The organism is Rheinheimera soli (assembly GCF_021290985.1).
Lineage (GTDB): Bacteria > Pseudomonadota > Gammaproteobacteria > Enterobacterales > Alteromonadaceae > Pararheinheimera > Pararheinheimera soli.
This window is the reverse complement of sequence record NZ_JAJOYU010000018.1, coordinates 1-100,400: the sequence shown is the minus strand read 5'-3', so window position 1 is coordinate 100,400 and position 100,400 is coordinate 1. Positions and strand designations below refer to the sequence as shown.

93 protein-coding genes are annotated in these 100,400 nt (G+C 45.7%); 60 read left to right on the top strand and 33 right to left on the bottom strand.

What is annotated here, in order from left to right; all coding sequences use genetic code 11:
* The first annotated feature begins 555 nt into the window (after window positions 1-555).
* On the top strand, window positions 556-1,095 hold the full coding sequence (locus tag LSG37_RS13650; RefSeq protein ID WP_233080400.1) for a gamma carbonic anhydrase family protein: 540 nt from the start codon (window positions 556-558) through the stop codon (window positions 1,093-1,095).
* Here the strand turns inward: LSG37_RS13650 and LSG37_RS13645 are convergent.
* Together LSG37_RS13645 and aroE are read right to left on the bottom strand one after the other, a co-directional pair.
* Entirely contained in the window at window positions 1,087-1,335 is a 249-nt protein-coding gene (locus tag LSG37_RS13645; protein ID WP_233080399.1) for a DUF1488 domain-containing protein, read from the bottom strand. The two genes, LSG37_RS13650 and LSG37_RS13645, sit on opposite strands and share 9 nt — an antisense overlap.
* The gene (gene aroE / locus LSG37_RS13640; RefSeq protein ID WP_233080398.1) at window positions 1,332-2,147 is read right to left on the bottom strand and encodes a shikimate dehydrogenase; all 816 of its coding nucleotides are present in this window, start codon (window positions 2,145-2,147) and stop codon (window positions 1,332-1,334) included. Before aroE ends, LSG37_RS13645 begins: the two co-directional genes overlap by 4 nt.
* Window positions 2,148-2,156: 9 nt before the next feature.
* On the opposite strand from aroE, the gene LSG37_RS13635 reads away from it, so the two are divergent.
* Window positions 2,157-2,603 (top strand): group II truncated hemoglobin, encoded by a 447-nt coding sequence (locus LSG37_RS13635; protein ID WP_233080397.1) that lies wholly within the window; start codon window positions 2,157-2,159, stop codon window positions 2,601-2,603.
* Window positions 2,604-2,627: 24 nt separating this feature from the next.
* Here the strand turns inward: LSG37_RS13635 and hemF are convergent, their stop codons facing one another.
* Together hemF and tsaC are read right to left on the bottom strand one after the other, a co-directional pair.
* Entirely contained in the window at window positions 2,628-3,548 is a 921-nt protein-coding gene (gene hemF / locus LSG37_RS13630) for an oxygen-dependent coproporphyrinogen oxidase (protein WP_233080396.1), read from the bottom strand.
* 29 nt (window positions 3,549-3,577) lie between these two features.
* Window positions 3,578-4,159, bottom strand: a complete 582-nt coding sequence (gene tsaC, locus LSG37_RS13625; protein WP_233080395.1) for an L-threonylcarbamoyladenylate synthase type 1 TsaC — start codon at window positions 4,157-4,159, stop codon at window positions 3,578-3,580.
* Between the two features lie 145 nt (window positions 4,160-4,304).
* Here tsaC and purE point away from each other — a divergent pair, with 145 nt between their 5' ends.
* Window positions 4,305-4,790, top strand: a complete 486-nt coding sequence (gene purE, locus LSG37_RS13620) for a 5-(carboxyamino)imidazole ribonucleotide mutase (RefSeq protein ID WP_233010009.1) — start codon at window positions 4,305-4,307, stop codon at window positions 4,788-4,790.
* Window positions 4,791-4,793: 3 nt separating this feature from the next.
* Window positions 4,794-5,945, top strand: a complete 1,152-nt coding sequence (locus LSG37_RS13615; protein ID WP_233080394.1) for a 5-(carboxyamino)imidazole ribonucleotide synthase — start codon at window positions 4,794-4,796, stop codon at window positions 5,943-5,945.
* Between the two features lie 39 nt (window positions 5,946-5,984).
* Here the strand turns inward: LSG37_RS13615 and LSG37_RS13610 are convergent, their stop codons facing one another.
* From LSG37_RS13610 to LSG37_RS13595, 4 genes are all read right to left on the bottom strand, one after another.
* Entirely contained in the window at window positions 5,985-6,530 is a 546-nt protein-coding gene (locus LSG37_RS13610; protein ID WP_233080393.1) for a DNA topoisomerase family protein, read from the bottom strand.
* 83 nt (window positions 6,531-6,613) lie between these two features.
* The gene (locus LSG37_RS13605; RefSeq protein ID WP_046519776.1) at window positions 6,614-7,087 is read right to left on the bottom strand and encodes a DUF494 family protein; all 474 of its coding nucleotides are present in this window, start codon (window positions 7,085-7,087) and stop codon (window positions 6,614-6,616) included.
* 2 nt (window positions 7,088-7,089) lie between these two features.
* Window positions 7,090-8,181 (bottom strand): DNA-processing protein DprA, encoded by a 1,092-nt coding sequence (dprA, locus tag LSG37_RS13600; RefSeq protein WP_233080392.1) that lies wholly within the window; start codon window positions 8,179-8,181, stop codon window positions 7,090-7,092.
* A 22-nt stretch (window positions 8,182-8,203) separates the two neighbouring features.
* Entirely contained in the window at window positions 8,204-9,361 is a 1,158-nt protein-coding gene (locus LSG37_RS13595) for a LysM peptidoglycan-binding domain-containing protein (protein WP_233080391.1), read from the bottom strand.
* A gap of 121 nt (window positions 9,362-9,482) precedes the next feature.
* On the opposite strand from LSG37_RS13595, the gene def reads away from it, so the two are divergent.
* The 4 genes from def to trkA are packed head-to-tail and all read left to right on the top strand — an operon-like array spanning window position 9,483 to window position 13,652.
* The gene (gene def / locus LSG37_RS13590; protein WP_233080390.1) at window positions 9,483-9,989 is read left to right on the top strand and encodes a peptide deformylase; all 507 of its coding nucleotides are present in this window, start codon (window positions 9,483-9,485) and stop codon (window positions 9,987-9,989) included.
* 16 nt (window positions 9,990-10,005) lie between these two features.
* Window positions 10,006-10,965 carry a methionyl-tRNA formyltransferase gene (gene fmt / locus LSG37_RS13585; protein ID WP_233080389.1) on the top strand — a complete coding sequence of 320 codons (960 nt, stop codon included), beginning with the start codon at window positions 10,006-10,008 and terminating at the stop codon, window positions 10,963-10,965.
* A complete protein-coding gene (gene rsmB, locus LSG37_RS13580; RefSeq protein WP_233080388.1) occupies window positions 10,965-12,263 on the top strand; it encodes a 16S rRNA (cytosine(967)-C(5))-methyltransferase RsmB in 1,299 nt (432 codons plus the stop codon). Before fmt ends, rsmB begins: the two co-directional genes overlap by 1 nt.
* A gap of 12 nt (window positions 12,264-12,275) precedes the next feature.
* Window positions 12,276-13,652 carry a Trk system potassium transporter TrkA gene (gene trkA / locus LSG37_RS13575; RefSeq protein ID WP_233080387.1) on the top strand — a complete coding sequence of 459 codons (1,377 nt, stop codon included), beginning with the start codon at window positions 12,276-12,278 and terminating at the stop codon, window positions 13,650-13,652.
* Between the two features lie 67 nt (window positions 13,653-13,719).
* Here the strand turns inward: trkA and LSG37_RS13570 are convergent, their stop codons facing one another.
* Genes LSG37_RS13570 through LSG37_RS13555 form a run of 4 tightly spaced genes read right to left on the bottom strand, consistent with a single transcriptional unit; the run spans window position 13,720 to window position 19,119 of the window.
* Window positions 13,720-15,171 (bottom strand): TrkH family potassium uptake protein, encoded by a 1,452-nt coding sequence (locus LSG37_RS13570; protein WP_233080386.1) that lies wholly within the window; start codon window positions 15,169-15,171, stop codon window positions 13,720-13,722.
* Window positions 15,171-15,809 carry an IMPACT family protein gene (locus LSG37_RS13565; protein ID WP_233080385.1) on the bottom strand — a complete coding sequence of 213 codons (639 nt, stop codon included), beginning with the start codon at window positions 15,807-15,809 and terminating at the stop codon, window positions 15,171-15,173. Before LSG37_RS13565 ends, LSG37_RS13570 begins: the two co-directional genes overlap by 1 nt.
* 9 nt (window positions 15,810-15,818) lie before the next feature.
* Window positions 15,819-17,141 (bottom strand): Xaa-Pro dipeptidase, encoded by a 1,323-nt coding sequence (gene pepQ, locus LSG37_RS13560; protein WP_233080384.1) that lies wholly within the window; start codon window positions 17,139-17,141, stop codon window positions 15,819-15,821.
* Window positions 17,142-17,196: 55 nt separating this feature from the next.
* Window positions 17,197-19,119: a transglycosylase SLT domain-containing protein gene (locus tag LSG37_RS13555; protein WP_233080383.1), complete on the bottom strand. Its 1,923-nt coding sequence runs from the start codon at window positions 19,117-19,119 to the stop codon at window positions 17,197-17,199.
* Window positions 19,120-19,290: 171 nt separating this feature from the next.
* Between LSG37_RS13555 and fadB the strand changes: the two genes are divergently transcribed.
* Both fadB and fadA read left to right on the top strand, forming a co-directional pair.
* On the top strand, window positions 19,291-21,444 hold the full coding sequence (gene fadB / locus LSG37_RS13550) for a fatty acid oxidation complex subunit alpha FadB (RefSeq protein WP_233080382.1): 2,154 nt from the start codon (window positions 19,291-19,293) through the stop codon (window positions 21,442-21,444).
* Between the two features lie 15 nt (window positions 21,445-21,459).
* The gene (gene fadA / locus LSG37_RS13545) at window positions 21,460-22,626 is read left to right on the top strand and encodes an acetyl-CoA C-acyltransferase FadA (protein ID WP_233080381.1); all 1,167 of its coding nucleotides are present in this window, start codon (window positions 21,460-21,462) and stop codon (window positions 22,624-22,626) included.
* Window positions 22,627-22,704: 78 nt separating this feature from the next.
* Here fadA and LSG37_RS13540 read toward each other — a convergent pair whose 3' ends face one another.
* On the bottom strand, window positions 22,705-23,022 hold the full coding sequence (locus LSG37_RS13540; RefSeq protein WP_233080380.1) for a nucleotidyltransferase family protein: 318 nt from the start codon (window positions 23,020-23,022) through the stop codon (window positions 22,705-22,707).
* Window positions 23,019-23,432: an HI0074 family nucleotidyltransferase substrate-binding subunit gene (locus LSG37_RS13535; protein WP_233080379.1), complete on the bottom strand. Its 414-nt coding sequence runs from the start codon at window positions 23,430-23,432 to the stop codon at window positions 23,019-23,021. The genes LSG37_RS13540 and LSG37_RS13535 overlap by 4 nt, the downstream gene beginning before the upstream one ends.
* 183 nt (window positions 23,433-23,615) lie before the next feature.
* On the opposite strand from LSG37_RS13535, the gene tusA reads away from it, so the two are divergent.
* From tusA to LSG37_RS13515, 4 genes are all read left to right on the top strand, one after another.
* Entirely contained in the window at window positions 23,616-23,870 is a 255-nt protein-coding gene (gene tusA / locus LSG37_RS13530; protein WP_233080378.1) for a sulfurtransferase TusA, read from the top strand.
* A gap of 152 nt (window positions 23,871-24,022) precedes the next feature.
* Window positions 24,023-24,751: a hypothetical protein gene (locus LSG37_RS13525; protein ID WP_233080377.1), complete on the top strand. Its 729-nt coding sequence runs from the start codon at window positions 24,023-24,025 to the stop codon at window positions 24,749-24,751.
* Window positions 24,751-25,758, top strand: coding sequence for a sensor histidine kinase (locus LSG37_RS13520; protein WP_233080376.1), 1,008 nt, complete (start codon window positions 24,751-24,753; stop codon window positions 25,756-25,758). Before LSG37_RS13525 ends, LSG37_RS13520 begins: the two co-directional genes overlap by 1 nt.
* A 26-nt stretch (window positions 25,759-25,784) precedes the next feature.
* Window positions 25,785-26,525 (top strand): LytR/AlgR family response regulator transcription factor, encoded by a 741-nt coding sequence (locus LSG37_RS13515; protein ID WP_233080375.1) that lies wholly within the window; start codon window positions 25,785-25,787, stop codon window positions 26,523-26,525.
* A gap of 15 nt (window positions 26,526-26,540) precedes the next feature.
* Here LSG37_RS13515 and LSG37_RS13510 read toward each other — a convergent pair whose 3' ends face one another.
* The 11 genes from LSG37_RS13510 to dnaA all read right to left on the bottom strand — a co-directional run bounded on the left by LSG37_RS13510 (window position 26,541) and on the right by dnaA (window position 39,526).
* Entirely contained in the window at window positions 26,541-26,846 is a 306-nt protein-coding gene (locus LSG37_RS13510) for a helix-turn-helix domain-containing protein (RefSeq protein ID WP_233080374.1), read from the bottom strand.
* Window positions 26,839-27,213, bottom strand: a complete 375-nt coding sequence (locus tag LSG37_RS13505; protein ID WP_233080373.1) for a type II toxin-antitoxin system RelE/ParE family toxin — start codon at window positions 27,211-27,213, stop codon at window positions 26,839-26,841. The genes LSG37_RS13510 and LSG37_RS13505 overlap by 8 nt, the downstream gene beginning before the upstream one ends.
* Before the next feature lie 139 nt (window positions 27,214-27,352).
* Window positions 27,353-29,410, bottom strand: coding sequence for a glycine--tRNA ligase subunit beta (gene glyS / locus LSG37_RS13500; protein ID WP_233080372.1), 2,058 nt, complete (start codon window positions 29,408-29,410; stop codon window positions 27,353-27,355).
* A complete protein-coding gene (gene glyQ, locus LSG37_RS13495; protein WP_233080371.1) occupies window positions 29,410-30,342 on the bottom strand; it encodes a glycine--tRNA ligase subunit alpha in 933 nt (310 codons plus the stop codon). Before glyQ ends, glyS begins: the two co-directional genes overlap by 1 nt.
* A 167-nt stretch (window positions 30,343-30,509) precedes the next feature.
* On the bottom strand, window positions 30,510-31,421 hold the full coding sequence (locus tag LSG37_RS13490; RefSeq protein ID WP_233080370.1) for an RES family NAD+ phosphorylase: 912 nt from the start codon (window positions 31,419-31,421) through the stop codon (window positions 30,510-30,512).
* 126 nt (window positions 31,422-31,547) lie between these two features.
* Window positions 31,548-32,495, bottom strand: coding sequence for a sce7725 family protein (locus LSG37_RS13485; protein ID WP_233080369.1), 948 nt, complete (start codon window positions 32,493-32,495; stop codon window positions 31,548-31,550).
* A 3-nt stretch (window positions 32,496-32,498) separates the two neighbouring features.
* Window positions 32,499-33,380 (bottom strand): sce7726 family protein, encoded by an 882-nt coding sequence (locus LSG37_RS13480; RefSeq protein ID WP_233080368.1) that lies wholly within the window; start codon window positions 33,378-33,380, stop codon window positions 32,499-32,501.
* A 135-nt stretch (window positions 33,381-33,515) separates the two neighbouring features.
* Window positions 33,516-35,936: a DNA topoisomerase (ATP-hydrolyzing) subunit B gene (gene gyrB, locus LSG37_RS13475; RefSeq protein ID WP_233080367.1), complete on the bottom strand. Its 2,421-nt coding sequence runs from the start codon at window positions 35,934-35,936 to the stop codon at window positions 33,516-33,518.
* Between the two features lie 2 nt (window positions 35,937-35,938).
* Window positions 35,939-37,039, bottom strand: coding sequence for a DNA replication/repair protein RecF (recF, locus tag LSG37_RS13470; RefSeq protein WP_233080366.1), 1,101 nt, complete (start codon window positions 37,037-37,039; stop codon window positions 35,939-35,941).
* A 3-nt stretch (window positions 37,040-37,042) separates the two neighbouring features.
* Window positions 37,043-38,152: a DNA polymerase III subunit beta gene (gene dnaN, locus LSG37_RS13465; RefSeq protein ID WP_008897169.1), complete on the bottom strand. Its 1,110-nt coding sequence runs from the start codon at window positions 38,150-38,152 to the stop codon at window positions 37,043-37,045.
* 12 nt (window positions 38,153-38,164) lie between these two features.
* Window positions 38,165-39,526: a chromosomal replication initiator protein DnaA gene (gene dnaA / locus LSG37_RS13460; RefSeq protein WP_008897168.1), complete on the bottom strand. Its 1,362-nt coding sequence runs from the start codon at window positions 39,524-39,526 to the stop codon at window positions 38,165-38,167.
* Between the two features lie 446 nt (window positions 39,527-39,972).
* On the opposite strand from dnaA, the gene rpmH reads away from it, so the two are divergent.
* The 6 genes from rpmH (at window position 39,973) to LSG37_RS13430 (ending at window position 44,848) form a co-directional block, all read left to right on the top strand.
* Window positions 39,973-40,107 carry a 50S ribosomal protein L34 gene (rpmH, locus tag LSG37_RS13455; RefSeq protein ID WP_008897167.1) on the top strand — a complete coding sequence of 45 codons (135 nt, stop codon included), beginning with the start codon at window positions 39,973-39,975 and terminating at the stop codon, window positions 40,105-40,107.
* 19 nt (window positions 40,108-40,126) lie between these two features.
* Window positions 40,127-40,498: a ribonuclease P protein component gene (rnpA, locus tag LSG37_RS13450; protein WP_127026396.1), complete on the top strand. Its 372-nt coding sequence runs from the start codon at window positions 40,127-40,129 to the stop codon at window positions 40,496-40,498.
* On the top strand, window positions 40,450-40,713 hold the full coding sequence (gene yidD / locus LSG37_RS13445) for a membrane protein insertion efficiency factor YidD (protein WP_008897166.1): 264 nt from the start codon (window positions 40,450-40,452) through the stop codon (window positions 40,711-40,713). Before rnpA ends, yidD begins: the two co-directional genes overlap by 49 nt.
* Before the next feature lie 3 nt (window positions 40,714-40,716).
* Window positions 40,717-42,351, top strand: a complete 1,635-nt coding sequence (gene yidC, locus LSG37_RS13440; protein ID WP_233080365.1) for a membrane protein insertase YidC — start codon at window positions 40,717-40,719, stop codon at window positions 42,349-42,351.
* 86 nt (window positions 42,352-42,437) lie between these two features.
* The gene (mnmE, locus tag LSG37_RS13435; protein WP_233080364.1) at window positions 42,438-43,802 is read left to right on the top strand and encodes a tRNA uridine-5-carboxymethylaminomethyl(34) synthesis GTPase MnmE; all 1,365 of its coding nucleotides are present in this window, start codon (window positions 42,438-42,440) and stop codon (window positions 43,800-43,802) included.
* Between the two features lie 14 nt (window positions 43,803-43,816).
* A complete protein-coding gene (locus LSG37_RS13430) occupies window positions 43,817-44,848 on the top strand; it encodes a virulence RhuM family protein (protein ID WP_233080363.1) in 1,032 nt (343 codons plus the stop codon).
* Window positions 44,849-44,869: 21 nt separating this feature from the next.
* On the opposite strand, the gene LSG37_RS13425 is transcribed toward LSG37_RS13430, so the two are convergent.
* The 5 genes from LSG37_RS13425 to LSG37_RS13405 form a co-directional block, all read right to left on the bottom strand.
* Entirely contained in the window at window positions 44,870-46,060 is a 1,191-nt protein-coding gene (locus LSG37_RS13425; protein ID WP_233080362.1) for a YbfB/YjiJ family MFS transporter, read from the bottom strand.
* A 78-nt stretch (window positions 46,061-46,138) separates the two neighbouring features.
* Window positions 46,139-46,933: a sulfite exporter TauE/SafE family protein gene (locus tag LSG37_RS13420; RefSeq protein ID WP_233080361.1), complete on the bottom strand. Its 795-nt coding sequence runs from the start codon at window positions 46,931-46,933 to the stop codon at window positions 46,139-46,141.
* Between the two features lie 57 nt (window positions 46,934-46,990).
* Complete coding sequence (locus tag LSG37_RS13415; RefSeq protein ID WP_233080360.1) at window positions 46,991-47,482, bottom strand: YbhB/YbcL family Raf kinase inhibitor-like protein; 492 nt, start codon at window positions 47,480-47,482, stop codon at window positions 46,991-46,993.
* Between the two features lie 107 nt (window positions 47,483-47,589).
* Complete coding sequence (gene trxC, locus LSG37_RS13410; RefSeq protein WP_436286422.1) at window positions 47,590-48,012, bottom strand: thioredoxin TrxC; 423 nt, start codon at window positions 48,010-48,012, stop codon at window positions 47,590-47,592.
* A 113-nt stretch (window positions 48,013-48,125) separates the two neighbouring features.
* Window positions 48,126-49,961 (bottom strand): DEAD/DEAH box helicase, encoded by a 1,836-nt coding sequence (locus LSG37_RS13405; RefSeq protein WP_233080359.1) that lies wholly within the window; start codon window positions 49,959-49,961, stop codon window positions 48,126-48,128.
* Between the two features lie 165 nt (window positions 49,962-50,126).
* On the opposite strand from LSG37_RS13405, the gene mioC reads away from it, so the two are divergent.
* From mioC to LSG37_RS13335, 14 genes are all read left to right on the top strand, one after another.
* Window positions 50,127-50,564, top strand: a complete 438-nt coding sequence (gene mioC / locus LSG37_RS13400) for an FMN-binding protein MioC (RefSeq protein WP_233080358.1) — start codon at window positions 50,127-50,129, stop codon at window positions 50,562-50,564.
* A gap of 533 nt (window positions 50,565-51,097) precedes the next feature.
* Complete coding sequence (mnmG, locus tag LSG37_RS13395) at window positions 51,098-52,987, top strand: tRNA uridine-5-carboxymethylaminomethyl(34) synthesis enzyme MnmG (RefSeq protein ID WP_233080357.1); 1,890 nt, start codon at window positions 51,098-51,100, stop codon at window positions 52,985-52,987.
* A 14-nt stretch (window positions 52,988-53,001) separates the two neighbouring features.
* Entirely contained in the window at window positions 53,002-53,619 is a 618-nt protein-coding gene (gene rsmG / locus LSG37_RS13390) for a 16S rRNA (guanine(527)-N(7))-methyltransferase RsmG (protein WP_233080356.1), read from the top strand.
* A gap of 27 nt (window positions 53,620-53,646) precedes the next feature.
* Window positions 53,647-54,441: a ParA family protein gene (locus LSG37_RS13385; protein ID WP_233080355.1), complete on the top strand. Its 795-nt coding sequence runs from the start codon at window positions 53,647-53,649 to the stop codon at window positions 54,439-54,441.
* Window positions 54,442-54,478: 37 nt separating this feature from the next.
* Window positions 54,479-55,369, top strand: coding sequence for a ParB/RepB/Spo0J family partition protein (locus LSG37_RS13380; RefSeq protein ID WP_233080354.1), 891 nt, complete (start codon window positions 54,479-54,481; stop codon window positions 55,367-55,369).
* Window positions 55,370-55,499: 130 nt separating this feature from the next.
* Window positions 55,500-55,874: an ATP synthase subunit I gene (locus LSG37_RS13375; protein ID WP_233080353.1), complete on the top strand. Its 375-nt coding sequence runs from the start codon at window positions 55,500-55,502 to the stop codon at window positions 55,872-55,874.
* Window positions 55,875-55,889: 15 nt separating this feature from the next.
* A complete protein-coding gene (gene atpB, locus LSG37_RS13370) occupies window positions 55,890-56,756 on the top strand; it encodes a F0F1 ATP synthase subunit A (protein WP_233080352.1) in 867 nt (288 codons plus the stop codon).
* Between the two features lie 46 nt (window positions 56,757-56,802).
* On the top strand, window positions 56,803-57,060 hold the full coding sequence (gene atpE, locus LSG37_RS13365) for a F0F1 ATP synthase subunit C (RefSeq protein WP_436286421.1): 258 nt from the start codon (window positions 56,803-56,805) through the stop codon (window positions 57,058-57,060).
* A gap of 51 nt (window positions 57,061-57,111) precedes the next feature.
* Complete coding sequence (gene atpF / locus LSG37_RS13360) at window positions 57,112-57,582, top strand: F0F1 ATP synthase subunit B (protein WP_233080351.1); 471 nt, start codon at window positions 57,112-57,114, stop codon at window positions 57,580-57,582.
* Window positions 57,583-57,594: 12 nt separating this feature from the next.
* A complete protein-coding gene (gene atpH, locus LSG37_RS13355) occupies window positions 57,595-58,125 on the top strand; it encodes a F0F1 ATP synthase subunit delta (protein ID WP_233080350.1) in 531 nt (176 codons plus the stop codon).
* A 14-nt stretch (window positions 58,126-58,139) separates the two neighbouring features.
* Entirely contained in the window at window positions 58,140-59,681 is a 1,542-nt protein-coding gene (atpA, locus tag LSG37_RS13350; RefSeq protein WP_053423948.1) for a F0F1 ATP synthase subunit alpha, read from the top strand.
* A gap of 55 nt (window positions 59,682-59,736) precedes the next feature.
* Window positions 59,737-60,597, top strand: coding sequence for a F0F1 ATP synthase subunit gamma (gene atpG / locus LSG37_RS13345; protein ID WP_233080349.1), 861 nt, complete (start codon window positions 59,737-59,739; stop codon window positions 60,595-60,597).
* A gap of 31 nt (window positions 60,598-60,628) precedes the next feature.
* On the top strand, window positions 60,629-62,014 hold the full coding sequence (gene atpD, locus LSG37_RS13340) for a F0F1 ATP synthase subunit beta (RefSeq protein ID WP_008897146.1): 1,386 nt from the start codon (window positions 60,629-60,631) through the stop codon (window positions 62,012-62,014).
* A 25-nt stretch (window positions 62,015-62,039) separates the two neighbouring features.
* Entirely contained in the window at window positions 62,040-62,456 is a 417-nt protein-coding gene (locus LSG37_RS13335) for a F0F1 ATP synthase subunit epsilon (protein WP_233080348.1), read from the top strand.
* A gap of 173 nt (window positions 62,457-62,629) precedes the next feature.
* Here LSG37_RS13335 and LSG37_RS13330 read toward each other — a convergent pair whose 3' ends face one another.
* Entirely contained in the window at window positions 62,630-63,826 is a 1,197-nt protein-coding gene (locus LSG37_RS13330) for a glycosyltransferase (RefSeq protein ID WP_233080347.1), read from the bottom strand.
* 426 nt (window positions 63,827-64,252) lie between these two features.
* On the opposite strand from LSG37_RS13330, the gene LSG37_RS13325 reads away from it, so the two are divergent.
* The 11 genes from LSG37_RS13325 to LSG37_RS13275 all read left to right on the top strand — a co-directional run bounded on the left by LSG37_RS13325 (window position 64,253) and on the right by LSG37_RS13275 (window position 79,747).
* Entirely contained in the window at window positions 64,253-65,836 is a 1,584-nt protein-coding gene (locus LSG37_RS13325) for a radical SAM/SPASM domain-containing protein (RefSeq protein WP_233080346.1), read from the top strand.
* Between the two features lie 176 nt (window positions 65,837-66,012).
* On the top strand, window positions 66,013-66,183 hold the full coding sequence (locus LSG37_RS13320) for a hypothetical protein (protein WP_233080345.1): 171 nt from the start codon (window positions 66,013-66,015) through the stop codon (window positions 66,181-66,183).
* A gap of 357 nt (window positions 66,184-66,540) precedes the next feature.
* The gene (locus LSG37_RS13315) at window positions 66,541-68,961 is read left to right on the top strand and encodes an alpha/beta hydrolase family protein (protein ID WP_233080344.1); all 2,421 of its coding nucleotides are present in this window, start codon (window positions 66,541-66,543) and stop codon (window positions 68,959-68,961) included.
* A 207-nt stretch (window positions 68,962-69,168) separates the two neighbouring features.
* Window positions 69,169-71,307: a winged helix-turn-helix domain-containing protein gene (locus tag LSG37_RS13310; protein WP_233080343.1), complete on the top strand. Its 2,139-nt coding sequence runs from the start codon at window positions 69,169-69,171 to the stop codon at window positions 71,305-71,307.
* A 245-nt stretch (window positions 71,308-71,552) separates the two neighbouring features.
* On the top strand, window positions 71,553-72,185 hold the full coding sequence (locus LSG37_RS21265; RefSeq protein WP_269836593.1) for a helix-turn-helix domain-containing protein: 633 nt from the start codon (window positions 71,553-71,555) through the stop codon (window positions 72,183-72,185).
* A 108-nt stretch (window positions 72,186-72,293) separates the two neighbouring features.
* Window positions 72,294-72,455 (top strand): hypothetical protein, encoded by a 162-nt coding sequence (locus LSG37_RS13300; protein ID WP_233080342.1) that lies wholly within the window; start codon window positions 72,294-72,296, stop codon window positions 72,453-72,455.
* Between the two features lie 57 nt (window positions 72,456-72,512).
* The gene (locus tag LSG37_RS13295; protein WP_233080341.1) at window positions 72,513-73,280 is read left to right on the top strand and encodes a hypothetical protein; all 768 of its coding nucleotides are present in this window, start codon (window positions 72,513-72,515) and stop codon (window positions 73,278-73,280) included.
* A gap of 2 nt (window positions 73,281-73,282) precedes the next feature.
* Window positions 73,283-75,388, top strand: a complete 2,106-nt coding sequence (locus tag LSG37_RS13290; RefSeq protein WP_233080340.1) for a peptidase domain-containing ABC transporter — start codon at window positions 73,283-73,285, stop codon at window positions 75,386-75,388.
* 14 nt (window positions 75,389-75,402) lie between these two features.
* A complete protein-coding gene (locus LSG37_RS13285; protein ID WP_233080339.1) occupies window positions 75,403-76,632 on the top strand; it encodes an efflux RND transporter periplasmic adaptor subunit in 1,230 nt (409 codons plus the stop codon).
* A gap of 8 nt (window positions 76,633-76,640) precedes the next feature.
* Window positions 76,641-77,342, top strand: a complete 702-nt coding sequence (locus LSG37_RS13280) for an ABC transporter ATP-binding protein (RefSeq protein ID WP_222422598.1) — start codon at window positions 76,641-76,643, stop codon at window positions 77,340-77,342.
* Window positions 77,339-79,747, top strand: coding sequence for an ABC transporter permease (locus tag LSG37_RS13275; protein WP_233080338.1), 2,409 nt, complete (start codon window positions 77,339-77,341; stop codon window positions 79,745-79,747). The genes LSG37_RS13280 and LSG37_RS13275 overlap by 4 nt, the downstream gene beginning before the upstream one ends.
* A 132-nt stretch (window positions 79,748-79,879) precedes the next feature.
* On the opposite strand, the gene LSG37_RS13270 is transcribed toward LSG37_RS13275, so the two are convergent.
* On the bottom strand, window positions 79,880-82,033 hold the full coding sequence (locus LSG37_RS13270) for a winged helix-turn-helix domain-containing protein (protein ID WP_233080337.1): 2,154 nt from the start codon (window positions 82,031-82,033) through the stop codon (window positions 79,880-79,882).
* Window positions 82,034-82,356: 323 nt separating this feature from the next.
* On the opposite strand from LSG37_RS13270, the gene LSG37_RS13265 reads away from it, so the two are divergent.
* The 3 genes from LSG37_RS13265 to glmU all read left to right on the top strand — a co-directional run bounded on the left by LSG37_RS13265 (window position 82,357) and on the right by glmU (window position 85,319).
* Window positions 82,357-82,611, top strand: coding sequence for a hypothetical protein (locus tag LSG37_RS13265; RefSeq protein ID WP_233080336.1), 255 nt, complete (start codon window positions 82,357-82,359; stop codon window positions 82,609-82,611).
* Window positions 82,612-82,677: 66 nt separating this feature from the next.
* Complete coding sequence (locus LSG37_RS13260; protein ID WP_233080335.1) at window positions 82,678-83,565, top strand: TraB/GumN family protein; 888 nt, start codon at window positions 82,678-82,680, stop codon at window positions 83,563-83,565.
* A gap of 389 nt (window positions 83,566-83,954) precedes the next feature.
* A complete protein-coding gene (glmU, locus tag LSG37_RS13255) occupies window positions 83,955-85,319 on the top strand; it encodes a bifunctional UDP-N-acetylglucosamine diphosphorylase/glucosamine-1-phosphate N-acetyltransferase GlmU (protein WP_233080334.1) in 1,365 nt (454 codons plus the stop codon).
* A gap of 59 nt (window positions 85,320-85,378) precedes the next feature.
* Here the strand turns inward: glmU and LSG37_RS13250 are convergent, their stop codons facing one another.
* Entirely contained in the window at window positions 85,379-85,564 is a 186-nt protein-coding gene (locus LSG37_RS13250) for a hypothetical protein (protein ID WP_233080333.1), read from the bottom strand.
* Window positions 85,565-85,709: 145 nt separating this feature from the next.
* On the opposite strand from LSG37_RS13250, the gene LSG37_RS13245 reads away from it, so the two are divergent.
* The 12 genes from LSG37_RS13245 to LSG37_RS13190 form a co-directional block, all read left to right on the top strand.
* Window positions 85,710-86,279, top strand: a complete 570-nt coding sequence (locus LSG37_RS13245; protein WP_233080332.1) for a DUF1439 domain-containing protein — start codon at window positions 85,710-85,712, stop codon at window positions 86,277-86,279.
* A gap of 150 nt (window positions 86,280-86,429) precedes the next feature.
* Entirely contained in the window at window positions 86,430-87,218 is a 789-nt protein-coding gene (locus LSG37_RS13240; RefSeq protein WP_233080331.1) for a DUF4198 domain-containing protein, read from the top strand.
* 12 nt (window positions 87,219-87,230) lie between these two features.
* Window positions 87,231-88,166, top strand: coding sequence for an EF-hand domain-containing protein (locus tag LSG37_RS13235; protein WP_233080330.1), 936 nt, complete (start codon window positions 87,231-87,233; stop codon window positions 88,164-88,166).
* Window positions 88,166-89,494, top strand: coding sequence for a DUF2271 domain-containing protein (locus LSG37_RS13230; protein ID WP_233080329.1), 1,329 nt, complete (start codon window positions 88,166-88,168; stop codon window positions 89,492-89,494). Before LSG37_RS13235 ends, LSG37_RS13230 begins: the two co-directional genes overlap by 1 nt.
* 212 nt (window positions 89,495-89,706) lie before the next feature.
* Window positions 89,707-92,037, top strand: a complete 2,331-nt coding sequence (locus LSG37_RS13225; protein ID WP_233080328.1) for a TonB-dependent hemoglobin/transferrin/lactoferrin family receptor — start codon at window positions 89,707-89,709, stop codon at window positions 92,035-92,037.
* 343 nt (window positions 92,038-92,380) lie between these two features.
* The gene (locus LSG37_RS13220; protein ID WP_233080327.1) at window positions 92,381-93,136 is read left to right on the top strand and encodes a ZIP family metal transporter; all 756 of its coding nucleotides are present in this window, start codon (window positions 92,381-92,383) and stop codon (window positions 93,134-93,136) included.
* A 177-nt stretch (window positions 93,137-93,313) separates the two neighbouring features.
* A complete protein-coding gene (locus tag LSG37_RS13215; protein ID WP_233080326.1) occupies window positions 93,314-94,003 on the top strand; it encodes a helix-turn-helix domain-containing protein in 690 nt (229 codons plus the stop codon).
* A gap of 97 nt (window positions 94,004-94,100) precedes the next feature.
* Window positions 94,101-94,880, top strand: a complete 780-nt coding sequence (locus tag LSG37_RS13210; protein WP_233080325.1) for a DeoR/GlpR family DNA-binding transcription regulator — start codon at window positions 94,101-94,103, stop codon at window positions 94,878-94,880.
* A 6-nt stretch (window positions 94,881-94,886) separates the two neighbouring features.
* Complete coding sequence (gene glmS / locus LSG37_RS13205; RefSeq protein ID WP_233080324.1) at window positions 94,887-96,716, top strand: glutamine--fructose-6-phosphate transaminase (isomerizing); 1,830 nt, start codon at window positions 94,887-94,889, stop codon at window positions 96,714-96,716.
* Between the two features lie 175 nt (window positions 96,717-96,891).
* Window positions 96,892-97,710, top strand: coding sequence for a TnsA endonuclease N-terminal domain-containing protein (locus LSG37_RS13200; RefSeq protein WP_233080323.1), 819 nt, complete (start codon window positions 96,892-96,894; stop codon window positions 97,708-97,710).
* Window positions 97,700-99,766, top strand: coding sequence for a Mu transposase C-terminal domain-containing protein (locus tag LSG37_RS21425; protein ID WP_233080322.1), 2,067 nt, complete (start codon window positions 97,700-97,702; stop codon window positions 99,764-99,766). The genes LSG37_RS13200 and LSG37_RS21425 overlap by 11 nt, the downstream gene beginning before the upstream one ends.
* A gap of 13 nt (window positions 99,767-99,779) precedes the next feature.
* Window positions 99,780-100,400, top strand: a 621-nt coding sequence (locus tag LSG37_RS13190; protein WP_233080321.1) for an AAA family ATPase, incomplete at its 3' end; no start/stop codon positions are given.

Sequence of the window (100,400 nt, the reverse complement as noted above, 5' to 3'; positions counted from 1 at the left end):
GGTGCTCAGTATCACTGACTTAAAACATCCATCCTTTCGGACAGATTATCTGTTAGTCACTTCACTGATATATATTCTTTGTGCGATTGCTCGCTGCAGAATCTATTCCGTGAGTGCCCACACAGATGATTGATTGCTTATTGTTAAAGAGCAGTGCTGATGCGTCAGGGACGTTCAGCGGGAGGCGTATCTTACACTTCCCAGAATTTGTGTCAAGCCAGCGATTTGAATTTATTTATCAAACACACCACTTAAACTGCTTCGCTTCACTTTTGAGCCTTTCGACTCCACCGCGTTGCGAGGCGGCCATTTTAGTGATTTTCAACTGTGTGTCAAGCGATGTTTTCCATCATTTTTCACTTCATTTCAAAACCACCCCAGAGCTGCTTTCGCATCACCCCGTTGGCATGGCGCGCATTATAGGGAGTTTTTGGCAGCGCGCAATACTCTTTTTAAGAAAACTTATACTTTTGAGTGCGACAGCCTGAAATTCAATCGAACCGTGCTTTTTTTCAACATTTGTCGCATAATCCTGCAGCAGCAGAGGAAATTCTTATGTCACTAACTTCATATAAAGGTAAAACTCCACAGCTTGCTGACGGAGTTTATGTGCATCCATCGTCTGTTTTGGTCGGCGATATTCAAATTGGTCTTCATAGTAGTATCTGGCCCTTAGTCGCAGCACGGGGTGATGTGAACATTATCCGTATTGGTCAGCGTACTAATGTACAGGACGGTTCTGTACTTCATGTATCGCGGCCAACCACAAAGAACCCAGGCGGTTCTCCTCTTCTTATAGGAGACGATGTCACAGTAGGACATAAAGTGATGTTGCACGGTTGCCAGTTGGGTAATCGTATTCTGGTGGGTATGGGCGCTATAGTAATGGACGACGTTATAGTAGAAGACGATGTCATCATTGGTGCCGGTAGTTTGGTACCACCTGGCAAAAGATTAGAGTCTGGTTATCTCTATGTAGGCAGCCCAGTGAAACAAGCCAGGGTGCTTAATGAAGCAGAGCGTAGTTTCCTGACGCAGTCTGCTATTAACTATGTGGTATTAAAAGATGAGTATCTGGCCGAGCCGTTAAGCTGAGCCATCCAGATACAAAACGCCATCTGTATTAAAGCGGTCTGCTTTGGCCGCTTCTTCTATTTGTTCTTCCCAATAAAAGCAGTCTTCTTTTATTTGCTCCAGCCAGCTTTGGTTATCCCAGCCTTGTGGCTTCTTTATATAGATACGTAACCGCATGCCTGCGGCTAAACAACTACAGCTGACTGAATCTGTGTTTTCATCAAAACTGAAGTCATGATTAAAAATCAGTTGCTGGTTCATGCTTTTACCATAGCCGTCAATTGCTGCAGTACCGGAGTGACATCAGGTTTAACACCCCGCCAGATGGCAAAACTTTCAGCGGCCTGACTGACTAACATACCCAAACCATCAGCACAGTGCGGCACACCTTGTTGCTGACACCAGGTCAGAAAAGCGGTCGGCTCTTTGCCATACAACATATCGTAGGCCAAGGTGCAGTGCTGCAGGTGCTGTTCTGCCAAAGGCGGTCTTTGTTGCTCCAGCCCACTTGAAGTTGCGTTGATCACCAGGCTCCATTTTTCAGCTGTAACTTGATCATAACCTGATGCAGTAACTCTGTTATCAAACAGCGCGGCTATGGCTTCAGCTTTGGCTGCAGTTCTGTTGGCGATATGAATATGCTTTACGCCAGCAGCCAATAAAGGCCCGACTACACCACGGCACGCTCCACCAGCACCTAATATCAAAATGGCAGCGTCCTGAAGCTCTGCTCCAAGTCGGGTTAAATCGGCGACTAAACCTAAACCATCGGTGTTATCCCCACAAAGTACACCGGCTCTATCTATATAGAGAGTGTTGACCGCTCCAGCCTGCAAAGCACGTTCACTGAGTTGTTCTGCCAACTGATAGGCCTGCTCTTTAAAAGGCACTGTGACATTACCACCAAGTCCCCCCGCGGCAACAAAGCTAAACCAGCTGTCGGCAAAGGCATCGACCGGTGCTAAAATGGCTTCGTAACTCAAAGCTTGTGCGGTTTGTTTGGCAAACCAGCTATGGATCAGCGGCGATTTTGAGTGCCCAACAGGATTTCCAAATACAGCGTAACGGTCCACAGGTTCACCATGAAAAAGTTGTTTGACGCGATTTTTAATAAAAGCCAGCCAAATAGCAAGCCACATCCTACTCCGGCGACCACGCCTTACGAGCTGATTGGCGGCGAAGCAGCAACAAGGCGTCTGGCCAACAGATTCTACGACATAATGTCGACAGCACCAGAAGCCGCTGAATTGTATGCTATTCATCCTCTGCCTCTGGATATGATAAGGCAAAAGTTTTTTGAGTTTTTATCCGGCTGGTTGGGTGGCCCTTCTTTATTTGAAGAAAAATACGGCCATCCACGTTTGCGGATGCGCCATATGCCTTTTGCTGTGGATCAGCAAATGCGCGACCAGTGGATGTTTTGTATGGATAAAGCTTTGGCTGAAGTGGTAGAAGACAAGTTGTTGCGCCAAGGGTTAAGTCATTCGCTGGCGCAACTGGCCAGCCATATGATCAACAGACAAAAATAAAGAGGCGCAGTGCTGCGCCTCTAGTTAATGATTAAGCCCTAACCAATCCTGAGGTTGCAGATAACGCTCGTATAATTTTGCTTCTGCACTGTCGGCTTCCGGCTGATAACCATATTGCCAGCGCACTAAAGGTGGCATCGACATTAAAATAGATTCGGTGCGACCGCCACTTTGCAAACCAAACAAAGTACCACGGTCAAATACCAGGTTAAATTCGACATAGCGGCCACGGCGATAAAGCTGGAACTGGCGCTCTGCTTCCGAATACGCTTTGTTTTTATTACGCTCCACTATAGGCACGTAAGCCTTAGTAAAGGCTTCCCCAACTGCAGACATAAAGGCAAAACTTTGCTCAAAACCCGGCTCGTTTAAATCATCAAAAAACAAACCACCTACACCACGGGTTTCGTTACGGTGCTTTAAGTAGAAGTATTCATCACACCATTTTTTGTATTTAGGGTAATAAGCAGCGTCAAAACCATCACAACAGTCTTTGGCCACCTGATGCCAATGCAGCACGTCAGCTTCCACCGGATAAAAAGGTGTTAAATCAAAACCACCACCAAACCACCAGACCGGTGCTTCACCTTCTTTTTCGGCAATAAAAAACCGCACATTGGCGTGACTGGTCGGGATATGTGGATTCAGCGGGTGGATCACTAAAGACACGCCCATAGCTTCAAACTTACGCCCAGCCAGTTCAGGCCGGTGCGCAGTGGCTGAACCCGGCATCTTATCGCCAAACACATGAGAGAAATTCACACCAGCCTGCTCAAACACAGCACCATGAGTCAGTACACGGCTACGACCACCACCGCCTTCGGCTCTGTCCCAGCTTTCTTCGACAAAAGTTGAAACGCCATCAGCAGCGGCAAGTTCAGCGCAAATGCTGTCCTGCAGTGCCATTAAAAAAGCTTTTACCTGATGTTTATCGACGTTTTGCATTTGCTTATCTCTTGATTCACAGGCGGCTATTAACCAGCCCGGTAAATATGGCCTGTAGTGATATCCCGTATTTCTGACGGCACAGCGCGTCCACCTGTTGGCGCATCGACTATTACAGCAACTTTATCCGCCAGTTGCTGCTGAACTTCGACTGTGCTGCGGCAGGGCTCAAGGCCAGATAAATTCGCACTGGTGGACGTGATAGGTTTCCCAAAAGCCAGGCATAACTGCTGCACTACAGGGTGATCGCAGACGCGAATAGCAATGCTATCAAACTGCCCTGTCAGCCAATCACTGCAAAGATTCGAAGCAGGCACAACCCAGGTCACAGCAGCTTTGTCTTTCACACCAGCGCTGTCGCGCCATGAATCCAGCATCAGCTGGGTTTGTTCGGTGCTTAGCTTGTCGGCTGCAATATAAGGAATCAACTGGGAAAAGTCTGCAGCTATTAAGATTAAGCCCTTCGATTTTGGCCTTTGTTTGACATGCAACAAGCTTTCGATGGCCTGACTATTATCCGGGTCGCAGCCGACACCAAACACAGCTTCGGTTGGATAGGCAATCACCTGACCTTGTCGCAGGGCGGTCACGGCAGATGTGAGATCTGTCACTTTTCTGAGTCCTATATCTGAGGTTTTTCGTCAAAAATGGGGCTGGTCAAGGCCAGAGTATTCCCTGAAGCTACAGCTTCAATTACTTTGCGTATATAATAGCGGCCTTATTATGCCAGTTCTTTGCAGCTTTAAGGAAACAACGATGAAAGTAGGTATTATCATGGGGTCTAAATCTGATTGGCCCACAATGAAAAACGCGGCCGATATGTTAGATCGTTTTCAAATTGCCTATGAAACTACTGTTGTTTCAGCTCACAGAACCCCTCAACTGCTGGCCGACTACGCTACTAATGCCGCTGGTCGTGGTTTAAAAGTGATTATTGCCGGTGCAGGTGGTGCAGCGCATTTACCTGGTATGGCAGCGGCTTTTACCAGTTTGCCCGTATTAGGTGTGCCTGTGCAGTCTAAAGCTTTAAAAGGTCTGGACTCTTTGTTATCCATAGTGCAGATGCCAAAAGGTGTTGCAGTGGGTACGCTGGCTATTGGTGATGCAGGTGCGGCCAATGCTGGCTTATTAGCGGCACAAATTCTGGCAACCTCTGATGCAGAGCTGATGAGCAAAATTGATGCCTTCCGTAAAGAACAAACCGACTCTGTATTAGCTCACCCGAATCCAGCCGAGGAATAATTGATGAAGGTTCTGGTTTTAGGTGCTGGTCAACTGGCTCGTATGATGAGCCTGGCAGGTACTCCACTGAATTTAAAAGTCTCGGCTTATGATGTGAACAGCGACACTATTGTTGACCCTGTCACTCAGCAAAAACTGGGCACTGGTCTGGCACAAGCTATAGCCCATGCGGATGTGATCACCTCAGAGTTTGAGCATATCCCTTATCCGGTGCAGGAGCTGTGTCAGCAAAGCGGTAAGTTTTTACCAAACAGCACTGCGATAAAAGCAGGTGGCGATCGCCGTCAGGAAAAACAACTGCTGGATAAAGCAGGCGTGACCAACGCTGCTTATAAAATTGTTGTGACTGAACAGGATTTTTATCAGGCGATTGAACAGCTGGGTTTGCCACTGGTGCTGAAAAGCGCGTTGGCAGGTTATGACGGCAAAGGCCAATGGCGCTTAAAAACTCAGGCGGACGCACAAGCAGTGTGGGCTGATATTCAGCAGTTTATGGCAGGCGCCGATCACACGTTACCCCAAGCTATAGTGGCGGAGCAGTTTGTCCGTTTTGACCGTGAAGTTAGTTTAGTCGGCGCCCGTAACCAGGCTGGCGATATGGTGGTTTATCCTCTGACGGAAAATCATCATGTGGCAGGTGTGCTGGCGGTATCTCTCGCTTTACCTGGTCAACAGGAATTGCAGCAACAAGCCAAGCAGATGTTTGAAGCTGTAGCTACGGCTTTGGATTACGTGGGTGTATTGGCGCTGGAGTTTTTTCAGGTGGGCGACAAGCTGCTGGTGAATGAGATAGCACCACGGGTGCATAACTCAGGACACTGGACCCAACAAGGTGCCGACACCTGTCAGTTTGAAAACCATTTACGGGCTGTTTGTGGTTTGCCTTTGGGCAGCACAGCTTTAGTGCGTCCAACCTTAATGGTGAATATTCTGGGTGAGGATCATGTCAGCCCTGCAGTATTAAGCTTACCAAGCTGCCATTTGCACTGGTACGGCAAAGGCAAAAGACCAGGTCGCAAAATGGGTCATATCAATTTAAGCGCAACCAGCACCAGCGAACTGGCGCAACGTTTTGATTTGCTACGTCAACATTTGCCGGAAGATGAATTTCCAGAGTTGGATTTAGTCGCGGCGCGTCTGAAACAACTGCAATAACACTCTCATGCTGGCGAAGGCCCCCTTTCTTTGCCAGCTTTAATTCCCCTGCACTTTCTGACATTTTTTGCTAGCACAGAGTAGTTTCACACCAGAAGCCGAAGGTTTTTCCATTAAAAGTGGATAATTACAGAACTGGCACTGCCCCATGACAGGCTTAAAATTCAGCAGGCATTTGCAGTCCGGATATCTGCTGCAGCCATAAAAGGCTTTACCGTATTTACTGGTACGCTCCAGCAACTGACCTTTTTTGCATTCAGGGCAAGGCACATCACTGGGTTCGGGTTCGTCGGCATGCACAATAAAATGACAATGCGGATAATGGCTACAGCCAATAAACATACCGTAGCGACCATTTTTGACTGCCAGCTCGTTTCCACATTCTGGACAAAGTTGATCCTCTAACACTTTTACCACTGTATTTTCATGTGGATGCAGTGCTTTAAGGTAATTACAGGCCGGATAGTTGCTACAGCCTAAAAAAGGCCCGTTTTTGCCACTTTTAATCTGCAAAGCATGGCCACACAGAGGACAAGGCTCTGCGGTTTTTTCGTGTTGAAAAAGTGTATCGTCAGACTGGGACATACAAAGGCCATAGAAGAAAACTGCCGGGATTATATACCCAAAGTAATAGTCGTTACAGCGAGGCTTGCAACGAAAAAGGCCGCTTAATGCAGCGGCCCTGTAGGTTCGTCAAAAATAAGGTCTTCCATCTGGGCATAAGCATTTTCACGACCAGGCACATTAAACAGCACCATCAACACCACCCATTTTAAATCGTCCAGACTGACAGAACTCTGATCCAGGTCCATGACTCTGTCCAATACCATCTCGCGGGTGGGCGCATCCAGCACGTTGATTTGTTCCAGAAACAGCAGGAAACCCTGACACTCAGTCTCCAGCTTACGTTGCTCTTCCACAGTATAAATACGGACTGCGGTCGAATTCACTTTGGTTAAATAGGGCTTAACATGACTTTCCTGCAAGGCAGATAAAGAATCCAGCCAGCGCAGGGCCTTAAAAATATCATCATCATGGAAACCAGCTTTGCTGAGCTCACGCTGCAGATCGGCATGATTCACATAAATTTCTGACTCGTTGTGGATGTAGTTTTCAAACAAATATATGAGGATATCAAACATAGTCAGGCCCTCCTCACTCTGATGTAACCACCAGGTACTGCTGCCACTTCACCGGCCAATTCCAGCTGAAGTAATTCAATTGAGACTTGCGCTACAGATAAACCACTACGTTCTGCTATACGATCAATCGCAGTGGCCTCATCACCTACGTTAGCCAACAAGCCGTCGTCAAACAAGCCTGTTTGTAAATTTTTTTCTTTGTCCTGTACAGTACTTAGACTGTTATTTTGCAAAAAGCTCCATTCTTCTATGATATCGGCCACACAAGTGGTTAATTTAGCACCTTGCTGAATTAACTGATGACAGCCTGCTGACTGCGGATTGTAGATGGAACCTGGGATCACAAACAGCTCGCGGCTATACTCTGCCGCATAACCAGCGCTGATCAAAGACCCACTTTTCAGCGCAGCTTCCACCACCAAAGTTCCTAAACTTAAGCCTACCACTATACGATTGCGCAGCGGAAAGTGATCCCCTTTAGGCTGTACATCAGGTAAAAACTCCGACACCAAAGCGCCGCTGCTGGCAATTTCTGCTGCCAGCTCTTTATGCTGCGCCGGATACACAGTATCAAAACCATGGCCAAGCACTGCTATGGTGTTGCCCTTTACTGACAAAGCGCCTCTGTGGCTGCAACCATCTATGCCTTTTGCCATACCGCTGGTGATAGTTAAACCCAAGCGGCATAAATCAGCTGCGAAATTAAAAGCTACCTGTTTTCCCGTCGCTGTGGGCTGGCGACTGCCCACTATCGCAATCTGTGCTTCGTTTAACAAAGCCGGGTTACCTTTGATAAACAAGGCAAAAGGTGGCTGTTTAATCTGGCTGAGTAAGTCAGGGTAAAGCGGGTCTGTGTAGCGGATAAAATGATGGTCAGGGCTACTATCTAGCCACTTAAGGCAATGCTCAATGCGCTGTGGAGTAATAGCCCTGTGGCACTGGATTTGACCGGGGGTAAAACCCAGCTGCTGCAGCTGGTGATCATCCAGTTGATGAAAATCAGCTGAAGAAACCAGCTCTGCCCACTGCTGATGCTTGAGCCTGTCCATAGACGGAATGGCGGCTAAGCGGATCCAATGCTCGAGGTCATCCATCTTCCTCTCCTATACCAGAACATCAGAGATTACCTATTAAATCTCCGACCCGTACCGGTTGCTCTGTGCGTAAAATCATCGCAAAACTACTGTGTTCACTCACTTTGACAATCATCAGCTGACCTACGAGTTCGGTCGGCATTTCATCAGCAGAATCGACCACTTCATGCAAAGTACGCTGAAGTTTGTCGCTATCTTCCGGATAAGAAGGTTTGTCACCAAAATCAACGACTGAGGGTGATTGGCGAAATATTCCCAGCAAATGACCAGGTTGCAGCTGAGCATTTTGGCCTTGATTCAGCAGCACAATTTCGCCTTTGGCAAACTCACGCCACTGGGATGCGCTATCGACTATTACCCCTGATACTACAGTTTCTGGCGATTGCAGCTGAAAAAAGTCCGGATACACCGACTGCTGCGGCATAGGCAATAAACGATCGCCTTGCCTTACTTCTCGCCTGGATTTTTGCACTTCAATCCGGCTGATCTGCTGTTCGTCCACCATAGCTGGTGGCAACACTTTAGCTTCTGCCAGTAACACAGCTTCATAACCCAATACATCACCGCTTTGTGGGTCTTCATAAGCTTCCCCCTGACGGTAAATGCCATAACGCTGAGTTTGATCCAACTCCCCCTGCACATAAAGCAGATGGCCGGATACAGCGTTTTTCACGTTATCCTTGCCCCCCAACACATAAGGCAGGCTTTCCAGTTGATCTTCGGAGACCAATTGTTCTTCCGATAAAAAAGGCTCGATACCGGCAAGCGCTATGGACGGCACTGGTTTATCAGCTTTTGCTACACGGCGGATTAGAGGAGTTAATTTGATAGCGCCCGCAGCTGAGGTATTGCTTTGAGCTTGCGTAACGTCGGAGCTGCTGGCTGTCGCTCGCTGGCTATTTAACCTCAGTATCGGTTGACCATCAGCATCAAACTGCAAGTGCAACTCATCACCGGGGTAAATCAGATGGGGGTTATTCACTTGTGGGTTTAGCTTCCATAAACGTGGCCATAACCAGGGATGTTGCAAATACAAGCCAGCGATATCCCATAAGGTGTCGCCTGCCTTGACCTGATACAAGGTAGGCGCATCAGCCTTGAGTTTCAGCTCGTCAGCCAGCAGAATAGTACTGAAAAACACAGAGAAGCTGACTAAAATAGCAAGAAGCTGCTGTCGCATAACACCGTCCTCATCCGTACTTATAGTAATTCTTGCACACTAAGCTATTCATACTGTGCATAAATGGCTAAAATTAGACCATAGCACAGCCAATTGAACATAGACGACTTTTGTAGGTTCCATGACAGTATTAACAGTTTTACATTATCCAGACGACCGTTTACGCACCGTAGCCGCTGCTGTGCCTGAAGTAACGGCTGAAATTAAGCAACTAACAGCAGATATGCTGGACACTATGTATGCCGAAAATGGCATAGGTTTAGCCGCCACTCAGGTCAATGTGCACAAGCGTGTTGTCGTGATCGATATCTCAGAAAACCGTGACGAGCCGATGATTTTTATCAATCCGGAAATCATTGCCAAAAGTGGTGACACTGAATACGAAGAAGGCTGTTTATCAGTGCCACAAAGCTACGCCAAAGTAGAGCGTGCTGCTGCTGTGACAGTCAAAGCACAAAACACCAAAGGCGAGTGGTTTGAAATTCAGGCTGAAGGTTTACTGGCGATTTGTTTACAGCACGAACTGGACCATTTAATGGGCAAGTTGTTTATCGATTATTTATCGCCGTTAAAACGTGACCGTATTAAGAAAAAGCTGGAAAAAGAAGCTCGCCTCGCGGCCCGTTAACCAAGCAGGAACTATTTTGACCACTCCTTTACGTATTATTTTTGCGGGCACACCAGATTTCGCTGCCCGCCATCTCGCTGCCCTGCTGGATTCTCCTCATCAGGTGATTGCCGTCTACAGTCAACCCGACAGACCTGCAGGTCGTGGTCATCAGTTGCAACAAAGCCCGGTGAAACAACTGGCATTGCAACACGATATTCCGGTGTATCAGCCAAAGTCGTTAAAAAAAGCCGCTGCTCAACAAGAACTAGCGGCGTTAAATGCCGATCTGATGATAGTGGTGGCTTATGGCCTGATCCTGCCACAAGCCGCACTGGATGCTCCTCGTTTAGGTTGTATCAATGTGCATGGCTCGTTATTACCACGCTGGCGTGGTGCTGCTCCTATTCAACGCGCTATTTGGGCTGGTGATGCCGAATCTGGTGTCACTATTATGCAGATGGATATAGGTTTAGATACAGGCGCTATGCTGAGTAAAGTCAGCACCCCTATAGCAGTGGATGAGACCAGCACCAGCTTATACGACAAACTGGCGTTAACAGGTCCAGTCGCTTTAGTAGAAGCTTTAGCCAATCTGGAAGCATTGCAAGCCCAAGCTCAGCCACAACAAGATGAGTTAGCCAACTACGCCGAAAAATTATCTAAAGAAGAAGCTTTATTGGATTTCAGCAAACCAGCCGCTGCGCTTGAACGCGAAATCCGAGCTTTTAATCCCTGGCCTATCAGTTATCTGCAACTGGGTGCTCAGCAGCTGAAAATCTGGCGCGCTGTCACAGAACCAGGTTCTGGCACGCCAGGTCAGGTACTGCGGGTGGATAAAAAAGGCATTGCCATTCAAACCGCTGATGGAGTTTTAGTAATCACCGAATTACAACCTGCCGGCAAAAAAGCCATGAAAGTGATGGATTTCCTCAATGGCCGCGCCGACTGGTTTCAACCTGGACAGATGCTGACCAATGTTGATGGACAGAGCTGATGAGTAAAAATTTACGCGCCCTGGCGGCAACAGCCTGTTATCAGGTGGTGGATCAGGGTAAATCTTTATCAGAAGTGTTGCATAAAGCTCAGCAAGAACTGGACTCGCCTTTAGATAAAGCCCTGCTGCAGGAAATCTGTTTTGGCGTGATGCGCTATTTGCCTCAGCTGGAAACTGTTTGTCAGAAGCTGATGGATAAACCACTGGTCAAACACCTGCGCCCTTTGCAGTTCTTAATTTACGTTGGTTTATATCAGCTGAAGTTTTTACGGGTACCAGACCATGCCGCCATAGGCGAAACAGTCGAAGCAGCCCGTGAATTAAAAGGCCAAAGCCTGACGGGTTTAATTAATGCCGTATTACGTTCAGTGCAGCGAAAACCTGAAGTGTTTGATTTTCAGGACGCGCCGTTACCTGTGCAGTACAACCACCCAAGCTGGATCATCACCCAGTTGCAACAAGCTTATCCGGACAACTGGCAACAGATACTGGATGAAAATCAGCAAAAAGCCCCTTTATGGCTGCGGGTAAATCAGCTACGTACTACACCCGAAGCTTATTTAGCAGCGCTTGCAGCTGAAGGCATAGCTGCCAGCCAACCTTTTGCTTATTTACCTTGTGCTCTGTTATTAGAGCAAGCTTCTGATGTGACCTTATTACCAGGTTATGCCGATGGCTGGTTTTCAGTACAAGATGGCGCAGCCCAGCATGCGGCTTATTTCCTCGGCGCACGTAATAAAGATTCGGTATTAGATGCCTGCTGTGCTCCTGGTGGCAAAACTTGCCATATACTGGAACTTGCACCAGAAGCCGATGTATTAGCGCTGGATAAAGACCCACGCCGTTTAGACAGGGTATACGACAATCTGGACCGCTTAGGTTTAGATGCCCGTGTAATGGCTGCTGACGCTGCAGACCCGGACGACTGGGCTGGTTTTCAAACCTTTGACCGCATTTTGCTGGATGTGCCTTGTTCAGCCACCGGCGTGATCCGTCGTCACCCTGATATTCGCTGGTTACGGAAAAAAACCGATATAGCGCCATTAGTCGAGCTACAACAAGACATTCTGCGCAAGATCTGGCCTTTATTAAAAGCTGATGCCGAATTGTTGTATGCCACCTGCTCTGTATTGCGGGAAGAAAACCTGCAACAAATCCAGGCCTTTTTAGCAGACTACCCTGATGCAACATTAATCCCGCTGGCCGACAGTCACCCGCAGTTGCACTGGCAAATTCTGCCGGGACAACAGCAGATGGATGGTTTCTTTTATGCCAAACTTCGCAAGACAAAGCGGTAACGCAGAGGCTTTATGAAAATTATCATTTTGGGTGCAGGTCAGGTTGGTGGCACTTTAGCGGAAAACCTGGTCGGTGAACAAAACGACATTACTGTCGTCGACACCAATATTGAAAAGCTACGCGCCCTGCAAGACAGATACGATTTGCAGGTAGTGCATGGCCATAGTGCGCACCCGGATATTTTAAAACGTGCTGGTGCTGAAGACGCCGATATGATTATTGCCGTCACCAGCAGCGACGAAGTAAACATAGTCGCTTGTCAGGTGGCATACAGTATTTTTAATACACCGCTGAAAATTGCCCGTATCCGCACTAACCAGTATCTGAAATACCGCGACCAGTTGTTTAACAAAGACGATATGCCGGTCGATCACTTTATCTCCCCTGAAACTCTGGTCACCGACTATATCAAACGCCTGATCGACTATCCGGGCGCTTTGCAGGTGGTTGAATTTGCTGAAGGTCAGGTTAGTTTAGTGGCAGTCAAAGCCTATTACGGAGGTTTGCTGGTAGGCCATGCGTTATCCACCTTAAAACAGCATATGCCGCATGTGGATGCCCGTGTTGCTGCTATTTATCGTCGTGGTCACGCTATTAAGCCTTTAGGCACCACAGTCATTGAAGCAGACGATGAAGTGTTTTTTGTCGCTGCGACTAAACATATCCGAGCTGTGATGAGCGAGCTGCAAAAGCTGGAGAAAAGCTACCACCGCATTATGATCGCTGGTGGTGGTAACGTCGGTTATGGTTTGGCCCGTGCTTTAGAGAAAAACCACAGCGTAAAACTGATCGAGCGCAGTAAAGAGCGTGCCGAATACCTGTCCAGCGCTTTGGACAATACGGTGGTTTATATTGGCGACGCTTCAGATCCTGAGCTATTGGAAGAAGAAAACATCGAACAGGTGGACGTATTTTTAGCAGTCACCAATGACGATGAAGCCAATATTATGTCGGCCATGCTGGCCAAACGTATGGGCGCACAAAAAACCATGGTGCTGATTAAACGCGGTGCTTATGTGGATTTGCTGCAAGGTGGCGAAGTGGATATAGCCGTATCGCCACAACAAGCCACTATTTCAGCTTTGCTGACCCATATCCGCCGCGGTGACATAGTGAACGTTTACTCACTGCGCAGAGGAGCTGCAGAAGCTATTGAGGCGGTTGCTCATGGTGATAAGTCGACATCAAAAGTGGTAGGTCAGGCCATAGGTCAGATCAAACTGCCACCAGGTGCGACCATAGGTGCCATAGTGCGCGGCGACGAAGTATTGATAGCCCACGATAACGTAGTAATTGAAACCGACGACCATGTGATTTTATTTTTGGTGGATAAAAAGTACATCACTGAAGTGGAACGCTTATTCCAGGTCAGCGCGATATTTATTTGATGCACACACTGTAGGTGCGCGGTTTATCCGCGCCCGTCTAAAATTCAAATCGAATACAACAAAAGGTTTAATCCTTCCAGAATGCCGCAGTAAACAGCACCAGCAGCGTAAATATCTCTAAACGTCCAAAAATCATAGCCACTACTAAAATCCACTTGCCTGCATCAGGCACTGAGGCAAAGTTGGCTGCTACTTCACCTAAGCCCGGGCCTAAGTTATTTAAACAGGCGGCTGTGGCGGTAAAGGCGCTGATATTGTCCATGCCCACCAACAACAGCAATAACATAATGACCACAAACACCAGGGTATAAGCTGCAAAAAATCCCCAAACCGCTTCCACTATCCGATCCGGCACAGGCCGCCGCCCAAGCTTGATGGAATACACAGCCCGTGGATGCACTAGGCGGTTTAGCTCCCTTTTGCCTTGCAGGAATAACAGCAACACCCTGACTACTTTTAAACCACCGGCAGTCGAACCTGCACAACCACCGATAAAGCTGGCGAAAATCAGCAAAATAGGCAAAAACAAAGGCCAGCTGGAAAAGCTTGCTGTAGAAAAACCAGCAGTAGTCGACATAGACACGGCCTGAAACAAGCCATGGTTTAGCGCGCTGAGCCAGTCCGGATAAATTTGCTCTTCCAAAAGCACCAGAAAACAAATCACCATCAACGCCAGCTGGATCACCATAAAAGCTTTTAGCTCAGGATCACGCCAGTAGGTTTTGATATTTTTGCCACGCACAGCCGCAAAATGCAGTGGGAAATTGACTGAGCTGATCAGCAGAAACACCACACAAATCATATTGATACTGACACTATTAAAGTAACCGATGCTGGCGTCGTAAGTAGAAAAACCACCTATAGCCACAGTAGAAAAGGCATGACAAATGGCATCAAAAGCACTCATGCCCGCAATATAAAAAGACAAAGCGCAGGCTATGGTTATGCCCAGATAAATAAACCACAGATGCTTGGCTGTATCGGCAATACGGGGCGTCATTTTATTGTCTTTGACCGGACCCGGAGTTTCAGCCCGGTACAACTGCATACCACCCACCCCTAACATCGGCAGAATAGCCACGGCTAAAACGATAATCCCCATACCACCAAACCATTGCAGTTGCTGGCGGTAATACAATATAGCTTTAGGCAGGCTTTCTAAACCTGTCAGTACAGTAGCGCCCGTGGTGGTTAAACCTGAAAAGGCCTCAAACATACTGGCGGCCAAATTCATATCAGGTTTATCCGCCAGCCAGAACGGCAAAGCACCAACGGCACCCAGCACAGTCCAGAATAAAACTACGATTAAAAAGCCCTCCCGCACCTTCAGTTCAGACTTCTCATTGCGGTTGGGGTACCAGACGACAAAACCTATCAGTAACGACAGGAAAAAAGACAAAATAAAAGGGACACCAGCGCCATCCTGATACCAGTAGGCGATAAAGGCAGGCGGTAACATGGTGATACTGAAGATGGCAACCAACAGGCCTAAAATCCGGATAATAGAACGGTATTGCATCAGGAGCCCTGTTCTGCGTTGCGATGCCAGCTAATGCTGGCCTGAAGTTCTTTCAGTCTGAGTATGGTCTGCATAAACTGCTGTTCAAATTCCTGTTGATCGCTTTGAGCGATACGCACTGTTAAGCGCACTTGCTGGTCAAACTCTTGTTGTTCAATCAGCCAGCGGTTCTGCCATAAACGCTGCATAGTTTCAAAAGCCGCATAAGACAAACACAAATCTGCCTGATGCCTTATGGGTATAAATTCTCGTTGTGCCGACAACAAAGCCTGTCGCACCGAATCGCTGTAAGCACGAACTAAACCGCCAGTGCCCAGCTGAACGCCGCCATAATAGCGCACTACGCTGGCACAAATCCCTACCATGCCAGAGCCCTGCAATACGGCCAGCATAGGTTTACCCGCTGTGCCAGAAGGTTCACCATCATCACTGAATGCTTGAGGCTGACCTGTTGGGCCAACTGGCAATAGCATAGCACTGCAGACGTGGGCTGCCTGCGGATGTTGCTGTTTTTGCTGACGAATCACCTGTTGGCCTTCAGTCAGACTTTGGATTGGCCATAAAGTACATAAAAACCGGCTGCGTTTGCTCTCCGTTTCAGACGACGCTGTTTTAGCCAATACCCACCAGCCGGACATCAAAACACCTTAAGCCAGCTTTAGATCACGGGTCATATTTTCATTGCGGTCTTTGTGCACTATGACGTTATCTTCAATACGAATGCCGCCATATTTACGGAACTCTGCAACTTTGTCCCAGTTCACCGCTTTGCCATGAGCTGTATCTTTTAAATCTGCCAATAAGGAGTCGATAAAATACAAACCAGGTTCAATGGTAAAGACCATATTGGCTTCGACCAGACGAGTAGTACGCAGGAATGGATGATCTGCAGGAGCAGCTACATGGGTACCCCGCTCATCCGCCATAAAACCACCGACATCATGCACCTGTAACCCCAAGTGATGACCTAAGCCATGCGGGAAGAAAGTACGGCTGATGCCTGATTCAACTATGCCCTCTGCGGACATTTGCACAAAGTTAAAGTCGGCAAGAATTTTGGCTATATGTTGATGCGCTTCGATATGTAAATCTGAATACTTGATGCCGGGCTTTAAACCGTCAACCAGCTTCAGCTCCACTTCCGTCATCGCATTAATCAGCGCGGCAAACTCGTCATTTAAATAACTGTAAGTGCGGGTGATATCAGCGGCATAACCATGAAAGCTGGCACCAGCGTCTATTAAAAACGAATGAAACTGGTTCGGCTTTTTCCGCTCCAACGCTGTGTAATGCAAAATGGCGGCGTTTTGGTTCAGCGCTATGATATTGCCATAAGGCACTTCGTTTTCGCCCTGACCCACAGCAGCCAGATAGGCCAGCTGAATATCAAACTCTGATCCACCCGCCATAAAAGTGGCTTTAGCAGCATTATGCCCGGCTACCGCAATACTATTCGCCTGACGCATACAGCTAAGCTCATACTCGGTTTTATAAGCGCGGTGATAATGCAGATAACTGATCACGCCTTCAGGGTTAATCTCGCTAAAACCCAAAGCATTAGCCACTTCAATATGTTCACCCAGATAAGCCATACGGCCTTTGTCGTAAGGCAAAATGTGTTCAACCTGATTGGCTTTTTCCAGAATCTGAATATCAAAAAAACCAGACCAGAACGAATCAGGAGCATCAGGCACTTTATGCCAGAAATCTTTTGGCAGATAAAAAGCCAGCTTAGGTTTATTCACACCGTCTACGATAAGCCAGCAATTTGGGTTATCTACTACCGGGATCCAGGCTTTAAACAATGGATTTACTTTAAAAGGATAATCCATATCGTCGAGGAACTGGCGTTTTGCCTGGCCTGAGTGGATCACCAAAGCGTCCAGATTCTCCCGGGCTAATACAGCTTTAGTGCGTTGCTGCAACGCAAATAAATGAGCGGCATAAAGTTCTTGATAAGCTGGACGCATAAATTCGGATCCCAATAAATATTTGTTAATACAAACAAAGTGTACCACGAAGGCTTTAGCCCTCCATCCCAATCCTCATCTCGGCCAGAGGTTCAAAAATACGCTGATTTTTCTGCATTTTTAAACTGTAGACCTGGTAATACATCATGACGTTTTTGACATAGTCACGGGTTTCTTTAAAAGGAATAGTTTCTACCCAAATGTCCAGCGGCACTGAACCATCTTTGGGGATCCAGGATTTCACTCTGCTAAAACCTGCATTGTAAGACGCAGTGGCAAACACCACATTATTGCCGGTATGTTTCATCAAATAATTCAGGTAATAAGTGCCGTAATTAATATTGGTGACCGGATTATACAACTGCTCTACCGGCACTCGGCGGCCGGTAATATGTTTGGCGGTAGCAGGCATAATTTGCATCAGGCCATGGGCACCCACAGGCGACTTAGCAGTTGGTATAAAAGTACTTTCACGCCGCGCTATTGCCATAGCCCAGGCCGGATCCACTTTGGCTTTTTTGGAGTAAGTCTGAATTTCTTTGTTATAGGCCATAGGGAAACGTAAATCGACATCATCCCAGTATTCAGCTTTAGCCAGCGCCACTATAGCGTTGTCGTACCAGCCCAGTTCAAAAGCCAGCTTAGCTGCACTGTATTTTTGCAAATCGGTGCCGTATTGCTGTAAATGGGTCAGTTCACGTTTAGCCGCGTTGGGTCTTTTAATGGCTTGCCATTCTTTCATCCGGCGTATAGGAGCACTGCTTTTAAAAGCTAAGAAATCCGTTTCAGATACAGGCACTGGTTTATGTGCCAGACTAGGGGCCTGCCCTATATGGGCCGCCGCCAGATAGCCATAATAACTGCGCTTTTTTGCCAGTTGCTGATAAATATGAGTGGAAGACTCTTTCAGATCCACCTGTTGATAAGCACGGGCTAACCAGTATTGGCTGGCATCATCTTTGGCTAACTCTTCCGGTAAGGCTTTCACCGCCTCAATCACGGCATACCAGTCTTTTTTACGCAGTAAACTCGCCAACTTCCACTGCACAAACAACCTGTCTTTGTATTCTGCCGGGACTATGGCGATAAATTTATCAGCGCGAGGATCATTTTTACTGGCCAGAGCTATAGCCATCTGACGAGCAGTAACAGCACGATTTTCATTACTGAACGCAGGGTCGTGAGCGAATCTGTTCCAGGCCTCAATAGCTTGATCCGGCTTTTTCCAGACCAATTTTTGTATGCCGTAAGCAGCTAAATCGCGTTCAAGTGGACTACGTAAAGGTAGGAAACTTTTGCGATACACCAAAGCCGGGTTATCCATCACCTGCACCCATTTCTCTGCCAGATACTGCTGGTCTTTAGGCAGTAAGCTACGCAAATAAGGCAACATCCGCTGATTGTCGGCTTTTGCTGCAGCCAATACCCGCTGCCAGACTGCATCGGGTGTGCGCTGACCGGCTTTGCGCCAGCGGTCAAAGATAGGATCACATTCATCAGGTCGTGATTTACCTACAGCCCATAGATTACGCACCGCTGGCCATACTGCGGCTGGTTTTTCCAGCACCAGCCGCATTTCCAGCGCCTGACAATCCAGTACCACATCAGAACCATACTGATAGTTTTTCAAAAATAATTGCGCTTGTTTACGATCGGCCAGATAAATCAACCAACGTTTGCGCAATGTACGCTCCAGTGGCGTGCCCTGATGCTCTTGCATAAAACGCACAACAGCATTGGTGTCATCCAGCGATTTACTCAGCCACTCCAGTTCCAAATAAGGTTGGAGCGGATAAGTTTCCATCTCTTTTAATACTTTCTTGGCCTGAGTTTCGGTGAGTTTATGAATGTTTTTTTCGGCTAAAGCAAAACGCTTACGCATGCCTTCATTAATAGCATGTGCCGGAAAAAGGACGGATAAGGCGGTAGCAATCAGCAACCAGAGCGAAGGACGGAAAACAGAGGAGAAACGCCACATACAAATATTTACCACCTATAGTTACTGGGACATCTATCGCAAATTCAAACAAGTGTTTAAATAACGGTTGAAATTTTTACTTAACCACGACACACTGAGACTGCAATAGACTCATCTTACCAGTTGCGAATAAAAGCAATAGTCCACCCTATCGGACGAAGGAGAACATTCATGATCTACCAGAGTAACAGCATCACCGTCGCCTATCTGGCGGATGGTATTGCCGAGTTTACCTTTAATGCTGCAGGTTCAGTTAATAAATTTGACCAACAAACCTTAGCAGATTGTCGCGCCGCTTTGAATCTGCTGCATGCAGATAAAAACCTCAAAGGCGTGATTTACACCTCAGGAAAAGACGCATTCATCGTAGGCGCTGATATTACTGAGTTTTTAGGTACATTCCAGCAGCCAGAAGCTGAACTTATCCCCTGGATCAAATCTGCCTCTGATGTATTTGACCTGGCAGAAGACTTACCGGTTCCAACCATTGCCGCTATTCGTGGTTTTGCCTTAGGTGGCGGTTTCGAGTGGACCTTAACAGCAGACTACCGTGTAGCAGATACCACAGCCAAAGTAGGTTTACCTGAAGTAAAACTGGGCTTAATGCCAGGTTTTGGTGGTTCAGTACGTTTACCTCGCATTATTGGTGCTGACGGTGGTATGGAATGGATCACCACTGGTAAAGAACGTGCCGCTGATGCTGCATTAAAAGAAGGCGCAATTGACGCTGTTGTTGCACCAGAGAAATTAAAAGACGCTGCGCTGTCGATGATCAAGGATGCCATAGCTGGCAAACTGAACTGGCAGAAAAAACGCGCCGCCAAATTACAGCCATTAAAGCTGAATAAAATTGAAGCCATGATGAGCTTCAACACAGCCAAAGGTATGGTGTTTGCCAACGCAGGTAAACATTACCCTGCTCCTATGGTCGCAGTAGAAACTATCGAAGCCGCAGCCCGTTTAGACCGAGCTGGTGCTGTTGCTTTAGAAAACGCCTCTTTTGCCAAACTGGCAAAAACTACAGCTGCTGCTGCCCAGATTGGTTTATTCCTCAATGACCAGTTGATTAAAGGCAAAGCGAAAAAAGCTGCCAAAGTAGCGACTAAAGAGATTAAAAAAGCAGCCGTATTAGGCGCAGGCATTATGGGTGGCGGTATCGCTTACCAGTCTGCACTGAAAGGCGTGCCAGTGGTAATGAAAGACATAGCCGACAAAGCTTTAGAGCTGGGTATGGGCGAAGCGACTAAGCTGTTGAACAAACAGGTTGAACGCAAACGTCTGGATGCAGTGGGTATGGCAAAAGTCATTGCCAGCATTCAGCCTACGCTGAGTATGGAAGCAGTGAAAACTGTCGACATAGTGGTTGAAGCAGTCGTTGAAAACCCAAAAATCAAAGGCGCAGTATTAAAAGAAGTGGAAGAATTAGTAGCGGCCGACGCCATTATTACTTCCAATACTTCGACTATCTCTATTGATTCTTTAGCGGCCAATTTAAAAGACCCAAGCCGCTTCTGTGGTATGCACTTCTTTAACCCTGTGCATCAAATGCCGCTGGTTGAAGTGATTCGTGGTAAAGATACCAGCGAAGAAACTGTAGCTGCTGTAGTGGCTTACGCTGCCAGAATGGGTAAGTCCCCTATTGTGGTGAACGACTGCCCGGGCTTTTACGTCAACCGCGTCTTGTTCCCATACTTTGCAGGTTTCAGCAAACTGGTTTTAGACGGTGCTGACTTTGCCAAAGTAGACAAAGTAATGGAAAAAACTTTCGGCTGGCCTATGGGCCCTGCTTACTTGCTGGATGTGGTGGGTTTAGATACTGCTTTCCACTGCACAGACGTGATGGCCGCTGGTTTCCCAACTCGTATGGGTAAAGTAGAAAATGACCCTGTAGCCCTGATGTATCAGGCGCAGCGTTATGGCCAGAAAAACGGCGTAGGTTTCTATGCCTACAGCAAAGATGCCAAAGGCAAACCGAAAAAAGACTCTGATGCAGTTTCCTACGAATTATTGGCTAAAGCAGGTAGCACAGGTGTGGAATTCAGTGCGGACGATATTATTGCCCGTTGTATGGTGCCAATGATTAACGAAGTGATCCGCTGTCTGGAAGAAGGCATTGTTGCCAGCGCTGCAGAAGCTGATATGGGCTTAATTTATGGTTTAGGTTTCCCTCCGTTCCGTGGTGGCCCGTTGCGTTATGCCGACACCATTGGTCTGGCGAACTTTGTTGCTTTAGCTGACAAATACGCCCACTTAGGTGAAATCTATCAGGTAACAGACAAAACCCGCGCCATGGCAGCTTCTGGTGCCGTGTTCTACCCGGTTTAAGGCGGAGAGAAACAAATGAAACAAGCAGTGATCGTTGATTGTATTCGTACCCCTATGGGTCGTTCTAAAGCTGGTATCTTCCGCAACGTGCGTGCTGAAGAACTATCAGCTTATGTAATGGCCGCTCTGGTTGAGCGTAATCCGGCTTTAGATCCGGCCGAGATAGACGACATTATCTGGGGTTGTGTACAACAAACTCTGGAACAAGGTTTTAACGTCGCCCGTAACGCCTCGTTATTAGCAGGTATTCCACATTCAGTGCCAGCAGTCACGGTAAACCGTCTTTGTGGTTCATCGATGCAGGCCTTACACGACGCAGTGCGTGCCATTCAAACTGGCATGGGTGAGGTGTATTTAATTGGTGGTGTGGAACATATGGGCCATGTACCTATGACTCACGGTGTAGATTTCCACCCGGGTTTAGGCAAAAACATCGCCAAAGCTTCAGGCATGATGGGTTTAACGGCTGAACTCTTAGGCAAACTGCATGGCATCAGCCGTCAGCAACAAGACGAGTTTGGCGCCCGCTCACACCGTTTAGCTTATGAAGCCACGCTGCAAGGTCGTTTTAAAAACGAAATTATCCCAGTGCAAGGCCATGACGCTGACGGCGTGTTAAAAGTATTTGATACCGACGAAGTAATACGTCCTGAAACCACAGTAGAAGCTCTGAGCGCTTTACGTCCGGTGTTTGACCCGGCCAACGGTACTGTGACTGCAGGTACTTCTTCTGCATTATCAGACGGTGCTTCTGGCATGCTGGTGATGAGCGAAGAAAAAGCCAAAGCTTTGGGTTTAAAAATCCGAGCTAAAGTCATTGGTATGGGTATAGCTGGTTGTGACCCGTCTATCATGGGTTACGGCCCAGTGCCAGCCAGTCAAAAAGCGTTAAAAGCTGCTGGTATCACTATTGCCGATATCGACTACGCCGAATTAAACGAAGCCTTTGCAGCTCAGGCTCTGCCTGTGATGAAAGACTTAGGTTTGCTGGAATATATGAACACCAAAGTGAACTTAAACGGCGGCGCCATAGCTTTAGGTCACCCGCTGGGCTGCTCTGGTTCACGTATCAGCACAACCTTGATTAACGTGATGGAAGACAAAGGCGGCAAATACGGCTTAGCCACTATGTGTATTGGTTTAGGCCAGGGCATAGCGACAGTATTTGAGCGAGTTGAATAAATATCAGCTGCGCTTTTGAATAAGAGGGTTGGCTTTGGCCAGCCCTTTTTATTTGTACTTTGAAATGCAACAGAGGCTTTAAAACACCACCGCCTGAACTTTTACTTTCTGCTGATCAATCACAGCCTTGAAATCCGGGCTTGTTGTCGACCAATCCACAATATCTACTTTCCACGGTAAATCAGATTGTGAGAAAGCTTCGTGTAAACTGGCCATTAAGGCTAAAGACAAAGGCTGCTGTGACATAACCACCAAATCCAAATCAGAAAAAGGCTTAGCGGCCCCTTTCACGCGTGAACCAAAAGCCCAGACTTCACAGGAAGGCAGCAGTTGTCGCAAAATCTGCTGCACTATGGCCAAATGTTCAGAACTAATATCTAACTGATTGATGCTCATGCCATTCTCTTTTGTAACTGCTCAGATAAATAGCTGGCTTCAGCTAAAAACTTTGGAATACCTGCCACCACTTCTAAAGCCACAGCTTCATCGTAGCTATGACTGGTTTTGCCACGCATTTCACGATACAAACGCCAGTCCGGCCAGCTTCCGAGTAATAAACCCTGCTCATTACCGGTGCGGATCAAATCCTGAAAAGGCATCTGATCAACTAGTTCAGGGGTAGCCGACGCCATTTCCAGGTAACGTTTCAGCATTTTATGGCTGATTTCATAAGTAAATTTCAGCCTTAGCATTAAACCATCTCGTATCTGAATGTCGTTGGTATCTTGCTGATATCTTAACCAGCCATACCGTAACCTGTTGGTCGCATTATCCAAAGGCGTTGTTGTAGATAGTAAATGATACACTCGCTGGCTCCTGTCGCATCACTCGAACTATGTATAAATGATTGCCTGTACCTATAGTAATTTACGTCCTTTTGCCCAATCTTAGCCTGAAGTAGAGGTTTTCGCTCAATTCCGGCTTTTCAGCACCAATAAGCTAAGTTAGCATAAGCGCCCTTTTAGTATGTACGTTGTGGAGCAACAGCTATGTCAAATCCGGAACAGTTATTTGCATCAGCAGATCAGCAACTGGATACTTTAGGTTTACGTTGCCCTGAGCCAGTGATGTTAACCCGTTTGGCTATTCGTAAAATGACGGCGGGCCAGACGCTGTTGATCACTGCTGACGACCCTGCCACTACCCGCGATATACCAGCCTTTTGCCGTTTTATGGAACATGAACTGGTCGCCAGCGATACCAGTGCTAAACCTTTTCGTTACTTAGTAAAAAAGTCCGGCTAAGCATTCAATCCCCCTCCACACTCTTTTAACTAGTTTTTTCCGCCCTTTATTGACTACTTTCTGCCCCTTATGGATTCGCTCTGTAAGGGCCAACGCCATTCCGCCACACTGCCTGCATCAAGACTCCTGACTACTAACAATAAAGGTAAAACATGATGCAACAGACTAATAAAATCTTTAACCAAACCAACTTAAACCTGCTGTTAATCACAACGCTGGCGGCTTTAACCATTAAAACCCAGCTGCTGCCAAGCGACAGCAGCACAGTGCGTGAACTGAATGTGCAGCGTATTAATGTGATGGAACCCAGCGGTCATCCACGTTTGGTGATAGCCAATACAGGCCATGCGCCTAAAGCCATAAAAGATGGCAAAGAGTTTTTTGATCCGGGCCCACGCCCAGGCATGATTTTTTACAATGACGAAGGCACAGAAAACGGTGGTTTTGTGTTCCGTGGTTTTGAAAAAGACGGCAAAGTGGAGCATGGCCTGCATTTATCTTTTGACCGTTACAATCAGGACCAAAGCCTGGCGCTGCAGCATATAGAGCAGGACGGTATGCTGATCTCAGGCCTGAACATAATAGACAGGCCGCAATACCCTATTGATGATTATATGCAACTGATGTTTGCCGCTGAAAAAGGCGATGCTGAGGCTGCAGCCAAGATCAAAGAACTGGAGCAACTCCACCCAGATATTCATGGTAACAGACGGGCTTTTTATGGCACATTAAACAAAAAGGCAATGCTGCAACTTAATGATCCACAAGGAAATAAACGAATTGAAATGGCGGTGGGCACAGATGGACAACCTCAATTGGTGTTTTATGCCGCAGATGGCAGCGAACTGATGCGTTTACCAGAAGCAGTGCAGGTGAACTAATGAAACAGCTAAAAACCTGTTTACTGTTATTGGCGTTTTCCTATGGTTTGATGTTGTATCTGGCACTGCTGCAAACAGCGCCAGGACAACAGCTACAATTTCATGCCGATGCCCCGATCTGGCTAACCTTGCAGGCTGTATTATCGCTTTGGTTAAGCCGCAAGTTAGATGCTGTACTTTGGGCGAAACGCGCTGCGGCTTCATTGCTGCAGCGTTATAGCCAAAGCTTTGGCTTAAGTTTGCTGATTTTTGTTAGCTTGATGACAGGACTACAGCTGCTAATAGACACAGTAACTAGCCAGCCATTGGTACTGCAGCAGTATCTGCGGGTCAGCCTGATGTATCTGCTGGTGCATAGCTTAATAGCGGGTGCAGACCTGCTATGGCAGGCATTAAAACGCCAGCAACAACAGCAACTGGAGCTTATGCAGGCGCAGCAGCATAACCAGCAGCTCAAACTGCGATTGCTACAACAACAGCTGGACCCGCACTTTTTATTTAATAACTTAAATGTGCTCTCTGTACTTATTCATAAAAACCCGGACCAGGCCGAACAGTTTCTCGACCATTTTGCCGATATTTACCGTTACCAGTTGCAACAAGGCAATAAAACGCTGGTGTCACTAGCGGAAGAGCTGACTTTTGCACAGCAGTATATGGCACTGTTGGCACAGCGTTTTCCGTCCAGTTTTCAGTTGCAAATAAATATTGAGCCGCAACAGCAAACAAACTATCAGCTAGTGCCTTGCTGCCTGCAGCTGCTGTTGGAAAACGCTGTAAAACATAACAGCGCTTCAGCCGACCAGCCTTTGTGGATTCAACTGGAACTGCAGCACAACCAATTGATAGTTCGCCATTTACTAAGACCCAAAGCTTTTGCTCAGCCCGGCACAGGCACTGGCTTAACAAATTTATCTGAACGTTGTCTGGCCTTGCTTGGTAAGCCGATAGCAGTGATACAAAACGACGAATTTATAGTGAAAGTGCCGCTGCAGCATAGTGTGTAAACAAGCAGCATAAGCAAGGATTAGCCATGAAAGTACTGATTATTGAAGACGAGCTTTTAGCAGCAGAAAAGCTGGCAGGTTATCTGAAACGATATCAGCCCGATGTAGAGATAGTTGCTCAACTAAGTTCTGTAGCTCAGGTACTGGAGTTTTTCAGTGCAGGTCCTAAAGCTGTGCAACTGGATTTAATCTTCTCCGATGTAGAGCTGACAGATGGCCAGGTATTTACTGCGTTAGAGCAGCTGGATTTGCCTTGTCCTGTGCTTTTTACCACAGCTTACGATCAATACTGGATGCAGGTGTTTCAATACCAGGCGGTGGATTATTTACTGAAACCCTTCTCCTACCCCAGATTTGCCGAAGCCATGCTGAACTTTGCCCAGCTTAAACATAAGCTGCAGCAGCCCGTTATAGCCGCAGCTCCGGCTTATAAAAAACGCTTTTTATTACGCAAAGGCCAAAGCTTATCTATTTTACCAGTCGCCGATATTTTGCTTATTCGTGCCGCCAACGGCATACTATTGGCCACAGATAAAAACAACAGCGTGCATATACTGACGGAAGCCAATTTAGGCGATATAGAAACCCAGCTCGACCCCAGCGAATTCTTCCGGCTGAACCGCAGTGATATCCTGCATATCAGCAGCATCTTGCAGGTAGAGCCTTATAACAAAGAATCCGTAGCCGTAGTGCTAAGCTGCGATAAAGAACCGGCGATCAGCAGCAAAACCAGAACGGCGTTGTTTAGAAAGTGGTTAAATCAGTGAGTTGCTAATCCCACACTAAGCCAACACTTCCAGACCCTTTTTAGCGACCAGATTCAGCAGTTTTAGTGAAGGGCCATTCGGCTTTTTCTGGCCCTGCTCCCATTTTTGTACTGTAGATTTGCTGGTATTCAGATAAGCGGCAAACACACCCTGACTGGCTTTGTTATCTAAGCGGATTTGTTTGATTTGCTCCGCATCAAACTCCTCCACGGCGGGCAAACACAACAGATCAAAGTCCCTTAATGTTTGGTCTTTTAATACTCCGGCTGTATGTAAATCGCTTGCCGTTTCCTGCACCATCTCCAGAATAGAGTTACCCATCAATTTTTACCTCTGTAAACACACCGGATCGCACCAGTTGGTCGACTATGCCTTCGTTATAACTAAGCAGCTCTGAAGCTAGATTCTTTAAGGCTTTAAGCTCGATAGATGTAATATTGGCTTTATCACTTTTTGAAAACCCATACACAAAAACAGCTCGTTCTGCTGCACGATACACAAGCAGAGTTCGGGCCCCGGCACTTTTACCTCTACCAGCCAAAGCGATACGTTTTTTAATTACGCCACCACCTAAATCGGCATCGATCAAACCAGCTTCTATTTCTGCCAAAGCGTGGCAAAGATCTACATTTGTCAGACCTTCTTTTTCAGCCCAGCGTCGAAAGGTTCTGTTGGTTAATAGCCGCATAAGCAATCCCTCGCATATGGGTAAAAGTATAGCACCAAGGGTTACACTTTTCTGCTATCTAGCTGCGGAAAGTATTTGTGCAGCAGAAAGCAAAAAGGAGCCGAAGCTCCTTTTTTAATTATTATCAATCAGTTACAAATTACTGCAGTACAGAAATATCCGCTACACGCAGGAATAATTCACGTAATTGCTGTAACAAAGCCTGACGGTTTAAACGTACTGCTGCATCGTCGGCGTTGACCATGACTTTGTCGAAGAACTGGTCTACTACATCGCGCATGGCGGCCAGATGGCTTAAACCTTCAGCATAGCTGCTCACATTCGCCTGATAGGCCTGTTCTGCCACTATGGCCTTATACAGAGCTTGTTCGGCTTCTTCGCTCAGCAGAGTGCTGTTGATGCTGGCAGGAATAGCTTCTGTCACTTTGGCCAGAATGTTCGCTACCCGCTTATTGGCAGCAGCTAAAGCTAAAGCGGCATCCAGTTTGCGGAATTCAGCGACGGCTTTAACACGGCGGTCAAAGTCGGCCGGATTGGTTGGACGGCGGGCTAATACAGCCTGGATCACGTCAACTCCAAAACCTTCGCCTTCGTACCAGGCGCGGAAACGGCCAAGCATAAAGTCCAGCACTTCGTCGGATACACTTTGCTGAGTCAGCTTGTCACCAAAGGTGGTTTTGCTGAATTCAATCAGTTCTATCAGATCCAGTGGTAACTGTTTTTCCACCATAATACGCAGCGCGCCAATAGCAGCACGGCGTAAGGCGAACGGGTCTTTATCGCCTTTTGGCGCCTGACCTATACCAAAAATACCGACCAGCGAATCCATTTTATCGGCGATGGCCACAGCACAAGCTTCGAGCTGGCTTGGCAGGCTGTCACCGGCAAAACGTGGTTTGTATTGCTCGTTTAGCGCTACAGCCACAGCTTCTGGCTCACCGTCAAGACGCGCATAATGCATACCCATCACACCCTGCACTTCAGGGAACTCGCCCACCATATTGGTCATTAAGTCGGTTTTAGATAACAAACCAGCACGTTCGGCGTGTTGTACATCAGCGCCAATTTTTCCGGCAATAAAAGCAGCTACTTTGGCGATACGCTCTGATTTCTCTAATAAAGTACCCAGCTTTTGCTGGAACAATACTGTGCTTAAAGCTGACAGACGATCCACCAGTTTGGTTTTGGCATCTGTGACAAAAAAGAATTGAGCGTCAGATAAACGTGGGCGCACTACTTTTTCGTTACCAGAGATAATCTGGCTTGGGTCTTTGCTGGCAATGTTGGCCACAAAGATGAATTTATTCAGTAACTTGCCATTGTTATCAACCAGCGGAAAATACTTCTGGTTGTCTTTCATGGTGGAAATTAACGGCTCAGCTGGAACCTGCAGGAAACGTTCTTCAAAAGAACCTACCAGCACAACTGGCCATTCAACTAAAGAAGCAACTTCTTCCAGCAAAGCATCATCCATCAGCGCCACGCCGTTTAAGGCTTTGGCCTGAGCTGCCACGTTTTCAGCAATAATGGCCTTACGTTTGGCAAAATCGGCAATGACGTAAGACTGTTCCAGCGTGCTTAAGTAAGCATCGGCATTTTTGATTTCTACCAAAGCTGGCGCATGGAAACGGTGACCATAACTAACACGGCCCGACTCTTTGCCCAAAATAGTAGCTGGTACTACGTCGTCACCTAATAACAAGGTGACAGTGTGCACAGGGCGGATAAATTCGGCCGTTGAATTGCCCCAGCGCATTGGCTTGGCAATAGGCAACTTAGCTAAAGCTGTGGTGATCACAGCTGGTAATAAAGCCGTTGTGCTTTCGCCTTTAATCAGCGCTTTATGAATTAACCAGGCGCCTTTGTCTGTTTCTAAACGCTCGGCCTGCTCAGCCGTAATACCGTTTGATGCAGCCCAGGCTGCAGCAGCTTTGGTTGGCTGACCATCGGCATCAAAAGCGGCAGCTAAAGCCGGGCCACGTTTTTCTACCACTTTGTCTTGCTGTTGTAACGCCAGTTGATTCACACGAACCGCTAAACGGCGTGGCGCTGCGTACCAGTTGACGTCGCCATGGCTTAAATTCTGTTTTGCCAGCTCTTCAACAATATTGTCGCTAAAGGCAGTAGCTAAGGTTTTTAAAGCTTTTGGTGGTAACTCTTCGGTACCAATTTCTACGAAAAAATCTTGCGCAGACATTATGCCTCCTGCTTAGACTGGTTACGGCGCTTGCTATCACTACATAGGGGAAAACCTAACTTTTCCCGTGCAGCGAAATAGGCTTCAGCACAGGCTTTAGCCAAAGTGCGCACCCGCAGAATATAACGCTGACGCTCGGTCACAGAAATGGCGTGACGGGCATCCAGTAAGTTAAACGCATGTGAGGCTTTCATTACTTTTTCATAAGCCGGTAAAGCCAAACCTGCTTCAATCAGCTTCTGGCTTTCAGCTTCACACTGGTCGAAAGAAGCAAACAGCGCTGGCACGTCAGCATATTCAAAGTTATAAGTGGACTGCTCTACTTCGTTCTGGTGGAACACATCACCATAAGTGACACGGCCTAAAGGACCGTCAGCCCATACCAGATCATAAATACTGTCGACGCCCTGGATGTACATCGCCAGACGCTCTAAACCATAGGTAATTTCGCCTGTGACAGGACGACACTCTAAGCCACCTACTTGCTGGAAATAAGTGAACTGAGTCACTTCCATGCCGTTTAGCCACACTTCCCAACCCAGACCCCAGGCGCCCAGCGTTGGCGATTCCCAGTTGTCTTCGACAAAACGAATGTCGTGCACCAGGGTATCAATACCCAGTTCACGTAAGGAACCTAAATACAGCTCCTGAATATTGGCTGGCGACGGCTTTAAGATCACCTGAAACTGATAATAGTGCTGCAGACGGTTTGGGTTTTCACCGTAACGGCCATCGGTAGGACGGCGGCAAGGCTGCACATAAGCAACGTTAGTCGGCTCAGGGCCTAAAGAACGTAAAAAAGTCATAGGATGGAAAGTACCGGCCCCTACTTCCATATCCAGCGGCTGAACAATAACGCAGCCCTGGCGTGCCCAATAATCTTGTAATGCCAGGATCAACCCCTGGAAGGTCTTCATATCGTACTTTTGCATTAGCCTGACCTGCTGGTAAAAATGACTGAAAAGTATACCTATTTGCGCCGCTGAACTGTAGCGCTAAGCCGCGTTTTTTATGGGTTTTTGTTCTATTTGATCTTTGGGAGTGCAGATTATTTAATGCAATCGAGTAAAAGAAGTGATTACCAAATGTTGAAATAGACTTATAGGTCCTGAATGTTAACACTCACCCTATCAACACAAACTGACTTTACGTCAAGTACTTCGCTAGCTTCTTGGGAAAAAATAGCTGCATTAAATCCGTCACCAACAGAACTCCTGTAAACAACACCATCATAACCAGAAACTTTTATAAGTTCGCAAAGGTATTGACTGGGAACATAATCATAGGCCGCAGCTTGCCTCTGGACTGGCCGAGCTAACTCTTTGCCTAGCTCCTCCAAGAACTCAACTGATTGTTTTGCTGCAGATAAATCAGTTACAGCCCAAAATAATTCGAACACTGAAGCTCTCGCTTTCGGCTCTCGTAAATCTATAAGCCTAAGCCTATCTTTAAGCTTCACTTTGGATATGCTAACAGCGTCTCCTGTATGAGGCCTTACTTCTGAGACTGCCGTATTCAAACACGACGCGAGATACAAATACGGTATTCCAGCAGGATTTGCCCTACCGTGGCTAACCACCTCTTTTGGTGGAGCTAGCATTTGTTCAGCAGGATAAGGGGTTTTTCCTAGCTGAATTCTGGCTCTAAACCAAAATTCAGGCATTTGCTCATTTACAAGTAACATGTGGGGAAATAGTTTTATCACACTATTTTCTAGCTCAACCTTGTTCTTCGTAAAGTATCGATTATCGTGTTTGATTTCTTCTTTGAATGCTGACCAATTTACCGAACCTTCTGTCGAATGAGGAGGAAGTATGAATTTTTTCCTAACAATATTGCCATCATCAAGAATATCAGTTAGCAGGACTTGTGCTGTTTTGGGATTAATTCCTTTGAATAGTCCCCAGTCGGCGATGAGGCAATCTACGAGATTCAAACCTTTCGGGTCTTCTACATAGCTATCGATAATTTCTTCAAACTGATGTCTTAAGTCAGACGGTAAAACAAGCATTTGATTATCAGATTCACAATAGCCGCATCGCCCAGACTTGGGAATAAGTAGAGGGAATAGACCATACCTGAAAAAGGTGTCTCCAAAGCAATTTGCACAGCATTCCATTTCCCTGTGACACCCTTTCTATTGTTTCGATAAATAATGAGCCATTGTTTCTATGTGATGTTGCATAGATAACTTTTTCACATAACCAAGACCCGGGAAGTGTTGTGATTGGTATAGCCTTATAAACTCTTCTATAGCGGATGTTCGATATATTTTTGTCTCACTGTCACCAACATTAGTAACCAATTTTTCTAAGGCTTCAAGAAACTTACCTGCAGGATCAGTGGGTGTATCATTTCTGTCAGATTTGAAGTGATACAAATACATTTCATCGTCATTTTCATGGTCTATAAACGTTATATGTATAGCGACAGACCAAGCAGGCCCACCACTTTCAGAATAGTCATCGCCAACTATTAGAAAATCACCAAAGCCGTCAACAGACTCCTCCGTATAAGTAATATGGAGGTCTGAAAAAGGTTCGACATCTGGGTGTAGCTTGTTCGCCGAACGCTTTTTAAAGCCATCTTTAACTAATACTCTATTTGCTCCTGCAAAATGTTTTCGATATAACTTTCCACAATACTGCTCAATGAAGATATGGGTTATGTGAGTTTCAGATGGAATATTGAGTTCTAGTATTAGTTTCGGCGCAGAAAATCCCGCATGTATAAATGCTATCGGGCGATCTGAATGTTCTTGTAAAAGGCTTTGGATCTCATGCAAATCCGTTTGTTCAACTAACAAGATGCCTGCAAGGAAATTTCTATATTCACCAAAATCTTCTGTCAAAATATCTCGAATTGGCTGTGTATTATCGTCCTTATAAAAGCCGTTAGCTGGATTCAAGATAACTACCGCACTTCCATTGCTTAACCTCAAGCTTTCTAAAGTCCTTTTTAAGCCGTTTATAGCTTCCTTTACAGGTTCAATTATTGGTATGAACCCTGCAGATGCAATCAAGTCTGACTGCTCCCGTATAGTGATTAAATCGTATTGTTTTCCTCTAAAATACGGGTAATACATTATTTAATTCCATTTAAGAGCTTCAACAACTGGAGTATTAATGGCGGATAACAGCCTTAAATGATCCTTTTTCCGGATCTGAGTTGTTAGTAGCATTGGCTTAAGAGATTCTGGCAAGTTTGATATCAATTCGCTTAGGCTAACAGAACTTCTATTAGTTTTCAAAACAGAAACTATTGCTTTATGAACACTATCTTTTTCTTGTGTTAAAAAAATGTCTTTTGCTGCTTCGTACATCAAAGTGTTAGGCACTTCGGGTCGTTTAAGTCCAAGCATATCTAATACTTTCAATGACTCCTCAATTCGAAGGGATTCAAACAGAGTAGATAAATCAAGTTTTGAGACATCTTCAACAGATTCTCGTATGGTTGATAGCTGAAACCTGTCGCTTAGCAGATATATACCTACGTCTTGGGGCACTATTCTCATAACCCCAGATAGATGAGATTCCGCAACTACAACATTAACTCTCGCAAAAAAATTTCGATACTCTGATATTTGCTCTTCCAGCCTAGCCAAAGAATCTCTTTCAGATTTAATTTCGTATACAGAAGAAGTACCATTAAGAATAGCAACATCAGCTTTACACCTACCCACTCTAAATTCAGTTAGCAAGGATGCTGACTTCAGGCTATGTCGCCCCAATAACACTTTTTGGATTAAAGCGGCTTTGTAAGAGTATTCATTTCTATACTCTGTTTTTTTCAAAGTATTGAATGCAAGTTCAAAGACGTCTTTTACTGAAGCTGTGCTTTTTAACTTCATGGTCAAATCTGATTGTTCTAGCAATCTTGCAAAGGTTGGTGAACGCCCTCTTGTAGCGAACTCTTGCATCAATGAAGAGCTGAATAAGCGTGACGTTGCAGCAAGTGCAATTGAATCCATGAATGATTTTCCGACCTATATTTTCGAATCTATTTAAAGCAGAAGCTTAGCATATACAGAATGATTAGACTTTACGAATAAAAAAGCAGGCTTAACTCAGCCTGCTTTTTTGCATTTGTTAGCGTACCAACAAACTTACACGTCCAGGTTTGCAACCCGCAGCGCGTTTTCTTCGATAAAGTTACGGCGTGGTTCTACGTCGTCACCCATCAGTGTGCTGAACAGTTGGTCGGCACCTATGGCGTCTTCAATAGTCACGCGCAGCATGCGGCGAGTATTTGGATCCATGGTGGTTTCCCATAACTGCTCAGGGTTCATCTCACCCAGTCCTTTATAGCGCTGGATATATAAACCACGTTTGGATTCAGCCATCAGCCATTCAAGCCCTTCAACGAAGCTTTCGATTGGCTTGATTTTTTCACCACGACGCACATAACCACCTTCTTCAATCAGGTCAGCTATAGCGCTGCCTAATTCAACAATACGGCCGTAGTCTACTGAGGTGATAAAGTCGTAATGCAGCAGGTATTCGTTGTCGATACCGTGCTGGCGGATAATGACTTTTGGTATAAACAGATGACGTTCGCGGTCTTCGACTATAGCGTGCGCATAGCTTGAACCATCGCCTTCACGCTCTTGTAACCGAGTCACAATGTGCTTGGCCCAGCTTTCGGCTAAAGCAGCGTCTTTGCAAAGCTCAGGCGTAAGAGCAGGCACATACACCAGTTCGTTCAGTAAGTTCGATGGGATCTTACGGCTTAAACGGGTGATAGTGGCTGACACTTTATGGTACAGCTGCACCAAAGTTTCCAGCTGCAGGCCACCAATTCCAGGAGCGTCTGCATTGACATGCAGAGTAGCTTCATCCAGCGCCAGTGTGGTTAAGTATTCAGTTAAAGCCGGATCGTCTTTAATATATTGTTCTTGCTTACCTTTTTTCACTTTGTATAAAGGCGGCTGAGCAATATAGATATAACCACGTTCAATCAGCTCTGGCGTTTGACGGTAGAAGAAGGTCAATAACAGAGTACGGATGTGAGAACCATCGACGTCAGCATCCGTCATCAGGATGATGCTGTGGTAACGGGTTTTGTCCGGGTTGTATTCGTCACGGCCAATACCACAACCTAAAGCTGTGATCAGCGTGCCTACTTCCTGAGATGAAATCATCTTGTCGAAACGGGCTTTTTCTACGTTCAGGATTTTACCTTTTAACGGCAGAATAGCTTGGTTTTTGCGGTTACGGCCCTGCTTGGCAGAACCACCCGCAGAATCACCCTCTACCAGGTAAAGTTCTGATAATGCTGGATCTTTTTCCTGACAGTCGGCCAATTTACCTGGTAAACCAGCGATATCTAACGCGCCTTTACGGCGAGTCATTTCACGGGCTTTACGAGCGGCTTCACGTGCACGGGCTGCGTCAACAATTTTGCCAACAATGATACGGGCTTCACCCGGGTTTTCTAACAGGTATTCGTTCAGTTTTTCGTGCATCGCACTTTCAACTGCAGACTTCACTTCACTGGAAACCAGCTTGTCTTTGGTCTGAGAACTGAACTTTGGATCCGGCACTTTAACGCTGATCACAGCGGTTAAACCTTCACGGGCGTCGTCGCCTGTGGCCGAAACTTTCATTTTTTTAGCGTAGCCTTCGTGCTCAATATAAGTGTTTAACACCCGGGTTAACGCGGAGCGGAAACCTGCTAAGTGAGCACCACCATCCCGTTGTGGAATGTTGTTAGTGAAACAGTAAATGCCTTCCTGGAAGGAATCGTTCCACTGCATAGCTACTTCAACAGAAATACCATCTTCTTCACGGTGTGAGGTGAAGTAAAAGGCTTTCTGGTGAACCGGAGTTTTGGTGCGGTTTAAGTACTGCACAAAAGCTTCGATACCACCTTCGTATTTGAAATGGTCGGTTTTGTCATCACGCTCGTCGGTCAGAATAATGCTGACACCAGAGTTCAGGAAGGACAATTCGCGTAAACGTTTGGCCAGAATATCGTAGTGGTAATTGATATCGCTGAAAATGGTTGGGCTTGGCCAGAAACGAATAGAAGTACCAGTGCCTTCAGTTTCACCTACCACAGCTAAAGGCGCGTCTGGCACACCTAAACGGTAGATTTGTGAATGCACTTTTTGCTTACGGCGAATGGTCAGCTCTAACTTGTCAGATAAAGCGTTTACTACAGATACACCTACACCGTGCAAACCACCTGATACTTTGTAGGAGTTATCATCGAATTTACCACCGGCGTGTAATACCGTCATGATCACTTCAGCTGCAGATACACCCTCTTCGTGCATATCTGTAGGAATACCACGACCGTTGTCGCGTACTGATACTGAGTTGTCGGTATGGATAGTGACCCACACGTCAGTACAGTGGCCAGCTAAGGCTTCATCGATGGAGTTGTCGACGACTTCGAATACCATGTGGTGTAAGCCTGAACCGTCGTCCGTATCACCGATATACATACCGGGTCTTTTACGTACGGCATCCAGGCCTTTTAATACTTTGATACTCGACGAGTCGTAAATATGTTCTTCGGCCATCTTCATTCTGTCCGTATTGTTATCTGTCCGTGTTCCACGTGAAACAATGCTGGATTCACATCCGGTATTGCTGGCAGAACCTGATCAGTATTAATCGCTGAAATAAAAACCTGCGAGTTAATGGTGTTTAAAAAACTAAATATATGACGCTTGGAATTATCGTCTAATTCCGAGGCCAAATCATCAATTAATAACACTGGCTTTTTATGACCGTAGTTATAAATCACGTTACTTTGCGCAACTTTCAGCGCAAAGAGTAATACTTTAAGTTGTCCACGCGACAACACTTCTTCTACCGCCTGACCCGCTACTTTCAGCTTTAAATCCGCCTTTTGTGGGCCAAACTGACAATGTCCTAGCCGCAAATCCTGCAGAAAATTTTGCTGCAATAATTGCTGCAATTGCTCTGGTGTATCGATGCGTTCAGGCCAGCCTGAATACAACTGCATGGTTAAACCCGAAGCCCAAGGCGCATCAACCAATAATGGCTGAACCGCTGCATCTAAAGCCGAAATATAACGCTGGCGTAACGCCTGTAATTCAAATGCCAAACTGGCCAGGTTTTGGTCCCAGTAAGCATATTCATCGTTATAACGCTTTTGTGTTTTTAACAACGCATTGCGATGTTTCAGTACACGCTGCAATTTGCTCCACAAGGAATAGAAACTGTGTTCCACGTGAAACAATCCCATATCAAAAAACTGCCGTCTTTCTTTTGGGCCTCCCAATAAAAGCTTAAAGCTCTCTGGGGTAATTAGTTGAACCGGCAGTAATTGCGCCAGTTCAGAGACACGGTTCAGGTCTTCCCCGTTTAAACGCATCCGTAGTTCGCCTTCACGTTCGCGCTGCAAGCCGAGATTTAATATCTGCTGCGCCATTTCAACTTTGGCATTCAGTAAAAATGCCGGTTGTTCATAGCGGATCAGTTTTTCTGGTCTGCTGCTGCGAAAAGAACGGCCATGCGCCAAATAATAAATGGCCTCGAGCAAACTGGTTTTGCCGCTGCCATTTTCGCCATAAATCAGGTTTATCCCGGAACGAAACTCTAATTGAGCTTCGGCAATGTTGCGAAACTGCTGAATTCTAAGCGTATTTAATGCCATTCACTATAAACGCATTGGCATCACAACGTACATAGCGCCTGACTTACCGGCTACACCTTCAATCAGCGCACTGGAATTACCGTCACTTAAATGCAGCACGACCAGGTCGGTTGATAAGGTATTCAATACGTCGAGCAAGTAGCCCACGTTAAAACCAATTTCCAGCGTATCGCCCTGGTATTCCACTTCAATGCTTTCTTCCGCTTGTTCGTGCTCAGGGTTATTGGCCACAATTTGCAGTTCGCCTGAACTCAAAGTAAAACGTACACCACGGTATTTTTCGTTCGATAAAATAGAAGCTCGGACACAAGAGTCTTTTAATACATCACGGTGTGCTGTCACCAGCTTAGTGCTGTTGCGTGGCAATACACGACGATAATCAGGGAAACGGCCGTCAATCAATTTACAGCTGAAGCTGAATTGAGTGTCGGTTAAACGAATATGGTTTTGACCTAAACTTAAAGTCACCAGCTGATCATCCGCAATGAGTAAACGCATTACTTCCAGCACGCCTTTGCGCGGAATAATGATTTGTTTTTGATGACCGGCCGTCGCAGCCAGTTCAATGGAACTCATCGCCAGACGGTGACCGTCGGTAGCGACAGAACGTAAAGTGCCGTTATCTACTTCAAATAACAAACCGTTCAGGTAATAACGCACATCCTGGTTTGCCATAGAAAATGCAGTGTCGTCTAATAAATGACGCAACTGATTGCGTGGCAACTGTAAGTCGACCTCGCCTTGCCAGCTTTCTAAATTTGGATAATCGTTGGCGCTCAACGTAGATAAAGTAAATTTACTTTTGCCTGTGCTGACGACACAGTTATCACCTTGCACTGTAACGCTTAATAAAGAGGTGTCGGGCAAGCTGCGGCAAATATCCAGAATCTTTTTCGCCGGCACAGTAATACGGCCTGGGCTTATCAGTTGCTGGATAGGTGACATGGCCACCAGTTCGATTTCTAAATCGGTACCAGTCAGAATGAGCTGACCGTCTTCGCGCGCCTCAATCAACACATTCGACAAAATAGGTAAAGTATGGCGCCGTTCAATAGCACCTGACACCATTTGTAAGGGTTTGAGCAGAGCGTCGCGTTCAATAGTAAATTGCATCACCATTCCCTATTATGAAGACAATGTTCGAATTAAGTTTTGGAAATCTTCTTTAATTTCATGCGTCTCTTCTTTTAACGATTCGATTTTACGACACGCATGCAAAACAGTGGTGTGGTCACGGCCACCAAAAGCATCACCGATTTCTGGCAAACTGTGGTTGGTCAGCTCTTTCGCCAAAGCCATCGCCATTTGACGAGGACGGGCGACTGAACGACTGCGGCGTTTCGACAATAAATCCGCCACCCGTATTTTGTAATACTCGGCCACAGTTTTTTGAATATTTTCGATTGTGACTAACTTGTCTTGTAACGCCAGCATATCGCGTAATGCTTCGCGCACAAAGTCGATGGTAATAGGACGGCCAGTAAAGTTGGCGTTGGCCGAAATACGGTTTAACGCCCCTTCTAATTCACGCACATTAGAGCGAAGACGTTTAGCGACAAAAAACGCTACTTCTTCAGGCAGACGAATATTGATCTCCTGCGCTTTACGCATCAGGATCGCAACCCGGGTTTCCAGCTCTGGTGGTTCTATGGCGATAGTTAAACCCCAACCGAAACGACTTTTTAAGCGTTCTTCCACGCCGTCGATTTCTTTTGGATAACGATCGCTGGTTAAAATGATCTGCTGGTTACCTTCAAGTAAGGCATTAAAGGTATGGAAAAACTCTTCCTGGGACCGATCTTTTTTTGCAAAGAACTGAATATCATCGATAAGCAGTGCGTCCACAGAACGGTAATAGCGTTTAAATTCTTCTATCGCATTGTTTTGTAAGGCTTTTACCATATCCTGCACAAAACGTTCTGAGTGCATGTAAATGACTTTAGCATTTGGGTTTTTCGCCAGAATGCCGTTACCGACCGCATGCAATAAGTGAGTTTTACCTAAACCTGTACCGCCATATAAAAACAGCGGGTTGTACGCAGTACCCGGATTATCGGCCACTTGCTTGGCAGCAGCGCGCGCTAACTGGTTCGATTTACCTTCTACAAAGTTATCGAAGTTGTGTTTCGCATTAACGTTGCTATTCACTATAGTTTTTGGCGCTGGCTCAGGCATAGCGGCCACCGGAGCTGCAGCAGGTGCAATGCGTGGCAATTGATTCACAGGTGCGGCCAAAGGCTTTTGGGTTGAACCTACGTCAAAACGTAAACGTGGCGCATGATCGCCACAGTAGCCTTGGATCAGTTCATTGATCCGGTTCAGGTATTTGTCACGCACCCAATCCAACACAAAGCGGTTAGGCGCATACAAAGTCAGTGCGTCATGCGAGCTGTCAGCTTGTAATGGACGGATCCAGGTTCCAAAATCACGAGCTGGAAGCTCGGCCTGGAGCGCTTCGAGGCAATTTTTCCAAACGGACTGATACACCATATCTCCAAAAGCCCCTAATAATTATTATTTAGTTAGGCAGGCGTAAGTGAAAAGAGCAGCATTATCATACGATCTTATCCACAAGTTCAATATTGACTTTTGCAAAAATGCGACGAGCGGAAAAAACAATATGTAACCACTTGTTTTATAAAAGAATAAACATCTTATTCTATTTGCTGATATGTAAGCAAAATATAAGACCAAAGCGGTCCAAAAACACAAATTTTTTAAAACAACTCACATTTTATCCCAGTTGAACCACCTGCCTTGTGGACAACTTTTAAAGATCGATAAAAAATAATGATCAGATCAGCAGAAACACAAGGATCTGCATTGACAACAGCTGCCGACCCGCTTAGAATTCGCGCTCTTTTTTAATCGCTGCGTTTTGGTTTTTACTAAAACACAGACCCTTAGTAAATATCGACCGGACGGACGAAGTTATGAAAAGAACATTTCAACCTAGCGTTTTAAAACGTGCTCGCGTCCACGGCTTCCGTGCTCGCATGGCTACTAAAAATGGCCGCCAAGTGATTGCACGTCGTCGTGCTAAAGGCCGCAAGCGCTTAACAGTCTAGTCAGATTCGTAAGCGCTGCGTGGTCAGCTATACATTCAGCAGGGAGTTACGTCTGTTAACTCCCCGCGAATTCGACAATGTCTTCCAAAATCCTTTCAGGGTTTCTTCTCCTCTCTTTACCATATTGTGTAAACCTACTCAGTCTACTCATCCAAGACTTGGTCTGACTATTGCCAAAAAACGTGTTAAATTAGCCACGCATCGAAACCGTATAAAAAGATGTTCACGGGATAGCTTTCGGCTACACCAACATGAACTTCCGCCTGTTGATTTAGTTTTGATGGTAAAAGGTGATATCAGCAACACGCCCAATGAAGAATTGCACAAGCAACTGGATAAGTTATGGGGCAAAATAGCTCGCCAATACAAAACACTGGTGCAAGACTGCTAATTTCCACTGTACGTGGTTATCAGAAGTTGATCAGTCCGTTATTTGGACCCAGTTGCCGGTTTTATCCCACCTGTTCTCATTACGCTATTGAAGCCATAGAACGCTTTGGTGCCGTAAAAGGTGGTTGGTTAACTACAAAACGTTTATTAAAATGTCACCCCTTACATCCCGGTGGTGAAGACCCGGTTCCACAAAAGCAGAAAGAGACTAACTAACAGATGGATTCTCAACGCAGTTTATTAGTAATCGCACTCGCCTTCGTTAGCTTATTGTTATGGCAAGCATGGCAAACCGATCACGCGCCTAAACCAGTAACTCCTGTTACTGAACAAAGCACAACCAGTTCTGCTGGTTCAGCGGATTTGCAATTAAGCAGTTCAGGTACTTCGGCTCAACCTGCAGCTGCTGTTGCAGCTCAGCAAGTGATCACTGTCAGCACTGATGTATTAAAAGTGCAAATCGACACCAGAGGTGGCGATATTGTTGACTTAACTTTGCCTGCTTTTACTTTAACCAAAGACAGCGACCAGCCTTATCAGCTGATGCGTAAGCTCAATGGTTTTGAGTATGTGGCTCAGTCAGGCTTATTGGCCGATGGCCCGGATGACAAACGCAACAGCGGTCGTCCTGTCTACAGTGCAGCCCAAACCAGTTACACGCTTGCCAATGGCGAACAGCAAGTGGTAGTGCCTTTAACTTTCAGCCACAACGGCTTAGAGATTGAAAAACGCTACACCTTTACCGCTGGCAAATATGATGTCCGGGTAGAATATCTGCTGAAAAATACCACAACAGGCACTAAGCTGGTTCAGCCTTATCAACATCTGGTGCAAACCATTGATAACGGCGAAGGCAGCAATATGATGATGCCTATTTACCGTGGTGCGGCGTTCTCTACTTCTGAAAAACGTTATGAAAAATACGATTTTGAAGATATGCAGGAAACCAACCTGGCTAAATCCACTAAAGGTGGTTGGGTCGCTATGCTGGAGCACTATTTTGTTGCAGCCTGGGTTCCGGAAAAAACTGCAGACAACCAGTTATACAGCTTAGTGAATAATGGCAATGGTGTAGTTGGCGTCAAAGGCCCTGAATTAACTATTGCTGCTGGCGAAAACCTGACTATAGCTTCTACTTTTTATGCTGGCCCCAAAAATCAGGATAACTTAGCAGCTATTGCGGATGGCCTGGATCTGACAGTGGACTACGGCTTCTTATTTTTTATCTCTCAGCCATTATTCTGGTTACTGACCTTTATTCAAAGTTTTGTCAGCAACTGGGGTGTTGCCATTATTATGATCACCCTGCTGGTAAAAGGTGCGATGTACCCGCTGACCAAAGTGCAGTACGAGTCTATGGCCAAGATGCGTAATCTGAAGCCAAAAATTGACGAACTGCAGGCACGTTATAAAGACGACCGCTCAAAAATGGGCCCTGCCATGATGGAACTGTACCGCAAAGAAAAAGTAAACCCTATGGGTGGCTGCTTGCCTATGCTGGTGCAAATGCCTATCTTCCTGGCTTTGTACTGGGTGTTTGTAGAGAGTGTGGAATTACGTCAGGCTCCGTTTATGTTATGGATCCAGGATTTATCCACCCAAGACCCCTACTACGTATTACCAGTGCTGTTTGGTATCAGTATGTTTGTGATGCAAAAACTGACGCCTATGACAGTGACAGATCCTATGCAGCAAAAAATTATGCTGTGGATGCCAGTGGTGTTCTCAGTATTCTTCCTGTGGTTCCCAAGTGGTCTGGTACTGTACTGGTTAGTCAGCAACCTGATTTCTTTAGCCCAGATGCTGTATATCTACCGTGGTATGGAGAAGAAAGGCTTATACACTAAGGCCTAAGGCTCCTGAGCTACACTTTAAAGGCCTGTTCTCAGGCCTTTTTGTTTTTCTACATTTGAACATTTGGTTTCTTAAGACGAGGTTTTATGTACAGCACAGACACTATTGCAGCTCAGGCCACAGCCACAGGTCGTGCCGGTGTAGGAATAATCCGGGTATCAGGCCCTGCCGTGTCTGCAGTGGCTTCAGCCATTCTGGGCAAAGTACCTAAACCTCGTACTGCTGAATACCTGCCGTTTTTAGATGCACAAAAGCAGACTCTGGATCAGGGCATAGCGCTGTATTTCCCAGGCCCCAATTCCTTTACCGGTGAAGATGTGCTGGAATTACAAGGCCACGGCGGCCCAGTACTTTTAGATATGCTGCTGCGCCGAGTGCTGGAAATGAAAGATGTGCGTATAGCGCGACCAGGCGAGTTCTCCGAACGGGCATTTTTAAACGACAAATTAGATTTAACTCAGGCTGAAGCCATAGCCGACTTAATTGACGCAAGCTCTGAACAAGCAGCCCGCTCCGCTATGCATTCATTGCAGGGAGAGTTCTCGCGTAAAATACACGACCTGGTCGAAAAAGTGATTTACCTGCGGATTTACGTCGAAGCCGCTATCGACTTTCCGGACGAAGAAATCGACTTTTTATCTGATGGCAAAGTAGCAGGTGACTTAGCAGACATTATTTCTGATTTAGCTGGCATCCAGAAACAAGCCACTCAAGGCAGCATATTGCGTGAAGGTATGCGCGTAGTGATTGCAGGCCGACCCAATGCCGGAAAATCCAGTTTATTAAACGCTTTGGCAGGCCGTGAAGCCGCAATAGTGACAGAAATAGCGGGCACTACCCGTGATGTACTGAGAGAACATATTCATATCGACGGTATGCCTTTGCATATTATCGACACTGCAGGTTTACGTGAAGCCACAGACAAAGTGGAACAAATAGGGATAGAACGCGCCTGGCAGGAAATAGAACAAGCAGACCGCGTACTCTTTATGGTTGATGGCACCACGACTAGCGCCACCAGCCCGGCAGAGATTTGGCCAGATTTTATGTCACGTTTACCTAAAGACTTAGGCTTAACAGTGATCCGCAACAAAGCCGACTTAACAGGCGAAACTACAGGTGCCAGCCAGGACGGTGACTATCCGGTATTTCATATCTCGGCCAAAACCAATTCCGGTATCGAAGAGTTACGGGATCACTTAAAGGCCTGCATGGGTTTTGACGCCAATACCGAAGGCAGCTTTATCGCCCGCCGCCGCCATTTAGACGCGCTGGAACGCGCTGCAGAGCATTTGGCCATAGGCGATGCTCAGTTGCATAACCACTTAGCGGGCGAGCTGTTAGCCGAAGAACTGCGCCTGACTCAGCAGCACCTGAATGAAATTACCGGCGAATTTAGTTCGGATGATTTATTGGGCAGGATTTTCTCGAGCTTTTGTATCGGCAAATAAGTTAAGGAGACGGTGTGACGACTAAACTTATCCGTAACAGTACCGCTGAATTTCTTATATTCACTGGACAGTCTGGTGAACAGAGTATTGAAGCACGTTATGAAGATAACACTATTTGGTTAAGTCAGAAGCTTATGGCTCAGCTCTTCGAAGTTCAGCCACAAAATATTACTCAACATCTGAAGAACATTTATGCCGATGGTGAACTTACAGAGAAAGCAACTTGTAAAGAACTCTTACAAGTTCAAACAGAGGGAAACAGGCAAGTAAGCCGTAAGCAAAAATTCTACAACCTGGACGCTATTATCTCCGTTGGCTATAGGGTTAACTCGCTTCGTGCTACCCAGTTTCGACAATGGGCAACCCAAGTGCTGCGAGAATTTTCCATTAAAGGTTATGTCATTGACAAAGAACGCATGGAAAACGGTAGTTTCCTTGGGGAAGACTATTTTGAGCGTTTGTTGGAAGAAATTCGTGAAATCCGTCTGTCGGAACGGCGGTTTTACCAAAAAATTACCGACATTTATGCCTCCAGCATCGATTACAACAAAGATGCGCCAACCACCAAACAATTTTTTGCCACAGTACAAAATAAACTGCATTTTGCTATTCATGGCCATACGGCTGCTGAGTTGATCAAAGAACGAGCCGATAGCACTCAACCTCATATGGGATTAACCAATTGGGCTAAAGCACCTCAAGGTAAAATCCTGAAAACAGATATTGACGTGGCGAAAAATTATCTTCGTCAGGACGAATTGCAGTCTTTGGGCCGAATAGTCAACGCCTACCTTGATTTGGCGGAAGAAAGAGCCAGACGCAAAATACCCATGACCATGGAAGACTGGTCCAAAAGGTTGGACGCATTTTTAGAATTTGATGACCGTGAAGTTCTAAAAGATAGCGGTTCTATCAGTGCGGCTCTTGCAAAACAATATGCAGAGTCGGAGTTTGATAAGTATAGAGTTATTCAGGATCAGCTGTTTGAAAGTGACTTTGACAAAATGATCAGTAAAGTGCAACACGATAAGCCACACAAGAAGTAACACTTTGCCAGATAAACCACATCACTCTTTTTCTCCCCGCATGGCCAGATGATCGCTGGCGGTGCGGCGGATCAGCAGTGTCAGTACTCCTGCTCCAGATAAAGTAATAACGCTTGCCAGCAGTAAACCTGAATCAAAACTGCCGCTTTGTTTGGCCAGATAACCACTGATGGCCGGAGCCAGCACTTGCGCTGTGCCATAACAAAGCGTCATCTTGCCCATCAACTGAGCTGGTTTTTCCGGTAATAAGCGCCCTGCCATCGTCAGCATTAAGCTGACGCAACCCACAAAACTAATACCAAATAAAAAAGCACTGAAGAACAACACCAAGCTCTGACTCCACAGCACGGGTAACACAATAGCCAAGGCGTTTAATAGCAAAGCCCAGCGTAAACTGACTAAATAACCTGAACCTCGTGCGATACGATCCCAGAGTATCGCTGCTGGTGCTGCACCTAGACCTAAAACAAAAAATGCCCAGTTACCAAAACCTGCCAGTTCTGCATTTTGACTGGCCATAGCGACAATAAAAGTGATAGTGACCACATAACCATAACCGGCGCAGAAATACATTAAAAATAAAGGCCAGAGGAAACTACGGGGCAAGGCTAAAGGTGTTGCATCTGTGTTGTTGCTCGATAACGCCAGCTGTGGTGCAGGCAACCAGCGCCAGGCTGGAATTATCAGCACCAATCCAAGCAGACTAAGCGCCAGCCATTGCTGATCCCAACTCAAAGCCGCAGCGCTAAGCAGCTCTACTAATAAAGCTACTAAAGCTATACCCAATCCTAAGCCTGCAAAATGCAAACCGAGTTCAGCTTTAGCACCACGTGCAGCCAGCTGCTGCAAAATAAGGCCTGAAGCCAATAACATCGAAGCAGCCGAACTTAAACCCGCCAAGAAGCGCCACAAGCCCCAAAACAGCGGATCTGAACTATAAGCTGTGGCTAGTGTGCTTAGGACCGCAAAAACTAAACCTATACGGTAAGCATAAAATTTCCATTGCCAGTCTTTTAGCCGCACAGCCAATAAAGCACCGGCAAAATACCCCAGATAGTTCACTGCTGCTAAATAACCAGCCAAAGCTTCAGTAAGACCAGCACCGGACATTAAAGGAATAAGCGGAGTGTAAGCAAAACGCGCTATGCCTAAACACAACAGTTGACTAAAAAAACCAGCCAACAGGATGCTGCGGGCCACAGGATCAGACATAAATATCCTTATTTTTAACATCCGCACTTTTTAACCAGACTGGCATGCAACACAAAGCAAAGCTATAGGCGAATAGTCTCAACTAAAAGACAGCAGCATCTTCAGTGCTATCAGTAACAACACACAGGCAAATATCTTCTTTAACAAAGCTGCCGGTACTTTCGTGGCGAGCTGCACACCAAGCGGAGCAGCCACCACAGAACCTATACTCATTCCGAGCACTGCAGGCCAATACACAGCGCCTATCAGATCCGGATGATTGGCCGGAGCTGTTTGCAGCATATAGGAGATGGCGCCAAACACTGTCACAGGAAAACCAACAGCCACTGAACTGGCCACAGCTTTGGGCATCGCCATAAAACGGCCTAAAAATGGCACCATTAATACACCACCGCCAGCACCGATAAAACTGCCAGTGGCTCCGACGACGGCCGGAAACCAACGCAATAATTGATTTGAAGGTGGCTGTTGCAGTTGTGCCATTTTTGTCGACGGTTTTAACATAGAAAAAGCCACATACAACAAAAAAGCAGCAAAGATAGATTGCAACCACAAGGCCGGCAAACGGGTGACCAGCAAGGAACCTGCAACAACACCAAACAGACTGGCTGGTAACATCAACCGGATCAACTCCCAGTTAATAGTGTCCTTTTGATGATGCACCCGAAGCGACGAAATAGAACCTATAGCGGCTATCAGCATCGAACTGCCAAGAGCTATAACAGGGGCAACTTCAGCACTAAAACCTAAAGATGGCAGCATAAAAGTTAAAAATGGCACAGTCACCAGTGCCATTCCTACGCCGATCAGGCCCAACAATAATCCGCCTGCTACACCTGCAAAAATAAATAACGTCAGTACCCAAAGATCCATAACTTCCCGCTTTAACTAAAAAGGCCTGCTTCTGCAGGCCTTAGATGTACTCGTTATTTAGCGCGCATAAGTAGCAGTTAAGGTGGCTTTACCAATTGCAGTCGCATTCAGCATAAAACCAACCACAGCAGCGCTGGCACCATCAGGTACACCTAAAGTCGCTTCCGGCAACGCCCAAACGGTAAATTGATAACGATGCATACCATGACCTTCAGGCGGGCAAGCGCCACCAAACTCTTTAATACCATAGTCATTGTTAAAAGAGCGGCTGCCTGCTGGTAACAGACCATTGCCAGCACCCTGAGCCAATGAAGTCACAGTGGCCGGAATATCCAGAACCAGCCAGTGCCAGAAACCTGAACCTGTAGGTGCATCCGGATCAAAGACGGTAATAGCAAAACTCTGAGTACCAGCTGGCGCATTCTGCCAGTTTAACGCTGGCGACAGGTTCGGGCCATCACAACCAAAACCATTAAATTCAAAAGTTTTTGCCATAAAATGGCCTTCGCTGATGTCCGGGCTTGTTAGCTGAAATACAGTAGATGTCATGGTGTTTCCTTAGATTTGGCTCAATACAAAGCGGGAAATTGAGCATCAGTCTGAACTTTGCTGCCAGGCAAATCCAGACTTTTGCGACCAACTTAGTCCGCAGCACTTTAACTATGCTGTTGTAACCACTGATAAAACATCTGTTTTGGCATAGCACCCGATTGCTGGGCAATCAGCTTGCCCGCTTTAAACAGCATCAGAGTGGGAATAGAGCGAATTTGAAACTGTGCAGCCAGTTGTTGCTGCTGCTCCGTATTTACTTTGGCAAACCGAAATTGCGGCTCTAATTCAGCAGCCGCCTGATTAAATACCGGCGCAAAGTTCAGGCAAGGCCCACACCAACTGGCCCAAAAATCCACCACTACAGGCAATTCCGACTTTTGGATCTGATTGACAAAATTCTGCTGGGTTAACTCTATGGGTTTTCCGGCAAAAAGCGCGTCTTTGCACTGACCACATTTAGGATGATCGGCAAACTTTTCCGGCTGAACCCGGTTTAAGGTTGAGCAATGAGGACAGGCAATAATCATAACTAGCTCCAGATTTGGCTATTGAAGCTAAATATGGGCGCTGGAGAAGTTTTTATAGGGGCAGAAACAAGAAACCCGACTTTCGTCGGGTTCTTAATTTAACAAGTCAGAGATTAATCTCTTGGCTTACGTGGTGCACGTGGAGCTGCACCAGGACGCGGGCCTGAGCCTGTTTCCGTACGTTCACGACGTGGTGCTGAGCTAGGAGCTGAACCTGAGGTTGAACCACCAGCTGTTGAGCCAGTATCCACACTGATATTCAATTTCTGCTTACGCACATAAACCTTTTTCAAATGCTGCATAGTTTCAGCCGGGATATTGGCTGGTAATTCTACAGTACTGAAATGATCAAACAGTTTGATGTTACCGATGAACTGGCTGTCGATGTTGGCTTCGTTGGCGATAGCACCCACTATGTCACCAGCGCGTACGCCATGTTCTTTGCCCACTTCAATGCGATAATTGGTGTAATCACCTTTTAACTCACGACGTTGACGTGGTGGACGATCGCCACCGCGCTCAGGACGGTCACCTGAACGCTCTGGTCTGTCACCGCGAGAAAATTTGTCACGGCCTGAAGACGGAGCACGATCATCACGGTCACGGCTATGTGGCTCACGGATTTCCGGGAACTGGTTAGCAACGTTTAACGGAGAATCTTTTTGCGCCAGATACAATAAGGCAGCGGCCATATCAGTATCAGTAGTTTCTAACTTTTCACGCCAGTCGTTCACCAGATCCTGGAAGAAGCTTAAGTTTTTCGCTTCAATGGTCTGAGCTAACTGAGCACGGAAAGACTCGATACGACGTTGCTCGATCACCTGACCTGTTGGCAGCGACATTTTTTCAATCGGCTGACGGGTCGCATGTTCGATAGTGCGTAATAAACGACGCTCACGTGGTGATACAAACAGGATAGCTTTACCATCACGACCAGCACGGCCAGTACGACCTATACGGTGTACATAAGCTTCGCTATCGTATGGAATGTCATAGTTAATAACCAGACTGATACGTTCTACGTCCAAACCACGGGCAGCAACGTCTGTTGCTACTATCACGTCCAACTGATCAGATTTTAAACGACGGATAGTCAGTTCGCGGTGGGCCTGGTTCATATCGCCGTTTAAGCAGGCAACTGCATAACCACGGGCACCCAGTTTTTCAGCAATTTCTTCAGTCGCACTTTTTGTACGAACGAAAATGATGCTTGCATCATATTCTTCGCCTTCCAGAATACGGGTTAACGCATCCAACTTCTGATTATTGTCCAGCATCACGTAACGCTGTTGAATACGTTCAACAGTCGACGTTTTTGATTCGATTTTCACTTCATGAGCATTTTTCAAATGCTTCTGAGCAATAGCGCGGATCTGATTTGGCATAGTTGCAGAGAACATCGCAACCTGACGGCCTGGCGGAGTAGCATCCATGATAGTTTGCACATCATCGATAAAACCCATACGCAACATTTCGTCGGCTTCGTCCAGTACTATGGCACGCAGTTTATCCAGCACTAAAGTGCCACGATCCAGGTGATCCATGATACGACCTGGCGTACCAACAATAACTTGAGAACCACGTTTCAGTGCTTTTAACTGAGTGGTGTAGTTTTGACCGCCGTATAAAGGCAGTACATGGAAAGCTGGCATATAACGGGCATAAGCCTGGAATGCTTCTGCAACCTGGATAGCCAGTTCGCGAGTAGGAGCCAACACTAAAATTTGTGGATCATTTTGGGCCGGATCTAAACGGGCTAATAAAGGCAGTGCAAATGCAGCTGTTTTACCTGTACCTGTTTGGGCTTGGCCTAGCAAGTCTTCACCAGCTAGTAACTTAGGAATAGCCGCTTCCTGAATTGGAGACGGATGTTCATAACCAAGTTCTAAAACTGCACGAAGAATAGGTTCCGGCAGCGCTAGCTGGGAAAAAGACATGGACTCGGACATATATTGTATAAACCTCAATAACACGCAGGCGAACGGTTTGTGCTATCGTAGATTTACTGAGCCTGCTTTGCAGTAAAAATACCCAAAAAGGTGCAAGAAGCATTCGCTTTGCACGTTTTAATTCCAGTAGTATAGCCAATCATTTCACTGACAATAGGATGCAGTATGATTGAGATCCTTGTGGGCAGCCAAATGGGCGCTGCGGAATATGCAGCAGAACAAGTAGCTGAAACTTTGGAAAAAGCGGGTTATGAAGTAAAACTTCATCTCACCCCTGATTTAACACTGATAACCAGAAATAGTATCTGGTTAGTCGTCACTTCGACGTATGGCGCAGGGGATCTGCCCGATAATATCCAACCTTTTGTGGATCAATTAGCACAAGATCAAACAGATCTTACCACAGTTTCCTACGCAGTGATCACTTTAGGTGATTCCAGTTACGATACTTTTTGTCTGGCTGGTAAAAAAATCTCTGACCTTTTTGCCTCTTTAGGTGGCAGATTATTGTTACCAGGATTAGATATAGATGTTTTAACGGCTGAACTGCCTGAAGATCAAGCTTTGGTCTGGTTGCCTGAATTTATCAAAACCCTGCCTTAAACTCTTCTTAGTTATACAGAACAGGATCTTTCACTGTTACTCACTTAAAGGCCCATAAACAAAGGGCCTTTTCTCTATATAACCCGCTCATGATCCACTGCTATATAAAGAGGATCATACTTATGATCCAGTTACACATGGTTATCCACAGTTTTAACTAATTTTTAAGTCTAATGTGTATAAGTGTAGTTATAACTTATGTAAAAGCTGAAGTTATCCTCTGTGTAACAAATCAGGTTTTATGCCCTGTGTATAAAAGTGCTAGTTAAACACCGCTTGTTCGACCCAGGATCTTGTGTTGATCACAGGATCCGATCCTTCTTAACTGATTGATCTTCAAAACAGATCAAGGGTTACCCACAGAAAAGGCTCTGTATAGTAGTAAACATAATAAAAAGATCTCTTTAAAGATCCTTATATATTATTAGTGATCCTTTGAGGATCGTGATCGAGTTTTAATCGTTTCCCAAAGCCTCAGATCCAGTTACAATACGCGCCCTTTTTACAGAACTGGTTTTGAGTTCGAGGCCTATATGCTTTATCAGGAAACATTTGATGTCATCGTTGTTGGTGGTGGTCACGCCGGCACAGAGGCTGCGCTTGCTGCGGCCCGCATGGGAATGCAAACTTTATTGCTGACTCACAACGTTGAGACTTTGGGTCAGATGTCCTGTAATCCGGCCATTGGTGGCATTGGTAAAGGCCATTTGGTCAAAGAAATTGATGCCTTAGGTGGCGTCATGGCCAAAGCGACGGATCGTGCTGGGATCCAATTCAGAACTTTAAACAGTTCTAAAGGCCCTGCTGTACGTGCAACCCGTGCTCAGGCTGACCGTCAGCTCTATCGTGCAGCTGTGCGTTTAGTCCTTGAAAACCAACCAAATCTGAAGATCTTTCAGCAAGCCTGTGATGATTTGATCGTAGAAAACGATCAGGTCTGTGGTGTAGTGACCCAAATGGGTTTGAAATTTAAAGCCAAATCAGTGGTGCTGACTGTAGGTACTTTCCTCGGTGGCCAGATCCATATTGGTCTAGAAAATTACAGTGGTGGCCGTGCTGGCGATCCGCCATCCATAGCTCTGGCACGACGTTTACGTGAATTACCTTTCCGTGTAGGCCGTTTAAAAACCGGTACTCCACCTCGTATTGACGCCAGAACCGTTGATTTTTCAGTGATGCAGGCGCAGCCAGGTGATAACCCTACTCCGGTATTTTCGTTTATGGGATCCCACAAGGATCAACCGACTCAGATCCCTTGTCATATCACCTACACCAACGAACAAACCCACGATATTATTCGTAATGGTTTAGACCGCTCGCCTATGTACACTGGTGTGATTGAAGGCATAGGCCCACGGTATTGCCCATCGATTGAAGACAAAATCACTCGTTTTGCTGACAAAGATAAACACCAGATCTTTATTGAACCTGAAGGTTTAACCACACACGAGTTGTATCCAAACGGTATATCTACCAGCTTGCCTTTTGACGTGCAGTTAAACCTGGTTCGTTCGATCAAAGGTCTGGAAAATGCCCATATTACCCGCCCTGGTTATGCTATTGAGTATGACTTTTTTGATCCACGGGATTTAAAAACTTCACTGGAAACTAAATTCATTAAAGGTTTGTTTTTTGCAGGACAAATCAACGGTACCACAGGCTACGAAGAAGCTGGTGCTCAGGGCTTAATGGCCGGTATGAACGCAGCGCTTTCTGCTCAGGACAAAGACTCCTGGACACCAAGCCGTGATCAGGCCTATGTAGGTGTGTTGATTGACGACTTGACCACCATGGGTACCAAAGAGCCGTACCGTATGTTCACCAGCCGTGCTGAATACCGTCTGATGTTACGTGAAGACAATGCCGATATTCGTTTGACTGCCAAAGGCCGTGAGTTAGGTTTGGTCGACGACGTGCGTTGGGCCGCGTTTAACCTGAAAATTGAACAAATTGAATTGGAACGTCAACGCTTAAAACAGCAATGGATCCACCCACAACACGCGGCTTTGGCTGAAGTGAATCTGTTGGTGAAAACACCGCTGAGCAAAGAAGCCAGCTTAGAAGAATTGATCCGTCGTCCTGAAGTGAATTACCAGGATCTGATGAAAATTGATCTGGTAGGCCCTGGCTTAGCCGATCCTGCTGCTGCTGAACAGGTTGAAATTCAAATCAAGTACGAAGGTTATATCAATCGCCAGCAGGACGAGATCTCCAGACAAGAGCGTAACGAAAACACTCGTTTGCCTGCAGGCTTTGATTACAAAGCCGTGAAAGGTTTATCCAACGAAGTGATACTCAAACTGAATCAGGTGCAACCTGAAACTATGGGTCAGGCTTCGCGTATTTCAGGCATCACGCCTGCCGCTATTTCGTTATTGCTGGTCTACCTGAAAAAACAGGGTCTACTGCGCAAATCTGCTTAAGCATTGGGATCATCATGCTGGAAAAATTAAAAAAGCTGGTCGCACAGACCAGCTTAGTTTTATCTGAACTTCAACTGCAACAACTGGTGGCCTATGTCCAGTTGCTGGATAAATGGAACAGTGCTTACAACCTGACCTCAGTGCGTGATCCGGAAGAAATGCTGGTGAAACACATTATGGACAGCTTAGCCGTCGCGCCTTTTGTCACTGGACAGCGTATTATCGACGTGGGCACTGGCCCTGGTTTACCTGGTATTCCGCTGGCAATCGCTTTACCTGACAAGCAATTTTACCTGCTGGATAGTCTTGGCAAACGCATTCGCTTTTTAAATCATGTCAAATTGCAGCTGAAACTACAGAACTTTGAAGCTATTCAGAGTCGGGTTGAAGATCATCAACCCGAAACAGGGTATGATGCGGTGCTGAGCCGGGCTTTTGCTTCAATGACTGATATGGTGAACTGGTGTAAGCATTTACCAGCGGCTGATGGCCAGTTTTTAGCCATGAAAGGCGCTTTGGTTCAAGAAGAAATTGCAGCTTTGCCGAATTTTGTTAAAGTTGTCGGCAGTCATCCGTTACAGGTGCCAACACTGAACGCCGAACGTTATCTGGTGGTGTTGGAGAAAGTCTAATTTAATTAAATTCTTATTGGGGTCCTTGTGGGAAAAGTCATAGCTATTGCAAACCAGAAAGGTGGTGTGGGCAAAACAACCACAGCGGTCAATCTGGCTGCCTCTATGGCTGCAACCAAACGCAAGGTGCTGCTGATTGACTTAGACCCGCAAGGTAATGCCACTATGGGCAGCGGCGTCGACAAGTACGCCGTACATGCCAGTGCTTATGAGTTACTGGTAGAAGAAAAACCTTTTGCCGAAGTAGTGGTTAAGGAAACTGCCGGTGGTTATCACCTGATCGCAGCCAATTCAGATGTCACAGCTGCCGAAGTACGTTTACTTAACGTCTTTGCCCGTGAACTGCGTTTACGTAATGCGTTAAAAGACGCCCGCCAACAGTACGATTTTATTTTTATTGATTGCCCGCCAGCACTGAACATGCTGACGGTGAATGCGATGGCAGCCGCTGATTCTGTGCTGGTGCCTATGCAATGTGAATACTATGCGCTGGAAGGCTTAACCGCCCTGATGGATACCATCAACCAGCTGACGTCCGTGGTGAATGCCGATCTGAAAATTGAAGGTATTCTGCGTACTATGTACGACCCGCGAAATCGCCTGGCCAATGATGTGTCTGAACAGCTGAAACAACATTTTGGCGATAAAGTCTACCGTGCTGTGATCCCACGTAATGTACGACTGGCGGAAGCGCCAAGTTTTGGCACCCCGGTGATGTATTACGACAAAGGTTCAACAGGTGCCAAAGCCTATCTGGCATTAGCGGGCGAAATTTTACGCCGGGCTGATAAAAAAACGGCAAAAACCTCCATTTCCGCCTAATTAAAACGCGCCTAATTGACAAGGAATACAACTGAAGATGTCGGTAAAAAAACGTGGCTTAGGCCGGGGCTTAGATGCTTTACTCACTACTAAACCTGTGTCTGATCAACAGAATGACGCCAACTTTTCTTCAGCCCAACGCAGTGAATTGCAAAAACTGCCGATTGAATGGCTCAAGCCAGGCAAATACCAGCCGCGTAAAGATATGTCGCAGGATGCGCTGGAAGATTTAGCCAGTTCTATTCGCTCTCAAGGTATTATTCAACCTATTGTTGTGCGTCAGGTGGGCGAAGAATCCTATGAAATCATCGCTGGTGAACGGCGCTGGCGTGCAAGCCAGTTAGCGCAACTTGACGTTATTCCTTGTATTATCAAAGATGTACCAGACGAAGCTGCTGTCGCTATTGCCCTGATTGAAAACATTCAGCGTGAAGATCTAAATGCGATGGAAGAAGCCATAGCGCTTCAGCGTTTATTGTCCGAATTTGAACTGACACATCAGCAGGTGGCTGATGCAGTGGGTAAATCCCGCGCCAGTGTCACCAACCTATTACGTTTGAACCAGCTCAATGACGATGTGAAGTTATTGCTCGAGCATGGTGATATCGAAATGGGCCATGCCCGTGCTTTATTGGCATTGGATGGAACAGCACAATCTGATGCTGCCCGTATAGTGGCTGCGAAACAAATGACAGTGCGCGATACTGAAAATCTTGTGCGTCGATTGCTGGAACCTGCTCCTGAAGTGGCTGTTAAAGTAAAAGATCCGGATGTCAGTTCGCTGGAGCAACGCTTAAGTGAACGATTTGCTGCCCCTGTTGAAATTAATTACAACAAAAAAGGCAAAGGCAATCTGGTGATCTCATACAGCAGTCTGGATGAATTAGAAAGCGTGTTGAAAAAATTAGAGATAAACAGCTTTGAGTAGTTTGTATTTTGTCTAATTTAGGTGTGACTGCTTGCTCTGAGTGGCTTTTAGTTGCAAATCAAAGGCAAATAAGTATACTTGCCGCAATTTTTACCCATGTTTTATTTGTTGTTTAGTAACCGGAGTTGTAATGCAACCTAGCCCGCGACAAGTTCGCCTGTCAGCTTACAAGTTGATCGCTTTTCAGGTTGCAGTGGCGGGTTTAACAGCTTTAGTTTTTCAACTGCTGTCTGGTGAGTTGGCTGCTAAATCGGCATTTAAAGGTGGGCTAGTAGCAGCTTTACCGAATTTTGTGTTTGCGTTGTTTGCATTTTGGACCTTAGGTCGTGGCAGCGCAGAACAAGCGAAGACCGCTATGATGCGGGGGCATTCGCTAAAACTGATTTTGACCATTGTGCTTTTTGTTGTAGTTATGCAGCAGCAAATAGTAGCAGGCCCTTTGATGACAGGCTTTGTATTGACGTTATTTGCACAGTGGGCAACAGCGATTTTCTTTAAACATTGATAATTGGGATGAAACATGGCTGCAGGTGAAAGTAACATTTCAAGTCATATTCAGCACCACCTTACTAACGCGAAAATGTGTACTGTCGATGGCAGTGTTGCATTTAACAAAGCATGTAGTGAGGCTGGTTTCTGGGTATTACACATTGATTCTTTAGCATGGTCTATCGGTCTGGGTATTTTGTTTTTATGGCTGTTTCGTATTGCTGCCGTAAAAGCGAGTAGAGATCAACTTGCTGTTCCTGGCAAATTTCAGTGCTTTGTTGAGTTGCTCGTAGAATTCGTTGACTCTAATGTCAAATCTACTTTTTATGGCAACAGTAAGCTGATCGCGCCTTTGGCCTTAACCATTTTTGTCTGGGTATTTTTAATGAACCTGATGGATTTGGTACCTGTTGATGTACTTCCGGCTTTAGCGGGTTGGATTGGCTTTACATTCTTTGGTGTCGAATCACAGAATGTTTATATGAAAATTGTGCCAACTACAGATATTAATACTACAGCAGCTTTAGCTATGGGCGTTTTTGTCTTAATGATAGGTTATTCCATTAAGATTAAAGGGGTTGTAGGCTTTATCAAAGAACTGACCTTACACCCTTTTCATGCGAAAAACGTGGTAGTTCAGGCTCTGTTAGTCCCCTTTAACTTACTGCTGGAAGTTCTGGCGTTAATCACTAAGCCATTTTCACTGGCGCTGCGTTTATACGGTAACCTCTATGCGGGTGAGATGATCTTTATCCTGATCGGTATTATTGGATTATTACAGCTGCCATTACACTTTATATGGGCAGTGTTCCATATACTGGTTATAGTGCTGCAGGCATTCGTATTTATGATGTTGACCATTGTTTACCTAAGCATGGCCAGCGCAGATAATCACTAGTTTTTATCATTAACTTTAACTTTAACTTTAACTATCGGAGTAAAAAATGGAAACAGTATTAACTATGCCAGAAGCAGTGGTAGAAGCGGTAAAATTGATCGCAGTTGCCTTGTTAATCGGTTTTGGTGCTTTAGGTACTGCTTTAGGTTTCGCAAACATGGGTGGTAAGTTCCTGGAGTCATGTGCTCGTCAACCAGAACTTGCTCCTTCTTTGCAAGTTAAAATGTTCATCCTTGCAGGTCTGATCGATGCGATCTCTATGATTGCGGTTGGTATTGCTATGTACATTCTGTTCGTTGGTTAATTATCTGACGTTTATCGGTACCGAGAACAAATTAACTAAGGAGGAGCGGACGTGAATCTGACTCTGACTATTATCGGACAAATGATCGCTTTTGCGGTTTTCGTTGTGTTCTGTATGAAGTTTGTATGGCCACCTCTGATGGACGCTATTGAAGCGCGCCAGAAGAAAATTGCAGATGGTCTTGCTGCTACAGACAGAGCTGAAAAAGACCTGGCATTAGCTCAGGATAAAGCAAAAGATCAGCTCAAAGATGCAAAAGCTCATGCCGCAGAAATCATTGAACAAGCGAAAAAACGCGAAGCGAAAATGATTGATGAAGCAATAGCTAAAGCCAATGCTGAACGTGAACATATCCTGGCGCAAGCCAAAGCAGAAGTTGATGCTGAACGTATTCGTGCTCGTGAAGAATTGCGTAAGCAGGTTGCATCACTGGCTGTTGCGGGAGCGGAAAGAATTCTGCAACGTTCAATTGATGAAGCTGCCCACAGCGACATCCTGGAAAAACTGGTTGCAGAACTATAAAGAGGAAGAGCCATGTCTGAACTGACGAATGTTGCTCGTCCTTATGCAAAGGCGGCGTTTGAGTTTGCTGTAGAGCAAAACACGCTGTCTTGCTGGGTTGATATGTTGTTTTTCGCGGCGGAAGTCGCGAAAAACCCAGCTGTCGCCGAGCGTCTGCAATCCGGCTCTGCTCAAACGCAGGCTGAATTTTTTATCCAGGTTTGTGGTGAGCAACTGAACGAGCAAGGCCAGAACTTTATTAAAGTTATGGCAGAAAATCATCGTTTGCTGGCTTTGCCTGCGGTGTTTACGCGTTTTACTGAGTTAAAATCAGAGTACGAGAAAGAAGCTACCGTCGATGTTGTTTCTGCCACTGTATTGACTGGTGCTCAGCGCGAAAGCTTAATCGCAGCCTTGTCTCAGCGTTTATCACGTAAAATAAAATTGAACTGCAGTGTAGATCCGGCCGTCGTTGGCGGTATGGTTATCAAATCCGGTGATATGGTGATTGATGGCTCGGTTCGTGGCAAATTACATCGTTTAGCTACTGCACTGCAGTCATAATTGGGGATTAGAGCATGCAACTGAATTCCACTGAAATTTCTGAACTGATCAAAAAACGTATTGAGCAGTTTGAGGTTGTCAGTGAAGCTCGCAACGAAGGTACTATAGTCGCTGTTACAGACGGTATTATTCGTATCAATGGCCTTGCTGATTGTATGCAGGGTGAGATGATTGAGCTTCCAGGCAACCGTTACGCTATCGCATTAAACCTTGAGCGCGACTCAGTAGGTGCTGTAGTTATGGGTCCATATGCGGACCTGCGTGAAGGTACAAAAGTTAAATCTACTGGCCGTATCCTTGAAGTACCAGTTGGCCCAGGCTTATTAGGCCGTGTGGTTAACACTTTAGGTGAGCCAATCGACGGTAAAGGCCCAATCGATGCTGCTGGTTTTGCACCAGTAGAAAAAATCGCTCCAGGCGTTATCGATCGTCGTTCAGTAGACCAACCTCTGCAAACTGGTTACAAGTCAGTTGACTCCATGATCCCAATCGGTCGTGGTCAGCGTGAATTGTTAATCGGTGACCGTCAGACAGGTAAAACGGCTCTAGCTATCGATGCCATCATCAACCAGAAAACTTCTGGCGTGAAATGTATCTATGTAGCTATCGGCCAAAAAGCTTCTACTATTGCTAACGTAGTACGTAAACTGGAAGAGCATAACGCTCTGGCCCACACTATTGTTGTTGTAGCTTCAGCTTCTGAAGCTGCTGCACTGCAGTTCCTGGCGCCATACTCTGGTTGTACTATGGGTGAATACTTCCGTGACCGCGGTGAAGATGCACTGATCGTATACGATGACTTGTCTAAACAAGCTGTTGCTTACCGTCAAATCTCTCTGTTGTTACGTCGTCCACCAGGCCGTGAAGCTTACCCAGGTGACGTATTCTATCTCCACAGCCGTCTGTTAGAGCGCGCATCTCGTGTAAACGAGCATTATGTTGAGCGTTTAACCAACGGTGAAGTGAAAGGCAAAACTGGTTCTTTAACTGCACTGCCAATTATCGAAACTCAGGCTGGCGACGTTTCTGCGTTCGTTCCAACCAACGTAATTTCGATCACTGACGGTCAGATTTTCTTAGAATCTGGTTTATTCAACGCCGGTATCCGTCCAGCTGTTAACGCTGGTATCTCGGTATCCCGTGTTGGTGGTGCTGCTCAAACAAAAATCATCAAAAAGCTGGGTGGCGGTATCCGTTTAGCCTTAGCTCAGTACTCAGAACTGGCGGCGTTCGCTCAGTTCGCTTCTGACCTGGATGACGCGACTCGTGCGCAGTTAGACCACGGCCAGAAAGTTACTGAACTGATGAAACAGTTACAATACGCGCCAATGGGCGTGGCTGACATGGGTGTGTCTATTTTCGCTATCGAAAAAGGCTACATGAAAGACATCGAAGTTGCCAAAATCCTTGATTTTGAAGCCGCTTTAATTGCTTACATGCACTCAGAGCACGCAGCGTTTATGGCTGATCTGAACAAAACCGGTAACTACAACGACCAAATCGAAGCGACATTAAAAGGCGCTATTGAGAAGTTTAAAGCAACTCAGACTTGGTAAACATATCGGGTGCGGGCAACCGCACCCGGTCGTTGAAACTTTCGGAGATTAAGTCATGGCCGGCGCAAAAGAGATAAAAAGTAAGATCGGGAGTATTAATAATACTCGTAAGATCACCAGCGCAATGGAAAAGGTAGCAGTCAGCAAAATGCGCAGAGCGCAAGAGCGGGTTGCACATAGCCGTCCATACGCTGAAGGTATGCGCAAAGTGATCGGCAATATCGCAAACGGCAGCATTGAATACCGTCATCCGTATTTAACGGAACGTCCGGTAAAAAATGTTGGCTACATTGTGATATCGACAGACCGTGGCCTTTGCGGCGGCTTAAATACCAATGAGTTCAAACGTATTGCTCTGGACATGAAAAGCTGGAAAGAGCAGGGAGCCCATGCTCAAATTGCGGTGATCGGCAACAAGGCTACAGCGTTTTTTAAACGTTTTGGCGGTAAAGTGCTGGCACAACAATCTGGTGCTGGTGACACCCCACGTTTGGCTGATGTGATTGGTTCGGTCCGCGTAATGCTCAATGCATACGAGGAAGGCCGTATCGACCGCTTGTTCCTGGTGTACAACAAGTTTGTAAATACCATGAAACAAGAGCCAGTGATCGAACAACTCTTACCTTTGCCAAAAGCAGACGTAGCAGCGAAAAGCCATAGCTGGGATTACATTTACGAACCGGATCCAAAGGTGATTTTAGATAAATTACTGGACCGTTACGTGGAGTCTCAGGTGTACCAGGGTGTAGTTGAAAACGGCGCCAGCGAACAAGCTGCCCGTATGGTTGCGATGAAAGCCGCAACAGACAACGCTGGTAGCTTAATGGATGACCTGAAGTTGGTTTACAACAAAGCACGTCAAGCAGCTATAACCCAGGAACTGAGCGAAATCGTTGGTGGGGCCGCTGCTGTTTAAGGCTAAGGTTACAGAAATTAGAGGATTAAACATGAGTCAAGGTAAGGTAGTCCAAATCATTGGCGCCGTTGTGGATATCGACTTTCCACAAGAATCGGTACCTGGTATCTATGACGCGTTAAACGTAACAAGCGGCGACCTGGCTGGTTTAGTACTTGAAGTACAACAGCAATTGGGCGGCGGTACTGTACGTACTATCGCGTTAGGTTCAACCGACGGTTTACGTCGTGGCGCTGAAGTGGCTAACACTGGCAAAGCCATCCACGTACCAGTAGGTAAAGCGACTTTAGGTCGTATCATGAACGTATTAGGCGAGCCAATCGACGAAGCTGGTCCTATCGGTGAAGATGAGCGTATGCCTATCCACCGTGCCGCACCAAGCTACGAAGATCAAGCCGCTTCAAACGCTCTGTTAGAAACAGGCATCAAGGTTATCGACCTGGTATGTCCGTTTGCTAAAGGCGGTAAAGTTGGTCTGTTCGGTGGTGCCGGTGTTGGTAAAACCGTAAACATGATGGAACTGATCCGTAACATCGCAATCGAGCACAGTGGTTACTCTGTATTCGCCGGTGTAGGTGAGCGTACTCGTGAAGGTAACGACTTCTATCACGAAATGAACGATTCAAACGTACTGGACAAAGTATCACTGGTGTATGGCCAGATGAACGAGCCGCCAGGCAACCGTTTACGTGTAGCTTTAACAGGTCTGACTATGGCCGAGAAGTTCCGTGATGAAGGCCGTGACGTTCTGTTCTTCGTGGACAACATCTACCGTTACACCCTGGCCGGTACTGAGGTATCAGCTCTGTTAGGCCGTATGCCATCTGCAGTAGGTTACCAGCCAACGCTGGCCGAAGAGATGGGTGTACTGCAAGAGCGTATCACTTCAACCAAAACTGGTTCTATCACATCTGTACAAGCGGTTTACGTACCAGCGGACGACTTAACTGACCCGTCACCAGCTACTACGTTCTCTCACTTAGATGCGACAGTTGTATTGTCTCGTAACATCGCTTCACTGGGTATCTACCCGGCAATCGATCCACTGGACTCTACTTCACGTCAGCTGGACCCGTTAGTGATAGGTAAAGAGCACTACGATACAGCCCGTGGCGTGCAGTCAGTGCTGCAACGTTACAAAGAATTAAAAGACATCATCGCCATTTTAGGTATGGACGAGTTGTCTGATGAAGACAGAACTGTGGTTTACCGTGCACGTAAAATCCAGCGTTTCCTGTCTCAGCCATTCTTCGTTGCTGAAGTATTCACTGGTTCACCAGGTAAATACGTTCCGTTGAAAGAAACTATCCGTGGTTTCAAAGGTATTCTGGACGGTGAGTTCGATCACATGCCAGAACAAGCCTTCTACATGGTTGGTTCTATCGACGAAGCCATCGAAAAAGCGAAGAAGCTGTAATCAACTGCAGCTTTAGGAGAGCGAAATGGCAATGACAGTACAACTGGATGTGGTAAGCGCCGAAGAACGGATTTTTTCTGGTCTGGTGGAATCCATTCAGGTAACAGGCAGTGAAGGTGAGCTGGGTATTTTACCTGGTCACATTCCGCTTCTTACTGGAATCAAGCCTGGTATGGTTCGTATCGTTAAGCAGTTTGGCGAAGAGCATCTGATTTATGTTGCTGGTGGTGTGCTGGAAGTTCAGCCTCACAGCATCACAGTGCTTGCCGACATTGCGGTACGGGCTGAAGATCTGGACGAGCAGGCTGCATTAGCCTCTCAGAAACGTGCGGAAGAAGCGATGCAACATGCTGGCGCTGACTTCAACTACGCAGAAGCTGCAGCTCAATTGGCTGAAGCTATTGCCCAGTTACGTTTAATTCAGAAACTTCGCAAAAAATAAGCGGATTACTGCATAGAAAAAAGCCACCTTCGGGTGGCTTTTTTTATGTGGTGAAATTAACTAAAGGCCGAAGCCATCTGCACATCGCTTACTATTGAAATTGTCATCTCACAGTACCTGCGGGTTGACTCTAAAACCCGCTGTAAAAATAAAGCTCTCCGTTACGTCTAGGGTTAAGGAGCATATAAATTACCAGACAGCCGCAATGCTGCTGATTTTATTAATCCAGATCGATAAGAATCCCCTTTGTAGAGACCAAATTCATTACTCATTTGTCTACAGGCATCGCTGAATTTTTGTTCCTTTATAATGCGATCTACTGTCTCAGAGATTTGCTGCTCATTGTAAGAGTCTTCATTAAAAACAGTTGCCACTCCAATTTTTTCACAATAAAACGAGTTATCTACTGTTTCTCCTCCACTAGGAAATAAAAGCATGGGAATGGCATTTTCAAGTGCGGCAAGGACTGACGTTGTATGCCCAGCTGAGATAAATAAACTTGCATGAGAAACTACCGCTCTGATGGGTATATGGTTAGCCAGAAAAAAGTTGTCTGGTACTTCACCAACAAAGCCATCCATCCTGTTCACATCAGCTATCACTAAGTAGTCGGAAGCGCCAAATATTGACTTGATCAAACTCCAGAATCCCTTCATATAGAAAGTTCGTCCTTGATTTACATACAATACTTTTCGATCTCTATTCTTAGGAAGGTTAAGCCAATTTTCTAACATTTCTTCCGTATCACTCACTGTTTCCGGTTCCCATATACAAGAACCAAAGGCAACAGTTTTTTCGGGTATACCCCCTATTTTGTGCATTAGACCAGGAACGCTTCTCTGAAGCATCAAATCACCTGTAAACGGAATACGAGATAAATCATGGTTTACTTTTTGAAAGCCAAGACTAGCCCTTGATTTCATATAAGTATTAAACATATCTGTCGTACGCCACTTACAGTGGTCATGAATCTTTTTAGGAAGACCAAATATATTTACATCGTTGACCCATAAATATGAAAAAAAACCAAGAGTAACAACACGCAGGCTATATCTTTCCGCTGCCAGAATTGTTCCAAAAGATAAAGGAGAGGTTACAACTAAATCATAGCTAAAATTTGAAACTGCATATTCAACATACTTGATCTGGTTTGAAATATCCTCAAGATCACCAAAGCGTTTAATTAAAAATGCATCTTTATTCTCTTTATCATGTTCTATCCATCGCATTCCTTGTTCAAGAACAATCTCTTTGATGCTTTTGCTGCCAATAAAATGGATGTCATATCCGAGCCGCTTGAAACTATTCGCCAGTCCTATCATCGGGTAAAGAAAGCCAAAACTGTCAAAAGTACAAATAAGAATTCTCATGGCGACTCCGGATTGTTTCTGGTATTTAGACATAAATATCAGTCTAACCAAATTTTCCAAAGTCGAAACCTGTAGAAAGTAGCAGGTAAGCCAATCCTTTAAAGCTATAGCTTAAGTCCACAGCGCCTAGCCTATCTCCATCACTTTTCTAATTGTCGACGCGATAGTATTGAAAGCGGACGGAGTCAATGGAACCTGGAGGTACTGAGCCGATTACCTGTCATATTTTGCAGGTTGACGATCAACCGAAAAACTATAAATCTTGTGGTTAATGGAACTTTGTGCCGATTATGTGAAATCCGTGTGTTGTTTTTTTAGGTAAATGGCAAAGGTCAGAATATAGCAAAGGTCAGGACGGAGTGACTTGTTTAATAAACAAAAAACTCTATTCGTCTTGTATTAAAAAATAGTTCAAGTAGGTGCAGCATGGAAAATGTCATTCAGATTTTTAGATTATCTGACCAAAACGATCTGCCGGCTGATGGTGCAGTTTTAAAGGAACAGCCTTCATATGGTCCATCATTGAGTGCTCATCGAACAAGCCAATACACTATTTATGTCGACTTGCCGGATAACAATGAGGCTATGGTTCTTGTTCATGGTTATCTGGGGCATAGAATATTGGTATCAAAAAAGGTGGCTGCATACCTAAGGAAGCTTGAACTTAAGCGCCCGCCTCGTCCGTTGTACGGAGAGTGGCAAGATGATTTTGAGTTCCAGGGCGAGCCAGAAAAACCGACAGACGAAACCTTTCAGCAGCTTGTGCACTATGGTTTTTTAACAAAAAGAACAAGCGATGAAGAGTTGGCCTTCTTTAAACGTTATGTTGAGGTAAAACGGCGTAAATCATCTATGAATATGCCTCGTTACCTTTTTATGCCCACTTATGATTGCAATCTGCGCTGCCCATATTGCTTTCAGGATCATATGAGAAAAGAACCGAGCTTTAAAAAATTCTTGAAGTTGATGGATAAGGAAACAGTGGATCGTATCTTTGCCAGTATGCCGCTGATTGAAGAAAAACATGGTTTTGAATTATCTGAAGAAAGACAGCACAGGCATATCTCGTTCTTTGGTGGTGAGCCGCTTTTAAAAGCGAACCGTGACATCATTAGTTACATTATGGATAAAGCGAAAACACTGAGTTCGGCCAGCTTTTCAGCAACAAGCAACGGCACTGAACTTGAGTTTTACCATGATTTGCTAGGTAAGGATGGCATCAGCGAAATTCAGATTACTTTAGATGGTAAACCTGAAGAGCATGATAAAAGGCGGATCTATCCGGATGGTTCAGGAAGTTTCGCTAAAATTGCCAGTAATATTGATTTAGCCTTGTCAAAAGGGGTTTTTATTAATGTTCGTGTCAATGTTGACTACGGAAACATTAATGATTTACCTGAATTATCTTCTTTCATTCATTCTAAAAAATGGCATGAAAAAGCCAATTTTGGTGCTTATCTGGCACCCATACATGCTCTTAATGACAACACTGATAAAGAGCAATGTATGACTACATTAAAACTAAATAAAGAAATGGAGACGATGCGCGTCCAGCATCCGCAGACCGCATTGTTTTCAGTTGATGGCGACAAAATGAGAAATCAAGCCATAGGTATATTTAAGAATCCAGAGAAAGCATCCTCAGGTATTAAGACTAATTACTGCGCAGCACATGACAGAATGTATCTTTTTGATGCACTTGCGGACATTTATGCCTGTTGGGAAAAAACAGGAGATAAAAACATTAGGATTGGTACTGTTGATAAATATGCCGGGTTAATGTTTTTCAATGAGCAGGAAAAAAATTGGCGCTCAAGAAGTGTTGTATCAAATTCTGTTTGCTCACAATGTCGTTATGCTCTGCATTGTGGCGGCGGTTGTGCCGTTTATGCGTCAGAAAAGACCGGTACTTTGCATTCTAACTATTGTGATGGATACGGGAAAAGATTCAGAGCCAGTGTGGCAGAAGCATATATAAAAACCAGAGAAGATCTGCTGGTTGTTTCGTAATGTTTTTGCATGACACAAACAATCCTATAACAAAATCTGGCTCAGTTAAACACGCAGATAGTTTTCTGAGTCGTTGTTAAACATCTTGTTGTAACGACAAGTCGCAGAGTTTCTGCGGAACGTGGTCCAACTGGTTTAATAAAAAACCAAGTATCAATTTATTTATGAGGTTAAATATGACTGAATTTAAAGATCTGACTAAAAAGAAAGCTTCTGCTACTCCAGATGAGGTTTCACCTGAGTTGCTGGATGAAATATCAGGTGGTACGAATCCAGAGCAGGCTGACGATTCAGAATGTATCGGTTTCGCTTGTGGCAGCTATAAAGAAAACCAGCAGATTGAGTAAGGCACTTTGCTGGAAAATCTGAATTCAGAATAGGCTGCGTCACTGAATTTGCATCTTTTTTTACCTCTCTGTGCTGTTTTGTCTGGCTATAGCTCGCTGTGGCTAGACAAAGCACCAGCTGGTTCTAAGACATTTGCGTATTCGGTCAGAACATAGTTCGTTTTTAAGCGAGTTAATTATGCTGGGTTCAGGTTAAAAGGCAGGGCGCGAGCAGCCCTGCCTCGTTCAATGATAAATATATGGGGCCTTTGCATCGAAACTAGGGGCCCGAGCTGAGTTTTGGCCTGATAACCAGAACAGGTATCCATTGAACTACTTTAGAGCTGGAGATAACGACCTGTGTTATTGGAGGCATAAATGTCACTTAGATGGCCCGATGTGCAGATGATTACCTGCCAGATTTTGTTTGTATGTATAGCCCTCAGTGTCTTGCCTCTAACAGCACAAGAAGAGGCCAGCCAGACATCAGGTCAGTTGTCATTTGATTACCAGCGCCTGATGAAAAGTGTCGGACCAGATTTGATGCGGTTATCGCCGGATCGACAGTGGCTTGTTCTGGCAAATGGTAACAAGTACCCATCCCTTAACGACGAAAGTAATTCGGAGCGAATAGAGTTCTTAGGCCGAGAGTTTTACCTGGGTCGACCTTTGGAAGTCAGCAACACTCTAATCAACACAGTACAATTAATTCATATCAGTACTGGTCATAGCAAAGACTTGTCACTGCCAGAGCGGACAGTTCGTGATGTGCGTTGGGCCCCCGACTCTGAAAGCTTTGCTTTAATTGGCGTGAGTGACAAAGTGCTGGATATCTGGCGCTTTGATATATCTCAGCAAAAGCTTGAGCCTTGGTCGGATATTGGGGTATCAGGACAATTAGATTCTCCTTCCATCGTATGGATGCCTGATAGCCAGAGCATCATTCTTCGGCACAGCCGCATGCTTTCTATCAATGCAGCAAAACCTCCAGCTGCTACGCTGCAAAGTTCGGAGAGTCAGTCAGTTCAGACGCGGATCTATCGAAATACACTTGATACGGAGTTAGCCCGACAGAACTTTAAAGCGTTGCTGAGTCAACAAGCTGTTCTGCTGCATAAAAATGGCGAAGTACGCACTTTGACGTCAAAGCTTTTATTAGAGGCCATCAGTGTTTCCCCGGATGGGCGGTATCTACTGGTTCAGCATCTTGCGGATGAAGTACAACCTGGGATCCGCCTCAATCGGTTGGCTCGAGAGTATCAGATTGTCGATATTTTAACCGGAGAGGTAAAAGCAGTCTTGCCAAAGCTGCAGACTGATCGACAGCGGGCAAGGGAGCCAGATGCTGCCGCCGAAGGCGCTCGTCTAGTGCAATGGCGGCCGGATCAACCTGCTACAGTGATTTGGGTGGAGAGCGTTGAACCGCAGGGGCATAGAGTTGATGCAAGATATCGTGATGCCGTGATGTCTTTTGAAGCTCCATTTACAAAAGAAGCAACAGAACTTTTTAAAACAAACTGGCGTTTACATCAATTCTATCTGACAAAGGAAGGTCGGCTTGTGTATAGCGATTTTCATGCAGGTCAAAAGCAACTTAGGTACTGGAACTTGCAACTTAACGCAGCAGAGCAGAAAGAAAGTCTATTGACTCAATACGATTACACCAATAGTGCTGAATTTCCCGGCGATCTGCTTACCCAGTTGTTGCCCGATGGGAGAATTGAACTCATTAGTAATCAGCGGCAGGAGGTGTATTTTCAAGCTGAGGGCCAGCACCGCTGGGGGGATGGGGTTTATGTGGTCAGACAAGGCAGAAAGGCGTCTGAACAGAGCGTTGCTTTTAAAAACGAGAGCGCTGATCAACGAAGAACACCCGTTTATCTCAGAATAACGGGCGAGAAAGAATGGCTGATGCTTGTTGCCGAGACGCCCGAGAGAGCTCCATCTTTGCAAATACACCATAACGACGACGAAAAACCTTTATATGATTGGCATTCCGATGATCTGGTTTCAGTGCCAAAGCCTGTATTACTGGAATTTAAACGTGGTGACGGCGTACAGTTGTACAGCCAGCTGTATCTGCCGAGAAAACAGAATGATGAGTTGTTACCTGCAGTGATTTGGCTATACCCTCGCGAGTATCATAGTCATCAGCAACAAGCAAAACCATCACAACACTTTGGATTTGAGCTTCTTGATCCGCAAGGACCTCAGATTGCACTATTAGATGGCTATGCGGTTGTGGATGCCAGTCAGATCCCTATAGTCCGCCAGAACGGGCAAGAACCAAATGATACTTTTATGCAGCAGCAGCAACTGAACATGTCGTCTTTGATTAAAACCCTGGAACAGACTGGCCGTATTGATACTACCCGGCTGGTATTGATGGGACACTCTTATGGTGCTTTTAGTGTTTTAAGCTTGCTGACAGAACATACTGATTTTCGCTGTGCAATAGCACGAAGTGGTGCTTACAATCGATCGCTGACGCCTTTGGGTTTTCAGGGAGAAAAACGCACCTTGTGGCAGGTACCTGATTTGTATCAGCAACTATCCCCATTTTTCCATGCGGATAAGATAAAAACCCCTGTATTGCTGATCCACGGTTTGGCTGATGAAAACCCTGGTACAGCTCCATTACAATCTGAAATGATGTTTCAGGCATTACAAGCGCATCAGGTGCCTGCCAAGTTGTTATTACTGAATAAAGAACGGCATGCCTACCGTTATAAAGAAACCATCCAACAAATGCTTGTAGCTCAGTCGGCTTGGCTACGGCAGTGTGCACAGGCTAACTAACCAGCACTCAGTCAGAAAACAGGTAACTCCTCTGCCTTACTCTGTTTTACCGCCGTTTTCTAAGCTATGTAGCAGACCGCCTAAACGACGTAAAACTCTGTATGTAAACTAAACTTTTACAATTTTACCTACTACGGATAATTCCCTTGCCCTGTAAGTTTTTACAGACAATAATGCCATTAGGTTTTTTGTGGCTATTTTGGGTGTATGTCTAAGGTCATTCTTGGTGAGTTTATTTTCGATACCAGTAGCAACTTTTTGTTTTCTGGCGAAAAAGAGTTAGAAGCCGAACCTCAGGTATTGGAGCTGCTTGCTTACTTGTATTTGCATCGGGATCGTTATATCAGCCTGCAGGAATTGCATGAACATGTCTGGTCTGGTCGTGTAGTCAGTGATACTGCTGTCAGGGGAACAATCAAAAAACTCAGAAACCTGTTTGACGATACTAATGTCGCTGACCCCAAATACATTAAATCACTGTCAAAACGTGGCTATAAGTTGGTTTGTTATATCAGCGAATATACGGATTTTGTCACCCCAGATCATAAGTTGAGCGCTACTACGATGATAGAGGGCATGGCTGAAGTGTCAGGTGGTTATACCGCGAGGCCGGAACAGTTTGAGCCTATTGTTTTTCAGCCCACCAAAATCCTCACTATAGCTTGCTTTATTGTTTTTGGTGTTTTGATCCTTCTCTTATTGTTTTTTTCTCCAAGAGGAAAACCTGAATCGGATATTTCTGAGCTTTGGCATCTACCCAGTCAGGTGATTACGACTATATCTGGCGAGAAGAAGGGGCTGACAGTCTCTCCGGATGGGCGATACCTAGCTTTTATTGGTCGTTTAAACCAGAGTGAACCTTGGCAAATTTATCTGAAAAACCGCAAAACCAAAGATATTCACCTTTTGTCTACCAGTGCACAGCAACCATCAATGCTGGAGTTTAATAATGACAACTCACTTTTTGTTGTCGATGAAGTGGTGGGCAACTCTTCGGTCTATCTTTTAGTGCTCGATGAGAATAAGCGCGTTGTAAGCGAACAGCCTCTTGTCAACTTTTTCATGATTTTCCGGGTAAGCCCTGGTCAACAACAGGGAGAGTGGTTTATTAATGCGATGGACGCAGAGCAAGGAACAGCCATGCTATACCGCTGGCAAAGTCAGTCAAATACTTTAGAACGGGTGCAAGCTCGCAGCAGCGCTCTGGATCACATTTATCATTCAGTACATTCCCCGGATGGTCAGTGGCTGGCAAGTGCTATTTTGCGCAGTGGTCAGGAATATTGGCTGGAAATTCAAGAGGTAAGATCGCAGCGTACAGTGTATTCAAAAGCCACACAGGCCCGTGTCGGTCGATTGGAATGGCTGAACGGTAATTCGTTGATGAAACTGGATGAACAGCAACTTAGTATTGTTAGCTTATCGTCGGGCAGTGAACAGATTTTGTTGGAGCAGGGCGAAGATCAGATTACGGATTTCTCAATTGCTAATTCAGATAACAGACTGTATTTATTGCGTAATTCAGATTCTGTTGAGCCAGTTTTTCGTGAGCTGATTCTTACCCCTGAATTGTCCGAAGGACGGATTGTTAACGCCGTCAGTGGGACGCTCATGATGAGTTATGCCGAACATGACCATATCTATTATGCAGTTGTCAGTGATCAGAATAAACGTATGCTGGTGAAGTATGATCAAAGCAGTGGTAACAAAGAAACTCTTTTTAGCACCCATAAGAAGCTCGAGTTACTGGATATTCATCCTGAACAGGGGGTCTTGTTATTACATGTGGGAGATCAACTGCTAGTGGTGAATGTATCCAAAAGTTCTGTAGAGATCGTATCTTCATCGAAAAGTCTTCTGGACAGCCAGGCTGCGTTTTCATCGGATGGTCAAAGTGTCTATTTTGGCCAATTGATCGTGGGAGATTGGGAATTGCATCAATTTGACCGTGCTAGTCAGCGTAGCAAAAGACTCGCGTTAGGCTACAGGTCTGCCAGAGAATACAGCCATGGCTTTATTGCTGTGACTGAAAATGGTGCGTTACATCAGTTGGACTCCGGGTTTCGTCAGGTTCGTGCTCTCGGATATAGCATTAATACTGAATTTATTAGTCGCTGGTATGTCAAAAATCAGTCCTTGATTTGGAGCGATTTTGATTTTGTATCTACGTGGTTAAATCAACTGGATTTTGTCAGTGGCGAGTTTCGTCAAGCCAGTTTTCCTTACGAAAAAATGCGACCTCGTTTTGCGATTAATCAAAATGGGAGTCGTGTGCTTTACAGTAGTAGAGGGACACGAATGACAAGTCTTAGTGGCATTGATTTATCCGGTTACCTTATAAAGTAGTGATAAATTAACCACAGTAAAATTAGATTCTCGTTATTTCCCCCGCTCGGTTTCCCATTCAAAATTTCCCTGACTTAACTACTATTAAAGGGGAATTTCATGAAAGTTATTATCATTGCGCTCGTACTCATATTTCCTTCAGCATTGATGGCTGAGAGTAAGTCTGAGAGTGAAACCGTTTCGCCATTGTCCTGGTGTAAATTGACCAGTAGCTGTGAAATCGATTAATAGTTCAGGGAGGCGCTATGAGTTTCTTTGAGCAAACTTTGGCTGAACTGGATCAGGTTGAAACACTGATCCAGTTAGAACGTTATTTGATTCAATTCTCAGAACTGCCTCATATAGACTGGTGCTGTTTTATTGTTCATCGAGACAGCACCGCCTATATAGGATCATTGCCAGATGGACTTAAACAAAAGCTTACCTTACCAGCACTTAAACAGGTATGCCTGCACTGTTATAAACCATCCTGGTCCGGCTCAAAGAAATTGACCAAAGTAACTTTGCCACAAGCCAGCCTGCTGATCCCTATTGTCACTTCCCGTCCAGATCATGCATGTCTGATTCTGGGGTTTACCAGTCAAAACGTAGAGCCAAAGTTTGCCGAGAAACTGGGTTGGTTTTGGCAAATTGTAGCCACTTACGTTTACGACACTTATCGACGTTTAAATGAAAAAGAACCTGACGTTGAAGTACGTCTGACTCCTCGTGAGATTGAATGTATTCACTGGGCTGCTCATGGCAAAACCTCGTGGGAAATCAGCCGGATTCTCAGTATTACAGAGCGGACTGTGAATTTTCATCTGACTAACAGTATGCAAAAAACAGGTAGCGCAAACAGGCAACAACTCATTCACAACTACATGAATACTATCTGATTTTTCATGGTTATTTTTTGGTGATAAAAAAAGAACAGCACAGTGATGGTGATATCCAGTGGTTAGCATCCATAGTCTGGCTGGCAAAACTTGTAGATGAGGTGCAGCATGAAAAATTATATAGCTTTGGACGAACCGCTAGCCGCAACCGTCACAGCTGAAGGCTTCATTGAAGTCACTGCTTTGGATGAGCTGGATAAGATTGTGGGGGGGTTGCTGAATCCGGACGATGTTTACATTGAACTGAATGATGAACCTGCAAAATTTTAGTCACAACATAAATGCTTTGGGCACTCAGACAGTTGCAATGTCTGAGTGGGTCACCGAATGGCTGATGATGTCAATGATTGGCCCAAACGTGGCGGTATTGAATGCATTAGAAGGCTTATGATGTCTTATCTGAAATTATTTCGTAAAGAGGCGTTGCGGCATCAGTACCAAACGCAAGAGTTTGGCAAATCTGTTATTCAGCAGTCACATATGCTGGATAAATCGATAGTCATTATGTTTATTGCTTTTGGTCTGCTGATTTTTTTCGCGTTGGTCTTTCCCTTTGTCAGTCGTGAGCAGTTAAACCTGGAAGCTCATGAATCAAACTATTTTCCTATTGTTTCTCCTGTACCTGTGGTTGTGGAACGTCATCTGAATATGGATGGCAGTCGCATAAATCGTGAACAAGTGATAGTGCAAGTACGTTCTTTCGATTCTAAAAGCCAGCTTGAGCAAGTTGATTTGTTGAAAAGTAGTGAGTCTGGAACCTATTTTGCGATGGTGAACTCAGGCTCTACTGCCCTGGCTTTTCAAACCATTGCCAAAGTATTGCGAATTAATGACGATCATTTGTTTTTTTTCTCGTTAACAGGAACTAAGCCTAATCAGATACAACCTGGGCAAGTTGTAAATCTGCGGGCTGGGTCACTGTGGGCTAGGGGAAAAGTTCACTCTGTTATCGGACCTTTTCAGCAAGGCAGAATTAATGTGGGGATACAGCTTCAGCTACCTTATGAGCCTGGCGTGCTTCATCCATCCGCAGACGTTCGGCTTGAGCTCAATGTGAAGCGTAATAACTTCTTTGCACTGATCAAGGAGGGCTAGTTATGCTTATTTCTGATTATATTCAATTCAGAAGCCAGCAACTGCCAGTTTATCTGCAAAGTGAAGTGGCTGAGTGCGGAATTACCTGTATTGCCATGGTGGCTTGCTACCATGGATTTAAAACGAATATGCTTGCTATGCGGCAGAAATACCCAGCTGGTTTACATGGGGTTACCGTAAAACAAATCGTCAATATTGCCGATGAATTAGGCTTGTCTGCACGAGTACTGAAACTTGATCTCGGGCAACTGGCAAAAGTCAAAAAGCCGGCAATTCTGCACTGGAACTTTAATCACTTTGTCACGCTTGCGAAAGTGAGCAGCAAAGGGATCACTATTCATGATCCGGCAAAAGGACGCTTAAATCTGGATTGGAATCAGGTCTCTGAATCCTTCACTGGTATAGTCATTGAACTGGTCCCATCGAGTGATTTTGCGCGCAAAGATGAACGGATTCGTATACCGCTGCGCCACTTTATAGGTAAAGTGGATGGCTTGTGGGCATCACTAGGAAAAATTCTGGTCATTGCGCTGTTGTTGCAGGGGTTATTACTGATATCTCCCTATTACATTCGGGTTGTGATAGATAAAGGGATTAACTCAGGCCAAACCAGCATGCTCTGGTCGGTTTTTATCGGTTTTTCATTGGTGTTGATGTTGTCTGTGTTGGCCCAGGTTATTCGTTCGGCCGCTATAATGTATTTGGATAAGAACCTGAGCTTTCAGGTCAAAGCCAATATTCAACGCCATCTTTTGCATTTGCCGCTCAGCTTTTTTGAAAGTCGCCATGTAGGGGACATCAAGTCCAGATTCGAAGCATTTAATGAAGTTCAGCGCATGATTAGCAGAGGCTTTATTACGGCTATAGTCGATGGACTATTGAGCATTACAACGCTGACCATCATGTTTTACTACAACAAGACTCTCGCATTGGTTTCGGTTGGCTTTCTGGTTGCACTGTATTTGATTCGATTTTTCCTGACCAACAAAGAAAATGAGCACCTTGAGCAGCAGCTTAGTAAACACGCCAAGGAAAATAGCCATTTTATTGAAACTATTCGGGCCATTATGCCGATAAAAAGTTTTGCGAAAGAAAATAACCGTCTATCAAGTTGGATGAACCTTTATGCCGATACACTAAACTCCAGTATCCAACGAGAGAAAGTAACCATTGCCAGTGATGTTACCCAGAACGCACTTGGCCGAATTGAATATTTGATTATTGTGATGATTAGTGCCTCTTTTATTATTGAAGGAGCGCTTAGCCTGGGTATGTTTCTAGCCTATTTGGCCTACCGCCAGCAATTTGCCGATAGTGCCCAGTCTTTAGTTGATAACATCTTCCGTTTTCGGATAGCGGGCACCTATCTGCGTCGTATGTCCGATATCGTTATGCAGGTGCCGGAGCAGGATCAAGTCAGGGTAGCGCTTAAATCAGAACAGATAATTGGTGCTCTGGAAGTTCGAAATCTGCATTTTCGTTACAGCGACAGTACCCCCTGGCTGTATCAGGCGCTCAGTTTTAGGGTAGAGGCTGGTGAGTCCGTTGCGATAATTGGGCGCTCAGGTTTAGGTAAATCCACACTGTTAAAAATCATGACTGGATTAATGCAGCCACAGCAAGGCGACTTGTTGCTGGATGGCATGCCTGTTAAATCAATAGGGTTCCGCCAATTTCGCCAATGCTGTGCAACAGTGATGCAAAATGACCAGCTGCTCAACGGTTCTTTACTGGAAAACATCACTTTTTTTGAGCCTTCCCCCAATCTTGAATTAGTGAAAGAAGCTCTTAAAGGTGCTGCAATCTGGGATGAAATACAGGCTATGCCCATGGGCTTGCATACTCAGGTGGGGGATCTGGGAAGTGCGCTATCTGGCGGGCAAAAACAGCGCATCCTGCTGGCTCGTGCATTTTATACCCAACCCAGAATTTTGTTCTTGGATGAAGCTACTAGCCATCTGGATAGCGTGAGCGAACAACGTGTAAATCAGTACCTGAAACAAAAAAACATGACGCGTATCAGTGTTGCGCACCGCAAAGAGACTATTGCGGCTGCAGATCGGGTTATTGATTTAACCGAGTTGATTGCCAACATGGCAAGAGCATGAAGATAGGATGAATTATGAAAAAAAATCTGAGCACACTGGTTTATAGCGCCATTGGGCTGATATCGGTACTGCTTTTAATCAGCGGTTGGAGTATTGGTTTTGCTGGAGGCATGCAATACATGAGTTTGTCGTCTGTAAGCATTGCTACAGTACAAAGCGGCGACTTTACCCAAAGGGTTACTGGCTATGGCATTTTGCAGTCGCAGAACCAACGTATGATCACTGCCAGCAGCGCAGCGACGGTGGATGAAATTAAGTTGCGCCCTGGTGCGGTCGTTGAGCCTGACAGCATTATTCTAACGTTAAAAAACCCGACACTGGAAATAGCTGTGCAACAGGCGATGGCTAATGTTCACAATAAAAAAACCAACGGTCGTAAACTGTCATTGGAACAGCAGCGCGAACTATTGGATCAGCGTTCACGTTTGTCCGAATTTAAATCTGAAGCTGAACTTGCTGGGCTACAAGTCGAGGCTGAAGCGCCGCTGGCCGACGCAGGTATTATTTCGGCAATGGATGCCAGACGCAGTAGAGCCAAAGCTGAGCAACTGAAAGAACGTTACCAATTAGAGCAACAAAAGTTTGATACCTTGCAAGAAGTGCATCAGGAACATTTGCTGATCCTGCAAGAAGAAATTCAACAAGCTGAAGCTGAGTTTAGTAATGCCACTTACCAACAGCAGCTGCTTGTGGTGCGAGCTGGGCTTGCTGGCGTGTTACAACGCTTACCTGTCAGTTTGGGACAGAGTGTAAATATTGGTGAAGAACTGGCACTGGTTGGCAGCTTATCGCCGCTTATCGCTGAAGTGAAAGTACCACAAATGCAAGTACGTTTATTACAGCCAGGAGCAGGTGCCGAAGTGGATACCCGGCATGGCATTGTGACCGGACAGGTATTGCGGATTGATCCGGTGGTCGTAGATGGTGCAGTTCAGGTAGATATTCTATTACCGGAAAATTTAAGTGCGGATATCCGCCCCATGCAGATGGTGGATGCCCAGATCCGTGGACAAAGCCGTGGTCAGGTAAACTTTGTCGACCGGCCAGTTGGTGTGGCTGAGGATACGGAAATAGAGTTATTTAAGGTAGATACTTTTCAAGTTGCAACCAAGGTGCCTGTGCAGTTTGGCAAGGCCTCTGGTCAGCAAATCGAAGTGATATCGGGCTTGGCGCCTGGTGACCGTATTATTGTCAGTGACCTTCAGATTGAAAACTCTGTTGCGCAACTAAAATTGACTCAATAAGGATTGAAATGATGAAAACCGATGTACTTAAAGTCAAACACCTTAAAAAAAGCTTTCAATCTGGTCAGCAGCAGCAAACAGTGCTTAACGGTGTTAGTTTTAGTGTGCATGAAGGCGAATATGTCGCTATTTGTGGTCCGTCTGGTTGCGGCAAATCGACCTTATTGAATATTTTAGGTTTACTTGATACCGCCGATAGCGGTGAATATTATATCGACGGCTTACTGGTCTCTGATATGAACGCCGAGCAGCGGGCACAGATGCGTAGTCGCCGCATTGGTTTTGTATTCCAGGCTTTTAACCTGATAGACGAATACACTGTGCTGGATAATGTCGCCTTGCCGCTCAAATATCGAGGGGATAGCCTCAAACAGCGTCAGGCAAGGGCGCTACAGTGTCTGGAAAAAGTTGGCTTATCCGATAAAGCTGCTCTTTTCCCCAATCAATTGTCAGGCGGACAACAGCAGCGGGTGTCCATAGCTCGGGCTCTTGCCGCTGATTCGGGTATTATGCTGGTCGACGAGCCAACCGGTAACCTTGACTCAAAAAATGGCGATGCGGTGATGGCTTTGCTGGCCGAATTGCATGCTCAGGGAACCACCATTTGTCTGGTCACCCATGATCCGCGTTATGCCACTATGGCACACCGGCAAATTCATTTATTGGATGGCCAGGTAGTTTCGGCAGAACAGCTGGAGCAGGTTGCATGAATTGGCAAATGATCTGGCGCACCATTTACCATGCCCGGCAATACTATATCACTGTGGTACTGAGCCTGGTGTTCACTCTAACTTTACTGTTTAGTGTGTTGAGTCTGGTTAACATCACCTTCTTTGCGTCCCTACCTTATAAAAAAGATACTGAACTTTATTATATAGGTGGCGAGTTGAATTATCAGGGAGCCTTGCATCAACAAACTCATATTCAGGGATTGTTTGATTTGCAGCAAAAAAGTCAGTTGCTGGAACAGATGGCCGTATATTTTAGCCTTCAAACAGAGTACCAACTGGTAGATTTGCCGCAGCGGCCCGAGGTTCAGGTGCTGTTGGGGGCCCATAATATTTTTGAAGTTATGGGGGTTGAACCATTATTAGGCAGGCTATTTAATGAGCAGGAACAGGTGGGGAATAAGCAACCCTCGGTGATACTAAGTCAGGCGGTATGGCAACAGTATTATCAAGGCCGCAGTGATATTGTCGGACAGAGTATTCAGCTCAATCAGCGTCAATTTACGGTAATCGGGGTACTTAAGCAGGAGTTGGAATTACCTGGCTTTCATGAGGCTCATCAAGCGATCTGGCTACCTTTGGATATGGATGAGACAGTTAATATTCGTGGCATTGACGGCTACAACGCAAACTTTTCCGCTTTGGGCCGCTTAAAAACCGGTGTGAACCAGCAACAAGCCACTACTGAAGTCTCGAAACTAATGAAGCAGGCGTCGGCCGAACGTCATCCGGATTTACAGCATATGTTTGATTATAGCGGCAAGGCAGTGCCGTTACGTCAGCAAATTCAGGGCGATTCTGGTCGTCTGGTATTGATGCTGTTGGCTGGTGTATCACTACTCACCCTGATTGCTTTGGTCAATTTATGTAGTATGCAATTGGCTAGAGCAGTAAAGCGGTTGCAGCCACTGGCAGTCTGCTATGCCTTTGGTGCTAGTAAAAAACAAATGTTTTATCAGGTGTTTCGCCATAATGCGACTTTGTTAGCCGGCGCAGGCATAGTTTCACTGTTACTGACATCGCTGAGTTTTGGTGTGATTACCGAAGTTGCTGCAGAGCAACTACCGCGGCTTAGCGTGCTGCGGATAGATGGTTTTATGTTATTTCTCACCACCCTAGTGTTGCTGGGTATTGCGTTGCTGTTTAGCTGGATTGAGCTTAGCGGAGTGCGGGAGAGGCAGCTAATGGCTAGTTTGCAAAGCAGTGGTAAAGGCGCAGGGAAACAGCTGCGTCAGGGAACAGCTCACAGTTTAATTGGTGTGCAGTTGTTGTTATCTCTGTTGGTATTGCTGGCAACTGTACACGTATTTGCAGCTGCCTGGTCTGAAGCTAGTCGTCCAACCGGATTGAATTCCACAGACCTTTGGTCTTTAACGGTAAATTATGCAGATGTAGACAATAGTGAGCAGCAACAAAATTACCATCGAGCATTATTGCAAAGTCTGGCCGCTTTACCACAAGTCCAGCAGGTGATGCCTGTTTCTGAACCAAGGGTACCAAGGGTACGCAATCAGGACAGGATCAGTAATACACAAGGAGAGGTGATCTCTGCAGCACGACAAATTGGTGTGTTGCCAGGGTACTTTCAGTTGTATGGATTAGAGCTTTCGGGGCAGGACTTTAGCGCTGAGCAGGTCGGGCTGGAGCATCATCCAGTGATCGTAAACCAGCGCTTGGCTGATCGCATCGCCCGGTTGAACGGAAAACCCGCTTTGGGGCAAAGCATAGCTTTGAGTGACAACAGCATACAGCGGCAAATTATAGGCGTGGTGGCCAATACTAACTTTCCTGGAGCCCCCGATTTTGAAGTTGATGAAGTGTTTTACCCGGTTGAAAACACTGGTCGTCGTGAATACAGTTATTTGCTGAAGTTAAGCCCGGGAGCCGTACTGACTGATACCGCCGTGCTGGAGCTGTTGCGACAGCAAGACCCAAGGCTGGATTTGCAGGAGTTGACCACGTTAAAGGCCGCATTTGCCCATTTTTCACTGGCCCACCGCTTGGCTGCTGCGTTATCGGCCATCTTGGCACTGATGAGTTTACTCACTGTGCTGGCTGGAGTGGCAGGTATTGTTAGCTATCTGGTGCAGGCTCGTCGCTATCAGTTGGGTGTAGAGATGGCAATGGGGGCCAGTATCCATCAGTTGCTACTTGATAACTTGCTAAAGCTAGTCCAACCGCTGGCGGCGGCGCTGCTACTGGGGTTTTCTTGCTTTTATTTTGTAACAGGAATAAGCCGGATTCAGCCTGAGCTAATGTATCAAGCTGACTGGCGGCTGGTTTTTGCGGTTTTGCTGCTGCTGGCCTTTGCCACCCTGCTGTGTAGCTTTGTGCCATTACGAAGGGTGTTGTTGGGCGATCCGATCAAAGCTTTGCGTAATGAGTAATACCGTATGCTAGGCTTTTCTACTGGCTTGTCACCAGGTATCGTTAAACGACACAACAATCATAATTAGGCACTAAAAAGCCCAGGGTGTGTGGCTGCATGAATAGCTACAGCCCTTTAAGAAAGAAAAGTATCAGCGCTTGGGTTTCCACTGAATAAATTCCAGCGCCAGCTCTGGCGTGACAAATACTGTGGCGTAAAGCTGGTCTGGATTATGTGGATCAGGGTGTATTGCCAATAACTGATAAGGGAGTTGGCTGCTTTTTGTTTCGCCTGTGACTATATCATGCAGTTCCAGATGCCCTAGCATACCAAAACGGTATTGCTTCTGACCCTGCAACAACCAAAGCGCCATAAAGTTAGTGTCTGCGTTGGTCTTGAGTTCTATATCATTTTTACCGCCATCAACATAACGTAACAGCTTGCCGTCACGGTGATAGTGCAATTGGCCCTGGGCATCAAACTGTGCAAAAGTTCCGGCTGAAAACGTCAGTTGAGTTAACTCGTTGCTGACTAAATCCAGTTGCCATAGATTCTGGCTATTGCCTTGCAGCCGGGTTAGCACCAGGCCGCTGTTATCCGGTAGCCAAACCGCCTGACCAACATCATTACTTTCCAGTTTGTTGATCAATTGCTGGCGCTGCGTATCGTATAAATGCAAATTGCCCTGTTTATTAAAGGCTATATAGCGACCATCACCTGACCAGTTGATACCGCTCAGCCGTTTGTCATCAGGCGTAAGTTCTGTCAATTGAACATTCTGCCCCTTGTTGTTCATCCATAGCTGCCAACTGCCGGTCCAATTGGCAGAAAAAGCATAGCTGCTGCTATCTATAGGGGATACCGCCAAATCTGCCGTGCTACCCTCGGTATCACTCAGCACGGTGATTTTCCGCTCAGCGGTATTAAATGGCTGTTCAATTTTAATAAGTTGCATCGCATTTTGCGAGGCACTGCCTGCAGTGAAGCTGGAAATATATGCTTGATCTTCTGCAAGCAGAGTTAACTCACCGACGGTAACGCCTTCAGGAAACTTTAACAGGCTCTTTGTTTTATCTGCTACCTTTATCTGCAATATGCCATCACCGCCGGGCAAAATCAGACTGGACTGATCGGTGCTCCAATCTAACCCAAGCAGGATCAGTGGGAAAGGCAGACTGGCTAGTCTGGTATGTTCCCTGCTGCTTGGATCATATATATAGATATCAGGCTTGTTCGATTCAGGCATCAGTATATACGCAAGTTTACTGCCATCAGCAGACAACGCCAGCATAGTGACGCCTAGGCCTGCGGAAGGGGCTGCTAATAAAGTTTGTACCGCACCAGTGGTCAGATTTTCTGCCAGCAGCGCGTTGCTGGAATATAAGCCGCCACTGCCTTTGCTGTAGTACAGCCATTGTCCATCTGCACTTTGTTGTGCTGTACCAAAGTTCAAGCCTGCACAAGAGGTTAATGTTTTGACCTGATACTGAGGATATTGGCTGAAATCATAATTCTGGTATTCACAGCGTTGACCATCTTTACTTATCGCCTGAACCAACAGATTACGACTCAATGGTTGCCAATTTTGAATGCTGTACAAACTATTATTGCCTTCAATCACCACTTCCTGTAATGCGCTGCCTGTACCCATACCCAGTTTGCGTACAATGGCACGCACAGTGCCGTCTGGCTGTGAGTGACTATAAGCCAATAGTTGCTTATCCGCGGACAATAAAGGTCTTGATTCAATGCCTTTAAACCAGGTGACTTTTTGCCTGGTGACAATATCCATATGCAGAATCCGGGGTTTGTCCTCCAGCTTTGAGTTTTCAATGAGGGAAGTGGGCTTTTGGGTCGAAAAATAATAAACAGCTGCTGTGCCTGCAAGTAGCAGGGTGGCAAGTACAACTGACCAAAGAGGGATGCTGCCTTTGTGCTGAGTGGCTTGAGTTGTGGTGAAGCCTTCTGCGCGGGCAGCTTGCTCAACCACCGCGCCAGACTGATCTGGCAGCTGTAAGCTATAGCCTTTACGATGATGGGTTTTAATCAGCGACTGGGGCACATCAGGGTGCTGCAAGGCTTTACGAAGTTCTGACATAGCGCGATTTATCGCGTTGTCATCCACATAACTTTGTTGCCAAATAGCGTCGACAAGCTGTTGGCGGGAAATTATTTTGCCGGGATGTTCAGTAAAGTATTGCAATAGCTTACACAACAGAGGTTCCAGCTCTATCCGTTGAGCCTTATCACGAATGCTGTAATCGCCAGGTGTAAAAGTCCATGGTCCCAGCTGCATCTTATCCATCTGTTAATTATTCTTCCATTTTTTTAACCAGTTGTAACTTTAACAGATGTTGCTATCGATTCAAGTGAAATAAAACTGGTCTGAATATACCTTATTTTTTGCCATAAGGTTTTCGTAAGGTTTTATTATTTCTTTTAAAAACAATGGTTTATTTTTATTTTCCTTACCAATAAATTGCTTAGGTTCTGATAAGCGACTTTTCCTCACTCGTTGGCTAGATTGAGCTCAACAACCTGACGGACAAGCAGTGAATCCGTTGTTGCCAACAAACTAAATGCAATTTACTGAACAAGACTTACTAAACCAATAGAAGGAATGTCAAAATGAAAACACTGAAACAAGCAAGCGTTCGTATCCTTATTGTTGCCACTTTATTCACCAGCACCGCAGCACTGTCAGAAGAAGCTAAACCAAAGTCGGAAGTGGTTCAGCCAAAAACTGAAGTTGTTGTAGCTACCAAACCAGTGACCGATGTGCTGATGCAAGAGCTGAGACAGCAATTAAGTCTTAACATTAAACATCAGGTGAATACGGCCCTGAGCCATTCAGTTGAACTGATCAAAGATTCGCTGCGCTAATGATGAAAGGCGTGACTATCAGCCTGTAAAAGCTAAATGTACAACTACAACATCAGGACCATCACAATGAAGTTAACAACGCTATTTAAAGCAAGTTTTGCAGCTTTATTACTGACCACAGCCTTGGCTTCTGCCTCTGCAGTGGCTGAAACCTCCGTCTGGAAAGTAAGTAAAGGTGACGATTATTTGTATATAGGTGGCACTGTGCACCTGTTACCTGAGTCGGCTTTCCCTTTGCCTGGCGAATTTGGTAAGGCTTATGCTGATACTGATACTCTGGTACTGGAAGCAAAAATACCTGCAGCTACTGATACTGAATTGCAAGCTGCAATGTTAAAAGCCATGTCGTACAGCGACAACCGCAGCTTGTCTAAGGTGTTATCACCTGAAGTGTACAAACAGGTGAGCGACTATTTCGCCCCTTATGGCGTGCAACTTCAGCAGTTGGACGGTTATAAACCCGGCTTTATTATGATCCAGATGCTGGCGCTGGAAGTGATGAAAGCACAGATGGATGGAGAAGGAGTCGATAGCCATTTTGATAAGCTGGCACAGAGTGATGGTAAATCGCAGCTCTATCTGGAAACGGCAGAAAGCCAGATTAATTTGTTGGCTAATATGGGGGAAGGTTACGAAGACGCCTTTATGAAAATGAACCTGGAACAGGTTAGTGACTTTAAACAGTATTTTTCTGCAATGATCGATGCGTGGCGCGCGGGTGACATGGTTGAGTTGAATAAGCTTGCTGTTGAACCAGCCCGGCAGATGGATCCTAAGTTGTATCAGGCGTTGTATGTTCAGCGTAATCAGAACTGGTTGCCGCAAATTGAGAAGATGTTTGGCAATAACAACAAAGAGCTGGTGTTGGTTGGTGGTGGGCATTTAGCTGGGGAGCATAGTGTACTGGCGTTATTACAGCAGGCTGGCTACAAGCTGGAGCAACTAAGTCTGTAAGACTGGTTTTTCAAACTCGATAGTTATAGTCATTGGAGCTTCACCTGGTGGCAAACAAAAATCCCCCCACGAGCATAGCCAATCTATGTGACTGGGGGAATCGATAGGGTGAAAAGCCTGCAGTGCTGACAATAGGATATAAGTTGGTAGCTATGAGCAATGTTTTGATCTGGTGTAATAAGTCAGTACAAGAATACAAAAATACTCTGATCGTTGGTGGGATTTGGCTGACTGTCTGGGTCATTGCAAATCTGAGCTTATTGCATAGCCTGATATTTTTTAGATAGAGAGTCTTCAGTTAAACACTGTTCAGCAAAATTTCACCCTGCTCCTGTAATCTGCTTCATTATCTATTAGAATAACCGCATCGAAATTACATGGACTCTTTTATGGCTTTAAACGTTGTGATCCTGGCGGCCGGTAAAGGCACGCGGATGAAATCTGCTTTACCTAAAGTACTGCACAAGGTGGCTGAACGCTCTATGGTGCAGCATGTGATCGATACGGCCCGTTCATTAGGCGCAGAGTCTATTAATCTGGTGTACGGCTATGGCGCAGACCAGCTGAAATCTGCTTTGGGTGAACAGGACTTACACTGGGTATTGCAAGCCGAACAATTAGGTACTGGCCACGCTGTGCAGCAGGCAGTGCCTCATATCGCCGACAATGACACTGTACTGGTGCTGTACGGTGATGTGCCTTTAACTCGCAAAGAAACTTTAGAGCAACTGCTGGCAGCGAAATCTGCCGATGGTTTAGCTGTGCTGACTGTGCATCTGGCCAATCCTATGGGTTACGGTCGTATGGTGCGTGAAAACGGTAAAGTCGTGGGTATTGTTGAGCAAAAAGATGCCAACGCCGAACAGCTGAAAATCACTGAAGTAAACAGCGGCATTATGGCTGTACCTGGCAAGCAGCTGAAAAAATGGTTAAGCCAGTTACAGAACAACAATGCGCAGGGCGAATTTTACCTAACCGATATTATCGCTATGGCGCATAAAGAGGGCGTGGACATTACCACCGCTCATCCTGCCACTGCCATTGAAACTGAAGGCGCAAATAACCGTGTGCAACTGGCACAGTTAGAACGGGCATATCAGGCGCGTAAAGCAGAAGAGCTGATGTTAAACGGCGCTAACCTGCGTGATCCTGCCCGTATTGATATACGGGGTGAAGTCACAGTCGGCAACGACGTAATGATCGACATCAACGTAATTTTTGAAGGCAAAGTGGTGCTCGGCAACAGCGTGGTGATAGGTCCTAACTGCGTGATTAAAGATGCCGTGATAGGCGACAACACTGAAGTAAAAGCCAACAGCATGATTGAAAAATCAACTATTGGCATTGGCTGTTCTGTTGGCCCTTATGCCCGTATTCGCCCTGATTCAGTGCTGGCTGACGACAGTCATGTAGGTAACTTTGTTGAGCTGAAAAAAACGACTTTAGGAGTGGGCTCTAAAGCCAACCATTTAACCTATTTAGGTGACGCTGTGATTGGCAGCAAAGTGAACGTAGGTGCCGGTACCATTACCTGTAACTACGATGGTGCCAATAAATTTGTCACCACTATTGAAGACGGCGTTTTTGTTGGCTCCAACAGCTCTCTGGTGGCTCCAATCACTTTAGGCCAGAACTCTACTGTGGGTGCTGGTTCTGTAGTGACAGCCAGTGTAGCAGCCGACGAGCTGGTAGTAGCCCGCTCTAAGCAACGCCATATCAGCGGCTGGAAAAGACCGGTGAAGATTAAGAAATAATCATCGGCTGATCGATCACAAAACCCATCCCTGTGATGGGTTTTATATTAAAATTGGGGTCAAAACAAAACTGATAACCAGCTCATAGGAAACAATAATTCTGGTGCTATTAATGATTGTTGCTGCAAACTAAAACTTAACCACTGCAATGCTGAATCAAAAGCCAGTAGGAACAGCACCAGCACAACAAAAGCGCTAAGTAATTGGCGAATGCCTGGTAACTGAATTTGCTCTGGTGTATTCATGATTTATCCCTTATCTCCCTGATGTTCTAATACTGAGTCGTATCTTGCGGTGAAATAGTTGGAAGCTATACGAAAAAAATCAGCAGAGGTTCAGCAGTTTTTGCTAAAGTTCGCGCCAAATCAGCATTAAACGGACAACATCACTTTGAATAAACAAACAATTCTGGCGCTTTCACTGCTGCTGTTAGCCTCTTGTACTCAACTGAATCATCTGGATATGTTTAGCCTGAAGCAGCAGGAATTGCAGCGCTTACTGCTTAGCCAATTAGAGCAACAGCAAGGCAAAGGTAAAATGTTAGGTTTACCTTTGACTCTGACAGTGCAGAAACTTGAACTGCAATTGGCTCCTGACAATAAACAGCAGATAGAACTCAAGCTGGCGTTGGGGGCAGAAGTGGATGCGTTGTTCAAGCCATTACATACAGATCTGAATTTACACTTGTCGGCTTTGCCCTATTTTGACGATGAAAGAAATGCAATTTACCTGAAAAACTTAACCATTCTGGATTCCAGTGTCGGCAGTGGCAGCTCTCAACTCAAATTGGCACCTTTGAGCAGCGAGGCTAAAACCATCCTGACGCAAGTGCTGAACCGTCAGCCAGTCTATAAGCTCGATTGCAACAAAGTAACGGAAAAAGTCTTATGTGGCATGCCGTTAACTTTAGTGCTGCAACCCGGTGAGCTGCTGTTAAAACCTAACTACTCTGCTCAGTAACCACTGCTTTACCAGCAAGGCCCTCAATTGAAGGGCCTTTTAGCCTGCTCAATCTAAAAATGAAATAATCTATTTGCAAATGATTCTCATTTGATCTAAAGTGGCGCCCAATAATTAAATGAGATCTATTCTCATTAACTGGAGCGCTTTATGTTTAAACTCAAACCCCTGCTTTGTTCTGTCTCTTTGTTGTTGGCTTTTACTGCTACTGCTCACACTCCTTATCTGGCGCCAGCCAGTTTTGAACCTTTAGGTGGCTGGGTGACGCTGGACGCTGCTTTTGCTGAGAAGTTTTTTATGCCTGAAGTGGCTTTTGATCAAAGCGAGTTTAAAGTGCTGCAACCAGACGGCAAAGCTGTTGAACCCAAAGAGCTGTTTGTAGGCAAAACCCGCACTGCAGTGGCTCATCAGTTGGAGCAGGACGGTACTTACAAATTCAGCACGGGTCAGCGTTATGGCGCCGTATTTCGTAGCTGGCAGCAGGATGGTAAAACCCATAACAGCAGAGATCCAAAAGAACAAATTCCTGCTGGTGCTAAGTTAATGGCGCACTTTCAGTCTGTCACCCTGGCTGAAACTTATGTCAGTAAAGGCGCGCCAAGCCAAACCGCATTAAAGCCAACTAATCATGGGCTGGAACTGGTGTTCCAAAGCCATCCAAACGACTTGTATATCCAAAGCCCAATCAAAGCCACTGTGCTTTATAACGGCAAAGCTTTGGCTGAGCAAAAGGTGCAGGTGTATTCAGCCAATTCTGCTGAAGCCGAAACCAAAGCATCAAAAGAACTGACGACGGATAAACAAGGTCAGCTGAATTTCGAGCTGGATAAAACCGGCACTTATTTATTGCTAACTCGTTTTCGTACCGATGCACCAGCTGGTGCCAAAGCCCCAACCTACAGTTACAGCTATAGCGCTGTAGTTGAAGTCACTGAATAACAGGAGTTTATGATGCAACGCAGAAGCACAGCCCTTACTTTATTTTTAGCCATCACCAGCTGTTATTTAGCTGCCGATGAAAAAGCGCCAAAAAAACCAGCTCATCAGCCAACAGCACATCAACCAACAGCTCAGGGCAAAGCCAGTTTTATTCAGGACTATGATCTGAACAAAGACGGCACTGTCAGTCAGGCCGAATTTGAGCAGGTACGGCAGCAACGTTACAGCGCCATGGATGAAAATCAGGATGGCCAGGTGTCGGTGGACGAATACGTCAATGAATACGCAGGACGTCTGGATAAAAAGCTGAACGCTGAACGCACTGGCCAGATTAAACAAACGCTGGTGCGTATTGAAGCTTTGGATACAAACAAAAGCAAAACCATAGGTAAAGATGAATACCATGCCTCTGGTGATAAAGCTTTTGCTTATATCGACACCAATAAAGATGGGGTGATCAGCAAAGCAGACCCGCTGCCAGAGCGCGAACCTAAACCCGATGCCAAGCAACCAGTACGTGCCCGTCCGGCTTTAGTGATGCCAACCACCCACAGTGTGGCCGGAATGCTGGATATGTATGACCAGAATGGCGACGGTAAGGTCGACAAAACTGAATATCAGCAACAACGTGATGCTGCTTTTGCCCGTACTGATCTGGATAAAAATGGCGAGCTGAGCAGCGATGAATACCTGAACGAGTTTGTGGATCGTCTGGACCGTCAAATCGCCAAAACCCGTGCCGCCCAGTTAAAGCAGGCTGCAGTGCGCTTTAAAGCTTTGGATAAAGACAACAATCAGCAGGTGAGCAGCGCTGAGTTTCATGCCTCAGGCGAGCGTATGTTCAAACGCTGGGATACAGATTTAAACCAGCAAGTGACCATGGCTGAAGCTTTGCCTGTTGTTAATCCTGTTGTTAATAACGGACAAACCAAAGGTACAGCTGAATAATGAAAGCTTTTGCCTGGCCATTGACGCTGTTATGGCTTTGTCCTGCACTGGTACTGGCTGACTCCGTCAACTATCAGCAAACTATTGCAGGGCAGCAGTTGAAACTGCAACTGGAAGGAGTCAGCCAAAAGGATTGGCAGGCCAGGCTCCCTACTTTTCAACATTGGTTATCTACTTCAGAAGCTAAAGAGCCAGAGCTGATTCAGCTGTGTGAAGAATGGCGTGTGCTAAGTCAGCAAAGTTACAGCTGCCGTTTAGGTGCTATAGCGCAGCAATGGCAACAAGCTGTTGAGAACCAAGTGTTACCGGACAGAGTGGAGCTACGCCGTCAAACCAGAGCCATAGAGCAGCAAGTCGTTTCAGCAGCTAATTACAATACTGTGGTCTGGCAGCTGGACGGCTTAGCCAATGCCCGCTTGTTAGACGATGCAGCTGCGCTGCTCAAAAGCTGGTTTTCAGGGCTGAAGCGGTTGGAGCTGCAATCCGGTGTCAACAGGCTGTTATGGTCTGATACGGGCAGCGCTGTGCTAAGTTTGGGAATTGACCAACCATTACTGCAGCAGCTGCAACTGAGTTCAGTCGCTTTAGCTCAGACCGAAACTGCTGATGCTCAGCAAGGTTATAAAGTATCGTACCGGACTTTTAGTCCGCTATTAGATCCGGCTGAAGGCTGGCCTGTGGAATATGGCCCAACGGCTACAGTTCTGGCTAAAGATGCAGTCACTGCTTATTTGCTGGCGCAAAGTCTGGCGGTTTTGGATCTGAAGCAAGGCCTCGAGCTTGCAGAGCAACAAGGCGCTGCAGCTTTACTTAAAACGGATTCGGCAGACTGGTATGCATCCAGCTCCTGGTACAAACATCTGGCAGATAAAAGCCAAAGTTCGCCGCAAGGGCTGCAGATTAGTTATCAGTTGCCTAAATTTACCGACGCTAATTACAAAAGACCTTATGTTTCTGTTTGGCTGACCGATCAGCAGAAAAAACCTGTGCGCCAAATCAGTCTGGTCGGCCAGCAAAGCCGCTGGTATCAGGAGCTGAATCACTGGTGGCGTCGGTTGGGTCGGAAAAATCCGGAGCAAATTGATCAGATTGCCGGAGCAACTCAAAAACCCGGTACTTACCAGTTGAAGTGGGATGGCCGGGATCAGCAAGGGGCTGTAGTGCCCTGGGGTCAATACCAGTTGCATCTGGAAGTGGCACGTGAACATGGTGGTCATGAACATTTAACTCTGCCGCTGAACTGGCAAGCCGATCTGCAGCCAGTGCAGCAGAAAGGTGAAGCTGAACTGGGGCTGGTGCGCCTGCAGCTTCAGAGCAAAGACGGTTAAGTTTTTAGTATCAAATTCCTGTTGAGTTGCCTGCCAACTCCTGCTGTTCTCCCTATTCTCTGGATAGGGAGTTTTTTGCGTTATAAAATTATAAGTTATTGAAAAGTATGAAAATAATTTGAACTTTATTGTTGAGAATAATTCTCATTTGATCTAGCATAACGCCATCCTGTGGACTTACCACAACTGTATAGCTCGTCAAGGAGAGCGTCATGCCCTGTTCTAAAACTTTAATTGCTGTTGCTATCAGCAGCTTATTTTCCACCTCGCTGTTAGCAGAAGTTGTAGCTGATGAGGCCACAAAAGATTTGTCGCAATTGGATGCTGTGACTGTTACCGCAACTGCACTTGAAGATAAAAAGTCCACCACAGCCAATAGCACAGTGATCAAAGCCAAACAGCTGGAACAGCAGCAGGTGCAACGTTTAGAAGATATGGTGCGTTATATCCCGGGCGTCAGCTTAACTGATCAAGGCCGTTTTGGTTCTGCTGGCTTCAACATCCGTGGCCTGGAGGGGAATCAGGTTGCTATTACGGTCGACGGTTTGTCTGTAGGTGAAACCTTAAACCCGCCCACTTATGCCTTTTATGATTTCTTTGCTGCCAGCCGTGGTGGTATTGACCCTGATGCGGTGAAACAAATTGAGATAGTCAAAGGTGCTGATGCCATAGCTGCCGGCAGTGGATCTTTAGGCGGCGCCGTGCTTTTTGTCACTAAAGATGCAGCAGACTACTTAGAACCAGAAGGCAACGACACTTTTGTCCGGTTAAAAGCAGCGTACAGTGGCGCTAATGATGAAACTCAGGGCACTGTGACTGTCGCAAACCGTAGCGGCAAACTGGAAGCTTTGGCCGTGCTGACCAAGCGTGAAGGCCATGAAATGGAAAATTACGCCGATTCAGCCGAGCGCCAGGCTATTACAGGTTCAGGCCGCCCTGTTGCTGATCCGCAGGACAACAGCAGCCACAATATACTGACCAAATTAAAGTACCAACTGACAGATACTCAGGATATTGGCCTGACCGCTGAGCTATTTAAAGCAGATATCGACACCAACAACTTATCCTGGTTAAGCCGCAGCTACCTGACTCGTACCAGTGACGATCAGCAGGAACGCAGCCGTATTGGTCTGAAATACAATTGGTTAGCTGGTCATCAGTTGTTTGATGCCTTCTCAACCAGCCTGGATTTCCAGAAAACCAACAACGACGCTTTCACTCTGATGCTGGCTCCAGCCAGTGCAGCCCGTTTATGTACCACGGGCCCTTGTTACCGCAGTGAAGACCGAGATTACCAGCAGGATTTGCTGAAATGGGCTTTTGCTTTGGATAAAGAACTGCAAACTCAGGGCAGCAGCCATCAACTGGTATACGGTGGTGCTTTGGAGCAAAAGTCAGTCGACTTTTCTGCCATTGATACCAGCTATGTTGGGCAGACCATGGAAATTGCCCGGCAAGATATAGATCCGGATTTTGTGCCAGAGACTGACGCGGACTTATGGCACCTTTATGTACGCGACAGCATTAAGTTTAACAACAGTGCTTTTAGCCTAACCAGCGGCCTGCGTTACGATCATGTGTCGTACAAACCCCAGTTAAATGATGGTTTTACCGATGTGACAGGTTCAGTGCAGGACAGTAGCTTCAGCGCAGTAACAGGTCAGTTAGTGGGGAATTATCAACTGACAGAACAACAAAGCATAGCGCTGCAGTTAGGCCGTGGCTTCCGTGCACCAAGTACAGAAGAAATGTATTTCCAGACCTCATCCGTCAGCCGCACTGAACAAGCCACTGGTACTGTGGTGACTGGTTTATATGGTTCTTTATCTAACCCCAATTTAGAAGCTGAATACAGTACCAATCTGGAACTGGCTTACCAATGGCAAGGTGACAATAGCAGGATCAAAGTGGCGGTGTTTAAAGATAACTACCGCGACATGATTGAAAATGTCACCAAAGTACAAAACCCAGACACAGTGTATGAAAGCTGCACCAGCTTCGGCTGTACTGTCACTCAGGGCAACCCTTATACCATCAACGAGAATGTCGGTGATGTAGATGTCACAGGCGTCGAGCTGCAAGGCGCCTGGCGCTTTAATCAAAACTGGAGTGCGCAATTCTCTTATAGCCATCATGAAGGTGAAAAAGACAATGGCGACCCGCTGATCACCATAAGCCCGGACAAACTGGTTGCTGGTGTCAGCTACCGTGCAACCGACTGGTGGGATCTGGCCGCTAACTTAAGTTACAGCTCCGAAGTAAAAGCCAAAGATGCGTATGAAACTGAAGAAGACGGTACTCAAACCCAATTAGTCACCTACCTGCCAAAAAGCGCCACAGTAGTGGATTTAGTCAGCAATATGGAATTTGGCGACAATTGGTTACTGAATGTCGGCGTGTATAACCTGCTGGATAAAGAATACTACCGCTGGGAGCGTATTCGTTATGCAGCCAGCAGCCGCAACAACATCAGTGCAGACGGTATTCAGCGTTACAGCGAACCGGGCCGTTATGCCAAGTTGAGTGTGAGTTACAGTTTCTAAACTGCTTTACCCTGGTCTTTTGAGAGAATGCTCAACCACCTGCTGGGAAGACAGGTGGTTTTTTTATGTCCAGGGAAGGACGGTATGTCGCAACTTTCGGGGTGATAATGGTCTTTCGAAATGCCAACAGTTTGGCATTTCGCCGTTATCACGCCTTCGCCTCTGGCGAAGGCCGGATGGTTGTTGCGACTATGTCGCCACCATCCCTGATGATTTTTCTTTAAAAAAACAAAGATTATATCGAGGAAAAAACGTTATAATGTCACAGGTTTTTAGCCTGGCTTTGGCTGCCTGGCCCTGATCATCTTTATCCGCTGTTATTCCCCATAGGACAGGATTGTATATGTTAACTTTATTTATCCTGCTGGCTGCCTTTTTGGTGATGCTGGTGTCCCTGTCCGGGGCTATCTTATTTTTGTTGCCACAAACTAAGTTACAACGCTTTCTGCCGCTTATTTTAAGCCTGGCCGTGGGAGTTTTGCTGGCAAATGCCTTTTTGCATTTATTGCCTGATGCCTTGCACCATCAGGACTCACCACGCGAACTCTTTGGCTGGGTGTTAGCAGGTTTATTAGGTTTTTATTTTCTGGAACGTGCACTGCAGCATGGTCATCCACAACTGCCGGATCAAAGCATAAACACTGCCAGTTATGGCAAAGTGAATCTGGTGGCCGATGGCATTCATAACTTTATTGATGGTGTGTTAATCGCAGGCAGTTTTCTGGTCGACCCTTTATTGGGCGTGACTACTACAGTCGCTATTCTGATCCACGAAATTCCGCAGGAAATTGCTGATGTCGCCGTATTGCTGCACGCCGGATTCAGCCGCAAAAAAGCCCTGCTGTATAACCTGTTATCGGCCAGTGCTTGTGTTTTAGGTGCTGTGGCTACGTTAGCCATCAGCCATTGGTTAACCCCTAACCTGAATATTCTGCTGGCTATTACTGCTGGTGCTTTTATTTATCTGGCCAGTGCCGACTTAATGCCACTGCTGCGCAAAAACGTCGAACAACCGTTTTGGCTACATGGCCTGATGATGGGCCTTGGTGTGTTGTTGATGCTGTTGTTGCTGGGGCCTGAAGCTTCACATCAACATTAAGTTGTTGCTACGTTTTTTGACTCACTATTCCTGCCTCTGCACCACCAAGTTGCAATACTTTAAATTATTGATTTATAAATGTTGGCGTAAGTTTGTCGTTGAACTGGCGGCATAAATTTGTTGCAGCATCACCATTGAATGTCATGCTGAACCCAACAGTTACTTTGGAGATGCTGAATGGATATTTGCCCGGAAAAAATCAGAAAACTACGACAAGACAAAGGTTGGTCTCAGCAGGTGCTCGCTCAGGTTAGTGGTTTAAGTTTACGCACCATTCAGCGTGCTGAAGCTGAATCCAGTTGCGCTGCTGAAACCGCTTTAGCTCTGGCCAGTTCTTTTGACGTCACGCCGGCAGAGCTACAAATGCAGTTACCTGATCCACAAGCCAGTTGGAGCAAGCCCAGCCTGATCCAGATGGCTGCAGCTATTGCTATCTGCTTGTTACTGGTCAGCTGGTTTCTGGTGCTGTCGTCCGATGATTTGTCTATTTTCTATGACTTTAACAGCGCTTTGTATGTGCCTGCTTTTACTTTGGCCTTAACGGTTTTAGCGTTTGGTGCCGAAGGGCTGCGTAAATCAGTACTGGGGCTGCGTTATTTATTTAGCCAAAAAGTTCAGGCTTCCGCCGCCAGTCGCGAACTGGCCTTTTTTTATCAGCGCCAAATCCAGTTTTGTTATGCCACAGCTTTGATAGGTGTAGTGATAGGTTTTCTGTCTATTTACAATTCAGCTGAAGCTTTAGACCCGGCCATATACCGGCAAGCGCAGGCGGTGAATTTGCTGGTGCTGTTTTACGCCATGTTGGTGGCGGAGCTAGTATTAAGACCGCTGAAAGCCAAGCTGGATTGGAGCAAACAGCAGCTGTAATTACAGCTCTAAACCCAAGTTAATTTAACTTTCACTCTTGCGCTTAAGTTTCGTTTCTGTAAAATGCCTTTCGAAACGAAACTTAAGTGGTTGGTAGATGAACAAACGAAACACCCAACAACGTCGCCGCGCTATTCTTGAGCTGCTCAATCAGCAGGGCGAAGTCAGTGTGGATCAGTTAGCCCATCATTTTGAAACCTCTGAAGTGACTATTCGTAAAGACTTGTCTGCGCTGGAAGACATAGGTCTGTTATTGCGCCGTTATGGGGGCGCAGTGCAAGTGCCACATGAACTGATCCAGGAAGCTGCAGTCGAAAAGGTTTCAGAACGAAAGCAAATTCTGGCCAAAGCCGCTGCAGAGCTTATTCGTGATCACAACCGCATCATTCTCGACAGCGGCAGCACCACGGCAGCTTTATTGCCAGAGCTTTCGCATAAACAAGGTTTAGTGGTGATGACCAATTCCTTGTCTATTGCCAATGCATTACGTGAACTGGAAAACGAACCTACGCTGTTGATGACAGGTGGCAGTTGGGACCCGCAGTCTGAGGCTTTTCAGGGCCAGCTGGCAGAACAGGTATTGCGTGCATACGATTTTGACCAGCTGTTTATTGGTGCCGATGGCATTGATCTGCAGCGTGGTACTACTACTTTTAATGAGCTGACCAGCTTAAGCCGGGTGATGGCTGAAGTGGCGCGTGAAGTGGTGGTGATGGTGGAGTCCGACAAAATAGGCCGGAAAATCCACAACTTAGAATTGCCCTGGTCGTCGATCAAAATACTGGTAACAGACGACAAGTTACCCGCCAGCGCAAAACAACAAATAGAACAACAAGGCGTAAAGGTGATTTGCGCCCCCCTTGGATCAGTGGAGTAAGACTTTATGTGTGGAATAGTAGGTGCTGTAGCACAACGTGACGTAGTAGACATTCTGGTGGAAGGCTTACGCCGTCTGGAATACCGTGGTTATGACTCAGCCGGTGTGGCGATCATCAGCCCAACAGGCGAATTACAACGTATCCGCCGTTTAGGTAAAGTAAAAGAACTGTCTGACGCAGTAAAATTAACCCCTGTTGTTGGCGGCACTGGTATTGCGCACACCCGTTGGGCTACACACGGCGAACCTTCAGAGCGTAATGCTCACCCACACGTTTCCGGCAATATTTCAGTCGTACACAACGGCATTATCGAAAACCACGGCCCGCTGCGTGAAATGTTAAAAGCTAAAGGTTATGTGTTTAATTCTGACACTGACACTGAGGTTATTGCGCACTTAGTGGCTGAAGAAATGAAAACCGCTGGTTCTTTGTTAGCTGCAGTACAAACCGCAGTCAAACAATTTAACGGCGCGTATGGCACTGTACTGATGGACCAAAACGACCCAAGCCATTTAGTAGTGGCCCGTTCAGGCAGCCCATTGGTGATAGGTTTTGGTATTGGCGAAAACTTTATCGCTTCTGATCAGTTAGCTTTATTACCTGTGACCCGTCGTTTTATGTTTTTAGAAGAAGGCGACGTGGCCGAAATTACCCGCACCAGCGTGACTGTGTACGACAAAAACGGCAAACAAGTAGAGCGCACTATTACTGAATCCACCGCCAGCTACGACGCCGGTGACAAAGGTCAGTACCGTCACTTTATGTTAAAAGAAATCTACGAACAGCCACATGCCATCAACAACACCTTAGAAGGTCGTTTAGGCTCAGACTCTGTGCTGGACGAAACTTTTGGTAACGGTGCCGCTGAACTGTTCAAAAAAGTACGTCACGTACAAATCGTGGCCTGCGGTACCTCGTATCACTCAGGTATGGTCGCCCGTTACTGGCTGGAGTCTTTAGGTGGCATTTCCTGCAACGTGGAAATTGCCTCTGAATTCCGTTACCGCAAATCTTTTGTCCAGCCAGGCAGCCTGCTGGTCAGCATTTCCCAGTCTGGTGAAACTGCAGATACTTTAGCGGCTTTACGTTTAGCTAAAGAAGCGGGTTACATCGGCAGCTTAACTATTTGTAACGTGGCAGGTTCTTCACTGGTGCGTGAATCAGATCTGGCCTTTATGACCCGTGCTGGTGCTGAAATTGGCGTGGCTTCCACTAAAGCCTTCACCACTCAGTTGGTTGGTTTGTCTATGCTGACGCTGGCTATTGGTAAATACAATGGTTTAACGGCAGAGCAGCAACTGGATATGGTGCAGGCATTAAAAACTCTGCCAGCTAAACTGGAAGAGACTTTAACTCTGGCACCAAAAATCGAAGCTTTGGCTACAGAATTTGCCGACAAGCACCACTCTTTGTTCTTAGGCCGTGGCGACCAGTATCCAATCGCTATGGAAGGCGCGCTGAAGCTCAAAGAAATTTCTTACATTCACGCTGAAGCTTATGCGGCAGGCGAGCTGAAACACGGCCCGTTAGCACTGATTGACGCTGATATGCCAATTATCGTGGTAGCGCCGAACAACGAACTGCTGGAAAAACTGCAGTCGAACGTGGAAGAAGTGCGCGCCCGTGGCGGCATCATGTACATCTTCGCTGATGTGGATGCTCACTTTAAATCAGACGCGACGCAGCGCGTGATCAGCGTGCCGCATGTGCACCCGCTGATCGCACCTATTATCTACACCATCCCGCTACAGTTATTAAGCTACTACGTCGCCATCATTAAAGGCACAGACGTAGACCAGCCACGTAACCTGGCCAAAAGTGTTACAGTCGAATAAGGTATTGATTTAACATTGTTTTTTTTGTGGGTTGAAAATAAAGTGTCACCCCAAAAAATAAAGTCTTGTAGGTTTAGAATATAGTTTGATAATTTATATTAAAGTCTGATAATTTATATTATTGTTTGATATTTTTAGAGCCTCCTACTATGCTTAGTATAGTTAGGAGGCCAAAATGCTAGATTCCGATAAACCACTCGACCCATTTGATGAAAAACGTCTAAAAACCAGAGGTGTGGGTTCTGGTCGTAAATATGAGCCTTTTATTAAGGTTCACGAAGTAAGTAGTACGGGTGAGAGTTTTCGTATCTTCGGTCGTCATTCTTTCCGAATCCATCATCTCCTTTCTCGCATAGAGCTTTCTGCTTTTCTTGTTTTTGATAGTTACAAACTGACCCTTGATATAAAAGAGCAATTCCCGCTGCCAATTGTCGAAACTATAAGTATTTGTAAACATCTAGGAATAAAGCATCCCCAGATATCAGGTAAACTAAAAGTCGTCACCACAGATTTAGTCGTTGAGCTAAAAAATAAGTCAAAATTAGCCATTGCTGTAAAAAGAACCGAGGAGTTACAAGATCCGAGGGTTCTAGAAAAATTACAAATAGAAAAATACTTCTGGGAGCAGCAGGGCCATCAATGGAAACTTTTCACTGAGTTGGAAATCAGCGCATCGCTGAAAGAAAATCTTCAATGGCTGCATGCCGCAAGGCAGAATTTAGATGAAATTTACACTGAGCTATCTGACTTAGATATACCCTTAGTCTTTCAAAGATTAGCCGGTTCAAATATTCGGTTAACTACTCGTTGTGCCGCTCTGGATGACGAATACTCCTGCGAGCCAGGCTTTCATATTGGTTTTTTCCGAAAAGTAATTGCTGCTAATTATATAAGCGTACCCTTAAGCAAAGTGTTCAGGCAATGGCGTTGCTCAGACCTTAATCTAGTCGCAGGGGGTGATGCTTTGGCAGAGGAGTTATCAAGTGTATCTTAATCAAGTATATGAAGAATATCATGATGATGAAGCTGTGCAACTTAGAGTGGTCTTCATCCACACAGACTTTTTAATGCTTATAGATATCAACGATGAAAATGCTTGGCCATTCAAAGTAAGCACGACCGAGTTTGCTAATTTGGGGCTAACGCCGATTGATGATCCTATTTTCCTGAATTCACCAGCTCCAAATACCACCGCTGAACAATACAGAGACAGAGCTTTCAGCACTATTTCACCATTGCTTGATACCTATTTTGACCTATTTGATAAAAAACGGCGAAATGAACGAATTAAAACGCTGCTAACTACTTCATCTGAATCTCGCTTGTATGTTACTCGCCAGTTGAGGCGCTACTGGCAGCGCGGGATGTCTCCGGATGCTTTAGCTCCCGACTACAGCAAATGCGGGGCTCCAGGACAAGTTAGAAGAAATGTTAAAAATAAAGCAGGAGCAAAACGCACTGTATCTCCAGGGAAAGGTACAGTAATTACTGAAGATATCGCAGATTTATTCCGCCTAGCAATAGAGGGATTCTACCTGCTCAAGGATGATATTGATTTGGTCAAAGCGAGAATAAAAGCGATTGGCTACCTTAAATCAAAGTATCCGAAAATCGATAAAAGTGAATTACCAACAGATGCTCAATTTAGATACTTTTTTCAACGAAATTATCTGAACCATGAAGTAATACAGGCAAAAACCTCACAAATCATTTATGAAAAGGATATCGCGCCTTTAAAAAGTACCGCAACAGTAAATAATTTTGGCCCAGGAGCGCGTTACGAAATTGATGCAACGATTTCAGATATCTATTTAATTTCCGAGCATGATCCAGATCGCATTATTGGAAGACCAATCATGTACAAGGTCAAAGATGTATTTAGTCGTATGACTGTCGGCTTGTATGTTGGGCTGGAAAATCCATCCTGGGCTACTGCCACTATTGCCTTGGCTAATGCGTTCTGTGACAAAGTAGAGTATTGCCGTCGCTACGGTATCGAAATCTCTGCTTCTGATTGGCCAAGTATTGGGATACCAGCATCAATAACTGCAGATCGTGGAGAAATGCTGGGTAAGCATGGTGATATTTTGGTTAATAGGTTTGGCATCACTTTAACCAATACCAGAGCCTACCATGGCAATGACAAAGGGGTTATTGAAAGAACATTTAAAACTACCCACGTCGATATTCTGCCCTATGCAAAAGGCAGAGTAGAAGCCGTAAATGGTAAAAAGAAAGCCGGCAAGAGAAACGAACTTGAGGCAAATATGACGTTGTCTGAATTTACCAAGCTCGTAATCCTAGCTGAAATCAATCGAAATAATAATTCACCTGTTAAAGGTTATGATTTCGAAGCTGATATGCCAACGGATTTGCCTGCGATACCACTAAAGTTATGGAACTGGGGTATTGCCAATCGCACTGGTGTTTTACGTAGAGTGGATCAAAAGACTGTAACGGTCAATTTACTACCCCATGAAAAAGCCACCGTTTCTGTCAATGGTATAAATTTTAAAGGTCTGTTCTACACATGCGAAGAAGCCTTAAGATTGGGTTGGTTTCACCGCAATAAAGCAAATGCAAGGCCTAACAATGTTCAAGTTGCTTATAACACGCTGGATACTAATACTATATATCTTAGACCGGACAATCAGTTTGAAAATTATTGGGTATGTACATTACACCCTCGTAGCCGACGTTATGAGAATATGACTTTTATTGAAGCTGCCAGTATCCTCAAAGAATCAAATCAGACAACTGCTATCTATAAGCAAGAAGAAGACTATATTGCACCAGATTTGCAGGTTGAAATTGAGAAAATAGTACAGCAAGCTACTGATAGACAAAAAAGAACTAAGTTTTCAAAGAAAACCCATCGTCTTCAAGGTATTGGCGAAAATCGTGATAACGAAAGAAATTTAGAACGGAATAAGAACCGAATCGAACAGACAACACAATCAGAAGTTAAACACGTTGCAACCGTGACGACCATTCATAGTGATAAGCATTCTAAACAAGACTTTTCATATCCAGACTTAGACGACTTTTAAGGGAAAGACACTAATGGTTTTTGTAACTGCAAAGTACATTCAGGCTGAAATTGCCGATTATGAAGGTCATCCTTTAATCAATGCCTTACCGCCAATCAATTCGCCAGAGGGTACGGCAAATTTAATTAAGCGAATGCCTATAATTCGACCTGAGGAAGTGTCTTTGCCTGCTCATATCCGACGACATGCAATGCTGCGGATTATGGATGGTTTTTTATACCCAACCAAAGCTCATTTGCAGCTAGAGCAGACTATTTCCTGCATGATCCGGCAGGGGTATTTAAGTCGGAATATTGCAGATAAAAGCTATCAGGATACTCTCAATAGAACAGTTGAAATTACCAAGAGTGTTGCTCGTAATGCGGGTAACGAAGCGCTTATAAGCTCAGTTTTTGGTTGTTCAGGTGCTGGTAAATCAACTGCTGTTGAAGCTGTTCTCGTAGGTTATGACCAGGTGATAATTCATCCTAATTACCAGCATGTGCAAATTGTTTGGTTAAAAGTAGAAACGCCACATAATGCGTCAGTTAAGAGTCTTTGTATAAATTTTTTCAGAGCTCTCGATTCTGTACTTGATAATAACGCTGAGTATGAACGTCAATATGTTAAGCCAAAAGCAGGTACAGATATTCTG

What these genes read in the sequence shown, in the direction of transcription:
- LSG37_RS13650 (WP_233080400.1), top strand. Translation starts at nt 556, where the DNA reads ATGTCACTAACTTCATATAAAGGTAAAACTCCACAGCTTGCTGACGGA.
- LSG37_RS13645 (WP_233080399.1), bottom strand. Translation starts at nt 1,335, where the DNA reads ATGAACCAGCAACTGATTTTTAATCATGACTTCAGTTTTGATGAAAAC.
- LSG37_RS13635 (WP_233080397.1), top strand. Translation starts at nt 2,157, where the DNA reads ATGAAAAAGTTGTTTGACGCGATTTTTAATAAAAGCCAGCCAAATAGC.
- hemF (WP_233080396.1), bottom strand. Translation starts at nt 3,548, where the DNA reads ATGCAAAACGTCGATAAACATCAGGTAAAAGCTTTTTTAATGGCACTG.
- purE (WP_233010009.1), top strand. Translation starts at nt 4,305, where the DNA reads ATGAAAGTAGGTATTATCATGGGGTCTAAATCTGATTGGCCCACAATG.
- LSG37_RS13615 (WP_233080394.1), top strand. Translation starts at nt 4,794, where the DNA reads ATGAAGGTTCTGGTTTTAGGTGCTGGTCAACTGGCTCGTATGATGAGC.
- LSG37_RS13610 (WP_233080393.1), bottom strand. Translation starts at nt 6,530, where the DNA reads ATGTCCCAGTCTGACGATACACTTTTTCAACACGAAAAAACCGCAGAG.
- LSG37_RS13605 (WP_046519776.1), bottom strand. Translation starts at nt 7,087, where the DNA reads ATGTTTGATATCCTCATATATTTGTTTGAAAACTACATCCACAACGAG.
- dprA (WP_233080392.1), bottom strand. Translation starts at nt 8,181, where the DNA reads ATGGATGACCTCGAGCATTGGATCCGCTTAGCCGCCATTCCGTCTATG.
- LSG37_RS13595 (WP_233080391.1), bottom strand. Translation starts at nt 9,361, where the DNA reads ATGCGACAGCAGCTTCTTGCTATTTTAGTCAGCTTCTCTGTGTTTTTC.
- def (WP_233080390.1), top strand. Translation starts at nt 9,483, where the DNA reads ATGACAGTATTAACAGTTTTACATTATCCAGACGACCGTTTACGCACC.
- rsmB (WP_233080388.1), top strand. Translation starts at nt 10,965, where the DNA reads ATGAGTAAAAATTTACGCGCCCTGGCGGCAACAGCCTGTTATCAGGTG.
- trkA (WP_233080387.1), top strand. Translation starts at nt 12,276, where the DNA reads ATGAAAATTATCATTTTGGGTGCAGGTCAGGTTGGTGGCACTTTAGCG.
- LSG37_RS13570 (WP_233080386.1), bottom strand. Translation starts at nt 15,171, where the DNA reads ATGCAATACCGTTCTATTATCCGGATTTTAGGCCTGTTGGTTGCCATC.
- LSG37_RS13565 (WP_233080385.1), bottom strand. Translation starts at nt 15,809, where the DNA reads ATGTCCGGCTGGTGGGTATTGGCTAAAACAGCGTCGTCTGAAACGGAG.
- pepQ (WP_233080384.1), bottom strand. Translation starts at nt 17,141, where the DNA reads ATGCGTCCAGCTTATCAAGAACTTTATGCCGCTCATTTATTTGCGTTG.
- LSG37_RS13555 (WP_233080383.1), bottom strand. Translation starts at nt 19,119, where the DNA reads ATGTGGCGTTTCTCCTCTGTTTTCCGTCCTTCGCTCTGGTTGCTGATT.
- fadB (WP_233080382.1), top strand. Translation starts at nt 19,291, where the DNA reads ATGATCTACCAGAGTAACAGCATCACCGTCGCCTATCTGGCGGATGGT.
- fadA (WP_233080381.1), top strand. Translation starts at nt 21,460, where the DNA reads ATGAAACAAGCAGTGATCGTTGATTGTATTCGTACCCCTATGGGTCGT.
- LSG37_RS13540 (WP_233080380.1), bottom strand. Translation starts at nt 23,022, where the DNA reads ATGAGCATCAATCAGTTAGATATTAGTTCTGAACATTTGGCCATAGTG.
- tusA (WP_233080378.1), top strand. Translation starts at nt 23,616, where the DNA reads ATGTCAAATCCGGAACAGTTATTTGCATCAGCAGATCAGCAACTGGAT.
- LSG37_RS13525 (WP_233080377.1), top strand. Translation starts at nt 24,023, where the DNA reads ATGATGCAACAGACTAATAAAATCTTTAACCAAACCAACTTAAACCTG.
- LSG37_RS13520 (WP_233080376.1), top strand. Translation starts at nt 24,751, where the DNA reads ATGAAACAGCTAAAAACCTGTTTACTGTTATTGGCGTTTTCCTATGGT.
- LSG37_RS13515 (WP_233080375.1), top strand. Translation starts at nt 25,785, where the DNA reads ATGAAAGTACTGATTATTGAAGACGAGCTTTTAGCAGCAGAAAAGCTG.
- LSG37_RS13510 (WP_233080374.1), bottom strand. Translation starts at nt 26,846, where the DNA reads ATGGGTAACTCTATTCTGGAGATGGTGCAGGAAACGGCAAGCGATTTA.
- LSG37_RS13505 (WP_233080373.1), bottom strand. Translation starts at nt 27,213, where the DNA reads ATGCGGCTATTAACCAACAGAACCTTTCGACGCTGGGCTGAAAAAGAA.
- glyS (WP_233080372.1), bottom strand. Translation starts at nt 29,410, where the DNA reads ATGTCTGCGCAAGATTTTTTCGTAGAAATTGGTACCGAAGAGTTACCA.
- glyQ (WP_233080371.1), bottom strand. Translation starts at nt 30,342, where the DNA reads ATGCAAAAGTACGATATGAAGACCTTCCAGGGGTTGATCCTGGCATTA.
- LSG37_RS13490 (WP_233080370.1), bottom strand. Translation starts at nt 31,421, where the DNA reads ATGCTTGTTTTACCGTCTGACTTAAGACATCAGTTTGAAGAAATTATC.
- LSG37_RS13485 (WP_233080369.1), bottom strand. Translation starts at nt 32,495, where the DNA reads ATGTATTACCCGTATTTTAGAGGAAAACAATACGATTTAATCACTATA.
- LSG37_RS13480 (WP_233080368.1), bottom strand. Translation starts at nt 33,380, where the DNA reads ATGGATTCAATTGCACTTGCTGCAACGTCACGCTTATTCAGCTCTTCA.
- gyrB (WP_233080367.1), bottom strand. Translation starts at nt 35,936, where the DNA reads ATGGCCGAAGAACATATTTACGACTCGTCGAGTATCAAAGTATTAAAA.
- recF (WP_233080366.1), bottom strand. Translation starts at nt 37,039, where the DNA reads ATGGCATTAAATACGCTTAGAATTCAGCAGTTTCGCAACATTGCCGAA.
- dnaN (WP_008897169.1), bottom strand. Translation starts at nt 38,152, where the DNA reads ATGCAATTTACTATTGAACGCGACGCTCTGCTCAAACCCTTACAAATG.
- rpmH (WP_008897167.1), top strand. Translation starts at nt 39,973, where the DNA reads ATGAAAAGAACATTTCAACCTAGCGTTTTAAAACGTGCTCGCGTCCAC.
- yidD (WP_008897166.1), top strand. Translation starts at nt 40,450, where the DNA reads ATGGGGCAAAATAGCTCGCCAATACAAAACACTGGTGCAAGACTGCTA.
- yidC (WP_233080365.1), top strand. Translation starts at nt 40,717, where the DNA reads ATGGATTCTCAACGCAGTTTATTAGTAATCGCACTCGCCTTCGTTAGC.
- mnmE (WP_233080364.1), top strand. Translation starts at nt 42,438, where the DNA reads ATGTACAGCACAGACACTATTGCAGCTCAGGCCACAGCCACAGGTCGT.
- LSG37_RS13425 (WP_233080362.1), bottom strand. Translation starts at nt 46,060, where the DNA reads ATGTCTGATCCTGTGGCCCGCAGCATCCTGTTGGCTGGTTTTTTTAGT.
- LSG37_RS13420 (WP_233080361.1), bottom strand. Translation starts at nt 46,933, where the DNA reads ATGGATCTTTGGGTACTGACGTTATTTATTTTTGCAGGTGTAGCAGGC.
- LSG37_RS13415 (WP_233080360.1), bottom strand. Translation starts at nt 47,482, where the DNA reads ATGACATCTACTGTATTTCAGCTAACAAGCCCGGACATCAGCGAAGGC.
- trxC (WP_436286422.1), bottom strand. Translation starts at nt 48,012, where the DNA reads ATGATTATTGCCTGTCCTCATTGCTCAACCTTAAACCGGGTTCAGCCG.
- LSG37_RS13405 (WP_233080359.1), bottom strand. Translation starts at nt 49,961, where the DNA reads ATGTCCGAGTCCATGTCTTTTTCCCAGCTAGCGCTGCCGGAACCTATT.
- mioC (WP_233080358.1), top strand. Translation starts at nt 50,127, where the DNA reads ATGATTGAGATCCTTGTGGGCAGCCAAATGGGCGCTGCGGAATATGCA.
- mnmG (WP_233080357.1), top strand. Translation starts at nt 51,098, where the DNA reads ATGCTTTATCAGGAAACATTTGATGTCATCGTTGTTGGTGGTGGTCAC.
- rsmG (WP_233080356.1), top strand. Translation starts at nt 53,002, where the DNA reads ATGCTGGAAAAATTAAAAAAGCTGGTCGCACAGACCAGCTTAGTTTTA.
- LSG37_RS13380 (WP_233080354.1), top strand. Translation starts at nt 54,479, where the DNA reads ATGTCGGTAAAAAAACGTGGCTTAGGCCGGGGCTTAGATGCTTTACTC.
- LSG37_RS13375 (WP_233080353.1), top strand. Translation starts at nt 55,500, where the DNA reads ATGCAACCTAGCCCGCGACAAGTTCGCCTGTCAGCTTACAAGTTGATC.
- atpB (WP_233080352.1), top strand. Translation starts at nt 55,890, where the DNA reads ATGGCTGCAGGTGAAAGTAACATTTCAAGTCATATTCAGCACCACCTT.
- atpE (WP_436286421.1), top strand. Translation starts at nt 56,803, where the DNA reads ATGGAAACAGTATTAACTATGCCAGAAGCAGTGGTAGAAGCGGTAAAA.
- atpH (WP_233080350.1), top strand. Translation starts at nt 57,595, where the DNA reads ATGTCTGAACTGACGAATGTTGCTCGTCCTTATGCAAAGGCGGCGTTT.
- atpA (WP_053423948.1), top strand. Translation starts at nt 58,140, where the DNA reads ATGCAACTGAATTCCACTGAAATTTCTGAACTGATCAAAAAACGTATT.
- atpG (WP_233080349.1), top strand. Translation starts at nt 59,737, where the DNA reads ATGGCCGGCGCAAAAGAGATAAAAAGTAAGATCGGGAGTATTAATAAT.
- atpD (WP_008897146.1), top strand. Translation starts at nt 60,629, where the DNA reads ATGAGTCAAGGTAAGGTAGTCCAAATCATTGGCGCCGTTGTGGATATC.
- LSG37_RS13335 (WP_233080348.1), top strand. Translation starts at nt 62,040, where the DNA reads ATGGCAATGACAGTACAACTGGATGTGGTAAGCGCCGAAGAACGGATT.
- LSG37_RS13330 (WP_233080347.1), bottom strand. Translation starts at nt 63,826, where the DNA reads ATGAGAATTCTTATTTGTACTTTTGACAGTTTTGGCTTTCTTTACCCG.
- LSG37_RS13325 (WP_233080346.1), top strand. Translation starts at nt 64,253, where the DNA reads ATGGAAAATGTCATTCAGATTTTTAGATTATCTGACCAAAACGATCTG.
- LSG37_RS13320 (WP_233080345.1), top strand. Translation starts at nt 66,013, where the DNA reads ATGACTGAATTTAAAGATCTGACTAAAAAGAAAGCTTCTGCTACTCCA.
- LSG37_RS13315 (WP_233080344.1), top strand. Translation starts at nt 66,541, where the DNA reads ATGTCACTTAGATGGCCCGATGTGCAGATGATTACCTGCCAGATTTTG.
- LSG37_RS13310 (WP_233080343.1), top strand. Translation starts at nt 69,169, where the DNA reads ATGTCTAAGGTCATTCTTGGTGAGTTTATTTTCGATACCAGTAGCAAC.
- LSG37_RS21265 (WP_269836593.1), top strand. Translation starts at nt 71,553, where the DNA reads ATGAGTTTCTTTGAGCAAACTTTGGCTGAACTGGATCAGGTTGAAACA.
- LSG37_RS13300 (WP_233080342.1), top strand. Translation starts at nt 72,294, where the DNA reads ATGAAAAATTATATAGCTTTGGACGAACCGCTAGCCGCAACCGTCACA.
- LSG37_RS13295 (WP_233080341.1), top strand. Translation starts at nt 72,513, where the DNA reads ATGGCTGATGATGTCAATGATTGGCCCAAACGTGGCGGTATTGAATGC.
- LSG37_RS13290 (WP_233080340.1), top strand. Translation starts at nt 73,283, where the DNA reads ATGCTTATTTCTGATTATATTCAATTCAGAAGCCAGCAACTGCCAGTT.
- LSG37_RS13285 (WP_233080339.1), top strand. Translation starts at nt 75,403, where the DNA reads ATGAAAAAAAATCTGAGCACACTGGTTTATAGCGCCATTGGGCTGATA.
- LSG37_RS13280 (WP_222422598.1), top strand. Translation starts at nt 76,641, where the DNA reads ATGATGAAAACCGATGTACTTAAAGTCAAACACCTTAAAAAAAGCTTT.
- LSG37_RS13275 (WP_233080338.1), top strand. Translation starts at nt 77,339, where the DNA reads ATGAATTGGCAAATGATCTGGCGCACCATTTACCATGCCCGGCAATAC.
- LSG37_RS13270 (WP_233080337.1), bottom strand. Translation starts at nt 82,033, where the DNA reads ATGGATAAGATGCAGCTGGGACCATGGACTTTTACACCTGGCGATTAC.
- LSG37_RS13265 (WP_233080336.1), top strand. Translation starts at nt 82,357, where the DNA reads ATGAAAACACTGAAACAAGCAAGCGTTCGTATCCTTATTGTTGCCACT.
- LSG37_RS13260 (WP_233080335.1), top strand. Translation starts at nt 82,678, where the DNA reads ATGAAGTTAACAACGCTATTTAAAGCAAGTTTTGCAGCTTTATTACTG.
- glmU (WP_233080334.1), top strand. Translation starts at nt 83,955, where the DNA reads ATGGCTTTAAACGTTGTGATCCTGGCGGCCGGTAAAGGCACGCGGATG.
- LSG37_RS13250 (WP_233080333.1), bottom strand. Translation starts at nt 85,564, where the DNA reads ATGAATACACCAGAGCAAATTCAGTTACCAGGCATTCGCCAATTACTT.
- LSG37_RS13240 (WP_233080331.1), top strand. Translation starts at nt 86,430, where the DNA reads ATGTTTAAACTCAAACCCCTGCTTTGTTCTGTCTCTTTGTTGTTGGCT.
- LSG37_RS13235 (WP_233080330.1), top strand. Translation starts at nt 87,231, where the DNA reads ATGCAACGCAGAAGCACAGCCCTTACTTTATTTTTAGCCATCACCAGC.
- LSG37_RS13230 (WP_233080329.1), top strand. Translation starts at nt 88,166, where the DNA reads ATGAAAGCTTTTGCCTGGCCATTGACGCTGTTATGGCTTTGTCCTGCA.
- LSG37_RS13225 (WP_233080328.1), top strand. Translation starts at nt 89,707, where the DNA reads ATGCCCTGTTCTAAAACTTTAATTGCTGTTGCTATCAGCAGCTTATTT.
- LSG37_RS13220 (WP_233080327.1), top strand. Translation starts at nt 92,381, where the DNA reads ATGTTAACTTTATTTATCCTGCTGGCTGCCTTTTTGGTGATGCTGGTG.
- LSG37_RS13215 (WP_233080326.1), top strand. Translation starts at nt 93,314, where the DNA reads ATGGATATTTGCCCGGAAAAAATCAGAAAACTACGACAAGACAAAGGT.
- LSG37_RS13210 (WP_233080325.1), top strand. Translation starts at nt 94,101, where the DNA reads ATGAACAAACGAAACACCCAACAACGTCGCCGCGCTATTCTTGAGCTG.
- glmS (WP_233080324.1), top strand. Translation starts at nt 94,887, where the DNA reads ATGTGTGGAATAGTAGGTGCTGTAGCACAACGTGACGTAGTAGACATT.
- LSG37_RS13200 (WP_233080323.1), top strand. Translation starts at nt 96,892, where the DNA reads ATGCTAGATTCCGATAAACCACTCGACCCATTTGATGAAAAACGTCTA.